This window comes from Paenibacillus sp. ACRRX, from assembly GCF_022346885.1.
GTDB lineage: Bacteria > Bacillota > Bacilli > Paenibacillales > Paenibacillaceae > Paenibacillus_B.
The window spans coordinates 1-115,343 of the sequence record NZ_JAKRNK010000004.1 but is presented as its reverse complement, the minus strand read 5'-3'; the positions used below and the strand labels follow the sequence as shown (position 1 = coordinate 115,343).

The 115,343-nt window shown below is 45.5% G+C and carries 75 protein-coding genes, 1 rRNA gene and 1 riboswitch (1 of these 77 running past the window's edge); of the genes, 65 read left to right on the top strand and 11 right to left on the bottom strand.

Features of this window, described 5'->3' with window-relative positions:
- The 9 genes in view from MH117_RS13680 to MH117_RS13640 are tightly spaced (at most 30 nt apart) and all read left to right on the top strand, a layout consistent with a single transcriptional unit that may run on beyond the window.
- Positions 1-3,172: the 3' portion of a type I polyketide synthase gene (locus MH117_RS13680; protein WP_239329314.1), read on the top strand. 194 nt of this gene lie to the left of the window's left edge; only the last 3,172 of its 3,366 coding nucleotides appear in the window; its start codon lies off the left edge, out of view; its stop codon occupies positions 3,170-3,172.
- Positions 3,173-3,202: 30 nt separating this feature from the next.
- On the top strand, positions 3,203-9,751 hold the full coding sequence (locus MH117_RS13675; RefSeq protein ID WP_239329313.1) for a non-ribosomal peptide synthetase: 6,549 nt from the start codon (positions 3,203-3,205) through the stop codon (positions 9,749-9,751).
- Entirely contained in the window at positions 9,748-12,753 is a 3,006-nt protein-coding gene (locus MH117_RS13670; RefSeq protein ID WP_239329312.1) for a type I polyketide synthase, read from the top strand. The genes MH117_RS13675 and MH117_RS13670 overlap by 4 nt, the downstream gene beginning before the upstream one ends.
- A complete protein-coding gene (locus tag MH117_RS13665; protein WP_239329311.1) occupies positions 12,725-18,538 on the top strand; it encodes a non-ribosomal peptide synthetase in 5,814 nt (1,937 codons plus the stop codon). The genes MH117_RS13670 and MH117_RS13665 overlap by 29 nt, the downstream gene beginning before the upstream one ends.
- A 14-nt stretch (positions 18,539-18,552) precedes the next feature.
- Positions 18,553-19,368 carry a class I SAM-dependent methyltransferase gene (locus MH117_RS13660; RefSeq protein ID WP_239329310.1) on the top strand — a complete coding sequence of 272 codons (816 nt, stop codon included), beginning with the start codon at positions 18,553-18,555 and terminating at the stop codon, positions 19,366-19,368.
- 6 nt (positions 19,369-19,374) lie between these two features.
- Positions 19,375-20,637, top strand: coding sequence for an MFS transporter (locus MH117_RS13655; RefSeq protein WP_239329309.1), 1,263 nt, complete (start codon positions 19,375-19,377; stop codon positions 20,635-20,637).
- A 23-nt stretch (positions 20,638-20,660) separates the two neighbouring features.
- Positions 20,661-21,926: an MFS transporter gene (locus tag MH117_RS13650; protein WP_239329308.1), complete on the top strand. Its 1,266-nt coding sequence runs from the start codon at positions 20,661-20,663 to the stop codon at positions 21,924-21,926.
- A gap of 4 nt (positions 21,927-21,930) precedes the next feature.
- Positions 21,931-22,635 carry an ABC transporter ATP-binding protein gene (locus MH117_RS13645; protein ID WP_239329307.1) on the top strand — a complete coding sequence of 235 codons (705 nt, stop codon included), beginning with the start codon at positions 21,931-21,933 and terminating at the stop codon, positions 22,633-22,635.
- Between the two features lie 25 nt (positions 22,636-22,660).
- Positions 22,661-25,033 (top strand): ABC transporter permease, encoded by a 2,373-nt coding sequence (locus tag MH117_RS13640; protein WP_239329306.1) that lies wholly within the window; start codon positions 22,661-22,663, stop codon positions 25,031-25,033.
- Positions 25,034-25,394: 361 nt separating this feature from the next.
- Here the strand turns inward: MH117_RS13640 and MH117_RS13635 are convergent, their stop codons facing one another.
- Positions 25,395-26,747, bottom strand: coding sequence for a C39 family peptidase (locus MH117_RS13635; protein ID WP_239329304.1), 1,353 nt, complete (start codon positions 26,745-26,747; stop codon positions 25,395-25,397).
- Positions 26,748-27,094: 347 nt separating this feature from the next.
- Between MH117_RS13635 and MH117_RS13630 the strand changes: the two genes are divergently transcribed.
- The 7 genes from MH117_RS13630 (at position 27,095) to MH117_RS13600 (ending at position 33,686) form a co-directional block, all read left to right on the top strand.
- On the top strand, positions 27,095-27,976 hold the full coding sequence (locus MH117_RS13630) for an ROK family protein (protein WP_239329303.1): 882 nt from the start codon (positions 27,095-27,097) through the stop codon (positions 27,974-27,976).
- A gap of 219 nt (positions 27,977-28,195) precedes the next feature.
- Positions 28,196-28,963 (top strand): dethiobiotin synthase, encoded by a 768-nt coding sequence (gene bioD, locus MH117_RS13625; RefSeq protein ID WP_239329302.1) that lies wholly within the window; start codon positions 28,196-28,198, stop codon positions 28,961-28,963.
- A gap of 93 nt (positions 28,964-29,056) precedes the next feature.
- Positions 29,057-30,061, top strand: a complete 1,005-nt coding sequence (gene bioB / locus MH117_RS13620; protein WP_239329301.1) for a biotin synthase BioB — start codon at positions 29,057-29,059, stop codon at positions 30,059-30,061.
- Positions 30,049-31,323: an aminotransferase class I/II-fold pyridoxal phosphate-dependent enzyme gene (locus MH117_RS13615; RefSeq protein ID WP_239329300.1), complete on the top strand. Its 1,275-nt coding sequence runs from the start codon at positions 30,049-30,051 to the stop codon at positions 31,321-31,323. The genes bioB and MH117_RS13615 overlap by 13 nt, the downstream gene beginning before the upstream one ends.
- A complete protein-coding gene (locus MH117_RS13610) occupies positions 31,295-32,365 on the top strand; it encodes an alpha/beta hydrolase (protein ID WP_239329299.1) in 1,071 nt (356 codons plus the stop codon). The genes MH117_RS13615 and MH117_RS13610 overlap by 29 nt, the downstream gene beginning before the upstream one ends.
- Complete coding sequence (locus MH117_RS13605; protein ID WP_239329298.1) at positions 32,334-33,362, top strand: methyltransferase; 1,029 nt, start codon at positions 32,334-32,336, stop codon at positions 33,360-33,362. The genes MH117_RS13610 and MH117_RS13605 overlap by 32 nt, the downstream gene beginning before the upstream one ends.
- Before the next feature lie 60 nt (positions 33,363-33,422).
- Positions 33,423-33,686 (top strand): hypothetical protein, encoded by a 264-nt coding sequence (locus MH117_RS13600; RefSeq protein WP_239329297.1) that lies wholly within the window; start codon positions 33,423-33,425, stop codon positions 33,684-33,686.
- Positions 33,687-33,734: 48 nt separating this feature from the next.
- Here the strand turns inward: MH117_RS13600 and pfkB are convergent, their stop codons facing one another.
- Both pfkB and MH117_RS13590 read right to left on the bottom strand, forming a co-directional pair.
- A complete protein-coding gene (gene pfkB / locus MH117_RS13595; RefSeq protein WP_239329295.1) occupies positions 33,735-34,670 on the bottom strand; it encodes a 1-phosphofructokinase in 936 nt (311 codons plus the stop codon).
- Between the two features lie 186 nt (positions 34,671-34,856).
- Complete coding sequence (locus MH117_RS13590) at positions 34,857-35,735, bottom strand: class II fructose-bisphosphate aldolase (RefSeq protein ID WP_239329293.1); 879 nt, start codon at positions 35,733-35,735, stop codon at positions 34,857-34,859.
- A gap of 92 nt (positions 35,736-35,827) precedes the next feature.
- On the opposite strand from MH117_RS13590, the gene MH117_RS13585 reads away from it, so the two are divergent.
- The 9 genes from MH117_RS13585 (at position 35,828) to MH117_RS13545 (ending at position 44,876) form a co-directional block, all read left to right on the top strand.
- Complete coding sequence (locus MH117_RS13585) at positions 35,828-36,883, top strand: SIS domain-containing protein (RefSeq protein ID WP_239329291.1); 1,056 nt, start codon at positions 35,828-35,830, stop codon at positions 36,881-36,883.
- A gap of 43 nt (positions 36,884-36,926) precedes the next feature.
- Positions 36,927-37,712: a DeoR/GlpR family DNA-binding transcription regulator gene (locus tag MH117_RS13580; protein WP_239329289.1), complete on the top strand. Its 786-nt coding sequence runs from the start codon at positions 36,927-36,929 to the stop codon at positions 37,710-37,712.
- A 292-nt stretch (positions 37,713-38,004) separates the two neighbouring features.
- Positions 38,005-38,175, top strand: a complete 171-nt coding sequence (locus tag MH117_RS13575; RefSeq protein WP_239329288.1) for a hypothetical protein — start codon at positions 38,005-38,007, stop codon at positions 38,173-38,175.
- Positions 38,176-38,907: 732 nt separating this feature from the next.
- The gene (locus MH117_RS13570) at positions 38,908-39,390 is read left to right on the top strand and encodes a PTS sugar transporter subunit IIA (RefSeq protein ID WP_239329287.1); all 483 of its coding nucleotides are present in this window, start codon (positions 38,908-38,910) and stop codon (positions 39,388-39,390) included.
- Between the two features lie 67 nt (positions 39,391-39,457).
- Positions 39,458-39,718 carry an HPr family phosphocarrier protein gene (locus MH117_RS13565; RefSeq protein ID WP_239329286.1) on the top strand — a complete coding sequence of 87 codons (261 nt, stop codon included), beginning with the start codon at positions 39,458-39,460 and terminating at the stop codon, positions 39,716-39,718.
- 145 nt (positions 39,719-39,863) lie between these two features.
- A complete protein-coding gene (gene ptsP / locus MH117_RS13560; protein WP_239329285.1) occupies positions 39,864-41,603 on the top strand; it encodes a phosphoenolpyruvate--protein phosphotransferase in 1,740 nt (579 codons plus the stop codon).
- Positions 41,604-41,860: 257 nt separating this feature from the next.
- Positions 41,861-42,721, top strand: coding sequence for a PRD domain-containing protein (locus tag MH117_RS13555; RefSeq protein WP_239329284.1), 861 nt, complete (start codon positions 41,861-41,863; stop codon positions 42,719-42,721).
- A 291-nt stretch (positions 42,722-43,012) separates the two neighbouring features.
- Entirely contained in the window at positions 43,013-44,458 is a 1,446-nt protein-coding gene (locus MH117_RS13550) for a PTS transporter subunit EIIC (protein ID WP_239329283.1), read from the top strand.
- Between the two features lie 241 nt (positions 44,459-44,699).
- Entirely contained in the window at positions 44,700-44,876 is a 177-nt protein-coding gene (locus MH117_RS13545) for a hypothetical protein (RefSeq protein ID WP_239329282.1), read from the top strand.
- A 205-nt stretch (positions 44,877-45,081) separates the two neighbouring features.
- Here MH117_RS13545 and MH117_RS13540 read toward each other — a convergent pair whose 3' ends face one another.
- Together MH117_RS13540 and MH117_RS13535 are read right to left on the bottom strand one after the other, a co-directional pair.
- A complete protein-coding gene (locus MH117_RS13540; protein WP_239329826.1) occupies positions 45,082-46,401 on the bottom strand; it encodes a glutamate-1-semialdehyde 2,1-aminomutase in 1,320 nt (439 codons plus the stop codon).
- Positions 46,402-46,695: 294 nt separating this feature from the next.
- Positions 46,696-47,688: an LCP family protein gene (locus MH117_RS13535; RefSeq protein WP_239329280.1), complete on the bottom strand. Its 993-nt coding sequence runs from the start codon at positions 47,686-47,688 to the stop codon at positions 46,696-46,698.
- 230 nt (positions 47,689-47,918) lie between these two features.
- On the opposite strand from MH117_RS13535, the gene MH117_RS13530 reads away from it, so the two are divergent.
- From MH117_RS13530 to bcp, 4 genes are all read left to right on the top strand, one after another.
- On the top strand, positions 47,919-49,118 hold the full coding sequence (locus tag MH117_RS13530; RefSeq protein ID WP_239329278.1) for an ABC transporter ATP-binding protein: 1,200 nt from the start codon (positions 47,919-47,921) through the stop codon (positions 49,116-49,118).
- Entirely contained in the window at positions 49,115-49,909 is a 795-nt protein-coding gene (locus tag MH117_RS13525; protein ID WP_239329276.1) for an ABC transporter permease, read from the top strand. Before MH117_RS13530 ends, MH117_RS13525 begins: the two co-directional genes overlap by 4 nt.
- Positions 49,910-49,915: 6 nt before the next feature.
- Positions 49,916-50,701, top strand: a complete 786-nt coding sequence (locus MH117_RS13520) for an ABC transporter permease (RefSeq protein ID WP_239329275.1) — start codon at positions 49,916-49,918, stop codon at positions 50,699-50,701.
- 172 nt (positions 50,702-50,873) lie between these two features.
- Entirely contained in the window at positions 50,874-51,341 is a 468-nt protein-coding gene (gene bcp / locus MH117_RS13515) for a thioredoxin-dependent thiol peroxidase (RefSeq protein WP_239329274.1), read from the top strand.
- Between the two features lie 145 nt (positions 51,342-51,486).
- On the opposite strand, the gene MH117_RS13510 is transcribed toward bcp, so the two are convergent.
- Entirely contained in the window at positions 51,487-53,271 is a 1,785-nt protein-coding gene (locus MH117_RS13510; RefSeq protein ID WP_239329273.1) for a flavocytochrome c, read from the bottom strand.
- A gap of 279 nt (positions 53,272-53,550) precedes the next feature.
- On the opposite strand from MH117_RS13510, the gene MH117_RS13505 reads away from it, so the two are divergent.
- The 13 genes from MH117_RS13505 to MH117_RS13450 all read left to right on the top strand — a co-directional run bounded on the left by MH117_RS13505 (position 53,551) and on the right by MH117_RS13450 (position 78,947).
- A complete protein-coding gene (locus tag MH117_RS13505; protein ID WP_239329272.1) occupies positions 53,551-55,170 on the top strand; it encodes a sensor histidine kinase in 1,620 nt (539 codons plus the stop codon).
- The gene (locus tag MH117_RS13500; RefSeq protein WP_239329271.1) at positions 55,148-55,933 is read left to right on the top strand and encodes a response regulator transcription factor; all 786 of its coding nucleotides are present in this window, start codon (positions 55,148-55,150) and stop codon (positions 55,931-55,933) included. The genes MH117_RS13505 and MH117_RS13500 overlap by 23 nt, the downstream gene beginning before the upstream one ends.
- Before the next feature lie 353 nt (positions 55,934-56,286).
- Positions 56,287-59,700 carry a fibronectin type III domain-containing protein gene (locus MH117_RS13495; protein ID WP_239329270.1) on the top strand — a complete coding sequence of 1,138 codons (3,414 nt, stop codon included), beginning with the start codon at positions 56,287-56,289 and terminating at the stop codon, positions 59,698-59,700.
- A gap of 123 nt (positions 59,701-59,823) precedes the next feature.
- Positions 59,824-63,078 carry a fibronectin type III domain-containing protein gene (locus MH117_RS13490; RefSeq protein WP_239329269.1) on the top strand — a complete coding sequence of 1,085 codons (3,255 nt, stop codon included), beginning with the start codon at positions 59,824-59,826 and terminating at the stop codon, positions 63,076-63,078.
- A gap of 42 nt (positions 63,079-63,120) precedes the next feature.
- Positions 63,121-64,071 (top strand): hypothetical protein, encoded by a 951-nt coding sequence (locus tag MH117_RS13485; RefSeq protein WP_239329268.1) that lies wholly within the window; start codon positions 63,121-63,123, stop codon positions 64,069-64,071.
- 11 nt (positions 64,072-64,082) lie between these two features.
- Positions 64,083-64,817, top strand: a complete 735-nt coding sequence (locus tag MH117_RS13480; RefSeq protein WP_239329266.1) for a hypothetical protein — start codon at positions 64,083-64,085, stop codon at positions 64,815-64,817.
- Positions 64,818-64,877: 60 nt separating this feature from the next.
- A complete protein-coding gene (locus MH117_RS13475; RefSeq protein ID WP_239329265.1) occupies positions 64,878-74,597 on the top strand; it encodes an RHS repeat-associated core domain-containing protein in 9,720 nt (3,239 codons plus the stop codon).
- Positions 74,598-74,606: 9 nt separating this feature from the next.
- Positions 74,607-75,206 (top strand): hypothetical protein, encoded by a 600-nt coding sequence (locus tag MH117_RS13470; protein WP_239329264.1) that lies wholly within the window; start codon positions 74,607-74,609, stop codon positions 75,204-75,206.
- Between the two features lie 816 nt (positions 75,207-76,022).
- Positions 76,023-76,421, top strand: a complete 399-nt coding sequence (locus MH117_RS13465; protein WP_239329263.1) for a hypothetical protein — start codon at positions 76,023-76,025, stop codon at positions 76,419-76,421.
- Between the two features lie 336 nt (positions 76,422-76,757).
- Positions 76,758-76,874: a nucleotidyltransferase domain-containing protein gene (locus MH117_RS26835; protein ID WP_481857269.1), complete on the top strand. Its 117-nt coding sequence runs from the start codon at positions 76,758-76,760 to the stop codon at positions 76,872-76,874.
- Between the two features lie 151 nt (positions 76,875-77,025).
- Complete coding sequence (locus MH117_RS13460; RefSeq protein ID WP_239329262.1) at positions 77,026-77,499, top strand: 1,4-dihydroxy-6-naphthoate synthase; 474 nt, start codon at positions 77,026-77,028, stop codon at positions 77,497-77,499.
- A gap of 156 nt (positions 77,500-77,655) precedes the next feature.
- Positions 77,656-78,255: a hypothetical protein gene (locus MH117_RS13455; protein ID WP_239329261.1), complete on the top strand. Its 600-nt coding sequence runs from the start codon at positions 77,656-77,658 to the stop codon at positions 78,253-78,255.
- Positions 78,256-78,398: 143 nt separating this feature from the next.
- A complete protein-coding gene (locus tag MH117_RS13450) occupies positions 78,399-78,947 on the top strand; it encodes an RNA 2'-phosphotransferase (RefSeq protein ID WP_239329260.1) in 549 nt (182 codons plus the stop codon).
- Between the two features lie 112 nt (positions 78,948-79,059).
- Here MH117_RS13450 and modB read toward each other — a convergent pair whose 3' ends face one another.
- Together modB and modA are read right to left on the bottom strand one after the other, a co-directional pair.
- Positions 79,060-79,713, bottom strand: coding sequence for a molybdate ABC transporter permease subunit (modB, locus tag MH117_RS13445; RefSeq protein WP_239329259.1), 654 nt, complete (start codon positions 79,711-79,713; stop codon positions 79,060-79,062).
- A 30-nt stretch (positions 79,714-79,743) separates the two neighbouring features.
- Entirely contained in the window at positions 79,744-80,571 is an 828-nt protein-coding gene (modA, locus tag MH117_RS13440) for a molybdate ABC transporter substrate-binding protein (protein ID WP_239329257.1), read from the bottom strand.
- Positions 80,572-80,828: 257 nt separating this feature from the next.
- On the opposite strand from modA, the gene MH117_RS13435 reads away from it, so the two are divergent.
- The 4 genes from MH117_RS13435 to MH117_RS13420 all read left to right on the top strand — a co-directional run bounded on the left by MH117_RS13435 (position 80,829) and on the right by MH117_RS13420 (position 88,183).
- On the top strand, positions 80,829-82,325 hold the full coding sequence (locus MH117_RS13435; RefSeq protein ID WP_239329256.1) for a polysaccharide deacetylase family protein: 1,497 nt from the start codon (positions 80,829-80,831) through the stop codon (positions 82,323-82,325).
- A gap of 200 nt (positions 82,326-82,525) precedes the next feature.
- Entirely contained in the window at positions 82,526-83,833 is a 1,308-nt protein-coding gene (locus MH117_RS13430; RefSeq protein WP_239329255.1) for an AAA family ATPase, read from the top strand.
- Complete coding sequence (locus MH117_RS13425; protein WP_239329254.1) at positions 83,830-85,266, top strand: DUF58 domain-containing protein; 1,437 nt, start codon at positions 83,830-83,832, stop codon at positions 85,264-85,266. Before MH117_RS13430 ends, MH117_RS13425 begins: the two co-directional genes overlap by 4 nt.
- Positions 85,247-88,183 (top strand): transglutaminase-like domain-containing protein, encoded by a 2,937-nt coding sequence (locus MH117_RS13420; protein ID WP_239329253.1) that lies wholly within the window; start codon positions 85,247-85,249, stop codon positions 88,181-88,183. Before MH117_RS13425 ends, MH117_RS13420 begins: the two co-directional genes overlap by 20 nt.
- A gap of 26 nt (positions 88,184-88,209) precedes the next feature.
- On the opposite strand, the gene MH117_RS13415 is transcribed toward MH117_RS13420, so the two are convergent.
- Positions 88,210-89,244 (bottom strand): LacI family DNA-binding transcriptional regulator, encoded by a 1,035-nt coding sequence (locus tag MH117_RS13415; RefSeq protein WP_239329252.1) that lies wholly within the window; start codon positions 89,242-89,244, stop codon positions 88,210-88,212.
- A 256-nt stretch (positions 89,245-89,500) separates the two neighbouring features.
- Between MH117_RS13415 and MH117_RS13410 the strand changes: the two genes are divergently transcribed.
- Positions 89,501-90,292, top strand: coding sequence for a Cof-type HAD-IIB family hydrolase (locus MH117_RS13410; protein ID WP_239329251.1), 792 nt, complete (start codon positions 89,501-89,503; stop codon positions 90,290-90,292).
- Positions 90,293-90,534: 242 nt separating this feature from the next.
- The gene (locus MH117_RS13405) at positions 90,535-91,302 is read left to right on the top strand and encodes a TrmB family transcriptional regulator (protein ID WP_239329250.1); all 768 of its coding nucleotides are present in this window, start codon (positions 90,535-90,537) and stop codon (positions 91,300-91,302) included.
- A 76-nt stretch (positions 91,303-91,378) separates the two neighbouring features.
- Here the strand turns inward: MH117_RS13405 and MH117_RS13400 are convergent, their stop codons facing one another.
- Together MH117_RS13400 and MH117_RS13395 are read right to left on the bottom strand one after the other, a co-directional pair.
- Complete coding sequence (locus MH117_RS13400) at positions 91,379-92,242, bottom strand: lipoate--protein ligase family protein (RefSeq protein WP_239329248.1); 864 nt, start codon at positions 92,240-92,242, stop codon at positions 91,379-91,381.
- Between the two features lie 378 nt (positions 92,243-92,620).
- Positions 92,621-93,832 (bottom strand): MFS transporter, encoded by a 1,212-nt coding sequence (locus tag MH117_RS13395; protein ID WP_239329247.1) that lies wholly within the window; start codon positions 93,830-93,832, stop codon positions 92,621-92,623.
- A gap of 225 nt (positions 93,833-94,057) precedes the next feature.
- Between MH117_RS13395 and ptsG the strand changes: the two genes are divergently transcribed.
- From ptsG to MH117_RS13310, 17 genes are all read left to right on the top strand, one after another.
- The gene (gene ptsG / locus MH117_RS13390; RefSeq protein WP_239329246.1) at positions 94,058-95,629 is read left to right on the top strand and encodes a glucose-specific PTS transporter subunit IIBC; all 1,572 of its coding nucleotides are present in this window, start codon (positions 94,058-94,060) and stop codon (positions 95,627-95,629) included.
- Positions 95,630-95,731: 102 nt separating this feature from the next.
- On the top strand, positions 95,732-96,892 hold the full coding sequence (locus tag MH117_RS13385; RefSeq protein ID WP_239329245.1) for an iron-containing alcohol dehydrogenase: 1,161 nt from the start codon (positions 95,732-95,734) through the stop codon (positions 96,890-96,892).
- Between the two features lie 388 nt (positions 96,893-97,280).
- Positions 97,281-98,819 (top strand): glutamine-hydrolyzing GMP synthase, encoded by a 1,539-nt coding sequence (gene guaA, locus MH117_RS13380; RefSeq protein WP_239329244.1) that lies wholly within the window; start codon positions 97,281-97,283, stop codon positions 98,817-98,819.
- A 541-nt stretch (positions 98,820-99,360) separates the two neighbouring features.
- Positions 99,361-99,999: a DNA sulfur modification protein DndB gene (locus tag MH117_RS13375; protein WP_239329243.1), complete on the top strand. Its 639-nt coding sequence runs from the start codon at positions 99,361-99,363 to the stop codon at positions 99,997-99,999.
- A 3-nt stretch (positions 100,000-100,002) separates the two neighbouring features.
- Positions 100,003-100,446 (top strand): hypothetical protein, encoded by a 444-nt coding sequence (locus tag MH117_RS13370; protein ID WP_239329242.1) that lies wholly within the window; start codon positions 100,003-100,005, stop codon positions 100,444-100,446.
- Positions 100,443-101,519 carry a DNA sulfur modification protein DndB gene (locus tag MH117_RS13365; RefSeq protein WP_239329241.1) on the top strand — a complete coding sequence of 359 codons (1,077 nt, stop codon included), beginning with the start codon at positions 100,443-100,445 and terminating at the stop codon, positions 101,517-101,519. The genes MH117_RS13370 and MH117_RS13365 overlap by 4 nt, the downstream gene beginning before the upstream one ends.
- Before the next feature lie 591 nt (positions 101,520-102,110).
- Positions 102,111-102,368: a hypothetical protein gene (locus MH117_RS13360; protein ID WP_239329240.1), complete on the top strand. Its 258-nt coding sequence runs from the start codon at positions 102,111-102,113 to the stop codon at positions 102,366-102,368.
- Positions 102,369-102,489: 121 nt separating this feature from the next.
- Entirely contained in the window at positions 102,490-103,002 is a 513-nt protein-coding gene (locus MH117_RS13355) for a DinB family protein (protein WP_239329238.1), read from the top strand.
- Between the two features lie 139 nt (positions 103,003-103,141).
- Positions 103,142-103,242: riboswitch (purine riboswitch) on the top strand.
- A gap of 212 nt (positions 103,243-103,454) precedes the next feature.
- A complete protein-coding gene (locus tag MH117_RS13350) occupies positions 103,455-104,864 on the top strand; it encodes an NCS2 family permease (protein ID WP_239329237.1) in 1,410 nt (469 codons plus the stop codon).
- 404 nt (positions 104,865-105,268) lie between these two features.
- Positions 105,269-106,315 (top strand): ABC transporter substrate-binding protein, encoded by a 1,047-nt coding sequence (locus MH117_RS13345; RefSeq protein ID WP_239329236.1) that lies wholly within the window; start codon positions 105,269-105,271, stop codon positions 106,313-106,315.
- A 134-nt stretch (positions 106,316-106,449) separates the two neighbouring features.
- On the top strand, positions 106,450-107,427 hold the full coding sequence (locus MH117_RS13340) for a nucleoside hydrolase (RefSeq protein WP_239329235.1): 978 nt from the start codon (positions 106,450-106,452) through the stop codon (positions 107,425-107,427).
- Positions 107,428-107,533: 106 nt separating this feature from the next.
- A complete protein-coding gene (locus MH117_RS13335) occupies positions 107,534-108,355 on the top strand; it encodes an ABC transporter permease (RefSeq protein ID WP_239329234.1) in 822 nt (273 codons plus the stop codon).
- A 5-nt stretch (positions 108,356-108,360) separates the two neighbouring features.
- Positions 108,361-109,149, top strand: a complete 789-nt coding sequence (locus MH117_RS13330; RefSeq protein ID WP_239329233.1) for an ABC transporter permease — start codon at positions 108,361-108,363, stop codon at positions 109,147-109,149.
- Between the two features lie 68 nt (positions 109,150-109,217).
- On the top strand, positions 109,218-110,327 hold the full coding sequence (locus MH117_RS13325) for an ABC transporter ATP-binding protein (protein ID WP_239329232.1): 1,110 nt from the start codon (positions 109,218-109,220) through the stop codon (positions 110,325-110,327).
- A 38-nt stretch (positions 110,328-110,365) separates the two neighbouring features.
- A complete protein-coding gene (locus MH117_RS13320; RefSeq protein WP_239329231.1) occupies positions 110,366-112,075 on the top strand; it encodes an adenine deaminase in 1,710 nt (569 codons plus the stop codon).
- Between the two features lie 824 nt (positions 112,076-112,899).
- Positions 112,900-114,180, top strand: coding sequence for a GTPase HflX (gene hflX, locus MH117_RS13315; RefSeq protein WP_239329230.1), 1,281 nt, complete (start codon positions 112,900-112,902; stop codon positions 114,178-114,180).
- Positions 114,181-115,259: 1,079 nt separating this feature from the next.
- Positions 115,260-115,343: ribosomal RNA gene (locus MH117_RS13310) — 16S ribosomal RNA — on the top strand; the annotation flags it as partial.

The window sequence follows — 115,343 nt, the reverse complement described above, 5'->3', positions numbered from 1 at the left end:
GGATTACCCCTCTATCGATGCGGTGGCTCGATATTATGCTTATGGTAGTCTTCCCCATCATTTAGAGAGACAAGAGAATAGGAGGTTCCATAGAGAGGGAGGGGACATAGCTGTTATTGGTATGGGGTGCAGGTTTCCAACTGCGAACAGCATAGCAGAATACTGGCATAATTTAAAAATTGGATTGGATTGTATTCGTGAAATACCGACCACGCGATCTCCTCATTTTACACAGGAGGGTATCTGCTACGCCGGTATGGTGGACGATATTGAACAGTTTGACAATGATGCTTTCTGCATATCTCCACGAGAAGCAGAGGAGATGGACCCCCAGCAACGACTGCTGCTAGAAGTAGTCTCGGAGGCTTTGGAGGATGCGGGAATTACAAATGAGCATCTTAGCGGCTCTAGAACGGGCGTGTTTATAGGGATCTCCAGCAATGATTATGGCAACAGCAAATTGTCCGACATCCATAAGAGCAGCATTTATAGAGTAACAGGCAATTCCACATGTATAGCTGCAAATCGAATCTCTTATATTTGGAATCTACGGGGACCCAGTATGGCAGTGGATACGGCTTGCTCTTCTTCATTAGTAGCCATCCATCTCGCATGTCAGAGCCTGAAGACAGGGGAATCCGAGCTTGCTATTGCAGGCGGGGTTAACGTCATTCTGAATCCGGCCATTAGCAAGGCTTTTTTTGAGGCAGGTATGCTAGCGCCTGATGGCAAATGCAAAACATTTGATGCACAGGCGAATGGTTATGTACGTGGAGAAGGAGCAGGAGCGATTATTTTAAAGCCGCTGTCTGCGGCTATTCGCGACAAGGATAGAATCTATGCGGTTATTAGAGGAAGTGCTGTAAACCAGGATGGATTAAGCAATGGGCTAACTGCACCCAGCATGCAAGCTCAGGAAGATGTGCTTAAGGAAGCCTATCGTATTGCAGGAGTCCAGTCAGAGCATATCAACTATATTGAGGCGCACGGGACAGGAACAGCTCTTGGTGATCCGATTGAAGTGCAGGTGTTAGGAAGAGTACTATCGATTAATCGCTCTGTACGGGACAAGTGCTATTTAGGGTCTGTCAAAAGTAATATTGGGCATTTGGAGGCCGCTGCAGGCATAGCTGGATTTATTAAAACGGTGCTCTGCTTAACGAACAAGGAGTGGGTTCCACATTTAAATTTTCAAAGTCCTAATCCTTATATTTCATTTCAGGATATGCCGCTTCAAGTTGTAAGAGAGAGAATCCCATGGTCGGCACAGGAGAAGCCTGCTTTAGCAGGGGTCAGTTCCTTTGGCTTCGGTGGTACGAACGCGCATGTTGTGCTTCAGCAGTATGATCTGAACACGATCAAATCCGAGAGGATAGAGGAAGCTTCTCTCTACGTCTTGCCGTTGTCGGCGAACACGCGGGATGGATTAATGCGATTAAATGTAGAGATGAGAAACTATCTGCTCGATCATTCATCAGTCAGGCTGAACGATATTTGCTATACAGCACAGCAGAGAAGGACGCATCGTTTGTGGCGTACAGCGGCTATCGGAGGCAGCACGTCAGAATTAATCGAAGACCTTGGACGTTCAGATTTAAATGGAACCCCATTAGATGCCTCAAAGCTCGCTTTTGTTTTTTCAGGACAAGGGGGCCAGTGGTCAGGCATGGGACGTCAGTTGTTTAATAATGAAAATGTGTTCAAACAATCATTTTTATCATGTGATGCCATATGGATTCCATACGCAGGCTGGTCCCTTGAGGAGGAGTTGTTTCGCGGTCATGAAGACAACTGGAGCGATCGCACGGACGTTGCGCAGCCGCTGGTATTTGCCGTACAAGTATCGCTTGTTGCGTTATGGAGCAGCTGGGGGATTGAACCCAAAGCGGTAATTGGACACAGCCTCGGGGAGATAGCCGCGTATTGTACGGCAGGTGTCCTTACATTAGAGGATGCGCTGTGGATCGTATACTGGCGCAGCACGCTTATGCAGACTACAGCAGGGCAAGGTGCAACGGCCTCGGTTCACAGCACGCAGTGTGACCAGCAACAGCTGCTGGCGCAATATCCTGGCCTGTCTGTAGCTGCGGTAAATGGTCCTGCTTCTTTTGTTATAGCGGGGGAGAAGCAGGAAGTAGAACACTGTCTGCAAGCGCTGCCTGCTGCCAACAAGACACGGATGCTGTCACATGTATATGGTTTTCATAGCAAACAAATGGATTCCTTGTGTGCACTGTTGCAGGCTCAGCTTGCATCAGTCAAACATCGTTTATCACGCTTGCGCCTTTATTCTACGGTTACAGGCCGCGCAGACAACGGCTTGCGTACAAATGCAGGGCATTGGTCCAGCAATATGCGAGATCCGGTTTTGTTTTGTGATGCGGTCACGTTGGCGCAGCAGGATGGATATGAAATCTTCGTGGAAATTGGTCCTCATCCTGTATTAATCCCACATGTCGGGGAGATCACCAACGATAATCTTAAGGCAGGGCTTTCCCTGCATTCTATGAAAAAAAACGAAGAGCGAATGACGATGCTGCGGAGTGCGATGACATTATATGAGCACGGTATTTCATTAAATTGGGATAACATCGGAAATTCTGGTGAATGCGTTTTCATTCCAACACGACCGTGGGAGAAAAAACGATTATGGACAGATTCGCCTGAGGTGTTTCCGCTCGAGACAACTGAGAATGGAGCCGGATTAGAGTTGGTTCTATCTGCTGAGGATTCGAAGGACAATGCACGGGTACAGTCCATTTTGGGGGCGCTGCATGAGCAAGACGAAGTTTTGCCGTTATTGGAGCAGCATTTGCAGCAACTGTTTGCCGATACGTTAAAAATTGTTCCGGCAGACAGCTTGGCCCTTGATCAGTCGTTGATTGGACTCGGCATGGACTCGATTATGGCTCTGCAGCTCAAGCACAAACTAGATCGGCAATTTCATGTATCTATTCCGTTGTTTCATTTTGTAGAAGGAGCAACCACCCGTCAGGCAGCTGTACACATATGGCATATTTTGCAGGAAACACAGCATCAGTCTGTACGTGAGGAATCGCTGCTCGACAACTTATTGCAGTCAGATCGTGTGGAGCATGATTTAGGTACGTTATCGGAGGAGGAAATGGATCGTTTGCTGCACCTATTATTAGAGAAAGGCACAGAATCGTAATGTCAGGAAGCCTTAGACAGGAGTAGGATTATGAAGAAAAATACAAATGTTGAAGCTAACTTATCTCGCCTGGAAAAAGAAGAAATGATCCGCCAGCTTTTGCAGCAGCGTGCAGAGCGTCGAGATTCCATAGTATCAGTAGGGGAGCGGGCTCTTTGGTTGCAGCAGCATGTTAATCCGGACAGCTGCGCTTATCATATGCAGGCGGCATGGGACCTCCTCTCCCCTATTGACGAGCAGAAACTGCATGATACATCTCAACGTTTGTACGATACCTATAGTTCTTTGCGTACAACTTTTGTGCTGCACAATGGCGAAATCAAGCGGCAGGCCCAGCCTGCAGGTAGTAAGGTTGATTATGAAGCCTATCGCCTGAACACGTGGAATGAAGAAGCGGAGGCTTTATTCCGCAGCCATTTGCGGCAACCATTCTCATTGCAAGCGGGCCCATTGTTCAGGGTGAAATTGTATATCCTTTCTGACGGTCAGCCTCGGCTTCTCTTGTCTTTGCATCATATTATAACGGATGCCTGGTCTGTGGTCATGCTGCTGCAAGCCTTTGTGTACATGTATGATCAGGAGATGCCTATGCCGATAAAGAAGACAGCCGAGCAGCATTATGGCTCATTTGTAGAATGGCAAAATCAATATTTGAAGAGTGCGCGGGCGGAGCAGGATGGAGGATATTGGCATAGGACATTGGCAGGGGAATTGCCGGTATGCTCACTAGTTACAGATCGTGCAGGAGGCGCTGCTAACGATGCTAAAGGGGGGAGTCATTCCTTTAGATTGAGCGATCCTTTGACACAGGCTGTAATTCGATTGTGCAGAGAGCTTGGAGTAACGTTAAACACACTGCTGCTTGCCTCATTTGCCGCGCTTTTGCAAAGGTATACCGATCAAGAAGAGATTGTGGTCGGTACATTTTCATCTGGCAGGAGCGAGGCTGCTTTTGAACGTATTTTCGGTTATTTGGTGAATCCTGTTGCTGTGCGCCTTTCGTGCCCAGGGGAACTTGCATTCGATAGTTTGGTAGCAGCCGCCAAACAGAAGGTACTGGAAGCGATGAAGCATGGAGACTATCCATTTCCGCTGCTGGTAGAACGATTGTCTCCTGATCGTGATGCAAAGGTCTCACCGATCTTTCAAGTTGCTTTTGTGATGGAACGGGCTCAGCGTGGCAATGGCGAGCACTTGCCATCGTTTATTAACAACGATAAAGCTCAAGCGGAATGGGGTTCATTTACTTTACAATCTGTGCCTTTGGAGGCAGTAGACGCTCAATATGAGCTTGTTCTGATGATGGAAGAGACAGATACGACTATTCAAGGCTCTTTAATATATCGTGCAAGTCTGTTTACTGCAGATTTTGTAGAGAACATGGCAGTATTGTATACAAAGCTGTTGGAGGAGGTTGTTAACCATCCCGAAGAGAAAATCGGCCGTATACGACTTGCGACAGCCGCTGCGGATCAGCAGAGCCTATTGCAGAATGCACAGGCTGAAATTCCTCCGATTTGCCTGCATCATCTGCTGGAATATCAGGCTGTGCATCGGCCGCATGCAGTTGCCGTTACGTCCGAGCGAGGCACACTCTGTTACGCTCAGGTCAATGAGCGGGCAAATCAAATCGCCCAAATGCTATTCCATAAAGGGGTAAGAAAAGGGGACTTTGTAGGCATTTGTCTACAGCGGTCACTTGATATGGTTGTATCTGTATTTGCTGTACTTAAGCTAGGAGCCGCCTTTGTGCCCATTGATCCCGCCTATCCTTTGCATCGCAAAAAGTACATGGCAGAGCGTGTAAACATGTCCGCCCTGATCAGTGTATCCACCGTTGAACTAGAGATGATCAACGAAAAGACAGAACTTGTACTGCTGGATGTTGCTGAAAGTGATCCCTCGTGTGACCCTGCAAGTTTCAGCAGCGAGCAAGCAGCTGTTTATGATGTGGCATATGTTATTTTTACGTCAGGCTCTACTGGACAGCCAAAGGCAGTGCTGGTTGAGCATCGGGGCATCTGGAACATGGCGCAGGCTCAACGGCAATATTTTGATCTGTCCGAAGCCAGCAACATTCTTCAATTTGCTTCATTCAGTTTTGATGCCTGGGTGTTTGAACTCGTTATGGCCTTTCGCAGTGGCGGAGCGCTGTGCATGACTGAGATGGAAACGCTGCTGTCAGGAACAGAACTGGTTCGCTGGCTGGCCGAACAGCGCATCTCTCATGCCGTTCTTCCCCCTTCTGTCCTGTCGTTGATTCCGGATGCGGCCTTACCCGATTTAAAGGTTATAATTTCCGCTGGAGAGGCATGCACCCCTGAGATTGTGGCCCGTTGGGCGCCTGGACGCAAGTTTTTTAATGCGTATGGACCTTCAGAAGCAACGGTGTGGGCCACTGTTAAAGAATGCACGCCCGATGATCCCGTATTAGATCTGGGACATGCCATCCCTAATGTACAAGTTTATGTATTCAATTCCTGCATGCAGCGTCCGCTGCCAGGCGGAATAGGGGAGCTGTATATCGGGGGAGTGGGACTGGCGCGGGGCTATTATGATGATCCGGACATGACCTCTTCCAAATTTATTGCTGTTCAAGGTACAGGACACCATGGAGCGGAACGTCTTTATAAGACGGGTGATCTCGTCAGATGCGGCCTTGACGGTAGTCTGCAATTTGTAGGGAGACAAGATGATCAGGTAAAAGTTAGGGGAGTTAGACTTCATTTGGGCGAAGTTGAAGCCCAGTTGATAACGTATGAGGGAATTGCACAGAGTGTGGTGATGATGGCGGGCAGTCCTCCAGAACAAGCCAGGCTTGTCGCTTTTATCGTAATGAAACCCGAGACAGCATGGAACGAATTAGAGGTCAAACGTTTCTTACAGGATAGACTTCCTAGTTCTTATATTCCCTCTCGGTTCGTCGTGGTACAACAAGTACCTCTAACACCTAATGGCAAAATGGATCGTAAATCATTGCTCGCTTTGTTGGAGCACCATCAGGAAGAAATGTCTGAAGCGAGCGAAAATAGCCACGCTATGTCCATGACAGAGCAGGTGTTAATTCAAGTATGGCAGCGGCTGTTAGACAAGAAGGGAGTCACGCTGGATGCGCATTTTTTTGAATCAGGCGGTCACTCCTTATTGGCAACACAGTTGATTGCCAAGATCCAAGAAGTGTTTGGTGTTGAGCTGCCTATTCGCACGGTATTTACCAAGCCCGTTCTGCGTGATATGGCTGGAGAGATTATGCTTTTGCAGCAGCATACGAATTATACACCCCGTCGAAATGAGATCGTTCCGCTGCAGCAATCCGCAAATTTTACAGTTCCCTTAACAAGTGCACAGCAAAGAATGTGGTTCCTGCAAAAGCTGGATGAGACACAAAATGCTTATCTACTGCCTGGTGTTATGACCTTAAAGGGACATCTGCACGTTGAGGCATTAACGATGTCGCTGCAAAAGCTTATTCATAGGCATGAATCTTTTCGTACGTCGATTCAAATGGCAGCGGGAAGTCCGGTGGCAGTAGTCCATGCCGCGCCAGCCTTTCAGTTGGAAGTAAAGCAGTGCTCGGAAGAAGAAGCCAAGCTTTGGATACAGCAGGAATGCCAACGCCCCATTTTGTTGTCTGAGCCAGCGTTGTATCGGATTACGCTGCTTCGGACAGGTGAGCAGCAGCACCAATTAGTGATGGTGCTTCATCATATCATAACGGACGGCTGGTCGATGGGAATCATGATGAACGAGCTTTGTCAGTTGTATAGTGATTTTGTCGGTCATACCACAACCAACCTGCCTCCGCTCCCGTTGACTTATTCTGATTATGCGCATTGGGAGCAGGGGTGGATCGGGAGTGAATCTTACCACAGTCAGCTGAAATATTGGATGAAGCTTCTTCAAACCCCCATTCCTCCTTTGCAGCTGCCAAGCGATTATTCCAGAACTTTGGTGCAAAGCTACGGGGGCAAGCGTGTTTGCTTACAATTGCCGCTTTTGTTAAGCGAGCAGTTGAAAAGTTTGGGACAACAGCATAGCTGCACTCTGTTTATGACTCTATTTGCTGCCTTTAATCTATTATTGCATCGGTTAAGTGGCACAGTTGACATTGCGGTTGGTGTACCGATTGCAGGGCGCAACCATCCGCATTTAGAGCAGGTTACAGGTTTGTTCGTAAACACGCTTCTATTGCGAACAAATCTGTCTGAGCCGCTCACTTATACAGAGCTACTGCTGCAGATTCGTGAATCTGCGCTGGGGGCTTACGCTCATCCGGATATACCTATTGAAAAGCTGGTGGAAATGGCAAGGCCAGATCGCGACTTGAGCCGGTCTTCAATGTTTCAGGTTATGTTTAACATGCTTAACATTCCACCGGTTGCGGCACAGCTGGAGGGATTGGCAGTCCAGATTATGGAGTGGGATGAACATGATTCTAAATGCGACCTTACCTTATATGCACAGGAGCAGGCGGAAGGTATTCAGTTGGAACTCGTGTATGCGACAGGACTGTTCAGCCAAGAACGTGCGCTTGAGCTGTTGAGCCAATTCCAAAGTTTGTGCAGCCAAATTGTAAAGCAGCCGAATGCTCCCCTTCGGTCATACTCTCTGCTTACGGAGCACGCTGCAAAAGTTTTGCCAGACCCTTCATTGCCGCTCAGACATCCAGATGATCATCTGCTCCAACCCATTCAAGTGATGTTCCAAGAACAAGCAGCTCAATACCCAGAGGCGGCAGCTGTTGTTGACTGGGAAAATACAGTGTACACGTACCGCCAGTTGGATCGTTCCAGTGATGAGCTGGCAGCAGAGTTCATGCGATTCGGGACGGTTGAGCGTGGGGTGATTGCCATTTATGGTGAACGCAGTGCCTTTTTAATTATCGCGATGCTGGCTGTGCTCAAAAGTGGTTCGGCCTTTGTGGTCATTGATCCCGCACAGCCAAGTGCTCGTGTGGCAGAGATGGTAAAGGTGTCAGGAGCAAGGGGGATTGTGCTGCCTCGCTCCGTTCGCCAAACCAGGCATACACTTTTCGAGGAACTGTCTGGATTAGTGTCCTTTGTGGTGACGGAACATGAGTATAAGCGGTTCAGTGACGCCGAGCAGACGGCTGTTTTATTGCGGCGCAAGGAACATACATTGCATGATCCGGCTTATATGTTGTTTACTTCGGGCACTACAGCTGCACCTAAAGGTATTTCCTGCACTCACGAACCCATTGCCAGCTTTATACGTTGGTACGTAAACGAATTTGAATTACAGGCACAAGATCGCTTTAGTATGTTTTCTGGACTGGGGCATGACCCGTTGCTGCGTGATATTTTTGTGCCTTTATCTATAGGCGCCACCATTTGTATCCCGGATAGCAGCAACTTACTGGACAAAGATTACTTGAATGGCTGGATGGTGGAGCAGCAAATTACCGTCACCCATCTGACTCCAGCGATGGCGATGGTCATGGCAGGGGGCAGTAAGCGTGGCAAAGTTATAAGCGACTGGCGTTACGCCTTCTTGGGTGGAGATACGTTGTTGCCTTCTCAGGTCGAGCATATCCGTACGATCGCTCCTCACGTTCGCTGCTATAATTGCTACGGCGCAACGGAAACGCCTCAAATCATGGGAATTTATGCGATAACAGACTCTCTCGGTCCGAACATTCCCATTGGCAAAGGCCGCGAAGGAGTGCAGCTTTTGATTGCGGATTCAGATTTGTTGATAAGTGGGATTGGAGAGACAGGAGAAATCTGTATTCGATCGCCTTATCTGGCTTCTGGTTATGTTCAATCCGAAGTGGATCGCAGTTCCCCTTTTATAGCAGACCCTAATGGATCAACGGCACATGACAGAATTTATCGGACGGGCGACCTTGGCAGATATAGGCCTGACGGCAATATTGAATTTATAGGCAGACAAGGCGACAGGGTCAAGATTCGTGGCTACCGTATTCAATTGCGTGAAATTCAGCAGGTTGTAATGCAGCACCCGTCTGTCCATGATTGCTGCATTATTTGCCAAGCTCATGCTGGTGATCGGATTGTGGCATACGTGGTTTCAGCGGACAAGCCATTAGAGCCAGCAGCTCTCCAACTTTATTTACGCGACAAACTGCCTGAGTACATGCTGCCGGCAGCAGTCGTAGAAGTCCCGCATATTCCATTAACACATAACGGCAAGATTGCTATAGAACAACTGCCTGAACCAGATATGTTTATCGACAGGGGGTGCACGTCCGAAATGGTCCCGCCTGCAACGCCGCTTCAACAAACGATTGCAGAGGTATGGCGACATCATTTGCATATCAAGGAGATTGGCATACATGATAATTTCTTTGAAGCAGGCGGACATTCTTTACTATTGCTGCGCGTACATCAGCATTTGGAAGAAGTGCTGATGCGTGAAATTCAGGTGGTTGACTTGTTCAAATATCCAACCATTTCATTGTTGGCATGTTATTTAGAGGGACGGGATGCCACGGCCAATCGCCGTCATGATCGTGATGAGGCAAGCCAGCACCGGGCAAGCAAGCAGCGCGCCGCGCAGCAGGCGCAAAAATCACGGCGAAAGGGCGTGCGGCAGTGACAACAAACTCGACGGAGAACACAGTTGCGATTATTGGCATGAGCGGGAGATTTCCTGGTGCCAATCATATCGAAGAGTATTGGAGCAATTTGAAGGCGGGTAAAGAAACCATCACTTTGTTAACGGAGGAGTGTCTTAGACAGGCGGGGGTTAACGAAGAAACGCTACTTCATCCTCGTTATGTAAAAGCCGCCCCGTTAATGAAGGATATCGACAAATTTGATTACCCGTTTTTTGGAATGAACAAGCGTGAGGCTGAATTGCTGGACCCACAGCATCGCATGTTGTTAATGTGTGCGTGGGAAGCGTTGGAGGATGCTGGCTGTGTTGCTGACACCTATGAAGGATTAATTAGTGTATTTGCAGGATGTGGGTTTAACAATTATTTAGTAAACGAAATATTGGCGCGCAGAGCGGAATTTTCTGAAGAAGAACTGCAGATGGTGCTGCAGACGAACAGTAATGACTATTTAAGTACAAGAATCTCTTACAAGCTGAATTTGCGTGGAACAAGCGTCACCGTCCAGACTGCTTGTTCCACTTCATTGGTTGCTGTGCATTATGCTTGTCAGAGCTTATTGATGTATCAGTCCGATATGGCGTTGGCGGGTGGGGCTTCCCTTCGTATACCTGCCATTGAGGGGTATAAGTATCAAGAAGGGGGGATTTTTTCTCCCGATGGGCATTGTAGAGCGTTTGATGCAGAGGCTAACGGAACGATATTTGGTAGTGGCTCAGGCATGATTGCCTTGAAGCGCCTTGAGGATGCTCTGGCTGACAACGATCATATTTATGCGTTGATTAAGGGCAGTGCTGTTAATAATGATGGAGCTACAAAGGTTGGATATACTGCTCCAAGCATTGAAGGGCAGCGAAGAGTAATTGCAGAGGCGTTAATGATGGCGGACATCGATGCCAGATCCATTGGTTACTTGGAGGCGCATGGTACAGGAACAGCATTGGGCGATCCGATCGAGATAGCAGCGCTGCAGGAAGCATTTGGGGATGTGGCCGGTCTCAGGCAGTACTGTGCCATTGGATCTGTGAAAACCAACATGGGGCACTTGAATGCAGCTTCAGGTATTGCTGGGCTTATTAAAACGGCGTTAATGCTATATTACAAGCAGCTTCCGCCAAGCTTGCACTTTAATACACCAAGTCCTGTCATTCCATTCATCGAAAGTCCGTTCTATGTGAATACCGTTTTACAGGATTGGGAGGCTCCTGCGGACTACCCGCGACGAGCTGGAGTAAGTTCATTTGGCATCGGCGGCACCAATGCACATCTTGTTTTAGAGGAGGCTCACGCATCTTCAGTAATGAGAGGGTGTTGCTCAGAGCAAGCACTCTTGTTGTCGGCTCGTACCCATACCGCTTTGGATAACATGATCGTTGCCCTGCATGACCATTTGCAACGACACCCAGACACATCTTTAGAGGATGCCGCGTACACGCTTCAACTGGGCAGAAAAGTGTTTTCGCATCGTTATGCCGCGGTAACAGCTTCTGATGGAAGCCTGAAATGGAGCAGCAGAGCTGTATGCAAGCAACCGCAACCTAAAGTTGTCATGATGTTCCCGGGTCCAGGTAGTCACTATCCAGAGATGGCAGCTGGTTTATATGATACTTATCCGTTGTTCCAATATTGGACCGATCAGTGCATCGCAATCTTACAAAGGCACAGTACAGACGGTTTCTCCGACTGGAAAGGGCTATTAAGCGGTTCAGCGAGAGAGCAAGGGTCAGTTTTAGAACAGACAGCCGTTATTCAGCCGCTTGTATTTGTATTTGAATATGCATTGGCGCGCTGCCTAATGGAATGGGGGCTGGAGCCACACGCCATGATCGGGCACGGACTTGGGGAATATGTCGCTGCATGTATTGCAGGTGTGATGACGCTTGAAGATGCACTGGCTATAGTCGTCAAGAGAGGTGTCATGATGCAGCAAAGTCCCCCTGGAGCCATGATAGCTGTTGCTGCTTCTTTTGATCAAGTCAGCAGTTATATAGATGCTGGGATGCACTTGTCTGCCAGCAACAGCCCTGAATCATGCACGTTTGCAGGGGAAGCAGAAGTGATGTCACGCCTGATGAGCAAGCTAGATGCTGCCAATATTGGATATGCGAAACTGTCTGCTGCCCATGCTTTCCACAGCCCGTTAATAATGACGCAGGCTGCCAGTCAACTAGAGATCGAGTTGAGCAAATACAACCTGCAAGCACCGACTATTCCGTATGTTTCGAATGTGACAGGAAACTACGTCACAAGTGAGCAGGCCAAGGATATCCACTATTGGTCCAGCCATATGAGCAGTCCCGTCAAATTTAGTGAGGGGATATTAGCATTGGCAAAGACCAAGGAGCCTGTCATCTGGCTGGAGGTGGGACCGGGCAAGGTGTTAAGCCAGTTGCTCAGTCAACACAAAAACGTTGAAATCAAGGGTAATGTAGTTCAGATGATGAGACACCCTACAGAAGAAGAAACTGACCTAGGCACCCTCTTAACAGGGTTATCCATGTGCTGGCTTCTCGGAGCCGAGATTCAGTGGGAGAAACTGTATGGCGACAAGCCAAGGAAAGCAGCCCTGCCTACATATGCATTCGAGCAGTTTTCTTGTTGGATCAATGACAGATATGAGCGCTTAAGGGAGGGAAATCATCCTGCTCAATCCAGTTCAGCTGTTGATCAGCCTGTAGATGATGCAATATCAGAGCGGACACATCTGTCAGCGGCGTATGTCCCGCCTCAAGACGATTTGCAGGCCCATTTAGTAGAGATATGGGAGCAGGTGCTGGGCTTCAGCCCAATCGGCATCAAGGACAATTTCTTTGAATTGGGAGGTCACTCCTTGTTAGCCACTCAGCTGATTTCCCGATTGCGCAATCTGCTGCCTCATATTGAAATCCAATTTGAACGTGTATTTGTGTATCCAACCATTGAAGAGATAGCAGGGCAAATCGAACTGCAAATGATTGAGCATTTGGAGCGCACCTGCCAATAAACAATATTTCAGCGGAACGGTGATAACGATGACAAATAGGAACGAATTGGAAGCAAGGCGTTCGGGATTGACTGACCAGCAGCGCCAACTGCTAGAACAGTGGAAACAGGGGAGCAAGCTGCAGCGTCTTACGATTGAATCGAGGCCCAAGGAAGCAGATATCCTGCTTTCACCCGCCCAGCGCAGATTATGGTTTTTGGATCAATTGCTGGCAGACAAGTCTGCCTATAATATGTACTTTGCTGTTCGGCTCTCAGGAGAGATAGATACACAAGCCGTTTATAATGCTTTCCAGTTTGTGATGGAGCGTCACGAATCCTTGAGAATTAACTTTACTAATCAAGATGGGAGTCCACGCATCGTTTTAAGAACGGCTGAATATTTCGCTTTTTCTCTTGAAGATTTAACTGGATTGCCCATAGTAGAAGCGATGGAGCAGGCAGATCAACTGCTTGAAACGATGATTACAGACCCTTTTGAATTGGCGGTTGACCCGTTATTGCGAGTACGGCTCATTTGTCTCCACCCACAGGAATATATACTTGCGTTGTGTATGCATCATATTATTTCTGACGGCTGGTCTATGGGGATACTTGTAAAAGAGTGGGTTGCAAGCTATACGGCTTCTGCTGGCGGTGAAATACCAAGACTAGCACCGTTAACAACACAGTATAGTGATTATGCCTATTGGCAGAATGAACAGTTGGGCGCAGGCAAAATGAACAAACATTTGAACTACTGGACCAAGAAATTGGCTCAATGTCCGAGTGTGGCCCTGCTGCCGGATCGCAAAAGCGCGGGTGCGAGCAGAAACCGTGGTGGAGAAATAGTATTTGACCTCCCGGCTGAGCTGACCCGTTCTTTGAGAGCATTTTGTGCGGAAATGGATACAACCCTGTTTATGGCATTGTTTACGATGTTTGGAGCTGCGATGTACCGATATACCCGTGAACAGACGATCGTGATCGGAACCCCGATTGCTAACCGCAATTACACCGAGATTGAAGGGATAATTGGCTATTTTGTTAATTTGCTGCCGCTTCGTTTGGATATAGAGCCAGAGATGACAGCTAAAGACTTATTAAAGCAAGTCGTTAAAACCGCTACTGAAGCATACGACCATCAAAATTTTCCGTTTGATAGGGTGATTGAAGAGTTACAGCCGGACCGTCAGGGATGGGCTATTCCGTTGGTGCGAAATTTGTTTGTTTTTCAGAATACGCCAGCGGTAAACCTTCAGCTTCCACATGTACAGACGGAGATGATCAGGCTGCATAATGGCACATCGAAATCAGATATGCTGCTGTCTATGGCAGATATGGACGGAAGGCTTAGCGGTCGTATTGAATATGACACGGATCTGTTTACCCCAAATACGATGCAAAATTTTGCTGATCATTTTATTCAGTTGATGCAGTCCGCACTGGCTCAGCCAGAGGTGCCGCTTGCACGTTTAAGTTTGTTGGCAGAACAAGACAGGAGGAGCCTGCTGCTTCAATCACAAGCGCAGCAGCCCACAGCATATCCACTAAGCAGTCTGCACCGTCAATTTGAAAGAATAGCAGCACTATACCCTGACCATCCGGCGCTCACCTGGCAAGAGAAGAACTGGACCTACAGCGAGCTTAATGCATTCGCTAATCGATTAGCCCGTTATTTGCTGGATTCGGGTGCGGCCCAAGGAAGCTTTATTGCGATATGCATGAGTCGCTCCCCGTATTTGATTGCCAGTATTCTTGCTGTCCTCAAGGCGGGTTGTGCCTATGTTCCAATCGATCCGACTGTTCCTGCCGAACGTATTCGCTGGATGCTGCAGGATGCTGACTGCTTGCTGCTGCTGTCAGATCATACAACTGCAGAGTTGCTGCCCACAGGGAACTGGAAACAGCTTGAGGTGCTGCCAGAAGCCTTGTGCTCAGCAGATGATGCAAGCCATAATTTATCGCTTGCAGTGAACGAGAATGATGTGGCTTATATGATCTATACATCAGGTTCTACAGGTTTGCCCAAAGGAGTACTCGTAGAACATGGCAGTGTAAGTCGATTATTTGCCACAACACAACCTTTGTTCAAGTTTAATGAGCAGGATGTATGGACCTTGTATCATTCGTACGCTTTTGATTTCTCTGTGTGGGAGATATGGGGGGCGCTCCTGCAAGGGGGGCGATTAGTCATTGTGCCTGCTGAAACCACACGTTCCTTTGATGATTTTTACCGACTGCTTGTGCGTGAGCGAGTCACAATACTGAATCAGACGCCATCTGCCTTCAAACAATTAATACATGCCGAACAGCATTTGGGCAGGGTGGAAAATCCCAATCTGGCATTACGTTATATTATTTTTGGCGGCGAGGCCCTTGAACTGCAATCTCTCCGACCATGGTTTGAGGCGCATGGCGATGCTTGTCCACAGCTCATTAATATGTATGGCATTACGGAGATTACTGTACATGCCACCTATCGTCCTTTATCCATGCTGGACTTGAAGCAGAAGTTAGGAAGTGTAATAGGCGTACCGCTGCCGGATATGGAAATTTACATTTTGGATGACAATCAAGACCCTGTTCCAGTGGGCTTGATAGGTGAGATGTATATTGGCGGTAGAGGAGTCGCACGGGGATATTGGAAACGGGAGGAGTTAAACAACGAACGATTCATAGTTAATCCATTTGGAGCGGATATTGGCAAAGTGCAGCGGCTGTATCGTTCTGGTGACTTGGCCAGATGGACGACAGAAGGAGAACTGGAGTATTGGGGCAGGCGGGATGAACAAGTCAAGATACGTGGCTATCGCATTGAGCTGGGTGAAGTGGAGGCTGTGGTGGGCGCGCATAAGCTGGTCTCACAGAATGTAGCCGTAGTAGATCACAATGAGCAGGGAGATGCCAAAATCATTTGTTATTTGATTCCCAACAAGCATCAACTGCACACCTTGGACGTATGGCCGCAGCTGACACAAGAGCTTGTGGATCGATGGGAAACCGTATTTGACAGCTATTATATGAAAGAGAATGAGCATAACAATAAGACTTTTCATATCGTGGGCTGGAATGATTCCTTTCAAGGTCTGCCGATCCCTGAAGTGGAGATGGAGGAGTGGACGGAGGAAACTGTCAAAAGGATATTAAAATACAAACCAAGACGAGTATTGGAGATTGGCTGTGGCACAGGACTGCTGTTATTTCGTATTGCGCCTTACTGTGAAGCATACATCGGTACCGATTTATCCGAGAAGGCCATCGACTATGTAAGCAGTCAGCTGCATATTCTTGGGGATGCTAGCGATAGAGTGAGACTATTTAAATGTAACGCTCATGAGCTACCGGATTTGGAACAGGTAGATATGATTGTCATTAACTCAGTAGTACAGTATTTCCCGGATCTTTCTTATTTGGATACGGTACTGCAGCAATGTGTGGGCCGCGTAAAGCCGGGGGGCTGCATTTTTATAGGCGATATATGCGGGTTTATGTTCAGGGAGGCATTCCATTGCTCTGTTGTAATGCAAGGGATTGATGAGAAGACGCCTATGCTTGAGTTCAATCGGATGGTGCAGCGTAAAATGAAGCAGCATGCGGAGCTGATGCTCGACAGCAGTTATTTTATAGAGCTGAAGCAGCATAACTCGAGCGTATATGCGATAGAGATGCTCTATAAACAAGGGAAATATCAAAATGAAATGAGCAAATTCCGCTATGATGCTGTTCTTCATCTGGGGGATGGCCAGGAAATATGGGAGCCGACTGCCCATTATATTTGGAACGCTGAAATTGGAGCAGGGCTGCAATCTGGCGAGTTCTGCATGCAGCACCAGAATACTTGCTTTATTGTCACAGGTGTGCCTAACGGCCGTGTGGCAGAGGAGTGGAACTTTCTACAATGGCGTAAACAGGCAGCATCAAAGGCGCTCATTCAGGATTATTATACGTACAGGCAGCAAACAAGCGAGCTGCAGTTGGGTATTGATCCTGCCGTTATGCTTCAGTGGGGGGGAGAGAGTCATCAAGTTGAAGTGCTGCTGTCCGATGCGGTGCATACAGGCGGTGTGGATGTGCTCTTCGCACCTCGCCACACCAAGAAAATTACACCCTTTTTGTATTCGCAAGGGGGAGCGGCGTCCAAACAATGGTCGAGTATGTCGAGTATTCCGATGCAACATGAGATCGAGAACAAGCTGATTGCAGACATTCAAGCAGCAGTTCGGAATCAACTGCCTGACTATATGATGCCTGCACAGTTTGTGGTGCTGGAACAGTTTCCTCTGACTTCAAATGGCAAAATTGAACGCAGCAAATTACGAGAATTAAAACCGTCCAGACTACAGGCGGACATAAGTCCGGAAGCGCATTCGTCATTAACAGAGACAGAGCTGGCGCTGCGAGGCATGTGGCAAAGTTTGCTGGATGTTGATCATGTAGAATTGGAGGATAACTTTTTTGAAATTGGAGGGCATTCGCTCTTAGTGAGTCAAATGATGTTTCAAATCAAAAAACAGTTTCAGGTGCAAATTCCGCTGATGCAATTGATGCTGAATCCAACGATAAGAAGCATTGCGCAGCAGATCGACAGCGCAGGTCCGCAAGGAACGGTTCATGTACAATTAAATTTAGCCAGTAAAGTACATTTGGCCCCCGATATTCAGACGAGAGGCATGTCGTTGGCAGTGCAGACAAACGGCAAACCAGCTATTCTGCTGACGGGAGCAACAGGATTTTTCGGCGTATTTTTGCTGCATGAACTGCTGCAAGAGTCGAACACAGACGTTTATTGTCTGGTACGCGCCGTTACTAACGAGTTGGGATTAGAACGAATCATAAGCGGTATGAAAAAATACTCCTTATGGAACGAAGAGTATAGCTGCCGAATAAAGGTGGTGATAGGAGATTTGGCCGCTGACCAATTCGGACTTGATGATGAAAGTTATGATGATTTAACGAGACGCATCACTTCGATTTACCACAATGGGGCTACCGTCAATTTTGCGCAGTCTTATATGTCGCTTGAAGGTGCCAATGTTAAAGGAAGTGCTTCTGTTTTACAGTTGGCATCAACATACAACATCAAGCCGGTACATTTTATTTCAACCTTATATGTTTTTTCAGAAAAGGATGCTCAACACAAGAAAATCATTCTCGAGGAGGATGTTCCCACCTGCTATGACGCTTTAAAATTAGGTTACACACAAAGCAAATGGGTGGCAGAAGGTCTGATGATGGAAGGCAGGAGAAGAGGTATTCCTGTCAACATATATCGACTAGGTAGAATCTCTGGAGACAGCCGCACGGGAGCATGCCAGGATCACGATTTCTTTTGGAAGATCATCCGTTTTTGCTTGCAGCTTGGTGCGTTTCCCAAGATTAATTTCCGCTTTAATTTGATTCCGGCTGATTTTGCCGGCAGCCTCATTGTCCAGCTTGCATCGAATCCTCTTAATACGAATCATACCTACCACATCATGAATGATCACGAGTGTTCTTTCCGAGATATCATACTAATTTTAACGAATATGGGCTACAAATTTGAACAATTGCCTTGGGAGGACTGGAAGCTCCAGGTAGAACAAATATTGGAGACGGATAAAGCCCATTCAGTCGATATCTCCCTGATTCCATTTATTGAAGAGCTTTCCATGATCGGGGGAGAAGCCCCTGTATTTAGCGCAAGCCGTGCATTCGCTTACATCAGTACAAGCAATATGACTTGTCCGTTAATCGATACAGATCGGTTAACGTCCTATATCAACTATTTTATTGCTAGTGGTTATTTTGAACCCATAATTCGCTAATGAGGTGAAAGCAAATGAGCAAGCTGATGATGGATGAATGGAAAATGAAACGTTTAATAGACCGTATGAAGGGGCAAATGGAAATTAGCTGGTCAAAGGAAGAACAGCTGTTGGAACAGTTTGGTGTTAAAGACGGGGACTCTATTTTGGAAGTGGGAAGCGGTCCTGGTTATATAACGGAGCGGCTCTTGCGCAAATATCCTGCCAGCAAAATTACGTCGATCGAGATTGAACCTTATTATGTCGAATATGCTCAACAGCATTTAATCCCGGTATGGAACGAGCGTGTGCATGTGCTGCAGGAGGATATTTTGGATTCTCGTCTAGAGCATGGCCAATTTGATACGGTAATCGCAAGGCTTGTGTTTCAACATTTGCCTAATCCTGATTTGGCCGCTCGTCATATTTATGATCTGCTTAAGCCTGGGGGAAAGTTGATTATTTTGGATGTGGACGACGCGATTTGGGGGATTATCGATCCTCTGATCCCAGAACTTCAATATATATTAAATCAGCATGCCAAAGAACAATCCTCGCAAGGAGGAAACCGATTTATTGGCCGCCAGTTGTGGCATATATTGCAGACTAACGGATACGATCAGTTGGATTTGAAGCTGCTGGCTGCCCACAGTGATGAGATTGGAATCCGTTCCTTCTTGCCGCAGGTAGATCCGGACGAGATGAGAACTATGGTTGACAATGGTTTTGTGACTGAAGAAGAGGTCGCGGCAGTGGAGCGGGGAGTAGCTGCGTTTTTGGCTACACCTCATCCTTTTGCCCTGCTGATAATGATGGCTGTTTGCGGCATCAAGCCCCATGAGGAGGAGTGATTCCTCATGGGAATGCAGAACGAGCGATTCACGATAATTCGTATCGTCCTATACGCAGCAGTTGTCTATAATGTAGCGGTTTGGGTTGATCTTGTCTCGATGTTGAATTATTGGGGCTTTCACAACACGTCAACACCCATCCAGCTAGGTGTATTGGTGATGAGTTTCTCAGGTTCAATGGCTCTGGCATCTGTTTTGGGGAACGGACTTCATCATAAGTATTATGAACTTGTAATGATAATAGCAGCGATGACCAGTGGTATTATTATGGTTTTTCAATTGCTAAATCAGTCTTTTACGATTGCTATTTTACTCATTATCCTCAAAGGTGGATTAATTGGACTATTTATAAATGGTCAGACGGGCATATGGAAGCAGATGGGGGACCCCATTCAATATGCTGCTGTTGACAGTCAATTTGAACGGCTGGCGGCTATCATCAAATTTGCAGGGCCTCTAGCTGCCGGAGTCTGTGTTATGATATGGCCCCCACAAGCGGCGTTGTGGCTAGCAGCGGCCGTTTATACCGCTGCAGCTGCTCCTGTTGTATATCTACTCATACGTTATGGCTCTGCGAGACATTTGCAAGTGCCGCAAGTGAAGGAAGATGACGGCAAGCAGCTTGATGTAGAACAGCCAGCTGCAGCACCAGCAGATTGGGATGCAAGAATCTACCTCATCCTGGGACTAATCATTCTGGCTTCAATGTCCTTTTTTGTGACCGTTGGCGACTCACAGCTCGTTGTTCTGTTTCGAGATATTTTCGCTTGGAATGATGCCAGTATGGTCGCATTTGTAATGGCTGCAGCGGGTTTAGGAACTTTGCTCGTTCGTACAGGGTTGGAATCCCCCGACACCAAGACCCCATTTAAGGCACTTACCTTTTCTTCCCTCGGATTGTCTGCTGTATTTTTGATTGTAACCTGGTGTATGCATCTTCAAGTGAATGTATTGTGGTTTCTCGTACTGTTTTTTGCTGGCGGCGTGTGCTGGCAGATTGGTTTCTCGCTTTATCTGAATAAGCTGATGCGCAATGAACCAGCAGGAAAGATGACCATTATATTTGGTGCGGTCATGGCGGTGACCTACATTTTGGGCCCGCTCTTTGGCGGGTACGGCGTAGCCTGGATCGGAGTAGTGAACACCTACTATATTTCAGGATTGTGTATGCTTAGTTTTGGTCTGATATGTAGTGTGGTTTACTTGTTGATCCACTTTAAACGCACAAAGGGGCAATCCGCATCTCATTCTTTAAGTTCCGAGAATTAAAGTGAAAGAGAGAAGGGAACAGCGTGGAAACAGCGAAACCACAAGGCTTGTTGGCGAATAAGAATGTTGTATATTTATTGTCTGCTCAATTATTTTCAGCTATAGGGGACGGTATTTTCCTGTTGGCTATTCTAGCGTTATTCGGGATTCAGAAAGAAGCCTCCCCGATGGAAATGGCTTATATTACGCTGGCTCTAGGGCTCCCATTTGTGATCTTTGGTCCATTAACGGGGGTATTGGCCGACAAGTTTGATCGTAAAAAAATAATGATTTTATCGGATCTGGCCCGTTTTGTGCTTATGTTAGCTGTTGCTGTTACGAATGAAGCCTGGCTGATTTATGTCCTGTTGTTTTTAAAAGGTGTGTTTGAATCGCTGTTCACACCCGCCAAAAACGGGAAGTTAAAGGAGTACGTCCCTAATGAACAAATGGATCAAATCGTCAGTATATCGACCATTATTGATTATGGCTCCAAAATTGTGGGTCCTGCTGTTGGGGGTGTGCTGGTAGCAGCCACAAGCATTCAACTAGCGTTTTATCTAGACGCTGCTTCCTTCCTCATTTCAGCCATGTTCCTGATGGGACTGTCAAAGCGGACTGTACCGGTAGAAACGAGTCAAGATAAGAAGGACGAATCCTTCCTGCTGCTCTTTAAAAATGGGTTGTCCTTTATTCGGAAAACACCTGCCTTGATGTATGGGGCTATCGCCTTTAGTATTGCAATGCTCGTTCTGACCTTAACCGATACCCAACTGGTTGTATTGATGCGTCAATTATCAGGAGTATCGATGTCACTGTTTGGTGTTGTGATGGGGGCTATCGGATTGGGGACTTTAGCGGTGGCAGCCATGCTGTCAAAGGCCAAGATTAAGGGTGCCATTCTATACATGTCATTAGGCTGTTTAGGTACGGGAGGAGCCTTTTTTTGTATCACGTTGTTCACCAAGCTGCAATTGATTGGGCAGTGGTTATGGTATCCGGCATTTGGTTTGGTGGGCGGGTGCTTCGCAGCACTTGTGTTTGTTCCATTTCAAGTCATGGCGCAGAAGCTGACGCCTGAGTCTTATACAAGCCGTGTCTTTGGTGTTATTGGGAGCCTTAGCACTTTTGCTACGATTGTTGGTCCTTTGATGGGGGGCGTGCTGATTGATTTGTACGGGGTATTTGCAATCTACTACATCGTCAGTGGTTTGTTGGTGTTAACGAGCGTATTGCTTGCTGTCCTCCATATGACTGACAGCAGGAAAAAGACAGAGCAAGTAGTGATGGAGGGTTTTGATGGGAGGTGACCGCATGAATTTGATCACGATCAACGATGTCAGCAAAGTTTATGGCGAGAAAGAGAGTCAAATATATGCATTAAATCAGGTTACACTTCAAATCAAAAAAAATGATTTTGTCGTGCTGCTTGGTCCAAGCGGCTCGGGAAAGTCCACATTGCTTCATGTGATATCTGGTTTGGAGCGGCCAGATCAAGGCGAGATTTATTTTGGGACAGATCTTTTAACAGGCTACAATGACAAACAATTGCTCGAATTCCGCCGTAAGTATACCGGTTATATTTTTCAGCAGTATCATTTGATTCCCAATTTGACGGTTCAAGAAAATATTGAAATCGGAAAGTATCTTAATGAGGACAGCCTGGATGTTAAAGAAATTACAACGGAGCTGAATATTGATCATTTAAGAGCACGATTTCCATATGAGTTGTCCGGAGGGCAGCAGCAGCGAGTGGCGATCGCCAGAGCGTTGATCAAAAAGCCAGCCTTGTTGTTTTGCGACGAGGCAACAGGCGCGCTGGATGAAAAGAACGCAAAGCAAGTATTAGCTTGTTTGCAAAGCCTCCAACAGAAATATGGTCTTACCATTGTATTTGTCACCCATCATGCTGGAATTTCCAAAATGGCCCGTCACATTATAAAGATGAATAGTGGAAAATTGGTTGAACAAGTAATTAATGATCACCCGCTTCAAGCCGAAGAGATTAGCTGGGGATAACGTTGGCGATAAAGGATGTGTTGTAATGAAGCATGTACTGACATTTATATGGCGTGACATGAGAAAGAATCGTGTGCAAATCGGACTGGTGCTGCTCCTTATTGCAGTTACATCCTTTATCTTTTTTTTCATTAGATATGCTTCTGATGGAATAAGTGCGGAATACAAACGATTTGCAGAAACACAACATCAGGAGCATTTTTCTTTTCACCCGAATTTATCCGTTGGCTTGAATGATGATCAGCAGCGGCAAATCCTTAATCAAGCAGCGATTCCCGAGCAAGAGCTTGAACAGTACGGTTTTGACAATCTACTCCAAATTCACAACCTGAGATTAGACAATGAGGCAGCGGTGCTAGTATCCGAATTAAGCAAGCAATATTCATTTGAATTTGAGAAGATTCGTTTCAAACAGGCTGAAGAGAATGGCTTTCGTTATCGGTGGCTAACGGATGCGGACAGTCGAGCTATTAACCAGGTTCAGGTCATAGAAGGCAGATTGCCAGCGCGAAATGGTGAAATTGCTATTATAGCAACGACATTGGGACAGAGAAAGTTGGCGACAGGCGAATCCTTGTCCATTGGAGGGCATACCTATCACATTGTAGGTAAGGTAAGTTCGCCAGATCATATACGTCAGTATGCAGTGGATCAAGATTATTTTTTGCCTATCTTTGTGAGCTCTAGCCAATACGAAAGTATGACGGGTGATGAAGGCTCTTATTATGCTGGACGCTTCCGAGACGGCGAACAGCATGAAGATAGGGTACACCAAATGGCAAATGATGCGCTCTTTGCCTCTTTTCTGCCGATTGCAGAACACGCAGAAGCCGTAGAGCTTATCCAGGCTGTTATATCTAACTCGGGTATGTCCAACATCTTCCTACTAACACTGACGCTGCTTTGTACCGGAGTATTCCTCATGTTCCTTAATCGCCGCTTGCGGCTGCAGCAGCAGTCTTGGGGCTGCCTCATCGCGATGGGATATTCACGCGCCAAGCTGATGGGGATGTACATGTTGAATAATCTGTTGTTCAGTTTCTTAGGTGTGTTAGTGGGCCTGAGCCTGGCTTATTTTGCTGCTGATCTGCTCATTCAACAGTTCCAATCTCAATACGTGCTGCCTTCATATCCCAAATTGATCGGCGTTGACTCTTTGTTAATAGGCAGTGGCTCGATTGTGATTGTCTTTAATGGAGCGGCTTTCTGGATGCTGCATCGATTTATGCAGCAAGATGTGGCTGCACTGCTTTTTGCCCGCCAAAAGAATGAACATGTCAATGTTCTGACGAAGTGGGTTAGCCGTGCTACAGTGAGACTGCCGTTTATCCAACGTGTCAAACTACAAATGTCGGCAAGAAGCCTAAAAATGATCTTGCTCATTGGTATAACCGTTTGCCTATCCTCTATTTTATTTATTATGGGTTTGTCTCTGAATCAATCCAGTACGAATGCGGTAGAACATCGAATGCAAGGAATCCATTACCGATATGATGTTCAATATGATAAGCCAGGGTTGTCTTCCTCTCATGAGCAGCGCAATCCTTATTATTTACTGAGAGATAAACGGCTGTTTTGGACTGATAGCAGCGGTGTGCTGAAAGATACCAAAATGAATGTACTTGCATTTGACGGAAATGAAACATGGTTGGCCCTGACAGATGTGGCAGGGAAAGAGTTAAATGCCAAGTTGAGCGATGGAATCATTATGACAACCGCTAAAGCGGAGCTGCTTGGGATACGTGTAGGGGATACCCTGCAGCTTCACCTCGGCAATAAAAAAATCAACATTCAGATTACAGGCCTAAGCGGCAATGGGAATCCAGCTATTATTTATATGAACAAATCGAAGCTTGCTGATGAACTTGGCATCTCACGGGATATTTATAATGGTGTGTTCACCAATACAGTCGAGTCTGGGCAGCGTCAATCAGAAGGCTTTCATATTGTGACTGTGGAGAATTTACGCGAGCAGATGAAGGCGCAGGCCTCATCCTCGCAGCTGAGTGCTGTCATTAATCAAATACTTGGCGGTGTTATTGCCGTCATTATGATTTGGCTGATTACGTTGATTACTGTGGAAGAGAACAAAAGAAATATGGCGCTGCTCCATATGCTAGGATACAAACAACGTGAAATTGGAAAAATGCTATTAAATATATATGTATGGGTTCTGATCGTTGCTTATATAGTGCTTACTCCACTGGCTATTGTGGTGGTGCGAGCCATTTTGGACAGCGTATCCCAAAGCACACATGACTATATCCCTCTTGTTTATAATGGCTTCACCTTTGTTGTGGTATTGGCTGCTATTTTGCTCATTTATTATGTAGTGTTGTCAGTTGCGAGACGAATACATGCCCGTACAGCTTCAAGCGGTTCTATTGCCAGAACATAGATGGTGCCTGACCATTTGTGGTTCTGGCAGGTCTGGAAACAACGAATCTCCACCGTCTTGGCTGCTTGCGGTGGGGATTCGTTGTTTCTCGTTGCTGAGCTAGTAAAAAATAGAGCTGCCCAGCGAAGGGAAGCTCTATACTCACGAGCGTTTGTGAAACGGAGGACGACGTGTTAATCCTCTTTAAACGCGAGTGATACAAATATAGGATGTTAATAGATTTTGTAAATTAAGCATTTTGTATGAGTCCGAGCCCTTGCTGTGTAAATACTTCTTGGTACAAGAGGGGACGATTTCCTATCTTTTGTCGTTTGTGTGACCATATGTAACATGGTTAGCACGACGCTACGAAAGAAGGTCCCTATTCACTTTTAGGCAAAATGGTAATCGCCTGGCTGCCCATCTGTTCCCATCCACGGCGGAAAGCTTCACGTTCCACTTTATTTTTGCGGCCAAGCGGATCATGGACATAGACATAATGCTCGTCGTACCCTGTCACAAGCAAGGAATGCTCGTAATAAGTGACCTTGATCGGGCCCGTTGGTGTCTGCCAAGTACGCCATGCGGAAGCAGGAACTTGATCGTACAAAGTGGTATGGATCACCCAAATCGGTGAGCCCTGTGCGACCGTAAACAGCAGATGTTCAAAGGAAGTACCCGTTATATCTGCAACCCGGCCTGGCAAATAAGATTCCGCCAACTTGGCAATCGGTTCATGGTACACACCAAGTCCAGGATTGCTGATGGAGTACATATCTCCTACAAACCCGTCATGCGGGTTGCCGAAGTAGGTATTGTTGCCATCCATTCGGAAGGTAGAAGGGTCCTTCTTAATCTTCTTAGCCAACTCCATCTTGCCTACTTGAACCCCTTCGTTCTGAAGCAGCATGGCAAGAACGGTAACCTCGCAACCGCGAGGCAGCTCTGGAAGTTGGAGAATTAACGGCGCTCCATTGTAGCGGAACGACTTAGGCAGGGGCTTGGCTGGATCAAACATCGCATGCTTCCCTCGGTACTTGACCGATCTGCCGGGCGCTTGACGTGCATAGGCAACTGCTTCACTCCATGTACGGAACAATGCCTGAAAATGGCCTTGGACTTCCACGGAGTAGGAACCAAAAGATTCGTAAGCTAAATAGGCGGTCAACTCTTTTTTCCAATCCGCCCATTGTTTGTCCGCAGGGGGATCTTCATCGCGAGATAGGAGAACTAATCCGTTCTTCACATGGATGTAGCGCCCAAATGTCTCACTTGCTGCACGCAGCGGAACATATGCGATTCCGTCTCTCATCTGTGGAGCTGTTCCCAACTTATAATTTAGCTTCTTGCCAGAATGGACAGCATGGGCTTGCTTCGATTGATAAACTATCTTACGTTCGTCCGATGCAAGTGTAATGTTGCCATTGTTGGTGTCATAGCTGACTTCCGCATCAAAGTTCCTCGCTAGAAAGCGTGCCGGAACTAGCGTCTCCCCTTGCAGTGTGAATGGCGCTGCGCGTGAGGTACTCTCATCAATCGGAATCAGATATCTGCCAGCACGAGCTGTGTTGCTGTACAGCATCAGCACGACGTCATCGCCAGGCATTTCAAAGGAGAAAAACGAATTGCCTTTGCCCAACTTGGAAGCAAACAAATATTGTATCGGAAACGCACACAGTGCTAGTAATATAAAAAACAGCAGCCAGCGGTTAAGCTGTCGAACAAAGCGTGGCACTTCAAGCTCCCCCTAAATAAGTCATACTGTTAACTATGTATCGGCTAAAATGTCACATTTCTTTAGGACAAGCGTACCTTGAGTCTAGTAAATTTGCAATGCTCAGATGTTATATATTTTGAAATGGAGATATTAATCATGTATCACTGTCTATCCCACTTAATTGGAATGTGGACATTACATTGGTGAGCGATAACATCTGCTGTTGGATTCAAGTACCCTAAATGTTATAATTAAAGGTGGAAGCGTTATCTTGTGAAGAGAGCGCAAGGTAATGCAAGTTGGAGAGAGAACAAGAGCAATTGCAAACACTAGAGAGCAGGCACGGAGAGCGAGGAGAAACCTACATGACAGTATTAGGAGCAATTGAAGGCGGCGGTACGAAGTTTGTAGTAGGCATTGGTACACCGGACGGTAAGATTGAAGACTTGCAGTCTTTTCCAACGACAACACCTGAGGAAACGATGGGCAGAACGGTTGAATATTTTGCAGATAAGGGCGTCAGTGCAATCGGTTTTGGTTCGTTTGGTCCTGTTGACTTGAACCGCCAAAGTGCTACTTACGGGCATATCGCTTTAACACCGAAGCCCCATTGGAGCCATTACGATGTAGTTGGACATTTGAAACGTTACTTTGATGTGCCGATCGGCTTTGATACAGATGTAAATGCAGCGGCTCTTGGTGAAGCGACCTGGGGTGCGGCTAAAGGCTTGAACAGCTGCTTATATATTACAGTAGGAACAGGCATCGGTGCAGGGGCAGTCGTGGAAGGAAAGCTTGTCCACGGTCTGACACATCCAGAGATGGGCCATATTCTAGTTCCTCGTCATCCAGAAGATACGTATACCGGTAAGTGTCCATACCACGCAGATTGTTTGGAGGGCCTGGCAGCAGGACCTGCTATTGAAGCGCGTTGGGGAGTGAAAGCCTACGAGCTTGCCGAGGATCACAAGGCATGGGAATTCCAAGCGTACTATCTGGCACAGGCACTGATGAATTACATTCTCATTATGTCGCCGCAGAAGATTATCCTGGGCGGTGGTGTATCGAAGCAGACGCATTTGCTGCCGCGTATACGGGAACAGCTTCGTACGCTGCTTAATGGATATGTGCATCATCCAGCTATATTGGAGCAGGCTGATCAATATATCGTTACACCAGGATTGCAAGATCGTGCAGGTATTACAGGTTCAATTGCGCTTGCCTTGCAGGCATTGGAAGATAAGTAAGGTACTATAGGGAATACAGCTAAGCCGCAATCAACGGCATGTCTTGGGACATGTCGTTGATTGCGGCTTTATTTGTTGTACCAGCTTATCATTCTCGCATACTTGATGTGCAAACAGATCTGATGATTGTAACTAATGAGTGATTACGATAGAATATATTCTTGAAACGTTAACTAGAATATAAATAAAATAAGTTTACATATAGAGGTGGTGAAGTAAATGTCCGTCATAAAAGGGCGGCAGGATGGCCTTTTTGTTTCATCGACAGGAACGGAAATAGGCAAAACAATAGCTGTTTCTGGCATATCAGCGTGGTTTAAGGCTCATATGAAACGTCCTCCTCAAGTGTGGAAGCCCGTGCAAAGTGGGGTTCAGTTGGGAGATGTGATTGCAGATAGTTATCGATTGAAACATGGTGGATGGTTAACGAATGTGCCGGAAAAGGAGATTGTATCGTCGACGTTCAGGGCTCCCTTAGCACCTATGGCTGCAGCGAGGCGTGAACAGTCAGCTATTTCCTATACCTCTTTGATAGAAGAAGGCAGAGTGCGCATGGGGCGACAGGGGCCACTGCTTATTGAAGGCGCTGGTGGTGTTGCAGTACCTTTTACACCCAGCAAGACGATGGCGCACTTGGCTGCCGATCTGGGGCTGCCGATGATGATTGTGGCAGCGCCGCTGCTGGGTACGATTAGCCATACCGTAACTGCCATTCATTATGCGCGTTATTGCGGGGTACAAGAAATTAAGGTTGTGATAGGAGGAGTGACACCTCAGATCCAAGATGAAAGTCTACCTGATGTGAAGGAAAATGCAGCGATTATCGAAGAACTGACTGGTGTTCCTGTTTTGGGAATTATGCCGTGGCTGCCGCACCCAGTGACCTATTCTGAAGTAGAATGGCGCCTTTGGCGAGAAGAATGGGTTCAAGCTATGGAAGAACAGACCGTTTGGACGGACTGGCTAAGACAATGCTTGCGTACATAAATAGACATAAACATGATATCTGACGAATTTATCTTATGGAATGCTGTCTGGACAATGGCAGCAGTCTAACAACAAACAAGGAGGATGGTGGAGATGACAACTACAGCGGCTACGACAGTACACGACTGGGAGGCACTCGCCAAAAAAGCAATTGCAGGGGATATATTAACGAAGGAAGAAGCGCTTTCGGTAATTCGAGCTGAGGACAGGGAACTGCTTGCCATCATGGCTGCCGCGTATCAAGTGCGTCATCATTATTATGGAAACAAAGTGAAGCTCAATTTGATTATTAACGCGAAGAGCGGCTTGTGTCCAGAAGACTGTGGGTATTGCTCGCAATCCCGTATATCCGAGGCTCCTGTAACGAAGTATCCTTTATTGGAAAAAGAAGTGCTGGTAGATGGCGCACGTAAGGCAATGGACATGCAAGTAGGTACGTATTGTATTGTTGCCAGCGGTCGTGGTCCAACCCCGCGTGAGGTGGATCAAGTAGTAGCTGCTGTGGAGGAGATTAAATCGACGATGCCGATGAAGATTTGCGCCTGCCTAGGCATTTTGACAGATGAGCAGGCTGAGCGATTAAAGGCGGCAGGAGTTGACCGCTATAACCATAACCTTAATACAAGCGAAGATCATTATTCGCATATTACTTCTACTCATACCTATAATGATCGGATCGATACGGTTGAAATTGCAAAGCAAGCAGGAATGTCTCCTTGTTCTGGTGTCATTATAGGTATGGGCGAGACAGATGAACAGCTCGTACAAGTTGCGTTTGCCCTTCGCGAATTGGATGCTGATTCAATTCCCGTAAATTTTTTGAACCCGATCCCGGGCACCCCGCTTGCTAACTTGTCCAATTTGAGTCCTAGGCGCTGCCTGAAGGTACTTGCCTTATTCCGATTTGTGTGCCCCTCCAAAGAAATCAGAGCTTCCGGTGGCAGGGAAGTAAATCTGCGCTCAATGCAGGTAATGGCTTTATACGCAGCTAATTCGGTGTTTGTAGGAGACTATTTGACGACTGAGGGACAAGAGGCTTTGGCAGATTACGGGATGATAGAAGATTTGGGGTTTGAAATCGAACGATGCGCGCTATAGATTGCTTTTATGCAGCACGGCAGGAGCGATATGCTTGGATGCAAGAGGAACTGGATGATTGGGATAATGGGAGTCGAATGCGTGTCCTGCAAGTGACACGTTGGTTGGAAAATGGCTGGATGGAGCGTGAAGGAAAACGGCTTTTCAATTTGGCGTCTAATCATTACCTCGGACTTTGCCCATGGCTGGACGAAGCGACTTTGATGAATGTGAAAACGGACTGCTTTGCGGCAGGCGAAGCGGGCGTGCGTATAGGTTCAGGTGCTTCACGGCTCGTTGTCGGACATGACCCTCTACATGCGGAGCTGGAACAGGATATGGCCAACTTTAAGCAAAGAGATCGGTGTCTCGTCTTTTCAAGCGGATATATGGCGAATGTAGGGGTTATTAGTGCGCTGGTTGGCAGGCATGATACTGTATTCAGTGATCGGTTGAATCATGCAAGCCTTATCGATGGGGCAGTACTGAGCCGAGCCGAGCATATTCGTTATTCGCATCGTGACATGAATCGGTTGGAACATAGTCTTCGAAAATGGAGCGGTGATCGTGTAACTCGGCATAAAGGGCTGATTGTGACGGATGGGATATTCAGCATGGATGGAACGGTTGCACCGCTTGAAGAGCTAGTCGTCTTGGCAGAGCGGTACGGTACCATGCTTATGGTTGACGAGGCGCACAGCGGCGGCGTGTACGGCGTCGGTGGACGAGGGTTGTGTCACGCCGTTGGCGTTCATCAGCGCGTAGATGTGGTCATGGGCACGTTCGGCAAAGCCTTTGGTGCCTTTGGCGCCTATGTTGCAGCGGATGAGGTCTTAATTCGCTATCTGATTAACCGTGCGCGTACACTGGTATACAGCACTGGGCTGCCGCCGCTTATGGCGGCAATCGTACGCAGGCGGCTGCGCGAGGTACAGGCCGCCGACGAGGCGCGCGACCGGCTGATACGCCATGTGGCGCTATTTCGGGCGCGGCTGCGCGCGGGCGGACTTCACACCGGCGCGGGCGACAGCCATATTGTGCCGGTGCTGCTTGGCAGCGACAGGCATGCTGTCGCTGCGGGGCAAGCGTTGGCGGAGGCTGGCGTCGCTGGCATTGCCATTCGGCCGCCGACTGTGCCTGAAGGATCGGCGCGTATTCGCTTTGCGCCGATGGCATCGCATCAGGAGTCGGACTTAATCTGGGCTGCCGATCAGATCGTGCAGGTGGTTGGGAGCTTGAAGGAGGATGCGACTGATGAATCCAATGAATCCATGTTTCAGTGATGAGGATGAACAGGATCTTTGTCTGTGGATTCATGGCTGGGGAGTATCCGCGGATATTTGGCGGACTGCTGCGGAGTCGTTTCCTCATTTTGAACATCATTATATCTCGTTCCGTGACTGTCAAACGGTCGAGGAGATGATAGATGCAGTACGTCTGCTGCCAGAGATTGCAGCAGCAGGCAGAAGCAGGCGGCGCTTTCATGTGATTGGCTGGTCCATGGGGGGCATGCTTGCAATTGATGCTGCCGTAGGATGGCTGTCAAATCGAGCTCAAGGCCAGACTCAAAAACAAACTCAGAAACAGATTAAAGATCAGATTAAAGATCAGATTCAAAACCAGGCTAGAAAAGTAATTGAAGCGCAACAAAACAGGACAACTACGGACGTTGAAGTAATAAGCAGTTGTGTTGATTTTGCAGATTCAGCGATTGGAGATAAGGACAGAGCAAAAAGAAGCGCAGCAGATGAAAGTATGACAAATGCGGAACTAATTAGCGTGGTTCTGGTAGGTACCACGTTGAGCTTTGTGGACGATACAGGTGCAGCAGGCTGGCCGAAGCGGATTGTAGAAAGGATGCGTACACGGTTGCTGCAATCAGCCGAACTCGTTCTACACGATTTTCAGGCCAAGTTCTGGTCGGCGTCCGAGCGTGGGGGCGCCGACTTGCAGCCAGTGCCTGCGCTTAGCCGGCAGCCGCTGGCTGCAGCAGACTTTTCGCCAGCAGGCTTGAATGCAGGGTTAGCATATCTTCTGCAAGCAGATCTGCATGAAGCCTGGTCGCGGCTGCGCAGCACGGACGTACCTGTGCTGTGGCTGCATGGTGCAGAAGACCCGTTATGTCCACTGCGTGCACAGGAGCGAGCCGCAGCATACCGAGGGCGCGGCAAGCTGGCCATGCGTGTCATTGCTTCAGCTGGCCACGCACCATTTTTGACAGCGCGGGACCATTGGAATCAGGAGCTGAGTGCATGGTTCCAATATCTGAGCGTGCGAAAGGAGGGCGAGCAGCATGAAACTACACCAGCTTTTTCCGACCAATAAGGATCAAGCTCCATCTGCCATGAACCTCTTACGTAATGATGTGGCCCCACATGTTACTGTCATTGATAAGCGACTCGTGAAGCGACGCTTTGATCGCCACGCCCATGAGTATGATAAGTACATAGATATACAGCGTGATATGATTCGGCTACTGTTGGATAATCCTGTCATGCGAGCATATATTGAGCTGCATCAGAGGAAATACGAGCAATTACAAGCACCAGCAGCAATTCTGGATATCGGCTGCGGCACGGGCTCACTGATGGCAGCTATACTTGGAGCGCTGCCACGGTCCACTATTTCCTTATTGGACTTATCTCCTAACATGCTTCAGCAGGCTGTTGCTAAGATTACGAGTCTGGCGGGCCAAGATTGTATAAAAGACATTGTAGCAGCTGATGCGGAGTTATGGCTGATGGAGAATGCCTACTTGCGGTATGATTTGATCCTTTCGAGCGCTGCATTTCAATGGTTTAATGCGCCTCAGCGCACTCTGCTGGCAGCCAGTAAAAGCTTGCATCCTGGAGGTCTGTTGGCTTTTACGACATTTTTGCCTGGAACATTGCAAGAATTACACGATTGTTGTGCAGCTGCTGACCAGTATTGCCAATATGAACATACCGCACGTGGCCAAAATTACCCTGACGGTAGCAGTTGGACACGTTGGCTAGATGAGGCATGTGTCAATATGCCAGTTACTTCTACAGAAGGTGTATCTATAGTGAGGGGATCGGCGGCATCGCAGTTATTACAGACTCGGTACTGGTGGTCTGAACATGAGCTTACATATAGGTATCCTAACGTTGAAACACTATTACAGCATATAAGGCGGGTCGGAGCAGGCAATTCACTTGCGTCACAGAGCATGCCTGTGAGCAAGAAGTGGCTGCATGCTTTAAAACATGAATATCTCAAACGATATCGATGTGGAGCGGTGGAAGAGATTCAGGCGACCTACCGGGTTGCAGTCGGATGTGTTCATGCCTTGAGCAATTAAGCTAGGGGCTAGCCTTTATTGGTTTAAGATGTGATCATTCTGGTTAATGTAATGAGATGAATGATGGCTGGAAGCATGGCATACCGAGGTGATGATGTGGGAAAGTCAACACGTAAAGAAATCAGCGTAGATACAGAGAGATATGAAGTCCGCTGCGCTGGAGACACGTATCGATCCAAGACATTGGATTGGGCAAGGCAGTATGCGGTCAGAATATGCATTCCCAACGGCTTGCCTTTTGTGATTTGGGACCGTGAGCTGGATATTGCTGTTATTGAAGTGCAATTAACATCACGCTCAATAAGCGAATATTTATCCACGTAAATAAAAAATATGCCGTCTGCACCAGGGTGCATGACGGCTCTTTGCGATTTATCCCTCAATCAGTGTAACCTCTACCTGCTTCATCAACGAACCGATGTCTTCCAGACGTACTAGACCTGCTGCTGGCATGAGTGCGTTGGCAGTACCGCAAGCAGCCCCCATGCGAAGCTGATCAATCGGCGGCAGCCCGCGCTTATCGGCAACTACAATACCTGCAAGCATCGAATCACCACAGCCAACCGTATTAACGACATCCACCTTTGGTATTGTCACGCGGTAGATACGATGATTAAGGCCTGCGATCGCTCCTTGTCCACCTAGTGAAACGACTACGTTTAAGACCCCTTGCTCCATTAAACGAGCGATTGCCTCGATTACCGAATGTTCATCTGCGGTTGTTCCACCGGTTAGTCTTAGCACCTCGTGCTCGTTAGGCTTAATCAGAAGTGGCTTCGCCTCAACTCCCGCAAGGAGCGCATCTCCGCTTGCGTCCAGTACCGGTACGGCGCCCGCATCTTGAATAAGCTTAATACAGTTTGCATAGAAGGTCGGATGGCAGCCTTGCGGCAAGCTTCCTGACAGAATAACATGGCTGGAACGTCGTGCCAGCATGCTAATCTTGGTCTTCATCGCTTCCTGTGTAGATTCATTTAGCACGGGTCCCTGTTCCAGCAATTCCGTCTGAGTACCGGACAACGGATCAATAATATTGAGACAAATCCGAGATTCTCCATCAACAGAGATAAAGTCATGGTTAATTCCTTCTTGGAATAGCTGCTCTTGAATAAACATCCCATTGTATCCAGCTACAATTCCGCTTGCTGTCACGTCTTCTTTCAGCGTTCGGATCACACGTGCGACATTAATTCCTTTGCCGCCAGCGCAAGCGTGCATATTTTGAATACGGTAAAGCTGGTTAGGTTGAAACTGAGAGGTCACATAAGTCTTGTCGATTGCCGCATTCATCGTTACGGTCGTAATCATCCGTATACTCCCCCAACTTTCTGCTATCCAGCACAGTAAGAGATGGGAACGAGCCGAATCGCCACCATCATCGAAGTGCTATCATAATAAGTGAAGAAAGACTTTCCAACGACATATGCCGAAAGCTGGAAAGTCTATCTCCATCATCTATTTATTATATCGTCGAATCAAGTAAAAGTTTTAAGCTTACGTAGCTGTCAACATGAACTCTGCCTTACCGCCGCAGCCTGCCATTGCGATCTTCTCTTTCGCGAGTGCTTTCACAGCTGCTTTGGCGGGAACCATATATTTGCGCGGATCATTCTCGTCTGGGTTGGCATCAAATACGGCTTTAATTGCATTGGAGAACGCAATCCTGAGTTCTGTAGCGACGTTCATCTTCGACATGCCTAATTTTACGCAGCGCTTTACTTGTTCTTCAGGGATACCTGATCCCCCGTGCAGCACAAGTGGAACACTGACGATCCGCTGAATCTCTTCCAAACGTCCAAAGGCGATATGGGGCTCACCTTTATAAATGCCATGTGCTGTTCCTATTGCAGGAGCGAGGGTAGGTACCCCGGTCTCTTCGACAAAGCGTAGACATTCTTCTGGTACCGCTAAACGGGCATCCTCATCTTCCACCACAATGTCGTCTTCCACACCGCCTACTTTGCCCAATTCAGCCTCAACATTGACGCCTGCAGCTTGTGCGACTTTGACAACCTCCAGCGTGCGGCGCACGTTGTCTTCATAGGGATGCATGGATGCATCGATCATGACGGATGTGTATCCAGCGCGGATGCATTTAACAATTAAGGAGTAGTCAGTGCAGTGATCAAGGTGAAGGGAAATAGGAATGTTGGCGAGCTTGGCGGCAGTCTGGGCTGCTGCAACGATGTATTCAGGTCCAAGGTGTTTGACGGTTCCGACAGTTGTCTGCAAAATGAGCGGAGCGCTCATTTCCTCAGCTGCATCTACGACAGCCTGCAGCATCTCCAATGTATGAACGTTAAAAGCGGTGATAGCAAAACGTTGTTCCCTGGCTGCTTGGAGCATAACGGTGGAACTGATGAGATGACCCATAATTGCATATCCTCCTACAATATAATGATTGAAACAATCAAAATAATGACTTATAATTTCATTAACATGATTATAAAGGAGGCTCTTTATCCATGTCAAACGTGAATATGCATACGTATAACGAGATTTGTGCTCAAAGTGAAGCATTGCATGCAGCTTGGGAGCAGCTTAGAAACCAACAAGATTGGCTGAGAAAATATATTGGAAATACGCAGTTTGAGCAGGTCATATTTATCGGCTCTGGATCATCGTGGTATCAGGCAATGACAATGGCAGCTGCTTATCGTGCTTGGACGGGGCGCCCCGCAGCTGCGCACCCTTCATCGGACCTGTTTTTGTTCCGCAATCAGACGGTTACATCTGCACTAAACACCTTATTGGTTGGTGTATCAAGATCCGGTGAGTCTCATGAAGTCATTTTGGCTTTGGAATCGGTACAAGACTTAACGAACTGGACGACTTGCGGCATTACGTGTTACACGGACAGTAAAATGGCCAAAATGACGGAGTGCCTGGTGTCACCGCTTGGACAGGAGAAAAGTACAGTGATGACCAAATCGCTCAGCAGCATGACCTTTATGATGCAGGCTGCGATTGCACAGGCTTATGGTCATCATCAAGCCATACAACAGTTAGAAGCAATCCTGCAGTCTAATGAATCCATCGTTACAAAGGCAGACAAGGCTGCCCGCAAATGGGTGGAATCCAATTCGTTTACGAAGACTATCTATTTAGGGATGGGTTCTATGTATGGTTTGGCACTGGAGGCTTGTCTGAAGCTAAAAGAAATGACATATACATGGACCGAAGCCTACGGTACGCTGGAGTTTCGTCATGGTCCCAAGTCGATTGTGGATGCAGATACACAAGTAATCTTGCTGTTATCTGAGCAGGCTCGTGATTATGAATTAAAAGTTGCCAAAGAAATGAAGCAGTACGGAGCAAGTATAGTCCTTGTCGCTGCGCGTGAAGGCGAAGATACACAATTTGCAGACTATGTGATGAATATCGGCCATGCTGAACTGATGGATGATGCAAGGTCTGTGTTGTATTTGCCATTTGTGCAGTACAATGGATATTATACAGCAGTTGCGCGCGGATTGAACCCGGATGATCCTCGCAACTTGACTCAATTTGTATCTATTTAAATAAAGAATCGACGCGAGACCAGAATAGGAGAGAACAGGAAGAATGAATGACTCGATGTCTAAGGGCGAACTCCGCCGTCATCAGATCATGCAAGAGTTGAAGCAGCATGGTCGTATTTCAATTGCAGAGATCATAGAGCAATTTGATTGCTCCGAGGCGACGGCAAGACGAGACTTGGACCTGTTAGAGCGTAACGGTGAGCTTATCCGTACAATTGGCGGCGCATTATATGAAGGCGGCAGCGCTGTTCGGGAAGTGACATTCCAGGAAAAAAAGAGCATGCTCTGGCTGGAGAAAGAAGCTATTGCAAAACGTGCTGTTGACTATATTGAAGAAGGCGACAGTATCTGCTTAACTGGTGGCACAACCACTTATCTGATTGCCAAGCTGTTGAAACAGCGGCAGGGGATTACAGTTGTAACTAATGCGGTTAATATTGCGATGGAACTTTCGGACAGTGAGGGCCTACAAGTTGTTGTGATTGGTGGTGTGATGCGCAACAATTCGTTTGAGCTGTGTGGGCCGCTTGCGGAGCGGACGATCGAGCATTTAAATATTGAGAAGTTGTTTATGGGGATAGATGGATTCTCGATTACAAAAGGGATTACAACTTATTCTGAGCTTGAAGCACAAACCGCACGTATGCTGATGCGTCAGGCTGAAGCTACTTATGCGGTATTTGACCATACGAAAGTTGGGCGAGCCTCCTTATTTTCAGTTGCAGGCGTGGGGGAGTTAACAGGAGTTGTTACAGATCGTGCTTTGTCGGAAGAAATGAACACGAAGCTGATGAAGGATGGTATAGAGGTAGCTTACGCGATACTGTGATGATCATGATGTGTGATGCCGTAAATAATTGAATAAGTAATAGAATAATTAACATCATTAATAAATCAATAAATCGTCGGATAAGAGTATACCCTTTAAAATGAAGGAAGTTAATTTTGGGTATTTTGAGTACTATAATCCCTTACTATATCTATATAGATAAATGGACGTTAAGCGGATTATCGAAGCGAAACATCGAAGCGAAACAACCAGGCGAAATTTATGTTAACCGGGGAGAGAACTCTCCGGTTATTTGCATTCGCATGAACTGAATTACGAAATATATGTTGAGTTGAGTTACGGATCGTATAATGAAGTGTGTGACGAGTTGAGTTGCGAATCATATGATGAACGATATAACGAGTTGAGTTACGGACCGTATGACGAACAGTTTAACGAGTGGGGTTACGAATCATATGATGAAGTGTATGACGAGTTGAATTATGAATCATATGACGAATAGTATGATGAGTCGGATTAGAATTAGGAATCATTGAACTGTGGCTTATGCTGCTACGAGAGTAAGGCGGGTAATCATGCTTATTTCCTACTAATGAGGAGATAATGTGGTACTTAAGCTGGAGTACCAGTCTTAATTATAGCTGCCTATCGATTTACAGCGCATATAGCACATATATTGAAGCAAATGAAGCACATAAGACGGAAATGTGGCCTTATACTATGAATTACTGCGACAATTGCAGTGAATAAGCCTAATAATCGGCCTTAAGTTGATCTATTTGATAAGTTAGGAACCTACCTGTATGTGTCTAAATTGCAACAGTGAGAGGATAAAAGCCAATAAATATCGTTAGCATCTGAATCCCATTTCGCTTCAAGTGCGTAATACAGGGTAATGAATCGTATGAATTGCACGCAACAGGAGCATCTTAAGAGTACGAAAAGTCCGCACTGCTGTTGTGTAACTTAGCACATACTGGCAATACATCTGTAGCCGCCTTGCTCGCTTGCATCCGCCGATTCAGCATGTTAGAATGAGTGATGAATTTTACACTGCAAGATAGCGTGTTACTAGTACGACTAGGCATGAGCTAAGCGGCTGTTCACGGAGTGAACCGCATGCTTCAGCGCATGCCTTTTTTGATTTTGTTGTGTAGCCGCAGAAGAGAGCTTGAGGACAACATCAGATACAGCATCGCGGACAATAATATGGACTGATCGAGGAGGAATTCTCATGTTTGGATTTGGGAAAAAGAAAAAATCGATTTCAATTACAGCACCTATTACAGGTAAAGTAGTACCATTGGAGCAAGTTCCAGACCCGGCTTTTGCTCAAAAAATTATCGGTGACGGCATTGCGATCGAGCCTGAACAAGGCAGCCTGGTTGCACCTTTCGACGGACACGTTATTCATTTGATCGACACGCATCACTCCCTGGTGCTCGGACATGAGTCCGGCCTGGAATTACTCGTTCATATCGGGGTAAACACAGTTTCACTGCAAGGCAAACCGTTCACAACCTATGTGAAATCAGGTGACAAAGTTAAAAAAGGCGACAAACTGATTGATTTTGATATCGCCCAAATTAAAGAAGCAGGATTGCCTGTCATCACACCGATCATTGTTGCTAACGGCGATATTGTAGCTGAACTGAAAGTAAACCAAGGCCAAGCAACAGCCAACTCATCTGAATTGATGGAGATCATCTTAAAATAAATTAACCTGCACAATTAAGCAGAAGCATTTGGATTCACATTTTACTAAAGAACAGGAGCAAACGAAAATGGAAAAACAATTTACAATTAAGAACCCACAAGGTATTCACGCGCGTCCGGCTGGCGCTATCATGAAGAAAGCAAGCGAATTCGCTAATGCGCAAATTTCCTTGGAATTTAACGGACGTAAAGTGAGCGCTAAAAGTATTACTGGCGTGTTGACACTAGGTATGAAAGCGGGCGATTCCGTTACCGTTATTACAGACGGTGAGCAAGCTGCAGAAGCGCTTGAAGCTGTTGGCAGCATCATAGAGTCTGTGCTTGATTAATTGATTTTCGATTCAATCAGACGGGGAAAGAAGAACTAAGTCCTTGGTCGTTAATATTAATAGTCATCAATTTCAATACAGAGATAAGAAACCTTACTATACACGCGTTATGTATTATATCTTCTAAAGGAGTGGAGAAACCGACATGCAACTTAAAGGGATCGCAGCAGCATCTGGCTATGCAATTGGACCGGCATTTATTATGCAAGAGCAAACAACTGTAGTTGAACGCAAGCAGATTCCAGCAGCAGATGTGGACGCGGAAGCGACACGTTTGCAACAGGCTGTTAATCAAGCAATGGCGGAATTAGAGCAGATCAAGGAAGATACTGCAGCGAAGCTTGGCGAGCACCATGCGGAGATCTTTGCGACGCATATTTTAGTGCTTCAAGATGAGGAATTTATCGGGCAAGCAATTGAAAAGGTACGTTCGGAAGCTGTGAATGCTGAATATGCATTACAGGAAGTGACCCAACAATTGGTCGATATATTTACAAGTATGGACAATGAGTATATGCGCGAGCGTGCATCTGATTTCCGTGATGTAAGCCAACGTGTTCTCAGTGTGTTGACGGGTAAGCGATCCGCATCGCTGAACGATTTTCATGAAGCAGTTGTCCTGTTTGCTCATGACTTGACGCCGTCTGATACCGCAACACTTGATCGCAGTAAAGTGGCTGGCTTCGCTACCAATATTGGCGGGCGCACATCGCACTCTGCCATTATGGCTCGTTCCATGGAGATCCCTGCTGTTGTCGGTCTTCAATCCGCTACCAATACGGTAAAAGACGGAGATATGATTATTCTGGACGGCGCACAAGGGATGATTCTGGTAAATCCGGATGCAGACACCTTGTCGACGTATGAACAGAAGAAAGCCAAGTTTGAGAAGCGACAAGAAGAAATGAAGCTGTACAAAGACAAGCCTTCAATCACGACTGATGGTCATGAAGTAGAGCTCGTTGCCAATATCGGCAATCCGCAGGATGCGCTTGGCGCCCGCAACAACGGTGCTGAGGGCGTTGGCTTGTTCCGTACGGAATTCCTTTATATGGGGCGCGATAGCTTCCCGACCGAAGAAGAGCAGTATCATAGCTATTCGACAGTAGTCGAAACGCTTGGAACTGATAAGCCAGTTGTCATCCGTACGTTGGATATAGGTGGCGACAAAGAGCTGCCTTATCTGGAACTGCCAAAGGAAATGAATCCTTTCTTAGGCTACCGTGCTATTCGTATCTGTCTGGATCGTAAGGATCTGTTTAAGACACAACTACGGGCTATTCTGCGTGCAAGTGCACACGGTAACATCAAGCTGATGTATCCGATGATCTCAACGCTTGCTGAGCTGCGCGCAGCTAATGAGATTCTGAAGGAAACCCAAGAAGAGCTTGATGCCGAAGGTATTGCTTACAACAAAAACATGGAGGTTGGCATGATGATCGAGGTACCAGCTGCCGCTATTATTGCGGATCAGTTGGCTAAGGAAGTTGACTTCTTCTCGATCGGCACAAACGACCTTGTTCAATATACGATGGCTGCAGATCGCATGAATGAGAAAGTGTCCCATCTGACACAGCCATTTAACCCAGCTGTGCTTCGCTTGATTCGTATGGTTATTGACGCGGCACATAAGGAAGGCAAATGGGCCGGCATGTGTGGCGAGATGGCCGGAAACTTGACAGCCATTCCAGTCTTGCTAGGTCTTGGCCTGGATGAGTTCAGCATGAGCGCAAGTTCTGTCTTGCCTGCGCGTGTTTTGATCAATCGTTTGAATCGCGATGAGCTTAAGCAGTTGGCAGAAGAGGCATTGATAATGGAACATGAAGAGGATATCCAACGTCTCGTTTACGATCGCGTACCTGCGGTTCAAGAATTGATGCTGTAGCACATATAGAAGGAAGGGCACAAATAGGCCCTTCCTCTATCACGTTTCTGACGATATATAATTTAAAATTGGGTAGTTCAAAATTGTTATTTTAGGGAAGTAGCTATATTTGGACAGGAAACTAAATATAATTATATTATGAGTTGACTTTCGAAAATGCTTGACTTAAAATGGGGTTACGTTTCGGCTGAACGCTAAGAAGCGAAAACGTTTCCACAACCAACTTCTCTTTGCATTACTCATGAGGAAGGAGCTTTATGTTGTCGGGCGAGCGTCGCTTTGAGATTATACGTGCATTAAGCAACAATGTCGTATTGGCAAACGATGTGTGGTCGAACAAAGAAACTATTCTCATGGGCAAGGGAATCGGGTTTGGTGCGAAGCCGAGCGCTTCCATAGAGCATTCCGATGCTCGCATTGAGAAGAAGTTCTCGCTGGCAAGTGAACAGCATTTATCACAGTATCAGATGATTCTGGAACAGATAGACGCCGAGGTTATTATGGTGTCCGAGCGAATTATTTCCTTGGTATCCGAACAACTGACTCCCGATCTGAACGAGCACATTCATCTGGCTCTTCCAAGCCATATTGAATATGCATTGTACCGAATCCGAAATGATATTTCGATAGAGAATCCGTTTCTTTGGGAAATACGCACGTTGAATCCTAAGGAGTATGAAGTAGCAACCCAAGCAGCCGAATTAATCGGGTCTGCATTTGGAGTTGTTATCCCGGAAGACGAGATCGGCTTCCTGACCATTCATATTCAATCTGCTGTTGCTCATGTTCCAGTAGGCAATGTGGTGCAGTACAATCACTTGCTGAAGGAGCTGGTCGTTCTTATAGAAGACCGACGAGGCAGTAAGATTCCTAAGGATAGTATCGATTACTTGAGGTTAATAACCCATTTACGATTTGCGATTGAGCGGATTCGTCAAGGTGAGCATTCACGTAATCCATTTCGGGATAAGCTGATGGATATGGTGCCGTATGAATTTGGAGTAGCGAAGGAATGCGGGGCATTAATGGCGAAGACGTTGAATATGAATGTATCAGACGATGAGGTCGCATACATTGCTATGCACCTGTACCGATTGTTTCAGAAGGACTTTGAATAATTCCACGTTACAAGCGTGTTACTAGTACGACTAGGCATGAGCTTGCGGGAATGTGTGACCTTTATCTATTACGGGTAAAGGTAATTACACACATGCTGCAGGCTCATGCTTTTTTTGTTCTGATACAAGAAGTAACCGCTTAATCAAGGATCTGTTCTCAGACCTCGACGGTCTCATCACTAAAAAGTGTTAACGCTTTAATTTTCATCCCTAACGGTGATGATAGGTTATCGAATAATTCTTTAACCTTTTATCCATACTTTATTTATTCACATGAAGGAGGAACATGTCATGCTAGCCTTTTTGCAAAAAATTGGTCGAGCATTGATGCTTCCGGTAGCAACTCTTCCGGCAGCGGCAATTTTACTTCGATTCGGCGCTATTGACTACGTGAAAGATTTTCACATGGGCGCTGCAGGCGAGTTTTTGAATCAGTATGTAGCTCCATTTTTATTTGCAGGTGGGGATACCATCTTTAAACAATTACCGCTCATATTTGCAGTAGCCATTGCAATAGGATTAGCGGGAGATGCAGTTGCTGCATTAGCGGCTGTGCTTGCTCATATCATTCTTATGAAAATATTGGAGATCACTCCTGGTATTTTCAGTTTCATTCCAGATGACTTGAAATTGGATATGGGTGTACTAGGCGGTATACTAGCAGGATGTTTGGCTGCCTTTATGTACAACAGGTATCATAATATCAAGATGCCTGATTGGCTAGGGTTCTTTGGTGGAAAACGATTTGTTCCGATGGTAACATCCGTTTCGATTATTATTATAGGTCTTGCCTTTGCGATTGTTTGGGGTCCAGTACAACAAGCTATCGATTCATTTGGTAACTGGGTTGTTGGTTTAGGGGCAATTGGCTCTGGTGGCTTTATGGTGGCTAACCGCTTGCTTATTCCAACGGGATTGCATCATATCCTTAACAACATTGCTTGGTTCCAACTTGGTACATTTACAGACGCCGCTGGCGAGGTTGTGAAGGGTGATATTACTCGTTTCTTCGCAGGAGATAAGTCAGCTGGTATGTTTATGACAGGTTTCTTCCCGATCATGATGTTTGCTCTGCCTGGCGCGGCACTTGCCATTATTCACACTGCACGTCCTGAAAAACGCAAAGCTGTAGCATCGATCTTTATGGGAGTTGCATTTGCTTCATTCTTGACAGGTGTAACGGAACCAATTGAGTTTGCGTTCATGTTTGCAGCTCCAGTATTGTTCGTGGTGCATGCTGTGTTGGCCGGTGCCTCTGGCGTAATTACAGCACTGTTGGGTATCAAGCACGGCTTTGGTTTCTCGGCTGGATTCATCGACTATGCGCTGAACTTCCCGCTTGCGACTAAGCCATTGTGGCTCATTCCAATCGGTATTGCATACTTCGTTGTTTATTACTTCTTATTCCGCTTCCTTATCGTGAAGCTGAACCTGAAGACACCTGGACGCGAAGTAGAGACAGAGGAGTCTAATGCGGCAACAGCTGGTGCAGCTAATAGCACCCTCAAAGAAAAAGCTGTTAAGGTATTAGAAAATATCGGCGGCAAAGATAACATCATTACAAACGAAGCTTGTATTACTCGTCTTCGTCTGACGCTGAAAGATGATAGCTTGGTTAACGAGTCTGGTTTGAAAGCGTTGGGGGCAGCAGGTATTATGCGATTGGGCAAAGGTAACGTACAAGTTGTATTCGGTACCCAGTCTGAGCTGCTAAAAGAAGAAATTAAGAAACTCTAACTTTAAGCGTGTCATAGCTTAGCTAATAGAACACTCCGCAATGGGTCTGTTATTCAGTTGGATAACAGACACCCATTGCGGGGTGTTTTTGTATAGGTCGTTCATTTCACATGTAAAATCAAAACAATATTGAGTCTAATGACTCATATCGTTATAATTAGAATGGTAGAGTATTCCTATATCTATTTTTCAAAAGATACATAATCAAGGACATTCATGTGCGGACGGGGGAGTCGGAAGCATGCTGAAGTACCGCCTGATTGTATGGTGTAATTGTATAGGGGCTTTGCTGTTTATCGCGTGCAGCTTAATTATAGACCTGAAGCAAGTATGGCAGGTGATCGTAAGCTGGCTGATGGGAGCCGCTTGTATTACGGTAGCTGTGTACTACACAGACAAGATGAACAAGGATAGTTGATATGCTGTAATGTGGGGCAATCATTGCTTTTAGAATGGATTGGGCTTGATGCAGACACGAACTGCTTAAAAGGATTGCAACAATGCGGCATAAAGAGAAATTGCAGCTAACTGTTATCGTTATCCCGAACTTAAATACCCCCGTACTCGCTTAATGCGATACGGGGGTATTGTTGTGTAACTGATACGTGGTAATAACGATGAAGCTAGCTTTGTGCCATACGACGGAAGCTTTCGTGCGAAGCTTCAATTGTCTTGGTGATATCCTCATCGGTATGCGCAGTTGTGAGGAACCAAGCTTCGTATTTGGACGGAGCCAAATTGATCCCTTGATTCAGCATGTGGCGGAAGTAAGCGGCAAACGCTTCTGTATCCGTGTCTTGAGCATGCTCATAATTGGTAACCGGGTGGTTACAGAAGTGCGTCGAGAAGGAGCCGCGAATTCGGTTAATCGTCAGCGGAATGCCGTATCGATCAGCACCTTCTTGGATGCCTGCAGTCAAGCGGATTGAGAGCTCTTCCATACGCTCGTAAACGCCTTCGCCCTGCAGTACTTCCAAACAAGCAATACCTGCAGCGATTGAGGCCGGATTGCCTGCCATTGTGCCTGCCTGATAAGCAGGACCGAGCGGTGCGACTTGTTCCATAACGTGCTTGCGTCCACCGTAGGCACCGATTGGCAGTCCTCCGCCAATAATTTTGCCTAGTGCGGTCAAGTCAGGCTCGATAGCTGCATGATCAGGGAACACACGATAGGTCTGTGTCGAACCGTAATGGAAGCGGAATGCGCTGATGACTTCATCGTAAATGACCAATGCGCCGTATTCGCGTGTAAGCTTGCACAGTCCTTCAAGATAGCCTTCATGTGGCATAACCATACCAAAGTTGCCGACAATTGGCTCGACCATAACGGCGGCCACATCCTCTCCCCAATGCTCCAGTGCAGCCTTGAGGCTGTCGAGATCGTTAAATGGCACCGTAATGACTTCCTGCGCGATGCTGGCAGGAATGCCGGCACTATCCGGTATACCTAGTGTCGACGGACCGGAGCCGGCCGCCACAAGTACAAGATCCGAATGGCCGTGGTAACAGCCGGCAAACTTAATAATCTTGTTGCGCTTTGTATAGGCACGGGCTACACGAATTGTTGTCATGACCGCTTCGGTACCAGAGTTGACGAAGCGGACTTTGTCCATAGAAGGGATAGCGGATTTGAGCATCCGCGCCAGTTGAATTTCTAGCTCAGTAGGCGTGCCGTACAGCGTGCCATTCTCAGCGGCTTTTGTGATCGCTTGTGTAATGTGCGGATGGGCATGACCGGTAATAATCGGACCGTATGCTGCGAGATAATCAATATAGGTATTGCCGTCCACATCCCAGAAATGAGCGCCTTGCGCGCGTTTCATAAATACAGGCGCACCACCGCCTACTGCTTTAAATGAGCGGGAAGGGCTGTTCACCCCACCTACGATATGTTCGAGCGCTTCTTCGTATAATTGTGCGGAGCGTTCGCGAGGTTGCATCATCATGTTTCTCCATCTCCTTATTGTGGTCGTCGAACGATTGACTTTTTTAGCCTGTAAACCAGAGTCTGACAGGCTGTAATGCGTTGATCATACAAGTAACGTCTTACCATGCGTATGTAGTCTTTGAACACGACGAGCCTGTAATATTCGCACTGTCAGTATACTTCTGAATGGCTAACTACCTTGTTCGTCCATATGTCCGTAAAGAATGGCATATATATAAAGCCATGTTCAACGAGTAAAGTTGTTATAGGTTATGTCAGAGGTGTCCCGTTATCAAGAGATATGCTGTTGTTAGTGAGGAGCAGCAGAGGTCGCAGGATCATTCACTTTAAGCAGCTGCCTAATGTACATCCGCAGTTCCTCTTCGCTCTTTACGCCTAACACAGCGGCGTTATGGATACGCTTCTCCACTAATAACTCCGTCGGTGGAAGCTGCTGACTGGGCCCCACATTGATTTGCATTCCAAGCATGCCGAGCTTGATCATGTCGTCAGCTGTTAAGTTGGTCTCCACGTAAGGCGACATTTTGTGGATCAAATTCGGGAGTGTCAAAATCGACCAGGCGGATTTCATCTTCTGGGCGACTGCACCCAGCATTTCACGCTGACGCTTCGTGCGCGAATAATCGGACAACGCATCGTGTCGGAAACGGACATATTGGAGCGCGCTGCTGCCATCAAGCAGCTGCTTGCCTTTTTTGAGATGAATATCGTACTGGTGTTTATCTGCTTTGCTTGTATAGTCCATATCTTTTTCGACGTCCATCTCAATGCCTCCCATGGCATCGATAAGCGCAATAAAGCCTTCAAAGTCGGTATAGACGTAATATTGGATATCGAGACCTGTCCATTTGCCAATCGTCTGCATCACAAGATTGGGACCGCCTGCCTGAAGCACGGTATTGGCGCGATCTTGCCCCATGTTCGGAATATCCATGACGGCATCCCGCATGACAGACATCAGCTGGGCTTGCTTCGTTAACGGATTAATGGAAGCGATAATCATGGAATCGGTACGCGGACTTTCCGTTTTCTGAAGACCACGCGTATCCGCACCCAACAGCAAAATGTTAACTCGCTCTTCGCCTTCCCACTTTGGCGGCTCAGGAGCAGGCTTCGTTCCCATTGTGGCGACGCTTGACGCCGGAAATCGCGTGTGCTGTTGATCCTTGCTCAGGCTATTCAAGCTATCATAGAGCCACCAAGCATACGAACCTGCACCCGCAACGAGTATCAAGGTAAAGGTGAGCAAAAGCATTTTCCACTTCTTATAGATCCATCTCATGTTATAGTCTCCGTCCTTTCCGCAGTCGGAAATAAGGAAGCGGGTACCAGATGTCGGTTCCGATGCATTCATACCAGGTCGATATCATGATATATTAGACATTGTGGGTTAACCCCATAACCATATCTCTCCTATTATACGAGGTTTAATCCTCGATTATCAATGAAATGGGTATATTGACGGAAGAGAATTGGCAAGACAATAAGGGGAGAAAGGTGGATACGAATCAAATGAACGCAATCGAAGTGGAACTGCTGCGCAAGACGTTTCAGGTGCAGCGGAACCGTGAGGGCTTAAAGGGTGCTTTTATGGATCTGTTTAAGCGCGAATATAACGAAGTAGCTGCGGTAAAAGATATCTCGTTTACGATACCCCAAGGAGAAATATGCGGGTATATCGGAGAGAATGGAGCAGGAAAATCAACAACGATCAAGATGCTTACGGGCATACTGGTACCTACGTCGGGATCAATCCATGTGCAGGGATACGTGCCTCATAAAGAACGAGAGGCTTTTGTAAAGCATATTGGTGTTGTTTTCGGACAGCGCAGCCAGTTGTGGTGGGACATCGGTGTGATCGAGTCATTCCGCTTGCTGCGCAAAGTGTATCGAGTATCCGAAGAAGACTTTAAGCGTAGATTGGATGAATTAATCGAGCGGCTTCAATTGCAGGAGCTGCTGCATCGACCTGTCCGCAAACTAAGCCTCGGGCAGCGAATGCGCTGCGAGCTTGTAGCGGCACTGCTGCATCAACCAGATGTATTGTTTCTGGATGAGCCTACAATCGGCCTTGATATTGTTGTGAAGACTGAAATTCGGGAATTTCTACTGCATTTGAACCGGGAATACGGCACAACGATTCTATTGACAACACACGATCTGCAAGATATCGAGGCCTTATGCTCGCGGGTTATTATGTTGGATGACGGAAATATCATCTATGATGGCGGATTGGATACGTTAAAGGCGACATGGGGCAAAGGAAGAGAAGTAAGACTGGAGTTTGCAAAGCCGATGACAGCTGATATGCTTACGGCGCTGACTACAGGCATGGCGGTGAATTGGGAGCAGACCTCCAGCTTGCAGGCCAGCGTATTTGTTCCAACGGACAGCAACGTATCGGATGTCATCGCACGGATCGTTAGTCAGACCGCAATTAGCGATCTGAGTATTCACGAGACGAACACAGATGATATTGTTCGTGAGATCTACAAGACAGGTTCTGCCAGCGCACCTGCCATTGAGATGCTGCAGCAGTCGGCGACAGCCGCTGCACAGGCGGCAGAAGCGTCATTGGAGTCCACTAAGTCGGTGACAGCAGCATTATCACAACCGCTGGAGTCAAGCCCTGCGACTGCACAATTGGATCAAGAGAAAGTGAAGGATGAATCGGCCACTGCAAAAGCCAAAGCGGGGGCTGGTGAGTCATGATTAGCACTTATGTGGAACTGATTCGGATGCGTTTCCTGACGATGCTCGCCTACAGAGTGAACTATTATTCCGGTATTTTAATCTACACGCTTAACATCGGTGTGTATTATTTTACGTGGCAGGCGATATACGGAGGACAAGGAACTTTGGCGGGCTTCACTGCTGATCAGATGACCACTTATATTGCTGTTTCTTGGATGGCACGGGCGTTTTATTTTAACAATCTGGATCGTGAAATTGCAGGCGAGATCCGGGACGGCAGCGTAGCGATTCAATTTATAAGACCCTACAACTACATTGTCGTAAAAATGATGCAAGGTCTTGGAGAGGGATGCTTCCGGCTGCTGTTGTTTATGACACCTGGCTTAGTCATTGCGTGTTTGTTGTTCCCTGTCAAGCTGCCTCATGATCCAAAGTTATGGGTTACATTTGCGTGGATGCTGTTTATGAGCTTCCTGATTAATTCGCAGATTAATATTATTACTGGACTTTCCGCTTTCTTTATTGAAAACAATGAAGGAATGATGCGCATGAAGCGGGTTGTGGTCGATCTGTTTTCTGGTGTTATTGTTCCGATTTCATTTTTCCCGGGTTGGCTGAAGGGGCTGAATGAATGGCTGCCTTTCCAAGCTATAACGTATCTGCCGAGCTCAGTCTTCACAGGGCGTGTCCCAGATGGAGACATATTAGGAGTCATGGCGGTACAAGTGATCTGGCTGGTCATTCTTACGATACCGATTATTATGCTGTGGCGCTCGGCCCGCCATCGTTTGTTCGTGCAAGGGGGGTAGACGGCGATGTATTATATGGGACTTGTGGGAGAATATTTGAAAAATTACGCCAAAACGCGTCTGACCTATCGGGCAGACTTCTGGATCGAGGTCTTGTCGGATTTACTCTTTCAGGCGACTAACTTGATCTTTATCTTTGTAGTCTTTATGCACACGCCGACACTTGCTGGCTGGACACGAGATGAGATGGTGTTTGTATATGGTTACTTTATGATTCCCTACGGTTTGTTTATTTGCTTCTTTAATCTGTGGGGGTTCAGTGAACGTTATATTGTCAAAGGCGAGATGGATCGCATTCTAACGCGGCCTGCTTATAACCTGTTTCAGATCCTGCTCGAAAATGTGGACCCGCCCGCAGTCATCGGTTCCTTTATTGGAACGCTGATGATGGGGATTTGTTGGGTGCGGCTTGATCTGCCCTTCGGACTCCTTGAGGTAGGGGTGCTCCTTGTGATGATTGTCGGATCGGTTATGATCTATTTTGGCATATACATTGCGCTTACCTCCATCTCTTTCTATTCAGATGCACCGACGGGCATTTTGCCGCTTGTGTATAATATTCAGAGCTATGGCCGTTATCCGATGACCATCTATAACCGTTTCATTCAGGTGCTGTTGACGTGGATACTGCCATTTGCTTTTGTAGGTATTATCCCAGCTTCTTATTTTATAACCGGCAAAGGGATGAAGCAGTTGGCACTGTATACGCCGCTGGTTGGGATTGTCGCATTTGCAATAGGATTAACGCTATGGAATATAGGAATCAAAAAATACCGTGGTGCAGGTTCTTAGTTGGTAATGTTTCTGCGGGAAAAGGGGATGTCTGTCATGTCTATTGGCATGGGGCATCCTCTTGTTTTACTGCTTTTGTTTCGATTATTGGTCGCAAAGATTTACATATGTTAAGCTAAGGGGACTTCATCCGTATTACATAGGAAATGATAGGAAATGAGAGGTGCTGACGATGTCAGAGACTTTGCAAATAGGACACCTTGTCCCGGACTTCAACCTGCCAGGCTCTTACGGACAAGATGTAAGCTTAAGTCATTATCGGGGACGGAAGGTCGTCTTGTATTTTTATCCGAAGGATAATACGCCGGCCTGTACGCAGGAGTCCTGTGATTTCCGCGACTTTCATGGCGACTTTGAGAAATGGAATACTACTATTATCGGAATTAGCCCTGATCCGTTGAAATCGCATGCCAAATTTGCTGCCAAGCATGAACTGCCGTTTCTGTTGCTGTCTGACGAGGATCATCAGGTGGCTGAACAATTTGGTGTGTGGCAATTAAAGAAGTTGTACGGCAAGGAGTACTTCGGGATTGTCCGCTCCACGTTTCTAATTGACGAAGATGGCAAGCTGAAGCAAGCATGGCGCAATGTAAAAGTTAAGGGGCATACACAGGCGGTATTGGAGGCTGTTCAAGGATAAGAATGCTTCCCTGGACTTGCTTGATCAGAGCGGCTTTACGGTTAAATAGCGTTGAACTGAAAACAGGAACAGCCCCTTTATACCCTATATAAGGCAAAGGGGCTGTTATTTATTTAAGCGGGGCTATATACATTGGAGCTGGTTACTACTTGGCAATATTTTGTCCCGAGATACGTCCGAATGTAATAATATCCGAAATAGCGTTGCCGCCAAGGCGGTTAGCGCCGTGAATGACACCTGTTACTTCGCCTGCTGCGTATAAGCCAGGAATGACATTCCCGTCTTCGGCCAACACACGGGTATCCTTATCGATGACAAGACCACCCATCGTATGGTGCACAGAAGGCACGGCCTTCTGAATATAATAAGGGCCTTGTTCAAGGGAGACGAGACCGCTGCGGTGCTTAAAGTCCAAGTCCTTGCCTGTTTTCGCATATGCATTGACCTTGTTCACTGTGTCCTGCAGCGCTTTCGGATCAACCTTGAAGAATTTAGCTGCTTCCTCAATTGTGTTCGCTTTATAGAGCAGACCATCTTTTACTAATTGATCATATTCGTCTTGATGAACCTCGATTGTCTTGCCGATGTCTGCAATATGCTGGTTCCAGAACTGATAGGCATACTTGCCTTCTTGCGCAAGAATGGCTTTCGAGATAACATCTCGGCGTTCCAACTCTTCAACAAATCGCTGACCGCTTTGATTAATCAGAATAGCGCCGTCGAAACGAGAGTCGGCCACAAGTGAGATGACACCTGTCTTTGGATTACAGACCGGATACGTTTGAATATTTTCCATATTCGTAATGCCCGCTTTAAGCTCTTGTGCCATCACAATACCATCGCCGGTAGTCCCTGGTGTATCTGTGGACATATAGCTTTCGTCAAGGACCGGGTTATATTTCTTGCGCATTTCCACGTTTGAACCAAAACCGCCTGTAGCGATGACAACGCCTTTATTGGCATGGAACGTGATCTTTTGACCATCCTTGCTAGTCGCCTCGACTGCGTTCACTCGACCGCTTGCGTCCATTAACAAATTCTCTGCTTTCATAGAAGTCTTTACAGGAATTTGCAGCTCATCTGTCTTTGCCTTCAGTTTCTTAATTAATTCAGCACCTGTATGGCCTACAGGGATTAAGGCGCGTTTGCGCGAGTGACCGCCGAATTGGAACAGATGATCCGGCAAGAATTCAACCTTAATCTCGTCACGCAGCCATTCTGCGGAAGCAAGGGCTTGCTCGGCCAGAATCTTGACCATCTCAGGCTTGCCCAGATTGTCTCCACCTTTCATGGTGTCTTGATAGAACAATTCAGGCGTATCATCCTTAATGCCTAACGCTTGCTGCACCCAAGTGTTTGGCGCGTTCATCTCTCCACCCGATATGAGGGTATTGCCGCCAATCGTTGGCATTTTCTCTAAAATAACAACACTTGCGCCTGCTTTCTTCACTTCAATCGCGGAACTAAAGCCTGCACCGCCTGCGCCGATGACGACAACATCAAAGGTCTGATCCGTTTCTTCCGTGCTTTTGCTGTTTCCAACTGCAGAGCCTGCCGCTAGAGTAAGGCCCGACTTTGTAATTGCATCTTGGATTGCTTCCAAATATCCTTTGCTGGTGGCGGTAGATCCGCTGATCGCATCCACTTCAGCGCTGTTGGCTTGAATAACGCTGTCTTTTAATTGTGTATATACGGGCTCGGCCAGCACCTCGTTTTCTTTTTGCTCTAACACATCGACATTTGTAATTTTACCGTCAGCAAATGTCACTTCAACTTTAATATCACCGTGCTTGCCATTACCGACACCGATTTCTTTTACGGCTCCTTCTGATTTCGAAGCCGTATTGTCTGTTGACCCGCAAGCTGACAGTGAGAAGGCTAGACATAAAATGAGAACGACAGATAATAGTTTGGTGGCTTGTGTACGCATAATTCCTCCTGAAAGTTGGGATGATTGGCTTGCCTGTGAAGATGTACAAGTAGTAGTGAATATATTCACTAAATAAGGCGTACTTACTCCATATAAAGAATGTGGAGCAGGAGTGCTGCACAGGCAGTTCATAGTTGGTATTCTTGTGAAAAGTATTACAATGTTAAGTATAGAAGAGGTGGAGACAAAAGTATTTGCACAGACTGTCCTTTTTTTATCCTTTTCGGGCGAGTGATTCTCCTCATTTGATCTAGACAGCGAACGTGATGTAATACAAATATGAGATCCTTACAACGAAAAATAACGTATTATGTCGGCGGATGCTTTGCTTTATTATTTATGGCTTTGCTCGTAACCATTCATCTAGAGATGGAAAGTACCGTTATTCCGCTAAATAAGAGCTTAACCCAACAAATCGTTAACGCACGCAGTGATCAGATTGCCTATTGGTTTGAGCAGCGGGTTGGGGAGGTGGATTTGCTCGCTTCGCTTGCGTCCGAGCACAGATGGGGGAAGAAAGAGCTGCTGCACGAAATAGAGCAGTTAGTCAAGACGCGGAAAGAGGCGTATGAGTCTATTCGGGTTGTTGATATTGCAGGCAATTCATGTTCACTGCACGACAAGCCATTCTCTATTGTATTGAGACCCTATTACCAGAAGCTGCTCGAGTCAGATAAAGCGTATGTCATTAGTGACGTGATCCGGTCACATGCCAATCAGGCGGACATTGTGGTCATTTTACACCGTGTCGAACCGCTTGTAGACGACGAAGTTGCTTATATTGCTGCGGCCGTCCCCATTGGGAAGATGCAGGATATTGCGAAGGATATTTATGTATACGACGGGATGGGCAAGCTCCTGGTTGGTGATCAGTTCGATGCGAAGCTAAACGATACATCAAAGGGAGCAGAGCAGATGGCGCTGTTCACTGCTGCGATCCGAAACGTTCCAGGCTGGAGTCTAACGTTTCAATTGCCAAAGTCACAGTTGTCACAAGGGATGAAGCAAATGCAGCGCTCAGCGCTGCTAACAGGCAGTGTGATCGGTATCTTTTTGCTGGTTTTGTTAATGCTGCTTGCCGCTTCCATTGTGAAGCCAATAAGAGCTTTGCAGCGAGTAATGAAGAAAGTAGAGGACGGGAATCAAAGTGTAAGGTCTAATGAACAGCGCAATGATGAGATTGGTGAATTAGGCAGGAGCTTTAATCAGATGCTTGTGAAGTTGTATCGGTATGAGCATGAGAAAAAGGAAATGGAGTTAAGGCTGATTCAAGAACAGATTAAGCCTCACTTCTTGTACAATACGCTGGATACTATTCAATGGATGGCAGCAGGCCATGGTGCAGATGACGTTGTAGGGATGGTAGAGGCGCTGAGCACGTATTTTCGTTTAGGACTGGGCGGTGGAAGCCAGTATATTACGTTGGAACAGGAGTTTCACCATGTGGAGAGTTATTTGCACATTCAATGCGTGCGCTATGAAGAAATATTGGAGTATGAACTGTTCTATGACGAGTGTCTGGGACACTATCCCATTATTCGTTTTTTGCTGCAGCCGCTGGTCGAAAATGCAATATACCATGGCATCAAGCCATTAGTTAACCGGAAGAGCAAAATCTCCATTTGCGCTTATGAGCGTGAGCACTGCTTCATGATCGAGGTAGCCAATAATGGAGTCGACATTCCGGAAGCAGCTCTAGCCAGCATTCAAGAGGCGTTGTTAGCGGGCATACCGCAGAAGGGGGTTCTCGGCTTCGGCTTGTATAGTGTTGATCATAGACTAAGACTGGCATACGGCGAGCCTTATGGCTTACACATTCAAAGCGGCGAGGGAAGTACGAGGATGCTGCTCACACTGCCATTGGAGGGAAGACACCATGTGGAACGTTATGATCATTGACGATGAATCGATTATTCGTAAAGGGTTAAAGCAGTATGTGCAGGAAAGTCAACTGCCATTTCGGGTTTCGGCCGAGGCCAGAAACGCTGATGAAGCGTTAGCTCTGATGGAATCTGCCGCACCGCATGTGCTATTTGTTGATATTAATTTGCCAGAGGTAAATGGACTGGATCTACTGCGCTTAATTCGCTGCCGCTACGGTGAGGTGGTGGCGGTCATCGTAAGCGGCTACGATACGTTTGAATATGCTCGGCAGGCTCTGCAATTGCATGCTTACGATTATGTGCTGAAGCCAGTGCCGAAGAGCGACCTGAAGCGGCTGCTTATCAGGCTGGATCAGCATTTGAGCGGCTTAAATCCGCAGTTGTCGAAGTCGCCTGAACATGCTTCCTATCAGGAGACGGATTCGCGTATGGGAGATGGCTCTGTGCTGATGATTAAAGTGACGGATTATATTAATGGCCACTATCAGGACCCCGAGCTGACGGTATCAAAAGTAGCAGCCTTGTTTCATATGAATCACACTTATTTGAGCAAACGAATGAAGCAGGAACTGGGAGCTTCTTTTCTGGAGTATGTGACTGAATTGCGGCTGTCCAAAGCTAAGGAATTGTTGGATCATACGATGCACAATATCAAGATCGGAGATCTGGCGATTAAGGTGGGATACACCAATCAGTATTATTTTAGCCGCTTGTTTAAGAATCGAATTGGCATGTGTCCGCTGGAGTATAAGAAGCAGTGTGCGGGACAAAGGGAGTAATCGATGTCTGGGAGGTTTGCGCTGGCTGCAAGCCTCCTTCATTGCTTTTATGGTTCGGAATCGCCTTATGTTTGGTAAGCATTAGCCTTAAAGTGTCGAAAAGAAAACATGAATATCAAAAAAATTAATACGCTTAAATATATAGAGCAGGATTATTTAACTTCATAAAGAATACCATTAAAGAAAATGTAGAAATTTGTTAATACGAAGCATCTCCTGAGGAACTTTTCATGTATATGCAGGATATCAATGCTTCGGATATTTGAATGCGTAGGAGGAATGTCATAAAAGGGATTATAGGTTGAAAGGTATACAGTTCTAGGGATCCAGTACAATCATAAGGAGAGACGGATATGAAAAATAAGTCTCGAATTTGCATGCGAATTTTTTTAATCCTGTGTATCCTGCTGCAAATTCAACCATTTTTAATGGATGAAGGGATTAGCCATGCCCTTCCCTCGTCGACCATTGGATCGACAACACCGCTTCGGATAGATGTTAATGGTTCTGTTACGAAAGCTGTTTATGGAACCGTTGCTGGTTCGGTTTATGGAAAAGATGTGTCCTATGTAGACATAAATGGCAACCCTTGGTATATCGATAAACCCTATACAAAGGGAAGCTGGGGGTATGACACCACATACGGCTCAGACCAGATTCAACAACAAGTAATGAACACTTCTGATCCTGTATTATATCAATCTGTTCGCTATTTTATGAATCAGGCAGGGTACTTAGTAGACACCCCCAATGGTGAGTACAACGTTACGTTGAAGTTTGTGGAGAATTGGGCTACTGCTGCAGGACAAAGAAAATTTGATGTCACCTTAGAAGACAGCACCGTGCTGCAATCATTTGACATATATGCTCAATGTGGGAGCCTGACCGCATGCGACCGTTCCTTTAAGGTTCTAGTAAAGGATGGGCAGTTGAATATTCGCTTTAATATGAATGGTGGAGCTAACTTTGCAACTGTCTCAGCAATTGAAATCGTACCTGCAGGCACGATGCCGGTTAAACCTCCCGTCCAATCCAATTTGCCAGGTATTCGTGTAAATGCAAACGGGAATTCCTATGTGGATACAATGGGAAATGTATGGATGGGGGATCAACTGTATAAGTCCGGATCGTGGGGATATACGAGAAACTATGGCGTACAGCAATTTTCCCAACCTGTAAAAGGAACGAATGATCCTACATTATACCAAAGCTATCAGATGTTCAGTGACAATGAAGGGTACAAGTTTGATTTACCTAATGGGACGTATGATGTAAAGCTTAAGTTAGTGGAAGACTGGGCAGTTGCCGCAGAGCAGCGCAAATTTGATGTGAGCCTGGAAGGCACAAAGGTGCTGACAGCGTTTGATATCTTTGCACAATGTGGGGCATTTACTGCGTGCGATCAAACATTTGTGACAAAAGTAACGGACGGGCAATTAAATGTCCAGTTTAATTGGAATGGCGGAGCCGGATGGGCCATTGTATCTGCTATTGAGATTGTCCTGCATGACGTACCTACTAAAGTGATAGCGGTTTCTTCAGAAACAGAAGTAACTTTAAGTTGGGATGCGCTAAGCAATGTGACAGGATATGATGTTGAAGTGGATGGAGTTGTTATTGATAATCAGTTAAATAACAGCTACGTACACATGAATCTGGATCCTGGAACGATGCACACGTATAGAGTTAGAGCTAAAAACGGTTTGTTTGTAGGTAATTGGTCACAAGAAATCAACAAATGGACTTTACCTGATATTCCACAGCTTATAGATGCCTCACCAACAAGTTCCTCTATCACTCTGAACTGGACGCCAATACAAGGGGCGACAGGTTATGACGTTGAGACGAACAATACCATTCTAGATACAGGGAATTTAACAACCTATGTACATTCTTCATTGAACCCCAACATGCAGTATACGTACAGAATTCGCGCCAAAAATGAAAGCGGTAACGGAAAGTGGAGCCCTATAATCGCACAATCTACTTTGCCTGCGGCGTTAAATACATTAACAACAAAAGCAAAAGACACATCGATTCAAGTATCCTGGAATGCCATTGCGGGTGCGATTAGTTATGATTTGGAAGTAGACGGTGTTGTCATTACACTTCTTTCAGGCACAACATACTTCCATGTTAATTTATCTCCAAACACAAAACATACCTATCGAATCAGGAGCGTAGGCAGTCAAGGCAGCAGCGAATGGAGTGAGCTTGTAACAGCTGTAACGTTGCCTCCGATTCCTGAAAATCTTCATGCTCGTTCAACTAACACAAGCATACAAACTGCATGGAATATCGCTGTAGGGGCGACAGGATACGATCTTGAAATGGACGGCATAGTGGTGGATACAGGTCTTCGACATACGTATACGCATTCTCCACTTATACCAAATACAGAACATACTTATCGGGTTAGGGCTAGAAATGGAAGCGTAGTCGGTGAATGGAGCGAGTTGATTTCCGCAATGACGTTATCTGACCGTCCGAGTAATCTTCGTACTTCCGCGACAAGCAATGAGATTCAACTGAAGTGGGATCCTGTAGTAGGCACGATAGGGTATGACGTTGAGGTGGATGGTCAGATCGTGGATAACGGTTTGAATGTGACCTTCCTTCATTCAGGATTGCTGCCGAACAGCAAACATACTTACAGAGTAAGATCAAGAAATACAGGTGGTACCAGTGAGTGGAGCGAGTATGTCACACAAGAAACGAAGTTAAGCAAGCCTGAAAACTTTAGAGGTGTGTCAACTGCTTCTACAATTACCTTAACATGGGACAGCGTAAACGGTGCGACGGCCTATGAGCTCATTGTGGACGGAGCGCTCATTCAAATTAACAACCAAACGTCGTATACACATAACGGACTTATCCCTAATTCACGACATGTGTACAGAGTAAGAGCCAAGCAAGGGAATGAAGTTGGAGCATGGAGTGAAACACTCAGTCTCGCAACGAATCTGGGCACGCCTAAAATAACCCGTACAGAAGCGACGAGTGTCACCATAGCTGTATATTGGGAGGACGTTGTCGGAAGTACTGGTTATGACATTGAAGTGGATGGGCAAGTGATGGATAACGGTGCTCATACCACATTTACACATACCAACCTATTTCCTAACACGAAGCATACCTATAGGGTAAGAGCCAAGGCGGGCGTACATCTCAGCGCTTGGAGTGAAGCCGTAACACAATGGACGAAAACCAACGTGCCGCAAATTACGAGTGCTTCCTCTACAGCTTCCTCGATCACGGTTCATTGGACAAGTGTCGCAGGTAGTGCAAGTTATGACATTGAAGTGGATGGTATTGTCATTAGCGGGATGACATCCAATTCCTACACACATGACAAGTTGGAAGCAAACACTTTGCATGTATATCGAGTAAGAGCCAATAATGTCAGGGGACATGGCGAGTGGTCACCGGCATTTGAGAAGAGAACCGTACAGGAAATAGTCGTGAATGCGGGTAAGGATAACCTGTTTAATTTTGTGATTCTAGCTCCCAAAAAATCGGGGGTTAATCCTTATCGGATTACAATCAACTATAATCCAGCAGAGCTAGAGGTTTTGGATCTCAGTGCAGTGACACCTGAAATTGAACAAGAAGTTGGTTTAATTAAGGGGACTAACATCCATATACGTACGTTTAATCCAGGTTTAATTATTTTTGATGTGACTGCGGCCGATAAGACGTTTATGAATAGCATAAAGCTTCTTGTACGGACGAGTGAACAGGCAAAAGTAGCGTATATCATTGAATAACTACAAGTTGGGTTGAATCAGGAGATTCCTGGTTCAACCTCATCTAGAATAGACCACTGCCTTTTTAAAGAAAGGGGAAAAGATATGAAAAGGCTTATACCTCTACTTTGTTTTTTGCTATTAGTGTCGAGTTTAACGATAACCCCACCTGTTCAAGCGGCGAGTAAAGTGGATATTGTTTTTGTAATTGACCGTTCTGGGAGTATGGGATCATCTATTGATAGTGTCAAAAATAAAGTAGGCAGATTTACCGATCTACTGAAAACAAAAGGGATTTCCTATCAACTGGGGTTAGTGACGTATGAAGAATATGTGACAAAGTATGATCTGACAAGCAATGTGGACACATTTAAGCAGTACTTAAACAACGTTTCAGTGGATGGTGGGACTGAAAATGGTTTAGATGCGATTATGGAGGCGGCTCAAAGTTATCCCTTTGAAATAAATGCATCCAAATATTTTATCTTGATTGGTGACGAGGTAGTTACTAGTTACCGCAACTATAGTGTTGATAGCGTCAAACAATATCTAAAGAACAATAACATTATACTAACCGCAATCTCCTCTTCAGACATTGAATATCAATTTAAGCAGCTTTCAGATGCAACTGGAGGATTAAGTTTAAATCTGTACAGTGATTTTGATGCGAATCTAACGTCTATCTTTGATCAGATTCAAAGAATACCTACTTTGCAAATCATTACACCAACTCCTGATCAGCTTCTTAGTGATGCTAATACTTCATTTATTCCAATGGTTAAAGCCATGGATCCTGATAGCGATACGCTAAGATTTGCGTATTATGTGGATTCGGAAACGACACCAAGGGATACCAAAGTAATCACAAATACGGCAACTTCTCAAAATGTCAGCTTTAATGCGATTAACTTAGCCTCCTTATCAGAAGGTACGCATTCTTTCCGGTTCACGGTGAATGACGGTACGGCTATGGTACAGGACGTGGTCCAATTCAGAGTGGATAAGTCCAATCCAGTGATTGGAAATATGCATGTTGCAGCGACAGATACAATCATCCAAGTTAACGGTACTGCTGCGGATTCCCTGTATGGCTTGCATCCGCAACCTTACAGGTACTCGATTGGGTCCAACACAAGTGCATGGACGGCGGCGCCGCAATTCGAATCTGCAAATTTAGTCCCGAATACCGAATATAACGTCCGCTTTGAAGCAAGGGATTATGCAGGTCATATTGCTTCAACGAATCAATCTGTAGTTACAAAAGCACAAACACCTACTATAAACGTAAACCAGGTGTCAGAATCCAGCTTCATTTTTCAGCTGCAAGACAGCAATCCCGCGCACACACAATACTTGATCAAAGCGGGACAAAAGTATGTGAGTGAAAATGGTACGTTGTCCTCTACGCCTAGTTGGGTAACCCCAACGAATAAACAAATAAGAGTGACGGGCTTATCGCCTAATAGTCTCTATAGTTTGCAGGCTAGAGCTAAAAATAAAAGCGGCATGGAAACCGTGGATAGTCCGCTGCTCAACGCTGCTACGTTGGCAACCCCACCGTCAAATATCACGATAGAGCCAGCTCAACAATGGATTAAAGTTAACTGGCCTCAAACATCGGGGGTAACGAGTTATGACATTGAAGCAGATGGAGTTGTCTACACCAATGGCACCTCCGGTTCATTTATGCATAGTGGACTGGCTCCCAATACGAAACATACCTACAGGGTAAGGGCTAACAATGCTGGCGGAATAGGGAACTGGAGTGAACCAGCGACCTATTTTACACTTCCTGATCCACCGGGTGTACCCAATTTTGTGCTTGCAGCACCTCTTCAGACGCAAATTACGTTGAAATGGGACATAGTAGCAAAAGCAGAAAGTTATGATATCGAGGCAGATGGAACCGTGCTAGATACGGGGGGGAAGACCTCTTTTGAGCATAAGGGACTGCAGCCAACAACGGACCATACATACCGTTTGCGGGCTAAAAATAAAGGTGGAACGGGAGAATGGAGCAAACCAAAAGTTGTGAAGACGCTGCCGTATCCTCCAGAGGCCCCACAGCAGGTGACAGCAGATGTCATGATCCGAAGTGTGAATCTGTCATGGGCCAAAACGGTTGGAGCAACCGGATATGAAGTCGAAGCAGATGGATTCATTGTGGACAACGGGGATAAGCAAGTATTCCAACATGATAGTTTGGAACCTTTAAGCGGACATATGTATCGAGTTAGAGCGGTTAATGAGGGTGGAAAGGGGAGCTGGAGCCATCCGGTACATGTGACAACGCTTCCTGAAAAGCCTGCGATTCCGAGCAATGTCATGACAACAGCGGAGAAAGATAGCATTTCCATCACATGGTATAAGGTGCCTCATGCAGAGAGATATGAGATTGAACTAGATGGAGGCTCCATTGTCAAACTTGATAGTAATCAGTATGAGCATCTTGGATTAAAGCCTGACAGTCAGCATACGTACAGAGTTCGGGCACATAATGTCAGTGGTTATAGCGAATGGAGTACTCCGATCACATTATCCACATTTCCAGCAGATAGTAGTGCCAATTATTCGTTAACGAATATTGCTGCGGTTGTAACGAATCGATTCATTACCATCTCGTGGGATGCGGTAGCACCGGCTGCTCAATACGAAATTGAAGTAGATGGAGTGTTATATAACAATGGGACAAAAACGATCTACCAACACTCAGGTTTAAAAGCTAGTGAGCTTCATAGTTACAAAATTCGTGTCAAAAATGAGGATTATCCGGGGCAATGGGTTGCGATGCTTTCGATGTTTACACTGCCTAATCCGCCTGACGCTCCTGCTAACATTGATGCATTTGCCAATGATAACAGCATCGAGATCCGTTGGCATAAAGGCGATGGAGTGACGGGATATGACATTGAAGTAGACGGAAAAGTGATAAATGCCGGGGATGGATCTGTTTATACACATGCTGGATTGGATTCTGGAACTTCCCATACGTACAGAGTTCGGGCTAAGAATGAAACGGGTGTAACGGCATGGAGCTCTGCCATTGTAAAAAGTACGACTAATCCGACGTATATGATTCGTGGCACAAAGGATCAAACGTTTGATTTGGCGTTATTCGCGACTAATGTTCAAGATTTCAGTGAGTTGACATATGTGGTGACGTACGATCCTCAGCAATTAGAAGTGATTGATCTATACGGTTTCACGCCACGTTTGGACAGGATCCAGGCAGGAAAGATAACGGATTCTAACCTTGAGGTAACGAACGAGATAGGAAAAATAACGTTTAAGATGCACCAAAATATTGTGCCCGGAACTTCCTGGACGGGTGAAATTACATCCATTGTATTTAAGTCAAAACAGGATGGGGAGTCTTCGATTAAGGCGACAGTGGAATAGATTTGTGAGTATATCTTATGTATTTTTTAGCGGGGTGATGAAGTGGGACGTCCTGTCCGTAGCAAGTATTATAAAGTTTTTGTGCTTGGTTTAACGGTGTCTTTGCTGCTGCCGTTACTCTATTTCATGGTAGATCCAAATCCAGCACGAAATAATGGTAATCCATCTCAGCTTATTCAAGAGCGTGATCACATCGCGGCAGAAATCTCGAATATGACAGGTGCCAAGGTTGAACATGTATTGACGCTGAAGCAAAGCGGATTAACGTGGAATCAAGTATTAGACAAGTTAAAAATAAAGGGGACGGCAGAAGCCGTTACCAGTTCTGTACCAGAAGCCAGGCCCCTATTGGATACTGGGCTCCAGAAAGATATCCTTGCTCAATTATCGAAGCAGGGAGTGGGCACAGACGAGATTCTTCAAGCCAAGTCTCTTGGGGAGCGAGTCGAATTTCAATTACAAGAACTAGTTAAAGGTCCAATTAAGACAGATACTCCTGTGAGTCTTGATATGTTGGCAAGCAGCGAAGACAAGCTATCACAGACATTTTCCAAAATAGCCGAGCAGTTTGATCTCAATAGCTCGATCTACTATATGGTCACCTTAAAAAAGGATCTCGGCAGTGAAGAAGCCGTGCTGGACGAATATTTATTGTCGTTGCAGCTCGATATCGATTTTGCAACTTACCTAAAAGATAAAAAAGCGTATGTGAAGACAAAAGAAGAGAAGATGGTAGGGCTGTTGAGAGAACAAGTAGTGACCACACAATTAATAGAGTTAACAATGCTGGAAAGATTGCAGCAGCAAAACGGTGCCGCTAAAGATAATAAACGGACTGACAGCAGTAAGGTTAATGGGGGACTGCCTGCGCATCAACAAGTCAAAAACGTTATTCCTGATGTATCCACGCCGCAAGTGGAAGAAGTAAGACCCCCTAATCCAGCAGAACAAATCAAAGCTGAAATTGAGGCCATTAATCCGAACAAGATGTGAAGGGTGTGTAGATGAACATGAGAAAGGTAACTCGAATTCTCATTATCGTATTGTGTATGGGCTTTACGTTTTCAACGGCCTATACTCTATACGCTATGGTCGGTACCGATTATGACAGTAAGTACAAGGACATGTTGGCTGAGCTAGATGTCCATGACAAATTTAAGCGAGAGATCGATAAATTGGTGGGAAAAGGATATGATCTGAGCGATTTGATGGTTGCTTATGAATTTTTATATCAAAGCTATGGTCGTATGCAGGAACTAGAAGCACTTGTAAAGCAACAAGATAGTGGGAAGTCGTGGGAGCATGTCTTTAAGGATTACAACAAATCACATAAGCCGTTTGTCCCGCGGGCATTTGATACGGATTATTTGGAAAGCTTGATGAAAACCAACGGCTTGACATCAGACGATATCATGATCGCAGATCGAATAGGCTTTGTATCTGCAAAGGCTTTCAAGGATATTCTCATTGCTAAGCTGGAAACGCAGAACAGTTGGAAAGAAATTGCGGCCGAGCATAATATCGTAAATAGCTCTTCAACGCTGCCTCGTGTCCCAGTCACACAGGAAGAACTGAGCAAGTTTACTTCCGCCAGCAAGCTGACAGAGGAGCGTGTGACGGAGGCTATCGTATTAGCGAAAAAGATTGGAAAGACGCCGCAGCAGGTGATTAGCAGTATGAAGTCAGGTCAATCTGAGGAAGCGATACTAGCAGATGGATATGTTGAAAAATATAGATAACAACAAGTATGAATGGAATAGATCGTCATGCTACCTGGGGGTGTACCTGTGAAGAGATGGATGAAGTCAATAGTCCTTGCTTTTCTATTTTTTATCATACCTTGTAATCTCATTTATGCCGAGACACTTGAAGAACAGTTAAATCATCTCATCGGTCCTAAACAGCAATATAATACAATATTATCGCCAGTATACTTGCGCAGTCAGGAGACAGAGGAGCAGATTAGTCCTCAGAGCGGTGAGCTGACATTAACACAGACAGACTATGTATTACCAGGCCGAAACGGACTTGATCTAGAAATTAAACGGATTTATAAGAGTGGGATTTCTAACGTTCAAGAGATGAAAGTGAAGTATGTAAACGGCGCCTGGGTGGATTATGTCCATTCAGATGCAAAAACTTCTTCTTTCTATGAAGATCGATACAACTTGGGAATAGGTATGCGATTTTCGTTTCCTAATATTGAGGTAAATTCGAATGAAGATGGAACAAGTCACAAGTTTCTACATACAGAAAGCGGTGACGTTTATCGATTAAGGGCTTACAAGTCAGATGGCGAGCTTGTTTATTTACCTGAGGGGCAAACGGTTAAGGATGTTGTCGTGAAGGAAAGCGCTACCTTTAAGAACGGGCAAAATGACGGAACTTCTAAATATGTGATGACAGAAAAAAACGGCAAAAAATCATTTTTTGCAGAAGACGGCCGACTCTTAGGTATCGAGGATCGCTTCGGAAACCGGCTCGTATTTGAATATGTTAGTCTAAGTTACACTTTAGATGGCACAACAATAAATAAAAAGCTGATCTCTAAGATTACAGATGCAATTGGCAGGGTGACAACCTTTGAATATAAAGAAGACTCTGCGTATAAAGTAGGTCCAATTGTAAATCAAGCGTATGACAAAGAAGATAGCTATAAGGCGTCTCAGAACCCGAATGATGTAGATTCGGGCGATCTGCAAGGGAAATTCCAGGTTATCGTACATCTGCCAAATGGAAAGCAGCTTGTATATGACAAGACGGCTGTACTTGTGAATGCTTCCAAACAAGTGATGAGAACACGATTACAGCGCGTGTATGATGTGGACAACAAGCCTAAGTATCATTTCTGGTACGAGCAGCCATCCCTTGGATTTACGTATACAAATGGAACAACCTATTCTGCATTTAATCGATACGAGAACCTCGTTCAGATTGACAACCTAAAGAAGAATCAGATCAAGCGGTATATTTACAATTCTTATACGAAGGTTCTGAATGAAGGAAGTATGCAGTATCGTAAAATATTTGAGCATCAAGATTGGGTAAAGAGCGGGTATGATGCCTCCAAAAGCAAGTTTGAAGACAAGTTTATGCTAGATCCGAAAGAAAAGATCCATTATACCTATACAAATGATGCCAGCGGATTCGGAACGGAAGGATACAAGCCGTATGATGATGTCTATTTACGTGATAAGTATCGTTACTATACGGAACAATCGGATATTCGGGGCAGCACCACGAAGTACACTTATGATGGACTGCATCAATTATTAGAAACAGAGTTTAAAGGTCCGGATCATAAAGAGATCGTTATCACGGACCGCGACGAGCTGAAATTAATTAAAAAGCAAGAGCGGCAATTGTTCCATGTAGTTAAAGGTGAGGCAAAAGGTAAACCAACTAAAAAAATAGAAAATTATCGGTACGATGAATACGGCAACCTGACGAACTATACGGGATCTGATGCCAAACGTGATGACAAAGGGTACCCGATTGATAATGAGCATACCATTGTGTATGCCTACGCATATGATAAGTTCCACGCCGTAACTTCAAAGACGTGGAAACAGGACAAAGACACGATCAATCAAGAGTTATACACCATTAATGAAAAAGGAAATGTGACCCAGGAGGTGAAGTCTGATCCTGCTCATGCTGAGAAGTCAATTATGACGAACTATCAGTATGACCTATACGGTAACATTACCAAAAAAGCGGTGCAGTCAAATGGGCAATCATTTGATACGTACTATGAATATGGCATCGATGCCGTTGGAACGGATACCAAGGGAGCTTATTTAACGAAAGAATACGGAATATTGGACGGCAAGCAAGCTGCCAAAAAGTATGCCTATGATTTATCGACAGGCAATCGTATTCAAGAAGTAGATGCTAGAGGACAGGTAACCGCTTATCAATATGACACACATAATCGTGTTGCCAAATCCATACGCCCAGGTAATGTCGTCAAAGGGTATGTGTATGAGGAACACCCTTATAATAACTTCAATATTCAAGTTACAGATGCAGAAGGAACCGCTTTTCGGTATGTATACGACACAGCGGGTGCGCTGGTGGAATCGAACGTACAAGTAGATAGCAAATGGAAAGTGCTAAAGCAATATGAGTATGACAACAGAGGCAACAAGGTAAAGGAAAAGGATTCAAATGGTCACAGCATCCGTTATGAGTATGATAGCAATTATCGTTTGATCAAGAAAAGTCTTTATGAACTTGACACAACCAATAAAGGTTCATCCATTATTACCTATCAGATTGGCATGGATGAGCAGATTCCAATGCTGGTAACCATTACGGATGAAGAGGGATACAGCAAGAAGTATTATTACGATCTGTCGGATCGATTAACAAAAGTGGAGGTATCGCCCGATCGGACCCGCTACTTTGCAACGACGTATACGTACGATTATGCGGGTAACAAACGAACAGAAACAGATGCACGCAACCTGACGTCTCATTATGCCTATGACAATTTCGGCAGAATGATATCCTCACAAGATGCGGCAGGGAACAATACTACCTTTACGTACAATGCACTGCATCAGATTACATTACAAGAGGAGCCAAACCATAAGACAACAGACATGGCCTATGACGCACTTGGGCGACTGGTCAAGAAACGGGTCTATACGACAGGTGCAAAGGATTATACCTATGTCATCCATCAGTACGATCTGGCTAGCAATGTGCTGCGTACACAGGAAGGAAAGGTAGCTGGAAATTCGGATGTCCTCTCGTCTGACAAAAGCTACACTTACGATGCTTATAACCAGCTAACAGATGAGTTTGCTGTCATAGATGACAGCAGACGCAGTCATGTAAAGCACAGTTATGACAAAAATGGAAAAATGACAGGAACGGTTGCGTATACGGACTCATCGGAAAGCAAATATCGGGAACATACGTATATTTATGATTACGCCGGGCGTGTGAAGGAGGAGAAGTGGAATGAGCATGATGGCACTGCTCCACATGTGAGTCGTCATCTCATCTATGAGCTGGATCATGAGGGCAACATCGTAAAGGAGCAAGCAGCTAATGGTTCAGGCTTTGATACCATCGTTCGCCGTTATGATTACAAGAATCGCTTGTTAGAAAAAATAGAATCTAATCGAGGCAAGTTGGATGGGAAAAGAACGTCCTATCAATATGACAAGAAGGGCAATTTGATTGCGGAGACGCTTGTTATTCAAGGCAAACCATCTGTTAACAGTTATAACTATGATGGTCTTGGCAAGCTGGTTCGTAAGACAGATGCAACAGGGAATGCTACGACTTATGTGTATGACCCTAATGGTAATCGTATTAAAGAGGTAGACCCTAGGTATGCGACTCTGCCTGTTGAGAAGGCCCCAGGAATGGAGTACGAATACGATAGCTTGAATCGGATGGTAAAGACGTATGTCTTTGACGGCAATAAAAAAGAACTAATCTTGTATAAAGTGTACGATGGACGCGGAAATGTGCTAGTTGAGGCCAAAGGAGAAGGAGCGAATACCGCTCAACCTGATAAATCGTACGGTGAAACATTTGAATACGATGCTAATGATCAGCAGGTTGTTTATACCTCAGCCCAAACCCAATATGAGAATCGCAAAAACGGCACGGATAACAAAACAGCAACGTTCTCCTATAATGGGTCTGGCCAGCGATTAACAGAAACGGATGCTCTTGGACGGACTACTCAATATGCCTATTACTTAAATGAGATGCTTAAGGAGAAGACATACGCAGATAAGAGCAGGGAAACTTTTGATTATGATCTTTCCGGCAAGGCAATGATGGCTGTTACGGACAGAGAAGGCCGAGTAACCCGGACTTTCTCTAACCTGTACGACAAGCCTTATCGCATTGAATATCCTGACGGCAGTACAGAGAAGTACGTTTATTCATTGAAAGGTGAACTCTTGCAGCGGCAAGATCGAGCGGGAAATACCCACTTTTTCGAGTATGATGCAGCGAGTAATATGGTACGCAAACTGGAGTTCATCCAGACAGACGGACCATTGCAGGAGTACCGTCTAACCGAGTTTGATTACGACGAGGCCAATCGTGTATTAAGCAGTGAAACGTTCCTGTATCAAACAACAGCTGGGACCAGCTCAGGCGGGAAAAAAATAGCAAGCGGCGATAAAGTCGAGCATATCTACAACCTGTCAGGTCTGCTTATCCAAACCAAAGGTCCATTTGGCAAGGACACAAGATATGAATATGACCCAGCAGGAAATAGAGTGACGAAGCTGCAAAAAGTAGACAACGGTTATGATGACGTTACAAGGTTTGTCTTTGATGTAAGATCGCACGTCGTTAAAGAGTCACGATTGGTTAAACCAACGGATTTAAGTTCAAATGTGCTGGATAACATCAATTACGACGATGAGTATTACGATCGGATGATGCTGACGACCCATTTTAGCTATGACAAAAGCGGTCAAATCGTAAGCAAGACGAGTCCGCAAGGGCACATGAGCCTGATCCAGTACGATTATGATGGCAGACCTGTTAAGCAAGTCGATCCGCTGAAAGCTGCCACTATTTACAGATATGACTCAAAGGGGAATTTATCGGAAGAGGTTAACCCAAATGGCTTTGTTACTGCTTATGAATATGATCCATTGGACCGAGTTATCCGCAAGCATATTCCCGTGTCTGGGGGGGCACATGCAACGTGGAGATATGTCTATGACAAAGTAGGGAATCTCATCAAAGAAATAGCCCCTAATCAATATGATCATTTACTGGATAATGGACAATCCGTACTTGGAATGGCTGGAACCCGTTATACGTATGATGTGATGAACCGCCGTACTCGTACAGAATCGCCTTATGGTGTATTGGAATGTATAGCATATGATAAACAGGGACTAGTTCAAAAGATTGTGGATGGTCTGAGTTACACAGGTGATCTCTCCTCTTCTAAAGGTACGTTATATGCTTACGACGGGCTTGGAAGAGTGAAGAAAAAGACAGATGTGTCAGGTCACAGCACTTTGTACGCATACGATATATGGGATCATGCTGTCAAAGTCACAGATGCAAGAGGTTATTCAACCCATTATACTTACAACGCTGATGGTACCTTAAACACAGTTGCTTACCCCGATGGGGGCAGCATCAAGTATGAATACGACAAGCTAGGTCGTAAGACGTCAGAAGTCAATCAGCTTGGCAATACGACCATCTTCAGCTATAACGTGTTTGACAAAGAGAAGAGTGTTACCGATCCGTACGGGCAAACGATCGAGAGCAGGTATGATCTGGACGGCAATATGATCTCGAGTAAGGACAAGCGGGGCAGCATTACCTTATACGAATATGATGCCAGCAATCGATTAATCGGGAAAAAGCTGCCGCTTGAGCAGGATGAAAGCGGAAATATCGTTTATGCGGTCGAGACCTACACCTACGATGCGGTGGGGAATCTACTCAAGCAAAGGTTGACGGGATCTAAGGACAGTCAATTCCTGAGAGAGACTACATATACGTACACACCTAACGATTTGACAGCCACCGCAGCGAATAATAGTGGTGCCTTCACTAAGAACAGTTATGATAAGAACGGCAATCTTGTTCAAGTGGACAAGCTGCGTGAGTCATCCCTTTACGATGTGGAGCGGTATGAATATGACGATGCGAACAGACTAGTCAAACAGATTCGATTCTATGACGAATCTGATATGTACTTGACTGAGATTCATAATCTAAAAGAGCTGCGTGATTCTGCACATCCTGGGCAAATACGTGCGATTGCTGAATATGAGTATGACGTACTCGGTCGTCGAGTGAAAGAATACGATCCAAGGGCTGCTGGATTAACTGACGCATCTGCAAAGGAACAGTATGGCGTCACTTATGCTTATGATGACATGGGGCGTGTCGAGAAGATTAGCCGTCAACATAACGGGAAGCTAGTATTTAAACAGTATGGATATGATGAAAATGGAAACAAAGTAACCGAGCAGAATGAAAATGGGTACGTAACCACCTTTACGTACGATACGTTGAATCGAATGGCGACGGCAACCAATCCGGCTAATCAAACAATCGCCTATCAGTATGATCTGGTTGGTAACAGAACGATAGAGACGGATGCGTTGCAAGAAAGTATGACTTATACGTACGATAAGCTGAATCGCCTCATTACCGTACTGGATGCGAATCATATCGTCATTATACATCACGTTTATGATGCGAATGGTAATGTGGTAAAGAAGATAGAAGCTAATGGCTATTTAGCGGGGGATACGGACGAGAAGCGTCAAGGATGGCATTATAAGTATGACTTGGCGAACCGCCTCGTATCCACACAAGACCCGGAGCTTGCATCACAAGAGAAGTCTGAGCGTTATTCATTTGTGTATCGCTACAATCCTTCAGGGGAGAAGATCAAAGAAGTCAACGGATTAGGGCTTGCCACTATCTACGATTATGATAATGCAGGCAGATTGCTCAAAGTGACAGATGCGCTTGGTGTAAATGTTTCCTACAGCTATAATCTGTTAGGCAGCAAGTTGGAAATGATAGACGGCAAAGGAAAAGTGACTCGATACCGTTATGGGGTTGGCGGCAAGCTGCGTGAAGTGATTGATCCTAATGGTAACTCGATCAAGTATCAATATGATCTGGCAGCGAATATAGCTGAGGTTACGGACCGGAACGGCAATCACACGGTGTATACGTACGATAGTCGTAATATGCTCCTTGGTAGAACAGTGAAGGAGTCAAAAGATTCGATTCAATATACCTATGATGCGACAGGCAGCCGTATCACGATGCAGGATGAGACTGGAACAACCACCTACAGCTATGATGGCAATAAACGCTTGCTGACACTTGTTAAGGACGGCAAGCAGCAACTGGCGTACACTTATGATGCCAATGGCAATACGGCATCGGTGAAGGATAAGACTGGATATGTGACTGCTTTCCGGTATGACAAGTCGAATCGGATGATAGAGGTAGAATTCGACGGCAAGAAGACGGCCTATCGCTACGATGCTGGCGGGAATCAAATCGCCGTTCTTTATGAAGGCGGGGTTCATACGGAATATACGTATGATCGTGCAAATCGCTTGCTGTCGCTTGTCAATAAGAAGTCTGGCGCAAGCACCATCTCTAAATTCCACTACACATACGATGCGGCAGGCAGACAAACAAGCAAAACGGACAGTTATGGCACAACGCATTATGCCTATGATGGTGTAGGCCGTGTTACCAAGGTGGAGGCGCCTGGCAAGGTTACGTTGTATACGTATGATCGAAACGGCAACCGGATCTCGTTGAGTGAGACGTATGTTTCTGAACAACCAAGCGGTTTTGTGGATGTGTCCAGCAAGGCGCAAGTGAAATATAGCATCAAGAAGAGCCACTACATGTACTCAAGTGCAAATGAGCTGCTGCAATTGGTTGAAAAGATGTCAGACCAAGCCGGCACAGAAGTATTGGAGCGTACCATTACTTATTTGTACGATGCCAACGGCAACGAACTGCGACAGAAGTCGAGTTTCCTGCGCCCGCACCAACGGGATATGAGACAGTCGACAGGTGGCAATCCGTACGGTGAGGGAATCGACGGTTCGATTAATAGTGTAATTGAGAAGGTCAGCAATACGTACGATGGCTTTAACCGGCTGAATCAGGTGGAACGGATCAAGGATGGGGAACGTGTCCTTGTTGATTATCAGTATGACGGCGATAATCTGAGAACGACTAAAGTGGTACGCAGTTCTAAGGAACAGTATGCGCCTCAATCGACACACTATTTGTATGATCGTCAACATGTCGTGCTGGAAAGTGATGCCTCGGGTCAAGCGACAGTTCGTTATGTATTTGGCAAAAGTTATATTGCACGAATAGGCAGCAGCACGACCATGTCCTATTATTTGTATAACGGACATGGTGATGTGGTACAAACGGTGAAGGAGTCAGGTGAGGTCGAGAATCAGTACGATTACGACATCTTTGGCAGTGCTGTCCTGAGCGTCGAACTATACCATAACGATATTCGTCATGCAGGTGAGTTCTATGATGAAGAAACGGGCTTGTATTACCTGCGAGCGAGATACTACAATCCGCAGGTCGGCAGATTTGTAACGGCGGACAGCTACTGGGGAGAGGATACGAATCCACTGAGCTTGAATCTGTATACGTATGTATACAACAACCCGTTGATTTACTGGGACCCAACTGGATATTGGGTTCAAAGGGATCAGAAGCTGAATGCCAATGCGCAAGCGCAAATTATCGCGCTGACAAGTGCCTACTATAGTGCAAGTACTAAGAGTGAGCGAAAAGCGATAGAAGCAAAAGCAAACGCGATAAGAAACAGCAACGAAGCGAGACAGACCAAGCCATCGCCATTACAGGTGGAGTCTTCAAAGGAGATTAAATCAGTCGTCACCAAAGCCATCCAAGCCACAACAACCGGAGATAAGAAGATTAGTCCGGAAGAATGGAAACAAATGACGTCAAGCTCCGGGATTACGTATCATTCAGAGATGACGACCAATTATTCAGCCGGTCCGAGTCGAAATACAACTACAGTCACTTATATAGGCAGGGCAGATCTAAAGGTGTCTGTGACATCCAATTTGTCTAGTGGCAGGGTAGAGCCAATCAAGCAAAGTATAAGTTATAAGGTGACCCCAAGCGAAGGCAAGTTTGTAATGGACCTAATAGCGAACAGTGACTTGTCGGCTGAGAAATCAGTCACGATTCTGACGATGATGGAGAAGAATAAAGGAAAAATATCCGAGTCAGAAGCAAAAAAAGTATTTGGCAGCAATACAAACTATGATACAGACATCATAGAATTGATGTACCGAACGAATATTCTATATGGAATGAATATAGCCCAGGTAGAGAACGCGATGCAGGATCAACGCATGTATAATACGTATGGTCTCGCGGCAGCGATGACGGCAGCTCGAGTTGTTCCGGGCATGTCCGTGGTCAGGAACGAGGCAACGAGCAGCGGGGCGAGAACATGGGAGCAAGCGACGAAGAGTAAGCCAAGTGCGACGAAGCCGCCGGCTGATAAAGCAGCAGCTAGTGCTGCGGGTGGTAATAAGGTGGCGGGGAAATTCTTAGATGCACCTGCCACAAGCAATGGAACGCTTAATATTGGTGCAAGAGGTAAGCCTACAGAGGGTGCATACAATATTGATATTAACCCTAAAGCTTCAGGAGTACATTATGGTGATGCTACAAATCTTTCTAATATTAAAACAGGTAGTCAAAGTAAAATAATCATCGAAAATCCTTATGGTTATGATCCCTTGAATCCTGAGGTAATGAGGGTTTTATCCAAAAATGGGGAAATTAAAATCACTGGTTCACGTTCTAATATGAATAAACTAGTGAAAACATTGGATGATAGAGGACTTAAATTAAAAGGTGAGGGACGAGAGATTCCGAATGACGGTAGTTTTAAAACTACTGATGGAGAGAACATCAAATCAGTAATGCTAGATCAATACACCATTATTAGAAAGTGAGGATTCAAGATGCGACTAACTCTTGATATTAGTAAGGAAGAATTTGATAGTATTGTGGGAGCCGATATGGAAGTTACTTCAACCATCTTTTTAGATTTTCCAAGTGATATTAGGGGCGTTTATGAGTTTGAATTGATAAATTCAGTTGTAAATATCTACGATTTAAAAGATCAGGTGAAACAGCAAGGAATCCAAATAGAGGATGATTCACTCTTTGTATTTGGAAAAATGAAAGTTAGAATAGAAGGTGTTAAAGGGGCGGACTTTAAGTTTGTTGAAGGGGATTTCCATACAGGGCGCAATCAATATCATACTTGGCCATATACCCTTAATAAAGGTGATGTAGTATGTATGTGTGGAGGAGATCTATCCTTCCTTTCGGGGTACTATGCATCAGCTATTATAGTAGCCGAAGCTAAACATAAAATCACATTAACTTTTGATACTGATGAAGCTGTTCCGATTGATATTTTTAATAGCGATAGTGTCAAAAAGGCGCATTTAAAAGCAATGAAATATGAACATACTAGCCATTCAGGGAAATTATTCAATAGAAACTTTATTCAAGATTACCTGGCGTCAGGTAGAAGGGTAATTAGGAGCGAATAGTTTTTAGAAGTAGAATACCCGTATAAAGATTTCTTCGTTTGTTTGTACGCAGACCAAAGATTGAATTTTATTCCCTAGATAACGTTATTCCGTTACAGTTAACAGGTCAATTATGGTTAGATGCCACCATGATTGACCTATTTTTTATTATAACTATATGTAGGCATATTTAAGATGTCTGTGACATCCAATTTGTCTAGCGGCAGGGTAGAGCCAATCAAGCAAAGTATAAGTTAGAAGTTGGCCCCAAGCGAAGGCAAATTTGTTATGGACTTAATAGCGAACAGCGACTTGTCACCGGAGAAATCAGTCAAGATTTTGACGATAATGGAGAAGAACAAAGGAAAGACATCCGAGGACGAAGTGAAAAAAGTATTAGGAAACAATACAAACTCAGTTATGAGGGATTTAAGCACGCTGTGAAGAAACAATTTTTCAACTAAGACTAAGACTAAGACTAAGAACAAATAACAATTCACAATTTCTCAGACGATCTTCGTTCCATACTTTCTGATAAGAGTGTAGTGAGTACTCCTGTCACTAGAACACTAAATTGGAATGATGGAACATATAAATATGAAGTGAGAGGGCATTCTAGGACTCCTGGTGCTCCTGCTGATCAAGGGAATATTTGAGTTGTTCAGCGAAAGATTCCTGGTAGTGGTGGACAGAAGCCACAGTCCTTTTTTAAGATTGGAGAGAATGAATGGGTTGAAGGATATAAATGGTATGATGCGATAAATGCAAGAAAAGCAGGGACTGCCACCCCTGAGCAAGTGAGAATTTTGGATAAAGGACACTGGAAGGAGTAATTTTATGAGATTAGAAATGATAAATGACTCCTATTATGTCGGATTTGAAGGAGAGCCTGAAATAATATTCATGTTTGAAAACTTAAATGAACGGTACGAGTTAAAGCTGTGGAACGGGTACTTTGAAACTTTGCTAGATTGTATGCTTGCACAAGTTCAAAGTGGAATTTTGAATGAATATTATGTATATGAGGGATGGTATGAGGAAAGTCCTTGGGAAATAACAAACATTGAAGAAGCAATACAATTATTTAAATCGCTTGATGCGAATAAGTTAGCAGAATATGGGGGGAAGGCATCAAAGAACATAATATCTATGCTTCCGGCGCTTACATGTGATATTGTTACATTTTTAGAACAAGCAAATGATAGTGGGACTAGAGTTTATATTATTTATGAATGACCAAATTTATTATTACTAGATTTATAACTCTAACATCAGATTCATAAAATATAACTAACACTAAATAACTTGACAAAAACGCTTGATAAACATTCAAAGCTTATTCCAACTTAGATAATAAGGAGGAATAAGCTTTTTTCTAAGTTCAAAATCAAATGAAGTCGAAAACTATGAAGAAATCTGATGTACTGAACGAATATTCTATATGGAATGAATATAGCCCAGATTGAGAGCGCTATACAGGATCAGTGGATGTATAGCGGTGGTAGTAAGATGACGGATAAACTTACAATTCCTAAAGGATTAACTAGTTAATAATTCAACAATGCTTCATCAATTATTAGGCAAAAAGTAGGTTCTATAGGCGATGATATTGTCGTTCAAGGTAGTAGCGCCAATGGAACTGCAAGACCTAATTCAGACATTGATTTTGCTATACGTGTTTCTCCTTAGAAGTTCTATGAATTAATACCCAATGAGTTGGCACACCAAACACCGGTTCATCAAAAGAGAGGACTATGCAACACGCAATAAAAACAGGAATAATTCAATCTGGGGAAGCACGATTGTGCAGTTTGCGTAAAGAGCTCAAGAAGCATTGGGAATGGAAGTTGATATCTGCATCATTAAGCCGGGAGGGGATCACTCGATAATGGAACATAAATGCCATTACCATAATAGAGGTGAGAATATGCTGAATAATAATTTAGAACTGTTTTGTAAGATATATTTGGACACTGATTTTGACAGAGCTCTCATTTTGCCGAACATTAGGGAAGTTATTGGTGGAGAGCTAGAACAATATTCGAGCTTGGCCAATGAGAATTGTAATCTCTATGTACTAAGAAATGATGATTTTCACGAGCATAGACGAAATGAACTCCCTGATGGATTTTTGTTTTCAAGATACTTAATTGAGTTGGAACCAAATGAGGACGTTGGCGCAGAAACATATATCACTACAATATCACGCTTACTCGAAGGGTTATGGAGCAGAGGTTATAATGCAGTAGCGTCGTGTGATTTTGAAGAATTGTTACCTAAAAAGGGTGGTTATAATCCCGATAACAAATTGTAATCGAATATGGTGGAGGCTACTTAGTGCCGAATGAACTCAATATTTAACCAAGTAAAATATATTAATCATATAAGATCCGTATATAAATTTTGTCATTTAATTTGTACGCACAAAATGCTAGATCAATACACCATTATAAGAAAGTGAGAATTCAAGATGAAATTAACTCTTGATATTAGTGAGGAAGAATTTGATAGTATTGTGGGAGCCGATATGGAAGTTACTTCAACCATCTTTTTAGATTTTTCAAGCGATATTAGGGGCGTTTATGAGTCTGAATTGATAAATTCAGTTGTAAATATTTACGATTTAAAAGATCAGGTGGAACAACAAGGACTCCAAATAGAGGATGGATCACTTTTTGTATTTGGAAAAATGAAAATTAGAATAGAGGGTGTCAAAGGGGCAGACTTTAAGTTTGTGGAAGGAGATTTCCGTACAGGATGCAAGCAATATCATACTTGGCCACACACCCTTAATAAAGGTGATGTAGTTTGCATGTGCGGAGGAAATCTATCCTTCCTTTCGGGATACTATGCATCAGCTATTATAGTAGCCGAAGCTAAACATAAAATCACATTAACTTTTGATACGGATGAAGCTGTTCCGATTGATACTTTTAATAGCGATAGTATCAAAAAGGCGCATTCCAAAGCAATGGAATATAAACATACTAGCTCTTCTGGAAAATTATTTAATCTCAACTTTATTCAAGATCACCTGGCATCGGGTAGAAGAGTAATTAGGAGCGAATAGATTGCCGCATCAAAGATTTCTCCATTTTAATTTGTACGCACAAGAAATGCTTGATTTATACTAGAAATAGCACTACAGTGCTACATTAGACAGGTTGAGACTTAAATAAATAGATACTACATAAATTGAAAGAAGGTAAGCGCATGGATTACATGAAACTAAGCAAAGAAGTATCCTACGCATTGAGACATGCACCATGGGAATACGAATTGGAACTGGACGCAGAGGGTTGGGTTGAAATAGAGCAGCTGCTGCATGCCTTACATATGGACCAACGCTGGAAGGCTGTTACGCCGAATGATCTGGCTGTGATGATTGACTTGTCGGACAAGAAAAGGCATGAGATCGGCCGTGGTAAAATTAGAGCGTTATACGGACATTCCGTTCCCGATAAAATAACCAAGCAGGCCGAAGTACCACCCGCCATCCTTTATCATGGAACAGCACGGTGTCTCGTCGAACAAATACTCGAGAAAGGCCTGCATCCTATGAAGAGGCAGTATGTTCACCTCTCAACGGATACGGCCACGGCTATGACGGTCGGAGCACGTAAAGATTCAAGTCCGGTCCTGTTAAGGATTGACGCAGAACGAGCCAACAAAGAGGGAATTCCCTTTTATTGCGGCAATCATTCGATATGGTTGGCGGATGGTGTTCCATCCCAGTACATATCGGTACAGCAGCGCCAATAGAACGCGAGCAGCCTGGAATGGCAGCAAAGCTAAGTCGGGTCCATCAAGGCTATTGGGTTGTACGCACGTTCCCGGTAAAGGTGATTCCGCATGCAAATAAGCAGAGGTTCTGTTAGCGCTCAGATTTGCGATTCGCAGCAAACAGCAGCAGAAACGAGAATGCGATCATACATCCTGACCATGCCCAGGCCTTGCCGGTGTGGCCTGCATCGACAGCGAAGTAGATCGCGGTCGGTACAGTCTGCGAAACGTTCGGGATGTTGCCCGCCACCATTAACGTTGCGCCAAACTCACCGATGCCTCGTGTAAAGCCGAGCACGTATGCAGTGACCATCGATCGTGCTGCGAGCGGCATGGTTATGCAGCGAAGCACTTGCCATTCATTAGCGCCTTCGGCCCGTGCGGCTTGCTCTACCAAGGGATCTACATCGTTAAAGCCTGACTTTAACGTCTGATAAACAAGCGGGAAAGAGACAATTACTGCGGTTAATACGGCCCCGGTCCAATGGAACACAAGTGGATGCCCAAGCACCGCTTCAATAAGGCGTCCTACGGAGCTGGTACGGCCAAACAGCATTAACAGTATAAACCCGACTACTGTAGGAGGGAGCACAAGCGGCAGCATAAAAAACGTCTCCAACAGCGTCTTGCCGCGGAACTTGCGAGTACTCAGGCGCCAAGCGGCGACCACACCAAGCAGCATGACAATGAAGCTTGCAACCAACGTAATTCGAAGTGATAATAAGACGGGATTCCAGAATTCCATGCGGTCTAATCCTTTCGAGAAGAGCAGAGGCTATTGCGATGAAGTTGCGGTTCGGAACCCTTGGCTTTTAAATAGATGCTGGGTTTCAGCTCCATTCATAAAGTCGAACCATTTTTGGGCCGCGGCAGTATTTTTACTGTTCTTGATGATTCCAATCGGGTAGATGATAGGTTCATGCTGATCCGATTTTACTGGGTAAGCAATGACAACTTTATTTGTTGTTAGAGCGTCTGTACGATAGACAAATCCAGCTTCAGCGTTCCCCGTGCTTACATAAGAGAGAACTTGTCGTACATCCTTCGTATACACATATTTGTTATTTAACTCATCCCAGAGACCTGCGCTCTTTAGTGTCTGTTCGGCATACATGCCAGCGGGCACGCTTTCCGGAGCACCAATCGCAATGCGGCTTATATCCTTCTGTTTCAGCATATCCAAGCTTGTCCAAGCAGCAGTACTGCTGCCGGGCACAATCACCACCAAATCGTTGTAGAGCAGCGCTTTCTTCATCTTTTCTTCCACCAGACCTGCTTTTATCAGTGCATTCATTGGCTTAGTTCCTGCGGATATAAATACATCAACCGGCGAGCCCTGCTCGATCTGCTTTTGCAGCGCACCGGATGAGCCATAATTGATCTGTACGTCAATATCCTTATTCTTGCTCTGAAAAGCAGCTTTGACCTCAGCCATCACATCCTGCAAGCTGGCCGCCGCCGACACGATAAGCTTTGTTGGCTCTGTGGTGTGCACACTTGCCTCGTTAGATCCACAACCTGTAAGCAGCAGAACACAGGCGATCATAAGGTTTAATATGATCATTCTAGCAGCTCGCAGCTTACGTATTTTGCGTATGAACATCTTGTAAGTCTCCTTCCCAATGACAATTGCGTATGTATGATAATATAAACATAAATGTATATATCCAACATAACTTGTAATCTACATAATATATATTATAAATGATCAGAACAAAAGAGGATAATCATTGTAAATAGAAGAATAACAGTCATGTTTTACTCGGCATGTCCATATAATCTAGTAATTGCTTTATACCACGAGCACTAGCTCATATAAGCAAAGTCTGAAGGCAGATAACATAGAGGAGGACATATAGAATGAGAGAGAAAAAGCGGCGAATGGAAACGCGATTGTTAGCTATACTGGGTATCATTGCCCTTCTAATAGGGGGAGAAATCATATTAGGAGTTCGCACAGCTGGTGAAGAAATTGCTTATGCGGCTGCACAGCAGCAATGGAGAGCTCATCCTGTATCAGCAGCGACGCAAACACCGTATCGTAAGGCCAACACTGCTCATTTCATCCTCAAAGATGGTGCAGCACATATACCTAAAATTGAACGTTCGCTACCAACGATAGAGCATGAAGCGAAGGCAGCGGGAGCTGCTTCAGCCTTATTGACTGTAGGCAAACAGAGCAAGAAAGTGTATTTGACGTTTGATGACGGACCAAGCAGAAATACACCTGAAGTGCTTGATATTTTAAAAAGAGAGAACGTAAAAGGAACATTTTATTTACTGGGGCAGCAAGTAAAGCAGTATCCCAAAGTGCTGAAACGAATAGCAGATGAAGGACATGCGATCGGCAATCATTCCTATAACCATAACTATCGTGAATTATATTCAGACTTTCGTGGGTTTTGGAGTCAGATTCGGAAGACAGGTAAAGCCATTCAAGAGGTGATCGGTTATGAGCCGCCGTTAGTGCGCGCACCAGGTGGGACATTTTTGAACTTTAACAAGCAATATTTTGACCTGATGGGACGAGCAGGTTATGTCGTGATGGATTGGACAGTAGATAGCGGGGATTCCAAACGGGTAGGTGTACCCGCCAAGGAAATCGTAGCAGATGTTAAGAAGGGCACCTTGAGTGCCGATACGGTTGTGCTCATGCACGATGGGACGGGGCACGGCGAAACCGTAAAGGCATTGCCGGAAATTATTCGGTATTATAAAGCAAAAGGCTATAGTTTTGAAGTTATGACTCCTGAAATGAAGCAGGTACAATTTCGAATTGCCGATCGTGAAAGATGGGATCGCAAGCCAGTATCTCAAGCTTGGATTCAAGCGAATATTGATCTAGTGCAGGTAGCCACAGGTGAGCCTGTAAAGCAGCCACAGCCACCTACAGGAGGGACGACACCTAAGCCTCCAATCCAGAAGTCAGACCCGCTTCTGATGCAATTAAAAGTAACGACCGATAGCGGTGAGTTAGAGCTTGCGTCAAACCAGTTCAGATCTTATCAGGACATAACCTATGTTCCTGTACGTCTGATGATAGAGAAGCTGGGAGGCACAGTTACCTTTGATGAAGCCAAAGAATTACTGCTGTTAAACATTAATGGCCTTGAGTGGGCCATCGACTGGAAAACAGGCAAGCCGATGCAGCTCGAGATAGACGGCACACTTACTGTGCTGCCTTGGGAGACGCAGATGAAAGACAACCTGCTGTGGGTGCCATTACGGCAAGCCTTGGAAGTCTCTCATGTTCAGTTCCTATCGTATGAGCTTCAGGTTGTAGATCCAAACAAGTCTAGTTCGCAAACGGATGAAAATGCCAAAGCAGAAGAAACAAAAGCAGAAGTAACAAAGTAGGAGAGAACTGAGCCGTAACAAAGGTAGAGATGTACGTATCGTAATAGGTTTATAGGTTTGAAATCTATTCTATTGGGCGACACTATCTGATAGGGCGGCCCGGGATCGGTTCATGCGACGCGTGACGCGTACGTGATCATCGTCCCGGGCCTTTGTTGTACCGTGATAGCGCCATGATAAGAATGGAGGGACCTGATAGCATGTATAACCATGAATCTATTCATTCCAAAGAAGTATGGACTTCTACTTTTGTACAATACGGTTGGGAACAAATGCAGCAGCGTCTTAATGAAGTCGTGATCGGCAAGCCGGAACCTGTAAGATTGGCTTGCTTGACGATGCTGGCCGGCGGCCATCTTCTGCTGGAGGATGTGCCGGGCGTAGGCAAGACGCTGCTGGCGAGAGCGCTGGCTCAGCTTGCAGACGGCACGTTCCGTCGCGTACAAATGACGCCCGACATGATGCCAGCGGATATTACGGGCAGCATGGTACTGGACCCGGCGACTGGAGTACTCCGCTATAGCGAGGGGCCGCTTGCTGCCAACGTTGTATTGGCGGATGAGTTGAATCGGGCGTCAGCACGCACGCAATCGGCTTTGCTGGAGGCGATGGAAGAACGGTCAGTTACAGTAGACGGCGTAACACGTCCGCTGCCAGAGCCTTTTATGATTGTCGCGACGCAAAATCCGCTCGCTTTTGAAGGCACATATCGTCTGCCAGAGGCTGAGCTGGACCGTTTTATGACTCGCTTATCCTTGGGATATCCGGATGTTCATGGCGAGGCTGACATGCTTGTACGCGAACAGAGTCGGATTGAACGTGTGACTCGGCCACGGGTACAGCCGGTATTTACCCCGGAAGAATGGGCGCTGCTGATTAGACGCATTCGCTGCATTCATGTGGATGATACGTTATGCCGTTACATGGCGGACATTGCGCAAGCAACACGCACACATGAGCAGGTTGTGCTCGGTGTTAGTCCGCGCGGTACGGTTGCCCTGATGCAAGCTGCTCAGGCGCAGGCGTTTCTGTCGGGCAGGGCTTATGTTATACCGGACGATGTGAAGGTAATCGCTGCACCTGTCCTGGCGCATCGGCTAGTGTTGAAGCACGCCCTTTCTCAAGATACCGCAGGTAACGTTATAAGAGAGACGATTGCTAGCATTCCCATCCCAAGCTTTACGAGGCAAAGTGATCTAGACGGAGCCGCTCGTAGGCGTGGGGGTATGGGCAGGGGCATACGTGGGAGTTCAAGGATGGATAATAGGGTGGATAAAAATACAGACACAACTATCGGAGCAAGTACGAGTTCAAGCATTGGCATGACCCAACATGCGATCATCGGCTCAAGCAGGGGATCTGATGTTCGAATGGGTATAGGTATAACTGCCAAGCGTCATCGCAGCGGAGGGCGCTCATTTATGCAGGAAACGGCTCGGCAGACAGTTACAAGTCACGTCAAGACACGAGGAGATGGCCCAAGCTGGTTCGGAGGCTTGTTCCGATGAGGAGCCTACGCAGGCAGGCGCAGTCATGCGTTGTGCGTATTGTGTTGACAGCAGCCGTGGGCATCGTCTTGCTTATCTATGGCTGGACGCAACTGCATGCAGCCGCCTCATTTATAGGTGCAATGGTGACGTTATACGCGCTATACGGCGTGTGGTTCAAGTGGGCTCTTTATGAAGAACCTGTTCGCGTCTATACAAAGATTAATGAAGAGATCAATGGGGCTTTTCAGAGTCAGTTGGAATGGTGCACTACATTGTCTTCAGGAACAAGGCTCCCCTGGCTTTATATACGCGTGGAAGAGATATGGGAACTGGTAAGCGATGAGTTGGGGGCAACTGAGTCAGACCCTAATAGATTCACTCAAGCGGTAAAGGAGATGTACGATCCTTATCACGCTGGTACTGATCAGGCAGGTGTCATGAATCGAATGCCAGCTTGTTCTACGGGGGCATATTCAGCAAATAAGATGTACTGGAGCAGTACTAAGCTGATCCATCCCAATGGTCGCAAGAGCTTTGCCTACTCGCAATTACTGCCACAGATGCCAAGAGGAATATACCGATTTGTAAGCACAGAGCTGTACACGGGTGATATATGGGGCTGGTTTACGAAGAAGATGAACAGCCATCATGTCCGATTACCCGCTAGTGACGTACTTATTATGCCGAGTGCAGGGAAATGGAAGGAATCGAATACCAATCTTCCATTATCCTTTATACAGACTGATGGTGCACAAGTGGAACATGATACAGCAGTATCGTATAGTCGGGGAGGTGTTCCGACACCGGAGCTTCGTTCATATCAGCCAGGCGATCCTTGGCGATCTATTCATTGGCGGTCATATGCCAAGCACAGACAGCTGACCGTTAAAGTCTCGCGCGAGGCAGAAAAGATGCAGCTCACGATTGTACTGGATGAGAGTTGGCTGGAGGCGTCGGTTCGTCATGAAGCGGATCAGCAGAAATTACTGGAGGAAGCACTGGATGCGGCAGCGGAATGGTGCTCTATAGGTTGGAGACAAGGCATTTTGGTCAGATTAATATGGCTTAATCAGGGTGAAATGCAGGTGGGAATGGAGGCAATCAGCCGCGCAATTGCGTTAGCAAGCTTGCCTTTAATGTCATCGAATGACATATGTATGGATAAGGATAGTGAGTATGTATCCTCTTTCGAGGACGCTGTATGCAGGACAAGCTCTAACAAGGCACTGCATCAGCAAGTCCAAGGCTGCGACATTGTGGTCATCAGCCATTTAGAGGTATCGGATGGAGCACCTCGAGTACAAACACAATTACGTGGGTGCCGCATTGCTGTATGGGTGACCTTAACTGATGATGCGGATGCCAAGCAGGTAAGGTCACGTGCTGCTGAAGAGCCATCTTCTCTCCCGACTCGAAAGGAGGAACCTGATTATGCAGCCTCATCTCATTAAACAGGTCTATGCCTCAACAAAGCTGTATGTCGAGCCCTATGGAAAAGACGCCATGGAGCGGAATGGAGTGCAATTGTGGCAGCAGGTGACATGTACAGTACTGCTGTTCGGCTTGTTTATGGAATGGCTCATTCCACTCCAGTACTATGGAGGTAAGGAAATCTTGCTGCATGTCTTGCCAATTGTCTGCACGATTGTGGGCAGTCTCTTGGCAGGAGTATTCCTTACCAGAAGAGTCCTGTTGCTTCTGATCGTCCGAGCCGGTATTGCGGTCTTATCCAGCGCATGGGTACTCGGTGCAGCGGCAGAGAGCAGACAAGCAGATTTAACAGGTATGAGCGGGGACTTCATACATAACGTAAGTGCGGTCAGCCACGGTTTTGCGAGGCTGTATACAGGCATAGCAGTCGATATGCAGCTGCTTGGGGCAGGCTTGATCCAGTGGCAATGGGCGCCAATCGGAGAAGAATTGCAAACGCTTCTGCTCATCGTTGGGATTGTAATCCTGTGTGCGCTTATCCAGTCGTTGATGCTAACACAGCATTCCATTCTGTTGTTCAGTGGGGCGACACTGGCTTATTTAGTTATTCTTCAAATGGTGTTGGGCGCCGACAATGCCTATGGGCTCGTCCGTACGATAGCGTGGACAGCTGCGCTCGCCTCTTGTCTGCAATTGCAGAGGCAGAAGAGGTGGGATCGAACATATACGAACATGGCTTGGCCGGTTCGGTGGTGGCTGGCTACGGTGCTGTTTAGTACTGGACTAGTCGCCTTATTTGCTTTATGGGGACAAGCAGCACAGTGGGATAAGCCCAAATCATGGCCAGCTCTAACAAGCTGGGTACAGGAAGCAGCGGATACCGCTGCACAAGCTATCCGTGAGACTGCTGGCAGAACCAAAGAGGGGCCCGCAGGTCTGGCAGGTGGGCCAGCTAGGACGGGCTACGGCACAGATGATACAGAATTAGGTGCACCCGTATCCGATGATGCAGCGATTCTATTTCTTGCGAGTACGCCAGCGCCTACGTACTGGCGTGTTGAATCCAAGAGCATCTATACGGGGCGTGGCTGGGAAGTGCCAGATGAAGAAGCTGCATTAAGCCCAGAAGTACTTGATCCATCGGGGGCTATAAGCTCAGAGGCAGCGGATAAGCAAGCTGCAAAGCTCGGTTGGTCAAGGCCGATTACACAAACCATCCAGCTTGAAGCAAGCGAAGCGCTGCGGATGCCGCTTGTATTTGGCGGACGGCCTGAAAGGCTGCAAAGCTGGGAAAGTGATCATACGAGTGATTATACACAGGGACAATACTACGACGCCGGTAAACGTCTGCCCAAGCTGAAGTACGAGCGGGCGTGGGAACGATATCGGGCTGTCGGAGGCGATCAAACGGATGAGTTCTCCTTGTCTATACCTTTGAGGTATTCATACGAGACCCGGATATTCCAAATGGATAGGGAAAAGTGGAGCCAACTGGAAGACATCGCAGATCCAAGTGAGATTACGGCGACGTATACAAGCCTGCCGCAATCAACACCTGATAGGGTTCGTAAATTGGCTAACGAGATCCTATCACCCGCAGCGGCACGGTACGAGCAGGTAAAAAGAGTTCAGCATTATCTGTTAAGCCATTATGCGTACACCAAAGCAGAGACCGCTGTCCCAGCAATTGGCACTGACTTTGTGGATCAATTTTTATTTGAGCAGCGTCAAGGCTATTGCAATCACTTTTCTACGGCTATGGCCGTACTGCTGCGTGCAGAGGGAATCCCTGCACGTTGGGTGAAAGGGTTTGCCCCAGGACAGGTCGAAGCGCCGGGCCAATATGTGGTGCAGGCGTCAGCCGCACATTCATGGGTGGAAGTATATTTTCCGCAAGTCGGTTGGGTTGCATTTGAAGCGACACCGCCAAGTGGTGTTCAGTCAGCCATCAAATTGGATTCAAGTCAGACTGCGGGAACTGAGCGTGCAGGAGGAACTGCTAGGACAGCAGAGAGTCTAACAAGTAATGCAAATCAGGCTAGCACCATGCGCCTAAAAGCTGCGGATCATGTGGAAGGTACGAGACAACTGGGCATTACGCCGAGGAGAACAAATATGGTTCATACTGCTGATACCGCAACTACTCCGCGTGTAAGTACAGCAATGGATACCGATGTTGTGCAGGCTCCTATTGACGGAGAATGGCTGCGACTCGCAGCGGAACACAAGGTGTTACCGTTAAAGGAACGATCGGCCTCCAATTCTTTAGCATCATCAGATGGTTCTTGGGGGCATATATGGTCGAGTTTCTGGGACGATACTGTGCAGCAGTTCCAGAGATGGAGGAAAGCAGCAGCTTGGGGTATGGACATCATGTCACAGCAGGCTTCGATGGAATGGGCCCGTATAACAAGCGGGGCTTATTGGCAGGGGATTTTGACGGATAAACAAGCAGATCAGGAAAGGTCAACCAAAAGAGGTACAATTATTGGGCAGTTGTGGGACGAAATTCCGATGATGGGGAGCATCCTATTCATTTTTATACTGCTAGCCTTACTGTTAAGCATTCGTTATTTCGCCAGGATGCTGCGATATAATGCTCCGCTGCGGCAGTTAAAAAGGCTCGTTTCGTCGCAGCAGCAGTATTATGATGCGGAGCGGGTGCCTTTAATGGGCAAGCTGGCTTGGCAGCTCATTGAGCGCCGCTGCGGCCATCGCCCTAATGGCATGACGCTTGACGAGTATTTGGAGGGGGTGTCACAATTGTCACTGCATAAGGACACTGTGCAATTGCTGCAATTGTTTGCCAAAGACTGCAACGCGATGTTATATGCCAAGTATCAAGGGGAACGTATTCACCGCACGCGGTTTGTGGATGGATGTGCAGGAGTATTGGAATGGCTGCGTGCGGACAAAAAACAGAGCCGCAGCCAATAGTAGTTGACGCCAGTCTAGGAACCGCTTCACTCCTGAACTGGCGTCTTCGCATATGACAGAACAGTATTGGAAGAAGGTGCCTGTCCAACGGTAGCACGTTCGATAAAGTGGTATGGGAGCTGATGCTTCTCTGCTTGCGGCACGTCTGCGTGTAATTGTCGATAAAAGATTGTAAAAGCCAGACAGCCAATATCGTAACTTGAATGGTCAAATGTTGATAATTCAAGCACGCTTGCTATCGGAATATTATCGAACCCGATGACAGAAAGCTGTTCAGGCACCTTAATACCTAGCTTGGCGGCTTCCAGCAGAATACCTGCGGCGGATTGATCTCCAGCAACGACAAGCGCTGTTGGACGTACTTGCAAATTGCTTATGGCACGAATAACCTCTGCCCCGTGATCGTATTGGTAGCAGTTCGCAAAAGTCCATTCTGGAACAAGAGGTTCTTGAATGGCCTGTAGTGCATCCTGATACGCGCGAATGCGATTCAAGCTGTTAAAGCTGTCAGGTCTCCCGATGCAATATCCAATGTGACGGTGCCCTTGGTCGATCAACATGTTCATGATATAACGTGTAATTTCATAATAATCTACATATATAGAAGAAAGCGCCGTGGACTCTGTATACTCACAGACTACAATCGGGCCGTATGCTGCATAAGGTTCAATAGCTGACCAATTACTTTGCTTTGAACAGATGATCACGCCATCTACTTGCTTGTCTCGCAGCAGATCTAGAGCGCGAATCTCCTCTTCCGGTTTGTAATCCGTCTGGCACAACACGATATGATACTGATGCTGCAGCGCAAAATAGGAAATGCCCTCCAGCATACCCGCAAAGTAGGGATGATTGGCAAACGGCAGCAGAACCGCCACCATGCGGGTCTCGCCTTTGGCCAAATTGACAGCATTGCGGTTAGGCTTGTACTGCAACTGCTCAATGGCTTTCCATACTGCACTGCGCTTGTCTTCAGAGACATATGGATGTCCATTTATTACTCGTGATACAGTTGTAACTGAGACACCTGCTGCAAGGGCGATCTGTTTGATGTTAGCCATCATCATTCCTCCTGTTTTCCCACTACTCTTTATTTTACGCTTCTTTAAGAATAAATAAAAAGGTTGACCTGAAAAGCGTTTCATATCGTAAGCTGAAAGAGCAACATGATCGACAGGCCGTGCTATTGGCGTTACCAAATGCAGAGAACACAATATATACGCTGAGGGCGTAACGATACACGGCCACTAGCAAGGCACTGCTGGCAGGATGGCAGCAGACAGCTTTGTAACAGATAGAAAGTGGGAGGGGTCACGGATGAGTTACCGTATTGTGTTTTTTGATATTGATGGAACGTTGTTGGATGAGCAGAAGCAGATTCCAGAGTCTACGCGTGACGCGATCAGGCACTTGCAGGAGAACGGGATTGAGACCGCAATTGCTACTGGTCGAACACCTGCAACGTTTGCACATATAAGAGAGGCCTTAAATATCCATTCCTACGTGAGCTTAAATGGAGGATATGTGGTGCGTAATGACCGAGTTGTCGCACATACACCTATGCCGATAGACTTGCTGGATCGGCTTCAAGCAGCAGCAGATCCGAATGGACATGCTATCGGCTGGATCGGTGCGGAGGATATGTCCCTTACTAGGGAGCATCCGTTAGTGGAGGAGTGTCTTGGTGTACATGACATCCCAGCGCCCCCAGTTCAACCGGACTTGTACAAGAACTGTGATATTTATCAAGGATTGTTATTTTGTAAGGATGCGGACTTGGCGGATTATGTGGAGCAGTTGCCGGAGCTGCAATTTATACGGTGGCACGATAATGCGCTTGATGTGCAACTGCAAGGCATATCGAAAGCAATAGGCATTCAGCATTATCTAAAGGATGCCAAGCTTGAAGCAGAGCATAGCGTTGCATTTGGAGACGGATTAAACGACTTGGAGATGCTGCAATATGTAGGTGTTGGTGTAGCTATGGGCAATGCCAAAGAAGAAGTGAAGCGCGTGGCTCATCGTGTCACATTATCCTCGGCAGATGGCGGCATAGCAGCGGCGCTTCAGGAACTAGGACTATACGTTCCAAAAGGAGTATTGGGGTAAAAGGGAAGAGGTCGTACAGTAGCTGTTAAGTTAAACACATAAATAGATCATATCATTAACTAATGTCGGGAACTCTTACCCTCTTATTATGAGGAGGCGGAGTTCCTTTTTGCTATTTATTCAGACAAAGTGTATGGGGTGATATCCGAAGTGAGCTTGTTTGTGCATGAAGTCTTCAAGTAAACTAGTCGTAGACAGATAGCTGTTCTGTGGAATCGGATGAATCGACATGGAGGAACGATATGCTGCAGAAGTTCGGATTTTCCCAATATGAAAGTAAAGTATATGAAGCGCTGGTTACTCATGCGGAACCGATGGATGCTACGACGATCGTTAAGCATTCGGGCGTGCCTAAGGCTAAGATTTATGAGGTGATTGCCAAGCTCGTAGAAAAAGGGATCGTATCAGATGCTGTCTCGGGCAAAAAGCGTACTTATGCGGCAATCCCAATGCAGATTGTGATTGATAAGCTGACTCACGAATTTGAACGTGATATTGCTGATCTCAGAAGAGCAGGGACACGCCGAACTTATGCGGACGACCAAGTGTGGAGCCTAAAGACAAACAGTTCCATTCAAGCTTACTGCCGACAGCTGATTGATCAGGCGGAGCGTTCTATCGTGTTATCGATGTGGGTGGACGAGTTTAAGGAGTTCGCTCCACTTTTGGAGCAAAAGGAGCAGCAGGGTGTAGATGTTGAAGTGTTGGTTACAGGCGGCAATCCTGGTGCTGTCAAACTGACAAAGATGAACGTACTTGAGCCGACAGATGGACATGAGATGATATTGGAGCAGTTCAAACTGATTATTGCAGATGGTAATCAAGTGCTGTTTGCCGGCATGGAAGAGGGTAATTGGCAGGCCATGCGGACGATGGCGCAGCCATTCGTGAAGTTTTTTACGGAGTTCTTCCATCATGACGTGGCGCTTGCAATTATATCGCGGAAGTATGCGACAGAATTGATGCAGGATGCGGAAATGAAAGCCCTGTTGATGAGGTTGAGGTATTAAGCTGGTCACTAGCACCGTTACATATGCCAAAGCAAGCCCACCACTTCACATTATAGTAAAGTGGTGGGCTTGTTGGTTACTTGTGCCGCTCTATCCCGTAACGGTTTCGAAGGGTATCGATGACAGTGTGTACTTGTTCTGGCTCTGGCAGCCATAGTTTGGTGGCTGCTTCAGCAATGTCAGGGCTGGATTGGCGTTCACGGATGACCTGCTTCACGGCTTCAACAAAAGCTTGCGCGGCACTGCTCCCAAGAGAGGTCAGTTCTTCCAGACTGCCCGTTTTGTCGTCTGTCACAATAGGATGGTCGGCTTGCGTTACACCCGCTGCTGCGCGATCGTAGAAGGATCTGACCAACTCGGCGCTTGCTTTGCCCGAGCCTTGGCAGATGACAAATGCTTGTACGACGAAAGCTTGGGCTTGACGTCGCTGTGCGATCCCGCAGAACTTGATGCCTCCTATGCTCAGATCGAAATCACCAGGGCAGTAGGCGCCGTCTATTTCACCTTTGTCGACGGTGCAACCTGTGCTCTGTAAGGCAAGCTGGATCAAGCGATACATGCGCTCATAATCGGAACGGAAGCATTTGTCCCCTAAACCTTGCTTCGGCAGTATCAATGAAATGTTTACGACACCCAAGTCGAGGGGGACAGCTGCACCACCTGTACTCCGAACAGCGGTCGAATAGCCAAGCGACTCCAGCCAATCTTGTGCTGCGGCGGCTTGCGGAAGTCTGCTGTCGCGCAGTCCCATCACAAAGCCGCGTGGATGGCGCCACAAGTGACACACTGCTGGACCTCCATTGCCTGTGTGCTTGCACAGCAGTTCATCTAGCGCAAAGGGATACAGAATGTCCTGCGCTTCATCTTGCTGCGTGCGATCCAGCAACAGCAAATTGTCGAGCCCGTCTTCCCCTGTAAATGAAATTGCACCTTCTGTCATCTTCGCTTCCCCCTGTATCATGTTATCCCCGTCATAGATTCAATGGATAATTAGATGATTGATGCTTTGAACAACTACCCTATTAACCTCATTAACTTGTACATTTATCGTAGCATGAAAGCGAATGTTCTACCTATCCAAATTTTAAATTAGAGCTGATACAAGACGCTGTTAGTCAGGCTGAATACAAAAAAAGGGACTGTCCCCAAAGCCCTTTTATGATCTTTCGGGCTCTATGGTATTTGCATTTTGCGCATAAAAATGACCTCACATCCCACTACATCGTAGAATTTGAGGTCATTCACTAATCATTCTGGGCTGTTCTCGGTACTGCGAACACTTTTGGGACAGACCCTTTTATTTCGTTAACACATCGAATTATGCTTGTTCAGCAATCGAACCAACTGCCGAAGCAGAAGGACGTTTAGTGGCTGACACGTTTGTATCGATCGGCTTGCGGCTAATGGAGAAGGCTGCGCATCCTAATGCCAACAGGGCGATCATACCGCCTACCCATGGGTTGTTAGCGACAGAACTCTTCTCGATCACAATACCCCCAATAAAGGAGCCGGTAGCAATACCTAGATGCATAACCGAGTTATTCAGGCTCAACTGAATTTCGACGGTATCTGGCGCATGCTTGATCAGGTAGGATTGCTGTGCAGGCGACAAGGCCCAACTGAGTCCGCCCCAGATCATCATGGCTGCCATAAATACGTAAATCGATGCTTGGGAAGCGAGCAGCATCATAAACATGGCTCCCGAGAAGCAGGTTACGATCAACAGAATCGTTTTATTAACGCCCCATTTATCTGACAGCAAGCCTCCAAGTCCACCACCGGATACGGCGGCAATCCCAAACATGAAATAGACTACACTCATCATCGTTGGACTAATGTCAAAGTTGGATTGCACAAAAGGCGCAAGGTAAGCATACAGCGTCAGATGTCCTGTTAGCATTATAAATGAGATGAGTTGACCGCTTATGATCTTGCTGCTGCGCAGCGTAGAAAGCTGCTGGCGAAGTGGTACAGCAGGACTTGGCTGGGTTCGCTGCAGGAACAAGGCGATGCAGATCATTGCAACAAGGCTTAACGCCACAATCAGTAGGAAAGGCGCTCTCCATCCATAAGCGTTTCCGATAACCATTCCGATAGGAACTCCAAGCACAAGCGAGCCGCTAATACCCATATAGATAACACCGATTGCTCTTCCTCGATGGGATTCAGGGACGAGTTTAGATGCCATCGTAATGGATAACACAATGATGACGGAACCGCTCATCGCTGATAAAGCGCGCGCAGACAGCGTAAGCGCATAACTCGAGCTGAAAGCAACAATCAAATTGGCGAGTACAAAGACGGCAAGAGCGTATAAATACAGCTTTTTGCGTTCCATTTTCGCTGTAAGATTCATCAATATTGGCGCCGATATAGCAAATGCGACCGAAAATATGGTTATAAATTGGCCTGCAGCGCTAACGGAAATGTGCAAATCCGCTGCAATCAGGTCGAGTATACCTCCGACGATCAGCTCTACCGTGCCGACGACAAAGGCGGAAACGGCCAATAAATAAACACGTAAATTCAAACAGACACACCCTTCCTTAAACATAAAAAGTTACTACTATTATAGTAACCTATAGTTTGTTTAGCAACATAAATATGAAAAAATAGGATAAACCCGAGCTGGCAAGTATTGTTTAGCAGGCAATCATTGTGCCTTGTTCTGTATAGTTCGCGTCATTGCAGGAAATGTTAACAGCAGATTTTCGTATGTCATGAACATGTGTACAGTCAGGGGTTGAAAGAATATATGTTTAAATCATTGTTTGGTGTTTTACAAAAAGTCGGAAAAGCACTTATGCTGCCAGTTGCGATCTTGCCAGCTGCGGGAATTCTGCTAGGTGTCGGCAACGCCCTTGGCAATCCAGACTTAATCGAACGGATTCCGGCGCTTAGCGGGCCGGCATGGAGTACGATTGCCAGTGTAATGGAACAGTCAGGTGGTATCGTATTTGACAATCTATCTTTGTTGTTTGCTGTAGGGGTTGCGATTGGCCTGGCAGGTGGAGACGGCGTGGCGGGATTGGCTGCTATCGTAGGTTATTTTGTCATGAACGTCACAATGAAAGTCATTATGAAGGTGACACCCGAGTTGGTTGCACAGGACTTCTCATATGCATCTTTGCAAGGTATCCCAACTTTGCAGACAGGTGTGTTCGGGGGGATTATTATCGGGATAACAGCAGCTACGTTGTACAAACGATTTTTTACGATTGAACTGCCGTCTTATCTCGGATTTTTTGCGGGCAAAAGATTTGTCCCCATTATTACGGCGGTCACGGCCTTGCTGATAGGGGTGCTGCTGACAATTATATGGCCTCCTGTACAGAATGGCTTAAATGCATTCTCGCACTCACTCATTGATTCGAATCGCTCGATGGCGGCATTGATTTTCGGAACCTGCGAGCGTGCCTTGATTCCTTTCGGGCTGCACCATATTTTTTATGCACCGTTCTGGTTTGAGTTTGGACAGTATATTAACAAAGCAGGCGAGTTGGTTCGTGGTGATCAGAAAATATTTTTTGCACAGTTAAAAGATGGAGTCGAACTGACAGCGGGAACCTTTATGACGGGAAAATACCCGTTTATGATGTTCGGGCTGCCTGCCGCAGCATTGGCAATGTACCATGAGGCTCGCCCTGAAAATAAAAAGCTGGTTGCGGGCTTGCTGGGCTCAGCTGCACTGACATCGTTCCTAACGGGGATAACAGAGCCGCTAGAGTTCTCGTTTCTGTTTGTGGCGCCGGTGTTGTTTGCGGTGCATGTACTCTTTGCAGGCCTGTCTTTCTTAACGATGCATCTGCTCGGGGTCAAGATCGGGATGACTTTCTCAGGTGGTGTGATCGATTATTTGTTGTTTGGTGTGCTTCAAAATCGGACGCCTTATTGGCTTGTCATCCCAGCAGGATTAGTGCTGGCTTTGATCTATTATTTTGGTTTTCGACTTGCAATACGGAACTTCAACCTGCGAACACCAGGGCGGGAGATCGCAGTTCAAGGCGGTACTGTCGTTCAGGCATCATCAGCAGACGAATTGCCGCGAGGAATTCTGAATGCACTTGGCGGTAAAACGAATATTGGCTCGTTAGATGCGTGTATTACACGTCTGCGGGTGCAGGTAAACGAAGCAGGACAAGTAGACAAAACCAAGCTGAAGGAGTTGGGAGCCTCTGGCGTGTTAGAAGTTGGGAACAGCATTCAAGCCATATTCGGCACACGTTCGGAGACGATTAAGCATCAGATTCATGAACTGATTAAACGTGAGGATATGGAGCTTCAGGATGAGTCCGATGCTAAAGAGGCCAAGGAGGAAGAAACCTAGTAACTGCGCGATTGCCTTTTGGTCTGAAGGAGGCAATTGTGCCAGACTTCCTTTATAATGAGGGTATTAATGTAATGGTCATTCAGAGGAGGAGTTCGAGAGATGCAGGCATTTCAATTTCACAATCCAACAAAGCTTATATTTGGAAAGGGACAATTGCCTCATTTGAAACAGGAGCTATCGGCATACAGCAGCGTACTGCTTGTTTATGGTGGGGGCAGCATCAAGCGGAATGGACTTTACACTCAGGTGACGGATATTCTCAACGGAATGGAATTACGCGTAACTGAATTGGCAGGCGTGGAGCCTAACCCGCGACTGTCGACTGTACATAAAGGTGTGGACTTATGTCGTGCCCAGCAGGTTGACTTTATACTGGCTGTCGGGGGCGGAAGTGTCATCGATTGTGCCAAGGCGATTGCTGTCGGGGCGAAGTACGATGGCGATATGTGGGATTTCTGCTTGCGTAAAGCAGCTCCACAGACGGGCCTCCCACTTGGCACGGTGCTGACGATTGCGGCAACGGGTTCGGAAATGAACGGCGCTTCGGTCATAACGAATTGGGAAACCAATGAAAAGCTAGGCTGGTGGAGCCCACATGCCTATCCGAAGTTCTCGATCCTTGACCCTGCATTTACGACAACGTTACCTGAGAATCAGACGGTCTATGGTATGGTGGACATTATGTCCCACGTGTTCGAGAACTATTTCCATCATGGGACCAATACACTTGTCCAGGATGGTTGGTCTGAGACATTGTTAAAGAGCGTGGTGCGTACAGCTCCTGAGCTTATAAAGGACTTGGACAATATGGAACTGCGCGAGACGATTCTGCTATCGGGTACGCTGGCACTGAACGGCATGCCAAGCATGGGGGTGAGCGGCGATTGGGCGACACATAATATCGAGCATGCGGTATCTGCGGTGTACGATATTCCACATGGCGGCGGGCTTGCTATTTTGTTCCCGAACTGGATGAAGCATACACTATCCGAGAATGTGGGACGTTATAAACAGCTTGCTGTAAATGTGTTCAACATCGACTCAGCTGGCCGTTCCGATGAAGAAGTTGCGCTTGCAGGCATTGAGGCGCTGCGCAGCTTCTGGACGTCTATCGGAGCCCCTAGCCGACTAGCTGATTATGATATTGATGATTCGAAGCTTGAGGAAATGGCCGATAAAGCGATGCTCTTTGGTCCGTTCGGCAACTTCAAGAAGCTGGATCGCAAAGATGTACTAGCGATTTACCGTGCATCGTTGTAGCTGTATCGGTGCTGGTGCATTCTCGTAGAGCGAGGAGCGTTATTTAGTTTGATAGGAGACAGGCTCGGTATAGGATGTAGACCGGGCCTGTTGTTGTGCGTATCTAGCGAGAACCTGTCGATTTTTGACGAAATGAAAATTAACGAGTAACATTTACATTCAGGGTATGCTATGCGGCAGGATGTGGTATAGTAACAAAAGTTAGGCATAGAGCGTCGTCGTTTCATTGACGTCGGGCCTTCATTTGATTAAGATATCATAATGTGCAGTTGCACGAAGCTTTACTTTCAACAACCCAGATAGCTATCGCTGCATGGGCATGATGCTCATGTGAGCGTTGGTAATAAAGCTTGTCATTTTCATTATATTTCAAGGAGGCACGTCGTTAATGAGTAAGCATCATGAAATGATTGTTGTGCTTGACTTCGGTGGACAATACAATCAGTTAATTGCACGTCGTATTCGCGATTTAGGTGTATACAGCGAGTTGATTCCGTATAACACACCAGTCGAGAAGATTAAGGAAATGAATCCGAAAGGGATCGTATTCTCAGGCGGACCTTCGAGCGTATATGAGGAGAATGCTCCTCATGTAGATCCAGCTATTTATGACCTTGGACTTCCGATCTTTGGCATTTGTTACGGTATGCAATTGATGTCTCATCAGATGGAAGGCAAAGTACAACGTGCGGGTAAGCGAGAGTACGGGAAATCCGACGTTGTATTTAAAGAAAACAGCAGTCTGATCAAAGGTTTGGAAGCAAGCCAGACTGTATGGATGAGCCATGGCGACTTGGTTGTGGAACTTCCGAAAGGCTTCCAGATTGATGCAAGCACAGAGCATGCACCAATTGCAGCGATGAGCCATCCCGAAAAAAATTTCTATGCAGTTCAATTCCATCCTGAAGTGCGTCACTCTGTCAAAGGGAACGAGATGATTCACAATTTCCTGTTTGACGTATGTAAGTGCCACGGCGACTGGACGATGGAATCCTTTATTGAAGATAAAATTGAAGAGATTCGTACAACGGTAGGCGACAGCAAAGTGCTGTGCGCACTAAGCGGTGGCGTTGACTCATCTGTAGTAGCGATGCTGATCCACCGTGCCATTGGCGAACAATTAACTTGTATGTTTATTGATCACGGCCTGCTCCGCAAAGACGAAGCGGAAGGTGTAATGGAGACGTTTAGCGGCAAGTTCGGCCTTAACGTCATCAAGATTGATGCACGTGCTCGCTTTATGGGCAAGCTGGCTGGTGTATCCGATCCAGAGCAGAAGCGCAAAATTATCGGTAACGAATTTATTTATTGCTTTGACGAAGAGTCTGCCAAGCTGGGCGAATTTGACTTCTTGGCGCAAGGCACGTTGTACACAGACATCGTAGAGAGCGGAACAGCTACCGCACAAACGATCAAGTCGCACCATAATGTTGGTGGCTTGCCGGAAGATATGAAGTTTAAGCTAATCGAACCTTTGAATGCGCTGTTCAAAGACGAAGTACGTAAAGTGGGCGAAGAGCTTGGTATGCCACATGCGATCGTATGGCGCCAGCCATTCCCAGGTCCAGGACTTGCGATTCGTGTATTGGGCGAAGTAACAGAGGACAAGCTTACAATCGTGCGCGAGTCGGATGCGATTCTGCGCGAAGAGATTGCTAAGGCCGGATTGGATCAAGAGATCTGGCAGTACTTCACAGCGCTGCCTGACATGAAGAGTGTTGGCGTTATGGGCGATGCGCGTACGTATTCCTACACTGTCGGCATCCGCGCGGTAACGTCTATTGACGGCATGACAGCGGACTGGGCGCGTATTCCTTGGGATATTCTCGAGAAAATCTCCGTTCGTATCGTTAACGAGGTCGATAACGTTAACCGTATCGTGTACGACGTAACGTCGAAGCCACCAGCAACGATTGAGTGGGAATAATTAAATAGCAATAAGAAAAAGCTTGGAGAGCCTATGAAAATTAGGTTTTTCTAAGCTTTTTATTTATGTGACTTTTTATTAACTACATGCAAGACATTAAAACGTTGTTCTCTCTCCATGTTATATACATCTTGCAGGGAAAACAGAATCTCGTTTCGATATATTGCATTGGAGTTCATCTCGGTTCGTTTCTCTATTGGTGGGTTTAGCTGCTTAACCTATTTGAGAATTCGGGAGGAACTCCTTTTTCTATATAAAAAACCTGTCATATGAAGAGTTAGGGTTTATGAAATTGATTCGTGTAAGTAATAAGTAAATTTTTTTAAGGAGATACAAGAAAACTTTTATTAAAAATCAGATAAAGATAAGAGAGTTATAAAAAGGTGAGAATAAAAATAGAAGTTTTTTCGTTGTCGATGTATTTTAAGTCTTTAGTGACGAAAACAAACTTTTTAATTTATATTTTATGTGATATTGTGGAAATAAGAAAAATATGTTTTTCCTATTTTTGTATCTACTCAAGTAAACTGGGGGGATAAAGTTGGATATTAGGGATTTAGTAGATAATAATGGTGCGAATCATATAAGTTTACAAGCTATTAAAGGAGATCATTTTGGAAAAGAAATTTTATCATTACAATGCTCAGTAGGCCAATTGGTTAAATTTATAGAAGTTGATAGAACTGTACAACGTGATATATTAGATTATCATGTAGCAGATATTCAGCAATATATCCAATATGGAATTGATGGAAACAATATCTATTTCCCGCCAATTATCCTTTCAGCTAGAGGGCAAGGAGTATATAACATCCATACAAACGAATATAAATTGAAATTAAATGAGAGATTAGCATTATTAGATGGTCAGCATAGGCTTAAAGCATTTGAATTTATTATTAAAAGATTAGAAGGAAAACATGATGTACAAAGCGTTGAACAATGCAAATTTGTGAAAAATTTCCCATTTACCTTACAAATATTTTTAGATATATCGTTAGAAGAAGAAAAGCAATTATTTACAGATGTAAACACTAAATCGTCTAAAGCGAATAATACAATTTTAATAATGTATAAAGATGATGATTTATGTGGGAACTTAGTAAAAGATATTATAGAAAATCATCCTTATCTTCCAGAAGATGCCTTTGAGACAAGAGCTAAATATACAAGAACATAAATGATGACAGCAGCTACTTTGCATAACATTATTGTTACTCTCAATGAAAAATTACTTCATACACAAAAAGCTAAATCTAAAATTAAAGAAGAAACATATAATGAGTATAAAGAAAACTCAATGAACTATTTACAGTTATTAAGCCGTTATTATCCTATAGAAATTTATACAAGGGACACTAGCATTATCTATATACCAAAAGTTTTATCGGGTATTACATTCTTTGTGGCAAACAAATTGTATGAAAATCCCAATCTGAATATGGAAGATTTATTTGAACATTTTCTTTCTAAAATTAACTGGGCACAAAAAAATATGGATTTTCGAGAAATAGGATTACAATACAATGAACGTACTAAAAAATATAATGTTACAAATGGTGTGCGTGGTATCAAAATGATCTATCAATATTTAAATGTGAGATATGAGGAGGTATTAGTGAAATGACTATATTAAAGTTAAAAGGTTCTATTTCATTAATAAACAATAATCCTCAAAAACAGATAGGTATAATGACAACACAGATAAAATTAGTTGATTTATTAAAAATGTATAGAATTGACCAAAGTGTTAATAGAGATATAAATGTAAACCGATTACCTAAATTAGTGAAATATATTGATAGTTATGATGTAGCACCAGGAATATTTTTTCCTTCAATAGTATGTGCATATACAGGTGATTTAATAAAAGATTTTAACAAAGAGACTTCAAAACTTGAAATTTCTAATTCTAATTGTTTATTAGTGATTGATGGTCAACATAGAATCAAAGCTTTAGAGACATATGTAAATGATAAAAAATTCGAGTTTTTGAAAAGACAAGCAATAATGGAAAGTGAATTTACATTACAGCTTTATTTTGGAATGAATCAAAATGATATGAAGAATTTATTTGCTGATATTAATTCTAATTCTGTAAAAGTTTCAATGTCTTTAATTACAGCTTATGATAGTAGAGAAATAGTGAATATTTTAACTAAAGACTTGTATGATGTATCGTCAGCTTTACAAGGTATAGGTGTAGAATTTAATAAAAGTAGAATTAGTAGACCACAAAGTAAGGTGTTTATTACGAGTGCGCGTCTTAAAAAATTCATATCAATTCTTCTTTTTGGAAAATCAGTTTTAACAAATAATGAAGAACAGTTAATTAAAGATAAGTATGACAAAATGTTAAGCTTCTTAGAAAGATTTTTCGATGTTTTAGCAAATGACTTACCTGATAACCCAGGGGATTCACTTTTATATATTTTAGGGCATGAAGCTGTTCAAAATTCATTGGCATTGATTCTACATAAAAGTATATTTGAAGATAAGCAATTAAATATTGTTTTAGGGTGGGAAGAAAATGTCGAAGTGCTGAGACACATAGACTGGTCAATACTTAATAGTACATGGAATCCATTCTTAATAAAAATCAAAGAGAATACTGTTAATGAATGCTATTCAATTGATGTAAAACAGGAAAAATCTATTTTAGACGTTTTAAATAAGGAATATATGGAGTTAGTACATTAAGTAATCTAGGAGACCACCTTTGATACCAAATTTAATTAACTAAGCATATTTTAAGTGAATCCAAAATCGCTAAAATTCGATAAATCAACGTTTTGAGCCAATGTATGCGAATTGATTTATTGAGTGGGAATAAGGATTTTCATTACATCTGCAACAAATGAATGTTAATAATGACTCTCTTTTATCTGTGTTATTTACCAGGTAGAAGGGAGTTTTTTTTATGACTACTTAATTCGACCTGTCCATCCAATATACATAAACGCGATTTTTCCAGAATGCTTTTCTGGGTAGAGATTTATGATATTAGAAGTATAATAATAGAGAGGATTGGAAGAGTTATCCTTATGGTAGTGTGGTGCCACTGATTGGGCGTAGTCCATTACTAACGAATAAAATCATAATATTGTAGAACATGAAAGAATATGATAAGACATGCGGGTATTTCTATAACACTGCGAATGTCAGCAGCTTTTTGGGAAGTATCAAAGTGGTGATAATCGGTCGGGATTTCGGTCAGCAGATTCTAGTGGATGATCCAACGAACCTTACAACTTTAGGTGATATCCCTACAAATTGCAGCGCCATACGAACATGAAAGGAGAAAGAATGCCTGCAATGCAAAACAACACAAATATAAAGAAATATAAGATTTTAGCTCCTCTATATGATTTATTGATGGGGAAGCCCTTGAATAGGATCACATCCTTTTTAGGAACAGATATAAACAGAAGGTTTGATGAAATATTAAGCAATATTCCATTGAAGATCATTCATCAAGAAAGTTCCGTATTAAATGGAAATTACAAAATTATTGTGTTAAAGAAATGTTGTCTGCGCATGTACGGATGAAGATCAAACGAACTAACCTCGAGACTAGATCCATCAGACCCGTCCTAATACGTCTTGAGTCTCTCGGTCTCTTAGATCCAATCGGAACGATTCATAAATGATAAAAGAAAGGAAGTTGTCTATGGAGCTGCAAGAGATCAAACTAAAATTAAAAGAAACAAGAGATGAATTATTAGGTATTGTGAATGGGTTAAGTGAGGAACAATTAAGCGCTCGGAAAGACACAAACAGTTGGAGTATTAATCAGATTTGTCAGCACTTAATTAAGACAGAAGAATTATATGGTGTAGCTATAAAGAGGGGATTAAAAAGCGACGAAGATTCATTCATAGGGAATAAACCATTAGAATTTCTATTTGATAGAAACAACAAGATAGAGGCTCCTGACATTGCGAAACCCACTGATGAGATTATAGGCTATCAAGAAATCATTAATAGACTAAACCAATCAAGAGAGAAGTTATACGAGATATTAAGCACAGTAGAAGACCCAACACTGTTGAGCAGAAGACATTTTATACACCCAGTCTTTAAAGAGATGGCATTAATAGAATGGGTTAGATCACTGTACATTCACGAAGAAAGACATATTAAACAAATAAATGAAATTATGGAGGGTTTAAGTGAGGCTTAGATGTTCATCTGGTGGTGTCATTACATAAGTTCACGACCCAAACACATGGAAATAACGAACATTAACAACGTGTATTCAATATATTATTCGTGATTTTTGTTGACAAAATTCGAGCCTGTCACTAAAATAAGAGTGTACAACAAAAACAGAAACTCCTTTTCGTATAATCTCGGGAATTGGCCCGAGAGTCTCTACAAGGTCACCGTAAATGACTTGGCTACGAGAAGATGAACGGACATTGCCACCTTTACGATACGTTATCGATTGAGGGGCTGCTATGTTTGCCATTAGGCTTGCCTGGCGTCCATCATCTTGTTCAGTAGCCCTGGAATCTGATTCCTTGGGCTATTTTTTGTTGTCAGGCGAATGCCCGATATATAGCAAAATAACAAATTCGGTGCATTTTCGGGTACACACAATATGAGATTTCTCATGGGGAGGATGTAACACTTATGGAACGCTTCTTCAAAATTAAGGAGCATGGGTCAACGATCAGAACGGAAATTATGGCAGGTATAACAACGTTTATGACGATGGCCTACATCTTGGCTATTAACCCTGACATTTTGACAGGTTTCGGCAAGACGGGCATGGAGTGGTATCCCGTATTTCTAGCAACTGCAATTGCTGGCGGTATTTTTACGATTGCGATGGGCATCTTCGTTAATTTCCCTGTAGCGCTCGCTCCCGGAATGGGGCTGAATGCATACTTTGCATCGGTCATCGTATCAACAGCAGCGACAGATCATCCGGTGACCTGGCAGATTGCCTTAACCGCGGTATTTGTATCCGGTATTATTTTCTTCCTTTTAACCATTACGAATATTCGACAGCAGCTGATTGAGGCAGTTCCAGACGGCTTGAAGCATGCGATAACAGTAGGTATCGGTCTTTTTATTACTATTGTAGGCCTCAAGAACAGTGGATTGCTTTCCGTATCGGTTGAATCTGTTAACGATATTGGCAAGGGTGTATTTACACCGCTGAAGGGCTTTGAGACGGTATTTGGCATTGGCAGCTTCACAGATCCACAGGTGCTCCTGACTATTATCGGTCTCGCATTAATTTCCGTGTTGATGGTCATGAACGTACCTGGAGCTATCTTGTTTGGTATTTTGGGAACAACGGTTATCGGCATCTTTATGGGTGTTGTTTCCTTTGACAGCCTAAACGATGTGTCCAAGACGCCATGGATTCCCGACTTGGGACAATTGAATGTGTTCGAGTTTGATTTTTCAGGCTTACTGGGTGTCGGAATTGTATCGATTATTTTAACGTTTACGTTTGTGGAGTTGTTTGACACATTTGGGACCTTGATAGGTACAGCGAACCGTGCAGGCTACATGAAGAACCCGGAAGAAGGCAAGAAACGTGTCGGTAAAGCGATGTTCGTAGATTCGATCGCTGTAGGCGGTGGTGCTGTTCTGGGTACTTCTACGGTAACAGCCTTTGTAGAAAGCTCTGCGGGTGTTGCAGCAGGCGGCCGCACAGGTTTGACAGCAGTAACAACAGGTGTATGTTTCTTGTTGTCCTTGTTTATCGCTCCAATCATTGCTTTGATCCCAGGATCTGCAACAGCAGCAGCATTGATCGTAGTAGGCGTGTTGATGATGCAATCCGTACGTGAAATCAACTTCAATGACCTTGTTATTGGTATCCCGGCATTTTTGACAGTAGCCTTTATGCCATTTACGTACAGCATTGCTAACGGTATTTCATTCGGAATTCTGTCTTATGTATTGCTTGCTTTTGTGGCGAACGTATCCGGCAAAACGAAGGAAAAGTATAAGATTCACTGGATGATGTGGATACTGTTTGTCCTTGTGTTGGCACGTTACCTCATGATGGGCGGCGGACATTGATTCCAATGCAGGAGTGCTTACGTTAGAAATGAATTCAGGGCGCAACAGTCAGCAATGGCTGGGGCGCTTTTTTATGGGCGAGAGCAGTCGATTAGGGATAGGAATTATTTGTTATCGATAACTATGATCTAGTATGAAAAACAGGCATCAGATCCGGATTCGGTTCTTAACGCAGGAATAGTGGACGTAATTTAGAATGATAAATCAGTCGTTTATTTAATTTATACACCTTTTAGCTGTTGAATGTTAGTCTTAGTTGTGTTAAAGGCGAACGTTAATGTGTACAACATGTTATAATGTTCGTAAAAATACTTGAAGTGTGCATGGAACTGTGCTATTCTTGTCCATGTTGAAAAGAACAATTCTTCTCATACAAAGTTAAGCATCTAGGGGGACATACGTTAATGAAAAAGCTGGCTTTACTACTCACCGTCGTTCTGACATTTGGTACGCTTCTCGCTGCTTGCGGAGGCGGCAAGGAAGAAGGCAGCAGCAAGCCAACAGAGCTTGTCATCTCAACTTGGGGTTTCGCTGAAGATGCAATGCGTAAAAATGTGTACGAGCCATTTGAGAAAGAATACAACGTGAAGATTGTAACTGAGATCGGTAATAATACGGATCGCTTAAATAAAGTTCGCCAAGGCAGCTCGAAAGTAGACTTGATCTACTTGTCCGACTATTATGCACTGCAAGGGATTGAAGAGGGCTTGTTCGAGAAGATTGACCACAAGAACATTCCTAACATTGAGAACTTGTATGAGATTGCAAAGGCGCCGCTTGGCAAAGAGTATGGTCCTGCCCATACTGTAGCGCAGCTCGGATTAGTTGTGAACGGCGATCAAGTGAAGACACCAGTTGAATCATGGAGTGATTTGTGGAAAGCAGAGTTTAAGAACAAGCTCGCCTTGCCGAACATAACGATTACAACGGGGCCGATGCTGATGGATATTGCAGCTAAGCACGCGGGCAATCAAGAGATGAACACGGAAGCAGCATTCAAATCGCTGAAAGAAATTAATCCTGGTGTTGTGAAATATTACTCGAAGTCGGCTGACTTGGTTAATATGTTTGCTCAAGGCGAAGTTGTCGTGGCGCCTATGCAGGATACGTTCTACGGAAGTGTGTCGGAGGCTGTTCCTTCTGCAAAGTACATCACGCCAAAAGAGGGCGCGTATGCGCTGTTGAACACAGTTAATGTAGTTAAGGGATCAAAGAACAAAGAACTGGCTGAGAAATTTATTAACTGGCATTTAAGCCAACAAGTCCAACAGGCTAACGCTGAGCAGCGTGTGGATTCACCAACTAACAAGCTGGTTAAGCTGACGGATGAGCAAGCCAAAGGGATGACTTATGGGGCTGAAGTTGTTGAAAAATTAAAGCTGCTCGACCTTCGCAAAGTCAATCAAGAAATGAGCGGTTGGATCGATCGCTGGAACCGTGAAATGGAGTAGTAAGTAAGTTGGAGGGAGGGCGGCGTAAGCACCCCTCCCTTTTCTTTGGTCCTAGCATCACAATACGTAATCATAATACGATGCGCGGGGAAACGTCATTGGACCAAGTGCTGTATAAAAGGAGGTCTTAACACATGATAGAGAAATTACAGGGATTAAGACCTGTGATCATGGATGTGGATACGGGAGTTGATGATGCGCTTGCCATCATGATGGCAGTAAAATGTGATGCGCTTAGGCTGCTAGGTATCACAACTGTTAGCGGTAACGTTTCATTGTCTCAAGCAACATTAAATACACGTAAAATACTGTTTGCGTTAGAACAAGAACGGCTCAATACCGGTGAAATAGAGTATGGAGACGTTCCGGTTATCCCTGGCGCAGATCGTCCTATGCTAAGACCTTTATTTTTTGAACATCATGTTCATGGCCGCGATGGACTTGGCGGTGCCTTGCATGACGTAGAGCTTCCTCCATTGCCTGGGGATCTGCCGCATGCAGCGTCATTTATCATCGAGCAGGCTAAAACATACCACGGCGAGTTGGAGCTCATTATGACCGCGCCGCTGACAAACTTGGCGATAGCCGTTCGCATGTGCCCGGAACTGCCGAAGTTGATTAGGCGGGTAGTCATAATGGGCGGTGTCGTTGGCTCATTCGGCAATGTGACGCCGACTGCGGAGTACAACATGTATGTGGACCCTGAAGCAGCACGAATTGTGCTGCAAGCAGGCTTTGAGCTGACGATGGTTGGGCTTGATGTGACACGCAAAGCTTTGCTGAGTGAGGAGCATTTGCAAGAGCTGGACGGAACCGAGCTTGGGCCCATCGTGCGCCAATGCACAAAGGATTATATGGACCGTTATCGGGAGCGAAACGGCATTAACGCCTGTGCGCTGCACGATCCGTTAGCAGTAGGGGCTGCAATCGATCCCACACTTGTCGTCACCAAGAAGCTGTACGTAGATGTAGAAACAAAGAGTGAATTATGCGACGGACAGACGGTATGCGACTTCCAAAATCGTCTGGGTCACAGCCCAAACGTAAATGTATGCCTTGACGTAGATAGCGAACGGTTCATCCGCCAATTTATTGGTTTGATTAAGCAATAAGATTTGGCTGCTGCGGATCATCCATGCTCGTAGTTAGAGAAGCGTGTGAGCAATAACAAGGCAACGCCAATCGAAGAGATATTCTGACAACGGGAGAAGGTCAACGATGAAGAAAGTGTATTTATGGCTCTTAATGCTTCCGGGACTGTTGTTCCTGACTTTATTTATGATCGTTCCGATCTTTATGACGATTGGTTCGACATTTTTTCAAGATGGTGGATTTACGATCCAAGGGTACGTGAAGCTGTTAGGTGATCCTTATATTTTAAAAATACTAGGGACGACTCTCCAAGTAAGTGTAGTAACTACAATTGTTTGTATCGCGCTTGGATTTCCAACCGCATATTACATCTCGAAGACAAAGGCCAGAACAAAGGGCATATTGCTGGCGCTTGCCCTGTTCCCGCTCTTGACTAGCGCAATCGTGCGCTCGTTCAGTTGGATGGTCATTCTCGGGAAAAATGGTATCGTCAACAACATCTTGACGGGCATCGGCCTTATCGATGAACCTCTCAAAATTTTATATACGCCGACAGCAATGGTGATTGGTCTCATTCATTTGTTTCTGCCGCTTATGATTATTTCGTTGGTTGGTGTTATGGAAAATATCGATGGAGATTTGCTGCACGCTTCCGAAAGTCTAGGAGCATCGCGACTTAAAGGCTTTATGAATATTATTGTGCCGCTGTGTGTTCCTGGCTTAATTGTCGGCAGTATTCTGGTCTTCGTCGGCAGCCTGACAGCTTATACGACACCGCAGCTTCTGGGTGGTAAACAACGTGTTGTTGCTACCTTCCTATATCAGAATGCGATGACCTTAAACGATTGGTATATGGCTTCCATCATTGCCACGGTAATGATCGTAGTTACCTTTGTCATTATTGGCTTGATGAATAAGCTTGCTCGCAAATTAAATCCGAAGGGGTAACGAACATGAAGGAGAAGCATCGCGGACTTGCCGTCTTTACGGCACTTGTGTTTATTTTCCTCCTCGGACCGCTGGTTATCATTATGGCTACGTCGTTCGGGGACAGCACCATACTCAAATTCCCACCGGAAGGGTTCTCCCTCCGATGGTACCAAAATATTTTTGATGTCGATATGTTTATGGAGACATTTAAAGTCACGATTGTGGTGGCATTGATCGGTAATATAATCGCACTTCTGCTGGGTGTGCCAGCTGCGTACGCGTTAAGCCGCGGGGAATTCCGCGGAAAGGCATTATTAAATTCCATTTTCATATCACCGATTCTCATTCCGGGTGTCGTACTTGGCTTTACGATGTTAAAGTATCTGGTCGTTAAATTTGATCTGCCGATCTATTCCAGCTTGCTCATAGGGCATGTAGTACTGATGCTGCCGTTTATTATTCGTGTAATCGCATCAAGCTTGTCGAACTTCGACTATGCGATTGAAGAAGCCTCTATGAGTCTAGGAGCTTCGCGTTTGAAAACCTTTTTTACAGTTGTCCTGCCGAATATACGATCCGGCTTGATTGCTGGGGTGCTGCTTGCGTTCTTGGAGTCGTTTAACAATGTAGATATTTCGGTATTTATGACGGGGCCTGGGGTTAGTACGCTACCTATTCAAATGCTGACCTACGTGGAAAATTATTTTGACCCGACCATTGCGGCCATATCGGTGCTCTTAATGGTGGTGACAGGCGTGTTGATGATATTGATCGAACGTTTGATGGGATTGTCCTACTTTACGAAGAAATAAACGACAGACCGGCTTGGATAGATGGTTTCTATTACACCATAGCGGCTGACAAACGGAGGGAATACAACGTGGAACTGTTATCACTTCAAAATATATCGGTAGCCTATGAGAAAAATCTAATTCTGGAAAACTTCAATCTAAATATCGAGAAGGGAGAGCTTATCTCCTTGCTCGGACCATCTGGCTGCGGCAAGACGACAACGCTTCGCCTAATTGCGGGATTCTTGGAAGCAAAGGATGGCAAGTTTATGTTCGATAGTAAGGATTACACGCGTGTTCCGGTCAATAAGCGCAATTTTGGGTTTGTGTTCCAGAGCTATGCCCTGTTTCCGCACATGACGGTGTTTGATAACGTTGCTTATGGACTGCGTCTGCGTAAGGCGAATAAGGCGGAGATAGACAAAAAAGTTCACGCTATGCTTGATGTTGTCAGCCTGCAAGGGTTCGAGAAGCGCTACCCAGGCGAGCTGTCAGGTGGTCAGCGCCAACGTGTCGCGATTGCCCGTGCGCTCGTGATCCAACCTGATCTGCTGCTGTTTGACGAACCGCTTAGCAACTTGGACGCCAACCTGCGTGTGAATATGCGTGTGGAGATTCGCCGCATCCAGAAGCAGCTTGGCATTACGACGGTATACGTCTCTCATGATCAAGAAGAGTGTTTCTCTATCTCGGATAAAGTGGCGATTATGAACAAAGGTGTTATCGAACAATTAGACGCGCCAGCAACTATTTATAAATATCCAACAACAGAGTTTGTCGCTCGATTTATCGGGTTTAACAACTTTATTGATATTCAACAGATGAGCCAGGAGGGGGCGCAAGTGTCGCTCTTTGGCGAGCACGGCACAAAAATTAAGCTAGTTCATCGATCCGGGCATCCGATCACGGACAGCATGAAAGCAGCGATTCGTCCCGATGACTTGCTTGTTGTCACGGACGGAGAACTGGTGGATGGAGTCGGCGGATTAACAGCGGAAGAGCTAGATGCGGGCTATAACATGATTGCGGGAAAAGTGAAGATCAGCACGTTCCTTGGCCGCAGCTATCAATATGAAGTGGAGACCCCACTCGGTGACTTTACGGTAAACCGTGAGATGGAGGAAGCGTTTGACCGCGGTGCGGAAGTGAAGTTGGTACTGCCGAAGGAGAAGGTAGTGCTCGTGCGGACGTCGGTGTAACGAAAGAACTTTATATTACTGCTGAAGGGGTGCATGAGGTGAACATCGATCTGCTCATTAAGGACGTTCAAGTCTACAACGTATATATGAAACAATTTATTCAGGGTAACGTAGCTGTGTTGGATGGCCGCTTTCTGTATGTTGGTGCTCGTGGAGAAGAGAAATTTGCAGCCGCTGAAATTCTAGATGGACGCGGGCGACACATGGTTCCCGGTTTGGTTGATATTCACCTGCATATCGAAAGTTCTATGATCACACCTAAGACATTTTCCCACGGTATTTTGAAAAATGGGGTTACAACTGTAGTGTCGGAGCCGCATGAGATGGCTAATGTATTTGGCCTTGAAGGGGTACAGGCAATGATCGATGCTAGCCAAGGCTGCGAAGCTGACATATTGTACGCGATTCCGAGCTCGGTGCCAGCCACGTCGTTAGAGACGACAGGCGGGGAAATTGATGTGGCAGATATCGACAAGCTGATGCAGCAAGATCGCGTGATCTGCCTTGGTGAGATTATGGATTCATATGCCGTGTTAAATGATCCAAATGGCAAGACGAATCGGATATTACGGCATTTTCGCGATAACTATCCGCATGTAGTTATTGAAGGGCATACGCCGAAAAAGTTGGTGGATCTGGATCTAGCCCGTTTTATGTTTGCGGGGGTGGATTCGGATCATACGGAGCAAGAAGTAGACAGTATGCTGGATCGGATGCGGAGTGGATGTTTTGTAGAGATTCAAGAGAAGGCTATGCGTCCTGACATTATGCAGGTATTAATCGAGCAGGATGTTGCGGAGCTGTTTTGTTTTGTGACAGACGACGTAATGGCCGATTCCTTTGTAGCGGATGGTCATTTGAATCATCTTGTGCGCAAAGCGATCAAAATGGGCATGAGTCCAGAGCGGGCTATTTACGCTGCGACATACACATCGGCCCGTCGCATGCAGCTTCATGACCGTGGAGCGATCGGTCCGAATAAGATCGCGGACTTTGTGCTGCTGTCTGATTTGAATGAGTTTACGATTGATTCCGTATATAAACGCGGTGTACTTGTATATGATGCGGCTCAGCAAACGTTGCAGCAACAGGAACTGGGGCAGTTCCCGCAGCACTTTTATGAAAGTGTGAAGCTGAACAAGCTGACGGCAGCCGACTTCATCGTCAATGTGGAAGTTGCCGATGGAATGCATACGTGCCGGGTCATGGAAGTGGTCAACGGCACGACCAATACAAATGAGCTCCACCACGAGGTTCAAGTGACCAGCAGCGAGCTGCAATGGGAGAATAGTACTTGTGGGCTGGTGGCGACATTTGAACGGTACGGCAAAAATGGTCAGCGTGGCTACGGCCTTATCACGGGAAATACGATCAAGCGCGGCGCGATCGCAACAACGTATTCACATGACAACCACAACCTGCTGGTTGTTGGGCATAGCGCAGCAGATATGGCGCTGGCGGCGAATACGGTTATCGGCACGCAGGGCGGCTTCTGCGTCGTTGTGGACGGAGAAGTGCTAAAGCATGTGCCGCTGCCCGTGGGCGGTATCCTGTCCGAAGTGCCATTTGAGCAGTTCGGACAGGATGTAAAAGAGCTGCGTGCAGCGATGGAATCGATCGGATATGAGCATTATAACCCGATTATGTCGATCAGCACGCATTCCTTGCCTGTAAGTCCGTCTCTGAAATTGACGGATCATGGCTTGATTGATGTCCATGCGGGCCAAGTAGTGCCGCTGGTATTATAGTCAGGGTTCGCTCGTGCATCGCAAGTTAAATTGCTTGGGAACTTGGCTTGCTGCATTCGTTCAGAGTCATCCAGTACAATGGCTGCTCAACGAGAATTAAGCTTGCTCTGGACTGGCACTATATGCTAACATAATAATAACTTTTAGAGAACGGAGGGTTTCCGATGATTAATATGGCAGCTATCTTCCTTTCAGGAAGAATCCGATTGAACACATTTGTCACTAACTGAATAGTGCTCAATGGCTCTGCCTGTGTGCGGAGTAATCGGGATTGGTCTGCCTATTTTTAAGGAAACCTTGTTATGTCATACAAGTGCGACAAGAGAGGGCGAGGGACGAACCTGCCCTCTTTTGCTATGCCTTAGAATAGTGAAATTTTCACATGATGAACGAAATCAGTCGACTTCGATACCACAATTGTGAACGTAATCGGGATGCTTGGGGGTTGCTGCGGAAGCGCGCATGTCCAAGTAAGAATATGTTCATGTTTCAGTGCAAATATGGTGTCGAGGTGTGATTGGAGTTAATGGTGCGTTACAGGTCGTTGTCAACTGATATAGTTGATATAGGATGACTACTCAAAGGGGAGGCTTTGCATTGCCGCCTCGTCGAGTTCAGCCACTGCCTAGTGATGCTGTCATCTAACTGATTGATGTTCTGTCCGTTAATTAGGTTTGTTCCATTTACGGATGTGTGAAGCAGCTAAATGTGACTGTGGACGTCACGCGCAATGATTTATTCCCTTTTACTTACTGCACAGGCCAGAGGTCTGTGTTTTTTTGCGTTTAATTTGCATACTAGAACAAGAACGGGGGATTTCATTTATGGAACAATTAATGGAGCAGCAGCAGAAAGCGGTTATTGTTGGTGTTAATCTGAATCATCAGCAGGACTTTGAATATTCAATGGAGGAGCTGGCTAATTTAGCGGAAGCGTGCAACGTAGAAGTTGTAGGCACTGTGACGCAAAATTTAAGCCGTGTGAACACGTCTCATTATATTGGTACAGGCAAACTTCAGGACGTTACTGCGATGTTGGAGGCGCAAGGCGGCAATCTTGTTATTTTTAATGACGAACTTTCACCTTCACAGATTCGCAACTTAGAATCAGACTTAGATGTAAAGGTTATTGACCGCACGATTCTCATCTTAGATATATTTGGTGAACGCGCAAGAACGAGGGAGGCCCAACTTCAAGTGGAAGTGGCTCAGCTTCAATATTTGCTGCCTCGTCTTGTCGGTCTCCGTGAATCGCTTGGTCGTCAGGGTGGTGGCGTAGGCACCAAGAATAAGGGTGTTGGGGAGAAAAAGCTTGAGTTGGATCGTCGCAGAATTGAAGAGAAGATCACGATACTAAACAAAGAGTTAGAAGTTCTGGTTGCACATCGCCAGACCCAGCGTAAGAAACGCAAGAAGACGGGCATGCCGGTCGTATCGCTAGTTGGTTATACGAATGCAGGAAAGTCTACCGTGATGAATGCGCTGGTTGAACTGTATACAGAGACTAAAGACAAATTTGTGTTTGAGAAAAATATGCTCTTTGCCACACTTGAAACTTCCGTACGCAGCATTGAGTTGGAGGGCAATAAAAACTTCCTGCTTACGGATACGGTAGGCTTTGTTAGTAAACTCCCACATCATCTTGTGAAGGCATTCCGTTCTACATTGGAGGAGGTTAGCGAAGCAGATTTGCTTCTTCATGTGGTCGATTGTTCGAATCCGGAGTATGAGCAGCACATTCGCATCACAAATGAAACGTTAAAAGCGATTGGTATTGAAGAAATCCCTATGGTGTATGTCTTCAATAAGGTGGACTTGAAGGAAGACTCTGTGCCGGACAACGATCCAAATACCGATAGGGTTCACATCTCTGCGAAAAAGAAATGGGGGATCGATGAACTGATTAGTATGATCCGCCAACATATTTTCAAAGACTACGTTCAATGTATGATGCTGATTCCTTATGATCAAGGTCAACTGGTATCGTATTTAAATGAGAACGCCCATGTGCAGGATACCAGCTATGAGTCTGATGGCACAAAGTTAACGCTGGAGTGCAGAACTAGTGATTACATGAAGTTCGAGCACTTGGTTGTACAGGAATAGGATGAAATGAGGAAGCCGCCATGTGACGAAAAGTGTCATATGGCGGCTGCTTTATGTTGGAGCTTGATTAAATCTAAACGTTTTAGCTAGCTATCCATCAGATCCATTATGCCCCAATAAACTGTATGTTGTGCCAGACTATCCGACTTTGTCGACATTAGTGTTTAAGGTCGGTGAGGTTATGGTGGTGATTAGGAACGAGCTTCTTTCATTAGAAGATGTCAGTCATCCCATAGATAGTGAGCATTATGTATCGGAACTCCCCTTGTCGAATTCTTCTATATAAAGTAGATTGTTATCTAGTTGTAATGTCCATGCTTAATTATAGCTGAGCCTGATACACGTATTGATCGAAAACCTAAATCGAATACCTGAGTAGAAAAGACATCCCTCCTACGGCTACGGGCTGAAGAATATGGTGGCGGTAGGCTGTGTGTAAATTGTTTTACGTTCGAGTAAAGCGAGAGGCAATCTAGTCTAGTTTTCCGATGAAACATCGATTGTCATGAATTTAGTTGTAGGGGCGGCAGGTTTCCAGTATGAGTGGGCTGACATTCACGAAACATTAATTGTGGATGAGGATGTCTTTCATGATCAAGAGGCTCAGGATTGCAAGGTAGGGACAAGGGCTATGCTTTTTGTTTGTTGGACTGACGTGGCAATTATCTAAGAGTTTTAAACTAATCAGCAAGGTGGGCAGGGATGACGCTGGGATACAGCGTCAGATTAGCCAGTCAATAAACTTTTATAGAATTCTTGCAAAAGCATAGCCTAATATGGTATATTAATTTTCCGCCGATGAAATAGGCGGGGCAAGCAGAATAGATGTAAGATGAAATTCGGCTTACAACTTTCTTTTAAAAAAGTGCTTGACCTTGAAATGGTTGATGTGTTATATTAGTTAAGTCGCCGCTGAACGGCGGTGAAGAAAAGAAAGTAACTTACAATTGTTCTTTGAAAACTGAACAACGAGCAACGTTGAATGAAGGACATGATCTTGATCATGAAGCGCATTGAACGGGAATGTTAAGAATCACGAGATTTATCTCGTCAGCAATACAATGAGCAAGTCAAACACTTTAATGGAGAGTTTGATCCTGGCTCAGGACGAACGCTGGCGGCGTGCCTAATACATGCAAGTCGAGCGGAGTTGATGAGGTGCT

Excerpts from the sequence above, each read along its gene's own strand:
- MH117_RS13600 (WP_239329297.1), top strand. The coding sequence starts at position 33,423 with ATGATGGCTGGAAGCATGGCATACCGAGGTGATGATGTGGGAAAGTCA.
- MH117_RS13415 (WP_239329252.1), bottom strand. The coding sequence starts at position 89,244 with ATGGCTAACATCAAACAGATCGCCCTTGCAGCAGGTGTCTCAGTTACA.
- MH117_RS13505 (WP_239329272.1), top strand. The coding sequence starts at position 53,551 with ATGAGATCCTTACAACGAAAAATAACGTATTATGTCGGCGGATGCTTT.
- MH117_RS13345 (WP_239329236.1), top strand. The coding sequence starts at position 105,269 with ATGAAAAAGCTGGCTTTACTACTCACCGTCGTTCTGACATTTGGTACG.
- MH117_RS13435 (WP_239329256.1), top strand. The coding sequence starts at position 80,829 with ATGAGAGAGAAAAAGCGGCGAATGGAAACGCGATTGTTAGCTATACTG.
- MH117_RS13570 (WP_239329287.1), top strand. The coding sequence starts at position 38,908 with ATGTTTGGATTTGGGAAAAAGAAAAAATCGATTTCAATTACAGCACCT.
- MH117_RS13425 (WP_239329254.1), top strand. The coding sequence starts at position 83,830 with ATGAGGAGCCTACGCAGGCAGGCGCAGTCATGCGTTGTGCGTATTGTG.
- MH117_RS13340 (WP_239329235.1), top strand. The coding sequence starts at position 106,450 with ATGATAGAGAAATTACAGGGATTAAGACCTGTGATCATGGATGTGGAT.
- MH117_RS13660 (WP_239329310.1), top strand. The coding sequence starts at position 18,553 with ATGAGCAAGCTGATGATGGATGAATGGAAAATGAAACGTTTAATAGAC.
- bioD (WP_239329302.1), top strand. The coding sequence starts at position 28,196 with ATGTCCGTCATAAAAGGGCGGCAGGATGGCCTTTTTGTTTCATCGACA.
- guaA (WP_239329244.1), top strand. The coding sequence starts at position 97,281 with ATGAGTAAGCATCATGAAATGATTGTTGTGCTTGACTTCGGTGGACAA.
- MH117_RS13630 (WP_239329303.1), top strand. The coding sequence starts at position 27,095 with ATGACAGTATTAGGAGCAATTGAAGGCGGCGGTACGAAGTTTGTAGTA.
- MH117_RS13470 (WP_239329264.1), top strand. The coding sequence starts at position 74,607 with ATGCGACTAACTCTTGATATTAGTAAGGAAGAATTTGATAGTATTGTG.
- MH117_RS13580 (WP_239329289.1), top strand. The coding sequence starts at position 36,927 with ATGAATGACTCGATGTCTAAGGGCGAACTCCGCCGTCATCAGATCATG.
- MH117_RS13385 (WP_239329245.1), top strand. The coding sequence starts at position 95,732 with ATGCAGGCATTTCAATTTCACAATCCAACAAAGCTTATATTTGGAAAG.
- MH117_RS13405 (WP_239329250.1), top strand. The coding sequence starts at position 90,535 with ATGCTGCAGAAGTTCGGATTTTCCCAATATGAAAGTAAAGTATATGAA.
- MH117_RS13500 (WP_239329271.1), top strand. The coding sequence starts at position 55,148 with ATGTGGAACGTTATGATCATTGACGATGAATCGATTATTCGTAAAGGG.
- pfkB (WP_239329295.1), bottom strand. The coding sequence starts at position 34,670 with ATGATTACGACCGTAACGATGAATGCGGCAATCGACAAGACTTATGTG.
- MH117_RS13545 (WP_239329282.1), top strand. The coding sequence starts at position 44,700 with ATGCTGAAGTACCGCCTGATTGTATGGTGTAATTGTATAGGGGCTTTG.
- MH117_RS13410 (WP_239329251.1), top strand. The coding sequence starts at position 89,501 with ATGAGTTACCGTATTGTGTTTTTTGATATTGATGGAACGTTGTTGGAT.
- MH117_RS13430 (WP_239329255.1), top strand. The coding sequence starts at position 82,526 with ATGTATAACCATGAATCTATTCATTCCAAAGAAGTATGGACTTCTACT.
- MH117_RS13675 (WP_239329313.1), top strand. The coding sequence starts at position 3,203 with ATGAAGAAAAATACAAATGTTGAAGCTAACTTATCTCGCCTGGAAAAA.
- MH117_RS13615 (WP_239329300.1), top strand. The coding sequence starts at position 30,049 with ATGCGCGCTATAGATTGCTTTTATGCAGCACGGCAGGAGCGATATGCT.
- MH117_RS13480 (WP_239329266.1), top strand. The coding sequence starts at position 64,083 with ATGAACATGAGAAAGGTAACTCGAATTCTCATTATCGTATTGTGTATG.
- MH117_RS13370 (WP_239329242.1), top strand. The coding sequence starts at position 100,003 with ATGACAGCAGCTACTTTGCATAACATTATTGTTACTCTCAATGAAAAA.
- MH117_RS13475 (WP_239329265.1), top strand. The coding sequence starts at position 64,878 with ATGAAGTCAATAGTCCTTGCTTTTCTATTTTTTATCATACCTTGTAAT.
- MH117_RS13555 (WP_239329284.1), top strand. The coding sequence starts at position 41,861 with ATGTTGTCGGGCGAGCGTCGCTTTGAGATTATACGTGCATTAAGCAAC.
- MH117_RS13460 (WP_239329262.1), top strand. The coding sequence starts at position 77,026 with ATGGAAGTTGATATCTGCATCATTAAGCCGGGAGGGGATCACTCGATA.
- bioB (WP_239329301.1), top strand. The coding sequence starts at position 29,057 with ATGACAACTACAGCGGCTACGACAGTACACGACTGGGAGGCACTCGCC.
- MH117_RS13355 (WP_239329238.1), top strand. The coding sequence starts at position 102,490 with ATGGAGCTGCAAGAGATCAAACTAAAATTAAAAGAAACAAGAGATGAA.
- MH117_RS13540 (WP_239329826.1), bottom strand. The coding sequence starts at position 46,401 with ATGATGCAACCTCGCGAACGCTCCGCACAATTATACGAAGAAGCGCTC.
- MH117_RS13450 (WP_239329260.1), top strand. The coding sequence starts at position 78,399 with ATGGATTACATGAAACTAAGCAAAGAAGTATCCTACGCATTGAGACAT.
- MH117_RS13455 (WP_239329261.1), top strand. The coding sequence starts at position 77,656 with ATGAAATTAACTCTTGATATTAGTGAGGAAGAATTTGATAGTATTGTG.
- MH117_RS13605 (WP_239329298.1), top strand. The coding sequence starts at position 32,334 with ATGAAACTACACCAGCTTTTTCCGACCAATAAGGATCAAGCTCCATCT.
- MH117_RS13495 (WP_239329270.1), top strand. The coding sequence starts at position 56,287 with ATGAAAAATAAGTCTCGAATTTGCATGCGAATTTTTTTAATCCTGTGT.
- MH117_RS13360 (WP_239329240.1), top strand. The coding sequence starts at position 102,111 with ATGAAAGGAGAAAGAATGCCTGCAATGCAAAACAACACAAATATAAAG.
- hflX (WP_239329230.1), top strand. The coding sequence starts at position 112,900 with ATGGAACAATTAATGGAGCAGCAGCAGAAAGCGGTTATTGTTGGTGTT.
- modB (WP_239329259.1), bottom strand. The coding sequence starts at position 79,713 with ATGGAATTCTGGAATCCCGTCTTATTATCACTTCGAATTACGTTGGTT.
- MH117_RS13520 (WP_239329275.1), top strand. The coding sequence starts at position 49,916 with ATGTATTATATGGGACTTGTGGGAGAATATTTGAAAAATTACGCCAAA.
- MH117_RS13610 (WP_239329299.1), top strand. The coding sequence starts at position 31,295 with ATGAATCCAATGAATCCATGTTTCAGTGATGAGGATGAACAGGATCTT.
- MH117_RS13640 (WP_239329306.1), top strand. The coding sequence starts at position 22,661 with ATGAAGCATGTACTGACATTTATATGGCGTGACATGAGAAAGAATCGT.
- ptsP (WP_239329285.1), top strand. The coding sequence starts at position 39,864 with ATGCAACTTAAAGGGATCGCAGCAGCATCTGGCTATGCAATTGGACCG.
- MH117_RS13400 (WP_239329248.1), bottom strand. The coding sequence starts at position 92,242 with ATGACAGAAGGTGCAATTTCATTTACAGGGGAAGACGGGCTCGACAAT.
- modA (WP_239329257.1), bottom strand. The coding sequence starts at position 80,571 with ATGTTCATACGCAAAATACGTAAGCTGCGAGCTGCTAGAATGATCATA.
- MH117_RS13655 (WP_239329309.1), top strand. The coding sequence starts at position 19,375 with ATGGGAATGCAGAACGAGCGATTCACGATAATTCGTATCGTCCTATAC.
- MH117_RS13590 (WP_239329293.1), bottom strand. The coding sequence starts at position 35,735 with ATGGGTCATCTCATCAGTTCCACCGTTATGCTCCAAGCAGCCAGGGAA.
- MH117_RS13645 (WP_239329307.1), top strand. The coding sequence starts at position 21,931 with ATGAATTTGATCACGATCAACGATGTCAGCAAAGTTTATGGCGAGAAA.
- MH117_RS13585 (WP_239329291.1), top strand. The coding sequence starts at position 35,828 with ATGTCAAACGTGAATATGCATACGTATAACGAGATTTGTGCTCAAAGT.
- MH117_RS13350 (WP_239329237.1), top strand. The coding sequence starts at position 103,455 with ATGGAACGCTTCTTCAAAATTAAGGAGCATGGGTCAACGATCAGAACG.
- MH117_RS13335 (WP_239329234.1), top strand. The coding sequence starts at position 107,534 with ATGAAGAAAGTGTATTTATGGCTCTTAATGCTTCCGGGACTGTTGTTC.
- MH117_RS13530 (WP_239329278.1), top strand. The coding sequence starts at position 47,919 with ATGAACGCAATCGAAGTGGAACTGCTGCGCAAGACGTTTCAGGTGCAG.
- MH117_RS13330 (WP_239329233.1), top strand. The coding sequence starts at position 108,361 with ATGAAGGAGAAGCATCGCGGACTTGCCGTCTTTACGGCACTTGTGTTT.
- MH117_RS13465 (WP_239329263.1), top strand. The coding sequence starts at position 76,023 with ATGAGATTAGAAATGATAAATGACTCCTATTATGTCGGATTTGAAGGA.
- MH117_RS13525 (WP_239329276.1), top strand. The coding sequence starts at position 49,115 with ATGATTAGCACTTATGTGGAACTGATTCGGATGCGTTTCCTGACGATG.
- MH117_RS13365 (WP_239329241.1), top strand. The coding sequence starts at position 100,443 with ATGACTATATTAAAGTTAAAAGGTTCTATTTCATTAATAAACAATAAT.
- MH117_RS13420 (WP_239329253.1), top strand. The coding sequence starts at position 85,247 with ATGCAGCCTCATCTCATTAAACAGGTCTATGCCTCAACAAAGCTGTAT.
- MH117_RS13510 (WP_239329273.1), bottom strand. The coding sequence starts at position 53,271 with ATGCGTACACAAGCCACCAAACTATTATCTGTCGTTCTCATTTTATGT.
- MH117_RS13550 (WP_239329283.1), top strand. The coding sequence starts at position 43,013 with ATGCTAGCCTTTTTGCAAAAAATTGGTCGAGCATTGATGCTTCCGGTA.
- bcp (WP_239329274.1), top strand. The coding sequence starts at position 50,874 with ATGTCAGAGACTTTGCAAATAGGACACCTTGTCCCGGACTTCAACCTG.
- ptsG (WP_239329246.1), top strand. The coding sequence starts at position 94,058 with ATGTTTAAATCATTGTTTGGTGTTTTACAAAAAGTCGGAAAAGCACTT.
- MH117_RS13565 (WP_239329286.1), top strand. The coding sequence starts at position 39,458 with ATGGAAAAACAATTTACAATTAAGAACCCACAAGGTATTCACGCGCGT.
- MH117_RS13535 (WP_239329280.1), bottom strand. The coding sequence starts at position 47,688 with ATGAGATGGATCTATAAGAAGTGGAAAATGCTTTTGCTCACCTTTACC.